At 47.4% G+C, this 115343-nt stretch carries 98 protein-coding genes and 1 tRNA gene (2 of these 99 running past the window's edge); 34 read left to right on the top strand and 65 right to left on the bottom strand.

The features are described from left to right. Positions 1-74: the end of a NupC/NupG family nucleoside CNT transporter gene (locus ACXAGX_RS14195; RefSeq protein WP_474824980.1), read on the top strand. Its footprint begins 1162 nt before the window's first position; 74 of the gene's 1236 nt are visible here — the last part of the coding sequence; its start codon lies beyond the left edge, outside the window; its stop codon occupies positions 72-74. 32 nt (positions 75-106) lie between these two features. On the opposite strand, the gene ACXAGX_RS14190 is transcribed toward ACXAGX_RS14195, so the two are convergent. From ACXAGX_RS14190 to ACXAGX_RS14175, 4 genes are all read right to left on the bottom strand, one after another. Further along, positions 107-796, bottom strand: coding sequence for a 2'-5' RNA ligase family protein (locus ACXAGX_RS14190; RefSeq protein WP_474839103.1), 690 nt, complete (start codon positions 794-796; stop codon positions 107-109). Positions 797-905: 109 nt separating this feature from the next. Continuing rightward, positions 906-1994 carry a lipocalin-like domain-containing protein gene (locus ACXAGX_RS14185; protein ID WP_474839101.1) on the bottom strand — a complete coding sequence of 363 codons (1089 nt, stop codon included), beginning with the start codon at positions 1992-1994 and terminating at the stop codon, positions 906-908. Then, positions 1991-4570, bottom strand: a complete 2580-nt coding sequence (locus ACXAGX_RS14180; protein ID WP_474839099.1) for an ABC transporter permease — start codon at positions 4568-4570, stop codon at positions 1991-1993. Before ACXAGX_RS14180 ends, ACXAGX_RS14185 begins: the two co-directional genes overlap by 4 nt. Before the next feature lies 1 nt (position 4571). Next, positions 4572-5315 (bottom strand): ABC transporter ATP-binding protein, encoded by a 744-nt coding sequence (locus ACXAGX_RS14175; protein ID WP_474839097.1) that lies wholly within the window; start codon positions 5313-5315, stop codon positions 4572-4574. 435 nt (positions 5316-5750) lie between these two features. On the opposite strand from ACXAGX_RS14175, the gene ACXAGX_RS14170 reads away from it, so the two are divergent. The 4 genes from ACXAGX_RS14170 (at position 5751) to miaE (ending at position 9159) form a co-directional block, all read left to right on the top strand. Further along, positions 5751-6527 carry a hypothetical protein gene (locus tag ACXAGX_RS14170; RefSeq protein ID WP_474824973.1) on the top strand — a complete coding sequence of 259 codons (777 nt, stop codon included), beginning with the start codon at positions 5751-5753 and terminating at the stop codon, positions 6525-6527. Between the two features lie 924 nt (positions 6528-7451). Then, the gene (locus ACXAGX_RS14165; RefSeq protein WP_070125354.1) at positions 7452-7703 is read left to right on the top strand and encodes a hypothetical protein; all 252 of its coding nucleotides are present in this window, start codon (positions 7452-7454) and stop codon (positions 7701-7703) included. 17 nt (positions 7704-7720) lie between these two features. Continuing rightward, positions 7721-8290, top strand: a complete 570-nt coding sequence (locus ACXAGX_RS14160; RefSeq protein WP_474839095.1) for a histidine phosphatase family protein — start codon at positions 7721-7723, stop codon at positions 8288-8290. A 116-nt stretch (positions 8291-8406) separates the two neighbouring features. Further along, positions 8407-9159, top strand: a complete 753-nt coding sequence (gene miaE / locus ACXAGX_RS14155; protein ID WP_474839093.1) for a tRNA isopentenyl-2-thiomethyl-A-37 hydroxylase MiaE — start codon at positions 8407-8409, stop codon at positions 9157-9159. Between the two features lie 34 nt (positions 9160-9193). Here the strand turns inward: miaE and ACXAGX_RS14150 are convergent, their stop codons facing one another. The 11 genes from ACXAGX_RS14150 to ACXAGX_RS14100 form a co-directional block, all read right to left on the bottom strand. Further along, positions 9194-9835, bottom strand: a complete 642-nt coding sequence (locus tag ACXAGX_RS14150; RefSeq protein ID WP_474839091.1) for a pentapeptide repeat-containing protein — start codon at positions 9833-9835, stop codon at positions 9194-9196. Positions 9836-9881: 46 nt separating this feature from the next. Beyond that, positions 9882-11732, bottom strand: coding sequence for a methanol/ethanol family PQQ-dependent dehydrogenase (locus ACXAGX_RS14145; RefSeq protein ID WP_474839089.1), 1851 nt, complete (start codon positions 11730-11732; stop codon positions 9882-9884). A 336-nt stretch (positions 11733-12068) separates the two neighbouring features. Beyond that, positions 12069-12704, bottom strand: a complete 636-nt coding sequence (locus tag ACXAGX_RS14140) for a response regulator transcription factor (protein ID WP_070125349.1) — start codon at positions 12702-12704, stop codon at positions 12069-12071. Further along, positions 12685-13971, bottom strand: a complete 1287-nt coding sequence (locus tag ACXAGX_RS14135; RefSeq protein WP_474839087.1) for a sensor histidine kinase — start codon at positions 13969-13971, stop codon at positions 12685-12687. The genes ACXAGX_RS14140 and ACXAGX_RS14135 overlap by 20 nt, the downstream gene beginning before the upstream one ends. Before the next feature lie 238 nt (positions 13972-14209). Then, on the bottom strand, positions 14210-15955 hold the full coding sequence (locus ACXAGX_RS14130) for a flotillin family protein (protein ID WP_474839085.1): 1746 nt from the start codon (positions 15953-15955) through the stop codon (positions 14210-14212). A gap of 57 nt (positions 15956-16012) precedes the next feature. Beyond that, positions 16013-16639, bottom strand: coding sequence for a YqiJ family protein (locus ACXAGX_RS14125; RefSeq protein ID WP_070125346.1), 627 nt, complete (start codon positions 16637-16639; stop codon positions 16013-16015). Positions 16640-16719: 80 nt separating this feature from the next. Beyond that, entirely contained in the window at positions 16720-17460 is a 741-nt protein-coding gene (locus tag ACXAGX_RS14120; RefSeq protein ID WP_474839083.1) for a hypothetical protein, read from the bottom strand. Positions 17461-17527: 67 nt separating this feature from the next. Beyond that, positions 17528-19432: an alkaline phosphatase gene (locus tag ACXAGX_RS14115; protein WP_474839082.1), complete on the bottom strand. Its 1905-nt coding sequence runs from the start codon at positions 19430-19432 to the stop codon at positions 17528-17530. Positions 19433-19444: 12 nt separating this feature from the next. Further along, a complete protein-coding gene (locus ACXAGX_RS14110; protein WP_474839080.1) occupies positions 19445-21028 on the bottom strand; it encodes an alkaline phosphatase in 1584 nt (527 codons plus the stop codon). 322 nt (positions 21029-21350) lie between these two features. Further along, the gene (lpxH, locus tag ACXAGX_RS14105; RefSeq protein ID WP_474824962.1) at positions 21351-22079 is read right to left on the bottom strand and encodes a UDP-2,3-diacylglucosamine diphosphatase; all 729 of its coding nucleotides are present in this window, start codon (positions 22077-22079) and stop codon (positions 21351-21353) included. 62 nt (positions 22080-22141) lie between these two features. After that, positions 22142-22636, bottom strand: a complete 495-nt coding sequence (locus tag ACXAGX_RS14100) for a peptidylprolyl isomerase (protein WP_474839078.1) — start codon at positions 22634-22636, stop codon at positions 22142-22144. Between the two features lie 169 nt (positions 22637-22805). On the opposite strand from ACXAGX_RS14100, the gene cysS reads away from it, so the two are divergent. Further along, positions 22806-24185, top strand: coding sequence for a cysteine--tRNA ligase (gene cysS / locus ACXAGX_RS14095; protein ID WP_474839076.1), 1380 nt, complete (start codon positions 22806-22808; stop codon positions 24183-24185). A gap of 88 nt (positions 24186-24273) precedes the next feature. On the opposite strand, the gene ACXAGX_RS14090 is transcribed toward cysS, so the two are convergent. The 3 genes from ACXAGX_RS14090 to gloB form a co-directional block, all read right to left on the bottom strand. Continuing rightward, on the bottom strand, positions 24274-25326 hold the full coding sequence (locus ACXAGX_RS14090) for an ion transporter (protein WP_474824959.1): 1053 nt from the start codon (positions 25324-25326) through the stop codon (positions 24274-24276). A gap of 7 nt (positions 25327-25333) precedes the next feature. After that, a complete protein-coding gene (locus tag ACXAGX_RS14085; RefSeq protein WP_474839074.1) occupies positions 25334-27013 on the bottom strand; it encodes a lytic transglycosylase in 1680 nt (559 codons plus the stop codon). A gap of 65 nt (positions 27014-27078) precedes the next feature. After that, complete coding sequence (gene gloB, locus ACXAGX_RS14080) at positions 27079-27876, bottom strand: hydroxyacylglutathione hydrolase (protein ID WP_474839072.1); 798 nt, start codon at positions 27874-27876, stop codon at positions 27079-27081. 87 nt (positions 27877-27963) lie between these two features. On the opposite strand from gloB, the gene ACXAGX_RS14075 reads away from it, so the two are divergent. Continuing rightward, positions 27964-28743 (top strand): methyltransferase domain-containing protein, encoded by a 780-nt coding sequence (locus tag ACXAGX_RS14075; protein ID WP_474839070.1) that lies wholly within the window; start codon positions 27964-27966, stop codon positions 28741-28743. 77 nt (positions 28744-28820) lie between these two features. On the opposite strand, the gene metG is transcribed toward ACXAGX_RS14075, so the two are convergent. After that, the gene (metG, locus tag ACXAGX_RS14070) at positions 28821-30884 is read right to left on the bottom strand and encodes a methionine--tRNA ligase (RefSeq protein ID WP_474839068.1); all 2064 of its coding nucleotides are present in this window, start codon (positions 30882-30884) and stop codon (positions 28821-28823) included. Between the two features lie 108 nt (positions 30885-30992). On the opposite strand from metG, the gene apbC reads away from it, so the two are divergent. Beyond that, complete coding sequence (apbC, locus tag ACXAGX_RS14065) at positions 30993-32081, top strand: iron-sulfur cluster carrier protein ApbC (protein ID WP_474839066.1); 1089 nt, start codon at positions 30993-30995, stop codon at positions 32079-32081. Between the two features lie 81 nt (positions 32082-32162). Beyond that, positions 32163-32756, top strand: a complete 594-nt coding sequence (dcd, locus tag ACXAGX_RS14060; protein WP_474839064.1) for a dCTP deaminase — start codon at positions 32163-32165, stop codon at positions 32754-32756. Between the two features lie 103 nt (positions 32757-32859). On the opposite strand, the gene ACXAGX_RS14055 is transcribed toward dcd, so the two are convergent. From ACXAGX_RS14055 to ACXAGX_RS14040, 4 genes are read right to left on the bottom strand one after another with little or no spacing between them, the layout of a single operon-like run. Continuing rightward, positions 32860-33762, bottom strand: coding sequence for an AEC family transporter (locus ACXAGX_RS14055; protein WP_474839062.1), 903 nt, complete (start codon positions 33760-33762; stop codon positions 32860-32862). A 9-nt stretch (positions 33763-33771) separates the two neighbouring features. Continuing rightward, positions 33772-34374: an isochorismatase family protein gene (locus tag ACXAGX_RS14050; protein WP_474839060.1), complete on the bottom strand. Its 603-nt coding sequence runs from the start codon at positions 34372-34374 to the stop codon at positions 33772-33774. 50 nt (positions 34375-34424) lie between these two features. Beyond that, complete coding sequence (locus ACXAGX_RS14045) at positions 34425-36281, bottom strand: hydantoinase B/oxoprolinase family protein (RefSeq protein WP_474839058.1); 1857 nt, start codon at positions 36279-36281, stop codon at positions 34425-34427. A 9-nt stretch (positions 36282-36290) separates the two neighbouring features. Further along, complete coding sequence (locus ACXAGX_RS14040) at positions 36291-38351, bottom strand: hydantoinase/oxoprolinase family protein (RefSeq protein ID WP_474839056.1); 2061 nt, start codon at positions 38349-38351, stop codon at positions 36291-36293. On the opposite strand from ACXAGX_RS14040, the gene ACXAGX_RS14035 reads away from it, so the two are divergent. Continuing rightward, positions 38350-38532, top strand: a complete 183-nt coding sequence (locus ACXAGX_RS14035) for a hypothetical protein (RefSeq protein WP_474839054.1) — start codon at positions 38350-38352, stop codon at positions 38530-38532. The two genes, ACXAGX_RS14040 and ACXAGX_RS14035, sit on opposite strands and share 2 nt — an antisense overlap. Positions 38533-38538: 6 nt before the next feature. Here ACXAGX_RS14035 and ACXAGX_RS14030 read toward each other — a convergent pair whose 3' ends face one another. The 3 genes from ACXAGX_RS14030 to ACXAGX_RS14020 form a co-directional block, all read right to left on the bottom strand. After that, positions 38539-39462 (bottom strand): sugar phosphate isomerase/epimerase family protein, encoded by a 924-nt coding sequence (locus tag ACXAGX_RS14030; protein ID WP_474839052.1) that lies wholly within the window; start codon positions 39460-39462, stop codon positions 38539-38541. 45 nt (positions 39463-39507) lie between these two features. Beyond that, entirely contained in the window at positions 39508-40521 is a 1014-nt protein-coding gene (locus ACXAGX_RS14025) for a LacI family DNA-binding transcriptional regulator (RefSeq protein WP_474839050.1), read from the bottom strand. 101 nt (positions 40522-40622) lie between these two features. Further along, a complete protein-coding gene (locus tag ACXAGX_RS14020; protein WP_474839048.1) occupies positions 40623-42740 on the bottom strand; it encodes a TonB-dependent receptor in 2118 nt (705 codons plus the stop codon). Positions 42741-43037: 297 nt separating this feature from the next. On the opposite strand from ACXAGX_RS14020, the gene ACXAGX_RS14015 reads away from it, so the two are divergent. The 5 genes from ACXAGX_RS14015 to ACXAGX_RS13995 all read left to right on the top strand — a co-directional run bounded on the left by ACXAGX_RS14015 (position 43038) and on the right by ACXAGX_RS13995 (position 47338). Then, a complete protein-coding gene (locus ACXAGX_RS14015) occupies positions 43038-43598 on the top strand; it encodes a hypothetical protein (RefSeq protein ID WP_474839046.1) in 561 nt (186 codons plus the stop codon). Beyond that, a complete protein-coding gene (locus tag ACXAGX_RS14010) occupies positions 43595-45274 on the top strand; it encodes a GMC oxidoreductase (protein WP_474839044.1) in 1680 nt (559 codons plus the stop codon). Before ACXAGX_RS14015 ends, ACXAGX_RS14010 begins: the two co-directional genes overlap by 4 nt. Positions 45275-45459: 185 nt before the next feature. Then, positions 45460-45536 (top strand) — tRNA-Pro (locus ACXAGX_RS14005). Between the two features lie 208 nt (positions 45537-45744). Continuing rightward, positions 45745-46896: a DUF4268 domain-containing protein gene (locus tag ACXAGX_RS14000; RefSeq protein WP_474839042.1), complete on the top strand. Its 1152-nt coding sequence runs from the start codon at positions 45745-45747 to the stop codon at positions 46894-46896. Between the two features lie 85 nt (positions 46897-46981). Then, on the top strand, positions 46982-47338 hold the full coding sequence (locus ACXAGX_RS13995; RefSeq protein WP_474839040.1) for a HopJ type III effector protein: 357 nt from the start codon (positions 46982-46984) through the stop codon (positions 47336-47338). 65 nt (positions 47339-47403) lie between these two features. Here ACXAGX_RS13995 and ACXAGX_RS13990 read toward each other — a convergent pair whose 3' ends face one another. Next, positions 47404-48135, bottom strand: a complete 732-nt coding sequence (locus ACXAGX_RS13990) for a TrmH family RNA methyltransferase (protein ID WP_474839038.1) — start codon at positions 48133-48135, stop codon at positions 47404-47406. A gap of 175 nt (positions 48136-48310) precedes the next feature. Between ACXAGX_RS13990 and rlmE the strand changes: the two genes are divergently transcribed. Beyond that, positions 48311-48931: a 23S rRNA (uridine(2552)-2'-O)-methyltransferase RlmE gene (rlmE, locus tag ACXAGX_RS13985; protein ID WP_070125329.1), complete on the top strand. Its 621-nt coding sequence runs from the start codon at positions 48311-48313 to the stop codon at positions 48929-48931. Positions 48932-48950: 19 nt separating this feature from the next. Here the strand turns inward: rlmE and fdxA are convergent, their stop codons facing one another. Continuing rightward, complete coding sequence (fdxA, locus tag ACXAGX_RS13980) at positions 48951-49274, bottom strand: ferredoxin FdxA (protein WP_070125328.1); 324 nt, start codon at positions 49272-49274, stop codon at positions 48951-48953. 158 nt (positions 49275-49432) lie between these two features. Between fdxA and ACXAGX_RS13975 the strand changes: the two genes are divergently transcribed. Further along, positions 49433-51049 (top strand): NAD(P)/FAD-dependent oxidoreductase, encoded by a 1617-nt coding sequence (locus ACXAGX_RS13975; RefSeq protein WP_474839035.1) that lies wholly within the window; start codon positions 49433-49435, stop codon positions 51047-51049. 75 nt (positions 51050-51124) lie between these two features. Here the strand turns inward: ACXAGX_RS13975 and ACXAGX_RS13970 are convergent, their stop codons facing one another. From ACXAGX_RS13970 to ACXAGX_RS13960, 3 genes are read right to left on the bottom strand one after another with little or no spacing between them, the layout of a single operon-like run. Next, on the bottom strand, positions 51125-52063 hold the full coding sequence (locus tag ACXAGX_RS13970; RefSeq protein ID WP_474819337.1) for a carbohydrate kinase family protein: 939 nt from the start codon (positions 52061-52063) through the stop codon (positions 51125-51127). Between the two features lie 14 nt (positions 52064-52077). After that, a complete protein-coding gene (locus ACXAGX_RS13965) occupies positions 52078-53589 on the bottom strand; it encodes a mannitol dehydrogenase family protein (protein ID WP_474839033.1) in 1512 nt (503 codons plus the stop codon). After that, a complete protein-coding gene (locus ACXAGX_RS13960; RefSeq protein WP_474839031.1) occupies positions 53570-55318 on the bottom strand; it encodes a purine-cytosine permease family protein in 1749 nt (582 codons plus the stop codon). The genes ACXAGX_RS13965 and ACXAGX_RS13960 overlap by 20 nt, the downstream gene beginning before the upstream one ends. Before the next feature lie 378 nt (positions 55319-55696). Between ACXAGX_RS13960 and ACXAGX_RS13955 the strand changes: the two genes are divergently transcribed. Beyond that, positions 55697-56350, top strand: a complete 654-nt coding sequence (locus ACXAGX_RS13955) for an HAD family hydrolase (RefSeq protein WP_474839029.1) — start codon at positions 55697-55699, stop codon at positions 56348-56350. 102 nt (positions 56351-56452) lie between these two features. On the opposite strand, the gene ACXAGX_RS13950 is transcribed toward ACXAGX_RS13955, so the two are convergent. Further along, positions 56453-59515: a TonB-dependent receptor gene (locus ACXAGX_RS13950; RefSeq protein ID WP_474819351.1), complete on the bottom strand. Its 3063-nt coding sequence runs from the start codon at positions 59513-59515 to the stop codon at positions 56453-56455. A 476-nt stretch (positions 59516-59991) separates the two neighbouring features. Between ACXAGX_RS13950 and ACXAGX_RS13945 the strand changes: the two genes are divergently transcribed. Both ACXAGX_RS13945 and ACXAGX_RS13940 read left to right on the top strand, forming a co-directional pair. Continuing rightward, complete coding sequence (locus tag ACXAGX_RS13945; protein ID WP_474839027.1) at positions 59992-62400, top strand: glycoside hydrolase family 3 C-terminal domain-containing protein; 2409 nt, start codon at positions 59992-59994, stop codon at positions 62398-62400. A gap of 253 nt (positions 62401-62653) precedes the next feature. Beyond that, complete coding sequence (locus tag ACXAGX_RS13940; protein ID WP_474839025.1) at positions 62654-62989, top strand: DUF3718 domain-containing protein; 336 nt, start codon at positions 62654-62656, stop codon at positions 62987-62989. Positions 62990-63090: 101 nt separating this feature from the next. On the opposite strand, the gene poxB is transcribed toward ACXAGX_RS13940, so the two are convergent. Then, positions 63091-64812 (bottom strand): ubiquinone-dependent pyruvate dehydrogenase, encoded by a 1722-nt coding sequence (gene poxB, locus ACXAGX_RS13935; protein ID WP_474839023.1) that lies wholly within the window; start codon positions 64810-64812, stop codon positions 63091-63093. A gap of 279 nt (positions 64813-65091) precedes the next feature. Here poxB and ACXAGX_RS13930 point away from each other — a divergent pair, with 279 nt between their 5' ends. Next, positions 65092-66573, top strand: coding sequence for a carboxylesterase/lipase family protein (locus tag ACXAGX_RS13930; RefSeq protein ID WP_474839021.1), 1482 nt, complete (start codon positions 65092-65094; stop codon positions 66571-66573). 63 nt (positions 66574-66636) lie between these two features. Here the strand turns inward: ACXAGX_RS13930 and ACXAGX_RS13925 are convergent, their stop codons facing one another. Beyond that, on the bottom strand, positions 66637-67599 hold the full coding sequence (locus ACXAGX_RS13925; RefSeq protein WP_474839019.1) for a DMT family transporter: 963 nt from the start codon (positions 67597-67599) through the stop codon (positions 66637-66639). 132 nt (positions 67600-67731) lie between these two features. Between ACXAGX_RS13925 and ACXAGX_RS13920 the strand changes: the two genes are divergently transcribed. Beyond that, on the top strand, positions 67732-68223 hold the full coding sequence (locus ACXAGX_RS13920; protein ID WP_474819368.1) for an Lrp/AsnC family transcriptional regulator: 492 nt from the start codon (positions 67732-67734) through the stop codon (positions 68221-68223). A gap of 94 nt (positions 68224-68317) precedes the next feature. Here the strand turns inward: ACXAGX_RS13920 and ACXAGX_RS13915 are convergent, their stop codons facing one another. The 6 genes from ACXAGX_RS13915 to ACXAGX_RS13890 form a co-directional block, all read right to left on the bottom strand. Then, positions 68318-68920, bottom strand: coding sequence for a gluconate 2-dehydrogenase subunit 3 family protein (locus ACXAGX_RS13915; protein ID WP_474839017.1), 603 nt, complete (start codon positions 68918-68920; stop codon positions 68318-68320). After that, a complete protein-coding gene (locus tag ACXAGX_RS13910; RefSeq protein ID WP_070125318.1) occupies positions 68920-70611 on the bottom strand; it encodes a GMC oxidoreductase in 1692 nt (563 codons plus the stop codon). The genes ACXAGX_RS13915 and ACXAGX_RS13910 overlap by 1 nt, the downstream gene beginning before the upstream one ends. Positions 70612-70919: 308 nt before the next feature. Then, on the bottom strand, positions 70920-72083 hold the full coding sequence (locus ACXAGX_RS13905) for an AGE family epimerase/isomerase (RefSeq protein ID WP_474839016.1): 1164 nt from the start codon (positions 72081-72083) through the stop codon (positions 70920-70922). Between the two features lie 89 nt (positions 72084-72172). Next, a complete protein-coding gene (locus ACXAGX_RS13900) occupies positions 72173-73165 on the bottom strand; it encodes a patatin-like phospholipase family protein (RefSeq protein ID WP_474839015.1) in 993 nt (330 codons plus the stop codon). A gap of 180 nt (positions 73166-73345) precedes the next feature. After that, on the bottom strand, positions 73346-74719 hold the full coding sequence (locus tag ACXAGX_RS13895) for an alkaline phosphatase PhoX (RefSeq protein ID WP_474839014.1): 1374 nt from the start codon (positions 74717-74719) through the stop codon (positions 73346-73348). 243 nt (positions 74720-74962) lie between these two features. Next, on the bottom strand, positions 74963-77674 hold the full coding sequence (locus ACXAGX_RS13890) for a M14 family zinc carboxypeptidase (RefSeq protein ID WP_474839013.1): 2712 nt from the start codon (positions 77672-77674) through the stop codon (positions 74963-74965). Between the two features lie 207 nt (positions 77675-77881). Between ACXAGX_RS13890 and ACXAGX_RS13885 the strand changes: the two genes are divergently transcribed. After that, on the top strand, positions 77882-79186 hold the full coding sequence (locus tag ACXAGX_RS13885) for an OmpP1/FadL family transporter (protein ID WP_474839012.1): 1305 nt from the start codon (positions 77882-77884) through the stop codon (positions 79184-79186). An 85-nt stretch (positions 79187-79271) separates the two neighbouring features. On the opposite strand, the gene ACXAGX_RS13880 is transcribed toward ACXAGX_RS13885, so the two are convergent. The 4 genes from ACXAGX_RS13880 to ACXAGX_RS13865 all read right to left on the bottom strand — a co-directional run bounded on the left by ACXAGX_RS13880 (position 79272) and on the right by ACXAGX_RS13865 (position 83145). After that, positions 79272-80024, bottom strand: coding sequence for a copper resistance protein B (locus ACXAGX_RS13880; protein WP_474839010.1), 753 nt, complete (start codon positions 80022-80024; stop codon positions 79272-79274). Next, positions 80017-81807, bottom strand: coding sequence for a copper resistance system multicopper oxidase (locus ACXAGX_RS13875; protein WP_474839008.1), 1791 nt, complete (start codon positions 81805-81807; stop codon positions 80017-80019). Before ACXAGX_RS13875 ends, ACXAGX_RS13880 begins: the two co-directional genes overlap by 8 nt. A 73-nt stretch (positions 81808-81880) precedes the next feature. Further along, on the bottom strand, positions 81881-82249 hold the full coding sequence (locus ACXAGX_RS13870; protein WP_474819402.1) for a hypothetical protein: 369 nt from the start codon (positions 82247-82249) through the stop codon (positions 81881-81883). A gap of 407 nt (positions 82250-82656) precedes the next feature. Then, positions 82657-83145, bottom strand: a complete 489-nt coding sequence (locus ACXAGX_RS13865; RefSeq protein WP_474819406.1) for a GAF domain-containing protein — start codon at positions 83143-83145, stop codon at positions 82657-82659. Between the two features lie 216 nt (positions 83146-83361). Here ACXAGX_RS13865 and ACXAGX_RS13860 point away from each other — a divergent pair, with 216 nt between their 5' ends. Beyond that, positions 83362-86205: an ATP-binding protein gene (locus ACXAGX_RS13860; protein ID WP_474839006.1), complete on the top strand. Its 2844-nt coding sequence runs from the start codon at positions 83362-83364 to the stop codon at positions 86203-86205. A gap of 28 nt (positions 86206-86233) precedes the next feature. Here the strand turns inward: ACXAGX_RS13860 and ACXAGX_RS13855 are convergent, their stop codons facing one another. The 3 genes from ACXAGX_RS13855 to ACXAGX_RS13845 form a co-directional block, all read right to left on the bottom strand. Beyond that, complete coding sequence (locus tag ACXAGX_RS13855) at positions 86234-86761, bottom strand: response regulator transcription factor (RefSeq protein WP_474839005.1); 528 nt, start codon at positions 86759-86761, stop codon at positions 86234-86236. Between the two features lie 2 nt (positions 86762-86763). Next, complete coding sequence (locus ACXAGX_RS13850; RefSeq protein ID WP_474839003.1) at positions 86764-87819, bottom strand: sensor histidine kinase; 1056 nt, start codon at positions 87817-87819, stop codon at positions 86764-86766. Between the two features lie 85 nt (positions 87820-87904). Further along, entirely contained in the window at positions 87905-90010 is a 2106-nt protein-coding gene (locus tag ACXAGX_RS13845; protein WP_474839001.1) for a TonB-dependent receptor, read from the bottom strand. A gap of 327 nt (positions 90011-90337) precedes the next feature. On the opposite strand from ACXAGX_RS13845, the gene ACXAGX_RS13840 reads away from it, so the two are divergent. Continuing rightward, positions 90338-90880, top strand: a complete 543-nt coding sequence (locus ACXAGX_RS13840) for a hypothetical protein (protein ID WP_474819421.1) — start codon at positions 90338-90340, stop codon at positions 90878-90880. Between the two features lie 402 nt (positions 90881-91282). Then, complete coding sequence (locus ACXAGX_RS13835) at positions 91283-91669, top strand: response regulator transcription factor (RefSeq protein ID WP_474838999.1); 387 nt, start codon at positions 91283-91285, stop codon at positions 91667-91669. A gap of 83 nt (positions 91670-91752) precedes the next feature. Here ACXAGX_RS13835 and ACXAGX_RS13830 read toward each other — a convergent pair whose 3' ends face one another. Further along, entirely contained in the window at positions 91753-92718 is a 966-nt protein-coding gene (locus ACXAGX_RS13830; RefSeq protein ID WP_474819427.1) for an endonuclease/exonuclease/phosphatase family protein, read from the bottom strand. 242 nt (positions 92719-92960) lie between these two features. Here ACXAGX_RS13830 and ACXAGX_RS13825 point away from each other — a divergent pair, with 242 nt between their 5' ends. From ACXAGX_RS13825 to ACXAGX_RS13800, 6 genes are all read left to right on the top strand, one after another. Then, a complete protein-coding gene (locus ACXAGX_RS13825; protein ID WP_474819430.1) occupies positions 92961-93563 on the top strand; it encodes a BON domain-containing protein in 603 nt (200 codons plus the stop codon). 396 nt (positions 93564-93959) lie between these two features. Continuing rightward, positions 93960-94127 carry a hypothetical protein gene (locus ACXAGX_RS13820; RefSeq protein ID WP_474819434.1) on the top strand — a complete coding sequence of 56 codons (168 nt, stop codon included), beginning with the start codon at positions 93960-93962 and terminating at the stop codon, positions 94125-94127. Positions 94128-94197: 70 nt separating this feature from the next. Continuing rightward, positions 94198-94539: a hypothetical protein gene (locus tag ACXAGX_RS13815; protein ID WP_474838998.1), complete on the top strand. Its 342-nt coding sequence runs from the start codon at positions 94198-94200 to the stop codon at positions 94537-94539. After that, on the top strand, positions 94526-95419 hold the full coding sequence (locus ACXAGX_RS13810) for an MlaA family lipoprotein (RefSeq protein ID WP_474819439.1): 894 nt from the start codon (positions 94526-94528) through the stop codon (positions 95417-95419). Before ACXAGX_RS13815 ends, ACXAGX_RS13810 begins: the two co-directional genes overlap by 14 nt. Beyond that, positions 95373-97829 (top strand): efflux RND transporter permease subunit, encoded by a 2457-nt coding sequence (locus ACXAGX_RS13805; RefSeq protein ID WP_474838996.1) that lies wholly within the window; start codon positions 95373-95375, stop codon positions 97827-97829. The genes ACXAGX_RS13810 and ACXAGX_RS13805 overlap by 47 nt, the downstream gene beginning before the upstream one ends. Before the next feature lie 76 nt (positions 97830-97905). After that, complete coding sequence (locus ACXAGX_RS13800; RefSeq protein WP_474838994.1) at positions 97906-98478, top strand: DUF6942 family protein; 573 nt, start codon at positions 97906-97908, stop codon at positions 98476-98478. Positions 98479-98493: 15 nt separating this feature from the next. On the opposite strand, the gene ACXAGX_RS13795 is transcribed toward ACXAGX_RS13800, so the two are convergent. Then, complete coding sequence (locus ACXAGX_RS13795; protein ID WP_474838992.1) at positions 98494-99612, bottom strand: alkene reductase; 1119 nt, start codon at positions 99610-99612, stop codon at positions 98494-98496. Between the two features lie 35 nt (positions 99613-99647). Then, positions 99648-100901, bottom strand: a complete 1254-nt coding sequence (locus ACXAGX_RS13790) for an SGNH/GDSL hydrolase family protein (RefSeq protein ID WP_474838991.1) — start codon at positions 100899-100901, stop codon at positions 99648-99650. A gap of 116 nt (positions 100902-101017) precedes the next feature. On the opposite strand from ACXAGX_RS13790, the gene ACXAGX_RS13785 reads away from it, so the two are divergent. Beyond that, complete coding sequence (locus ACXAGX_RS13785; protein WP_474819458.1) at positions 101018-101923, top strand: LysR substrate-binding domain-containing protein; 906 nt, start codon at positions 101018-101020, stop codon at positions 101921-101923. 126 nt (positions 101924-102049) lie between these two features. Here ACXAGX_RS13785 and ACXAGX_RS13780 read toward each other — a convergent pair whose 3' ends face one another. Both ACXAGX_RS13780 and ACXAGX_RS13775 read right to left on the bottom strand, forming a co-directional pair. Then, complete coding sequence (locus ACXAGX_RS13780) at positions 102050-102244, bottom strand: hypothetical protein (protein ID WP_070125300.1); 195 nt, start codon at positions 102242-102244, stop codon at positions 102050-102052. Between the two features lie 26 nt (positions 102245-102270). Then, on the bottom strand, positions 102271-102447 hold the full coding sequence (locus tag ACXAGX_RS13775; protein WP_070125299.1) for a DUF1328 domain-containing protein: 177 nt from the start codon (positions 102445-102447) through the stop codon (positions 102271-102273). A gap of 278 nt (positions 102448-102725) precedes the next feature. Between ACXAGX_RS13775 and yfbR the strand changes: the two genes are divergently transcribed. Beyond that, positions 102726-103370: a 5'-deoxynucleotidase gene (gene yfbR / locus ACXAGX_RS13770; protein ID WP_474819461.1), complete on the top strand. Its 645-nt coding sequence runs from the start codon at positions 102726-102728 to the stop codon at positions 103368-103370. Between the two features lie 32 nt (positions 103371-103402). Here yfbR and ACXAGX_RS13765 read toward each other — a convergent pair whose 3' ends face one another. From ACXAGX_RS13765 to ACXAGX_RS13705, 13 genes are all read right to left on the bottom strand, one after another. Then, positions 103403-103861 (bottom strand): DUF2383 domain-containing protein, encoded by a 459-nt coding sequence (locus ACXAGX_RS13765; protein WP_474819465.1) that lies wholly within the window; start codon positions 103859-103861, stop codon positions 103403-103405. Positions 103862-104174: 313 nt separating this feature from the next. Continuing rightward, positions 104175-104717, bottom strand: a complete 543-nt coding sequence (locus ACXAGX_RS13760) for a type II secretion system protein (protein WP_474838989.1) — start codon at positions 104715-104717, stop codon at positions 104175-104177. Between the two features lie 140 nt (positions 104718-104857). Further along, complete coding sequence (locus tag ACXAGX_RS13755; RefSeq protein ID WP_474819472.1) at positions 104858-105427, bottom strand: CC0125/CC1285 family lipoprotein; 570 nt, start codon at positions 105425-105427, stop codon at positions 104858-104860. A 5-nt stretch (positions 105428-105432) separates the two neighbouring features. Then, positions 105433-105690 (bottom strand): hypothetical protein, encoded by a 258-nt coding sequence (locus ACXAGX_RS13750; RefSeq protein WP_474819476.1) that lies wholly within the window; start codon positions 105688-105690, stop codon positions 105433-105435. Position 105691: 1 nt separating this feature from the next. Continuing rightward, on the bottom strand, positions 105692-106225 hold the full coding sequence (locus ACXAGX_RS13745; RefSeq protein ID WP_474838987.1) for a phage holin family protein: 534 nt from the start codon (positions 106223-106225) through the stop codon (positions 105692-105694). A gap of 1 nt (position 106226) precedes the next feature. Further along, positions 106227-106565, bottom strand: coding sequence for a DUF883 domain-containing protein (locus tag ACXAGX_RS13740; protein WP_474819481.1), 339 nt, complete (start codon positions 106563-106565; stop codon positions 106227-106229). 215 nt (positions 106566-106780) lie between these two features. Then, positions 106781-108871 carry a response regulator gene (locus ACXAGX_RS13735; protein ID WP_474838985.1) on the bottom strand — a complete coding sequence of 697 codons (2091 nt, stop codon included), beginning with the start codon at positions 108869-108871 and terminating at the stop codon, positions 106781-106783. A 17-nt stretch (positions 108872-108888) separates the two neighbouring features. Then, the gene (locus ACXAGX_RS13730; RefSeq protein WP_474819488.1) at positions 108889-109341 is read right to left on the bottom strand and encodes a response regulator; all 453 of its coding nucleotides are present in this window, start codon (positions 109339-109341) and stop codon (positions 108889-108891) included. Continuing rightward, positions 109331-110842 carry a sensor histidine kinase gene (locus ACXAGX_RS13725; protein ID WP_474838983.1) on the bottom strand — a complete coding sequence of 504 codons (1512 nt, stop codon included), beginning with the start codon at positions 110840-110842 and terminating at the stop codon, positions 109331-109333. Before ACXAGX_RS13725 ends, ACXAGX_RS13730 begins: the two co-directional genes overlap by 11 nt. A 7-nt stretch (positions 110843-110849) precedes the next feature. Next, positions 110850-111074 (bottom strand): histidine kinase dimerization/phospho-acceptor domain-containing protein, encoded by a 225-nt coding sequence (locus ACXAGX_RS13720; RefSeq protein ID WP_474819493.1) that lies wholly within the window; start codon positions 111072-111074, stop codon positions 110850-110852. A gap of 11 nt (positions 111075-111085) precedes the next feature. After that, positions 111086-112420 carry a sigma-54-dependent transcriptional regulator gene (locus ACXAGX_RS13715; protein ID WP_474838980.1) on the bottom strand — a complete coding sequence of 445 codons (1335 nt, stop codon included), beginning with the start codon at positions 112418-112420 and terminating at the stop codon, positions 111086-111088. Between the two features lie 167 nt (positions 112421-112587). Next, positions 112588-114414: a putative bifunctional diguanylate cyclase/phosphodiesterase gene (locus tag ACXAGX_RS13710; protein WP_474819500.1), complete on the bottom strand. Its 1827-nt coding sequence runs from the start codon at positions 114412-114414 to the stop codon at positions 112588-112590. 174 nt (positions 114415-114588) lie between these two features. Continuing rightward, positions 114589-115343: the 3' portion of a LysR family transcriptional regulator gene (locus ACXAGX_RS13705; protein ID WP_070125286.1), read on the bottom strand. 163 nt of this gene lie beyond the right edge of the window; 755 of the gene's 918 nt are visible here — the last part of the coding sequence; its start codon lies off the right edge, out of view — the gene reads right to left on this strand; the stop codon is at positions 114589-114591.

Raw genomic sequence — 115343 nt, 5'->3', positions numbered from 1 at the left:
TAGGTGGTTTTCTTTCAAACTTAATGAGTGCCAGTCTGGCCGGACTGTGTTATCAGCTTTCGCTGGTACTCTGAGGTTCATGAGGGCAGGGCGGTGCCGGTTATGTTCAGTGCGTAGAATTCGGCCCTGATTTTAGCTCATAAATTCTAAGTATTTTACTCACCTGTCCTTTATCATCGGCGAGTCCTACACCAATAGCGGTGACACTGCCTGTCGCATAGGGTGGTTTAAGTTTCATTTTCTCTGCCACCGCTTTCAGCGCTTCAGATTGTTCGGCTGCCAGCAGTGTCATGTGGGGTTCGAAGTTTTGGAATACATTCGGGCTGCCGTAGCGCTCGAATGCGGCCTTTTTCACGGGATAAGCATTTACCCAGCCCGGCAGTGGTGCTTTGTTATCACGCATTGGTTCCAGAGCCAGAGTCACGGTGTCTGCAAGACGTTGTAAATCATGGCTGACTTCCGCATCTACAAATACCCAGTTTCCAGCGGTAACGGTAAAGCCGTTGGCAGTGAGTGGAATAGTAGTTTGGGTTGCGGTTAACGCCTCGACCTTTTCTAGTATGGATGGCACCGCTGACTCGTCGAACTGTGTGAGGTAAAGCGTAACGTGAACTGGAAATCCTTTTTCATAAAAGGTTTTCATGCCTTCGTTGTTGAGTTCAGCACTCACGTCAGCCACGGTGTTCTCGATGTTCTGTGAGGGAATTGCGAATACGTTAACTGACAAGGAAGCTGCCAGTGAATTGAAAGACAAAAGGGTGAAGGCGGCCAATGCCGCAGATTTCAGCGTGTTCAAAGAGGCGTTCCAGAAAAATAAAAACCATACGCTACACAAATTGCTTTGCCGGAACAACTATCCGATACGGGCGCCAGCAATAAACTATGAAAGATGCCCTTTGAGTATCTCAATACCCAGTCAATTCCATGAATCCATTACCCGAATGGGAACCGGCAACCTCAACTCTACCTTCATAGTAAGGGAAGCGACCGTTGTTATGCTGTCCGAGTTTGAATGGATGAAGACTAATATCCAGTGACTTAGTGGGAATTTGCAAGCGCCAATTAACAGGATAATCATGTTCGTCGATTGACTCGTTCCCGGTGGGCGTTAGCTGGATTGTCTCGACTGTCAGTGTTTGTTGTTCGCCGGTCGCGGTGATGTAAGTGCCGGTGACATAGGGCAGCTGCCCATGCACATGCATGCGGAACGCCATCAGTTTATCGCCGTTATCCAGATGCAGAGAAAACCAATCCCAGCCTAACGCATTGTTGTTTGCCAATTCGCTGGTCCATTCATGGTCGAACCAACCATTGCCGTTTACCTGCAGATTGTTTTCGCCAATCTTAATTATGCCGTTGGCTTGAATAAAAGGTTGGCTGTAATAGTAAGAACGATAGGTTTCATCTGCGGTTTTAATACTGTATCCGTTATCACCTTGCTTTATTACCGGCCCATCGGCAGATAATTGTAATGACACTGTGACCGTATCGTTGATGGTGAAATTCAGCGTGGAAGGTGTTAGCGACGTCGATTCACTTTGCCAACGCCAGTTATCTATTTGTGTTGAAAACGTGTGCGTGTTGGTTGAAGGATCTGTTACAAACACGTTGCCCACGCCGCCTGAACCAAAACGTTCTTCAAAGAAATGCTCGGTGGGGGAATGCAACGAGGCGTGACCCATCCATAACTGGCCATCAGACCAATTACTCACATATTGCTGGTCGCCAGAAAAACGGAATAAGGTGAATTGCAAACCGTAAGGCCGGTGTTGTGCATCTTCCAACACAAAAGTGAGATACCACCATTCGATGTCGAACGCAGGGTGACTTTTGTGGTCGTTAGGCAGTATCACCGGTTTGTCACGACTCACCAAAGTAACGACAGGCTTTTCTGCATCAGCGGCAAATAGGCTGGTGTTGGGTTGTGGGTCAGTGCAGCTTATTAGCAGTAGACTCAACAAGAGCGCTAAAACAATCATGCTCACGTTTTTCATAAGCGCTCTTCCTGCCTCAGATCGATTTTGCTGTTTAATCTCCCCAGCGGTAACAGTAGGACTACCAGCACCACCGCCAAACTCACTGCCACACTTTTCAGCAGCACAATCCAGTTGAGTGACAAGGGATAAACCCAGTAAAACGCGAAACGATTCACATACTCAATAAAAATCCATGCCAACAAAATGCCAAATGGCACGGCCATAGCCGCTGTGGCCGCGCATAACAACATGTACTGGGCAGTCAGCGCGGTTTTTATGCTGCGTTGGCTGATCCCCAGTGTGCGAAGCATAGCGAGTTGAGGTTTTAAATCCATGGTGAGCAGGGTTACGGATACCGCAAAAGCCAGTCCAGCAACCAACAAAGTGGCAATGTTTAAGGCATCAGTCACCACGAATGTGCGGTCGAAGGTTTCCATAGACACGGCAATTAACGAGGCTGACGATATCAGGTTCGCATCGTCTGGCAACGTTTCTTGCAGTGATGATAATTCCTGCGCGGCTAAACTAGACGACGTGGCAAGCGCCGGGTAAATCGCCGCCACATTTCTGCGCGCCTCTGGCATGCCAATCAAGCTTTCACTCACTATGATTTGCATCTCTGGGTTACCATAGTCGGGATAAATGCCAGCAACGCGGAATGACTGTTTCCCGCCGAGGAGTTGTTGCTCCAGCCCCAGCGTGAAAATCGGTCCAGTTTCTAAACGGTCTCCGGGCTTCACTCCTAAACGAAAGGCCAACTGCTGGTTCACATACACGGCTTCACCGGCATAGAAATCCGCTGGCGTACTCGGTGTTTCCTGTTCCAGGGGCAGATTAATCTGGTAGGAAAACGGCGACGGATAAGTCCGCAATGTTACTTTGGAGTTATTCATTTCGGCTGCATCACTCATACCGGCGTCGCTTACTGAGGTGACACCTTGATAGATAGGGAGTAGCCGAAGGCTGTCCGGCAAGGATGTTTCGTTGATAGGTTGCATGGAATATAAGTAAGCGGGTGCAGTAAGTCGTTGTTCTAGCCAGTCCAGGGTGGCCTGACGAAAGCTATCCGTCATCACGTTCAAACCAATGTTGGCGCTGAGCGCGATGAAAAAGGCACATACCGCCAACCGACTTTTTCCCGATAGCATTTGGGCGCTGGCAACCACATAGCTGGCAAGTGGGCTAGTAGGCGGAACCAGCCTTCTTACCATGCCTAGAAGCGGTGCCAACCACAGGATTAAAAGTGCGCTGGCGCACAGTAACACCGCAGCAACGCTTAAAAGTGCTGTGGCAGTCGATGACGCGAATACTAATGTCAGGGCGATGATCAGCAACAGAACAAGAGAGCAAAGCAGTCGTTTAAATGGTGGAAGCGGCGCTGTCTGCACTCTGTTGCGACTGAGGGCCCCCGCGAGCTGCTTTGCTGGCGCAATAAAGAACATGGCTAATGCTGCTAGCGAAACAACAAAAGCCCCTGCGATTAACTGCGTCAGCACCGGCGACGGCGCAACAAAAGCGGATTCGAACAACCCGCTAAAAGTCGCCTGGAGTACGGGTGTTAGCGAAAGCGTTAATGCCGCGCCGGCAAACACGCCAACGGGGCTCGCTATGAGGCAGTAGAAAGTCAGCTCGGTAAACAGTGCTGCCAGCAACATCCGACTGCCCACGCCAGCTTGTCGCAAACGAATAAACGCAGGGAGTCGGGCACGGTACATCAGCATGAGGGCGTTAAGAATGATAAATATCGACACTACCGCCATCAACGCGCCCATAGCCCACAAGTTAAGCTGAAAACTGTCTGCTAAGGTGCCCTTGCTGGTGAATGCTGGCGGAATAGTCAGTGCAAGGTTCTCTGGTAACGCCTGCTGCAGTCGTGTCTGCTCCTTATTCGAGAGTGTTCTTGCGACGACCAAGGCCGTTAATGGGAAGTTTTCTGGCGTGCGGCCTTCGGTGTAAAAGGCATCAATGGGCAGTACCAGGCGTTCATCAGGTAAGCCTGTTACTACTTGCGGCGTGCTAAAAAGGAGATTGCCAAATCCTGTCAGTGAAGTGTTGCAATTAAAGTAGCGTGCGGTTTGCTCAGATACCACAGCCCTTACGGTTGTACCTTTTATAGATGCATTTGGGTTTGATGCTAACGTTGCATCAGCGGGGTTGGCGATGGGTTTGTTAGCCGTTTGCCGATTAAGCATACCCGACATACCACCAAATGCGCCCGCGTTACTCAAGGCCGCCGTGATATCCACGCCAGTTATCGTGATAGGTAGAGAACGGGATTCGTTGGCCGGGCAGCTAATCTGTGCTTCCATTTCTATTATGGCAACAAGATAGGTAAAGCCCGCCGTGCGAAGGGCAATATAGTCGGCTTTACTGATGGGAGTCTCAGTACTTTTGGCGGTCACGCTGCCGCCTGCGAACCAGCCTGGTTGCGACGATGCCAGTTCGCCCTCGCTGGCCCCTTGATTGATGAGCGTAACCGACGAAAGGCCCGCGGTGGCTATAACAATGGCGACAATAATTAACAGCGGTTCCCAGAAGCGTCTGCGGTCCATTGCGAGCAGAACACGACACACCAACAGCAAGCGATTTAACATATTAGCGTTCCAGGCGCTTCTGTTCTGCATGTGTTTGTGAGGAGCGATGCTGTTCGCCATGCTGCTTTACATGCAGTTGCCCATGATGCAGCCACAAAGAAACGTCGGCTTTTTCTGCCACTTCGTGACTGTGAGTGACAACAATGAGGGTGGTATTGAGCGTTTGGCACTGTGCAAACAAGGTGTTTGCGACCTGCTCGCTGGTCTCTTCATCCAGGTTTCCCGTTGGTTCATCTGCCAATACCAGGGAGGGTTTGTGAACCAACGCGCGGGCAATGGCCACACGCTGTTGTTCACCACCGGATAGCTGTTGGGGAAGCTTTTCTGACAGGTGGGCAATCGCCATGTCTTCCATCAACGTACGCTGAAAATCTTTATCATGATTGCCTTTCAAGCGGGCGGTGAAGGCGATGTTGTCCCACACGTTGAGGCAATCCAGCAGGTTAAAACTCTGGAATACCACACCTAGAAGGTCCCGGCGAAAAGCATCAGCGGCTTTGTCGCTGGTAAAGGGCAGGGTGACATCGTCAATATGAATGGTGCCGCCATCCGGGAGTTCAAATCCGGCAATGAGCGACAGTAACGTGGATTTACCTGAACCTGAGGCGCCGCGAATGCTGGCCGAGCTTCCACTTGCTAACGCAAAGGATAAATCTCGCAAGATCTGAATGTCACCAAAGGATTTTTGCAGGTTTTTCAGGTTTAGCATGGCCGGGCAGAACACATTTTTATGAACGATGTTCACCGTTATACGGCAAGTCAGTATTGAAGGTACAGCTTAACCTGATATTTTTCATTCTGTTACAATCGAATGCTGAACCCGAAATAAGATAATAAATGTACAATTTATGGTTGACAGGTGTTAGGAGAGCAACTGTGTGTTGGAGTTATTCTAAGGTCGCTAAACAATTAGAGTATGACCAACTGTCATAGTAATTGAAAGGGAAAGTGGACCGAGGGACACCGATACCAATTAGAGGCCTACTCACGCGAGGCTATCTAAATCTGTAAGAATTGTCCTTCGAAGTTGAATTCGTAGGAGACTAACGTCATAGAGTTTCCCAGATCTATTTTCTTCCTAATTTCTATTATTGATTGCATTTTTTAACAATTCGTGATTAAAAGGTAGTAACAAATCTAAGAATCTATATGCACTAAGGACATGTAAATGTACTCTAGGATGAAAGCAACACTGTTCAAAAAAATGGATAACGCTGAGTACATTCAACATTTCTACGACATTTTTCATTCTGAGTACGCTAAAAAGGTTAAAAAAAAATATAAATTAAACCACTATCCGTTCGTCGAAAAAAGAAATCACGGTGTGAACTCCTATCAATTACCGATCGGGAATTCCACCTTCGATTTATTAACTTATAATTACCATCATAGTTTTGTAGAACAAATCCTACTTAACTATTATGTGATAGATGTTGCACTCATCCTGTTCAAGAATTCTCAAGGGCAAACATTGTCAAAAGCACAAGTTTCGGCTTGTCAGGAGGTCGCTCGAGCTTTCATAAAATCAGCTATCGAGTTCAGCGCTGATGTCGCTGTAAATTTCGGATGTAATACTCGAATTGGGACTAGAAATGTCTGCTTACCGCAAACATTGTGGACGAATAATAATCTTTTAGGAATTTTGAGTATCCAACAGTTCTACTCTGAAGTATGCAAGCCTAGTCGCATAAAAAAGCACATGCGTATCTCTGTTATTCGCTACATGAAAAGACACAATTTAATTAATCAGAAGTTTGAAGTTGAAGATCAGAAACAGTTTGTTTCACATATGAGACGAATAGGTGCTGGTGCTCTGGATGAACTCGAAAAGCTTGCCACTGAATTTATTGAAAATGACAGACCTCTGTCGGACGGTTTGAATCCGATCCTTAACTTACTCATATTTAATACACCTAAGCGTCGATTCAGAAAGGTAATAAAAACCTATGGACAATGACAAACTGATTTTTAGTCTAGAAAAATTTTCAGGAAGTCTTCTTATAACGATTTTCGCTATATTTGCATTTACATCTGGAGCGTTGCTAAGCACTAATAGCTACATCGTAAAGTCAATTTTTCTAATTTCTCTATCACTAGCAATATTGGGTCTTGTCTTTAGTTACCGAGCTATCTCTATACCTATTAATGTCTATGCCAGCCAAGACATAAAACATTTAACTGGAACAACATCGAGAGGTAGGAATCTGAATGTTGTTGAGCGAAATAAAATGATTCGTTATGTTAACTATCAGTGGCGTCTTTCTATAATCTCACTTCTACTACTCACAATATCTGTAGCTTTCTTCTTATTCACTGATAATACACCGAGTTTTAGAATTAAGGATTCAGTTAAAATTAGTGCAACATCCGAGTGAAATAATTTTTTAACATTTTTTTCTGGGATCTAACTTTTACTATTCTAAATTTTCCAGAACTAAGACAATAATTGCACTACTTATTATTAAAGGGTGAGATGGACAACAGTCTGTTGATGGTGTTCTAAATTCGCATAACAATTTGAGTAGTACCATGAGTAATAAGAATTTTTTCTAGCGACATCAATCCTAGATTGAAGTTTATTTATGAGAGTTCAAATTACCGGGGGAGCCGGTGATGTTTGAGACTGACCCACAAAGCGATCATATGAGCTTAGATGTTTTATAGTATGAAATAGCAATTGATGTTAAGCCGTGCCGTTTTACAAACTAACAAGTAGTTTCTCATCATACTGACTCGTAGCAGACTAAGCAGAAAGAAAAACTTCGTGATAACAAACATAGCAACTTAGCTTGAAAAAGTCTGTTACACAGGTTTAATCTGCCCCCGGTATTATTTGAGCCAGCCCGGTGAATGCGATACATTGCTGCTCACGAGGTGTCATATGGCAAAACCCAACAAGAAAGGGCCGGTTCGCACAGTGCTCATTTCCTGTCAGCAATGCAAATCCCCCATTTTTAAATACCGTAAAGGCGGCAAAGGTGCGCTGGTAAAATGTTTCATTGAACGCATTGTGGAAGACATGACGGTAAAGCCCTGTCATTGTCCGGGATGCGATCAGGAATTTGCCAGAGAAACCCTGATCCGCGGCACGCCAGCCTACAAGATGATTGGCGGCAAAGTGCATATGAAATGAATTCACAAGGACACTTCATGGAAAAACATATTTATCTCTGCCGTCACGGTCAGACCGAATGGAATCGTGACAAACGACTTCAGGGTCAGCTCGACAGTCCGTTGACTGAGCAGGGCAGAGCGCAGGCCGCCGAATTAGCCGGTAAAGCGAAAAACTGGTCGTTAGAGCTGGTGGTGAGCTCCCACCTGGGCCGAGCAAAAGACACCGCAGCCGTGTGTGCGGAAACCCTGGGTAAAGAACACAAAATCTATGAAGGCTTCTGCGAGCGTAACTTTGGTGAATGGCAGGGGCAGCATACGGCGAACCTGGCGGCGTATCAGGCGTTTAAAGCCCATCGCTACACCCGTCCTGACCTGATGCCGGAGAACGGCGGTGAAAGTGCAAATATGGTGGTGGCACGGTTTACCAAGGAGTTTGAAAAGCTGGTTAGCAGTGAGTCGGCTGAGTCGCTCATGATTGTTAGTCACGGCGATGCCATGGCGTGTATTGCGCACAGCTTTGGTGAAGGGCGCACCATTGATAACTGCGGTGGTATGTTGCTTGGCTGGAAAGACGGCAAACTACACTGGCAGCGCTGGATAGACTAATAACTCTTATCGGATTTATGGTAGGATCCGCGCCCACGCCCGCTGGAGGGCGTGTTGCTTCACCCTGAAAGTATTAAATCGATACCATTAAACCTGATAAGCAGTGCTAAAAGCCGATGAACGAATTACTCGCGCCAATCCATTCATTTCTACAATGTGAAACCCCGGACGCCTGGGTTGATAAAGCCGCAGACAAAGACAATCTGGCGGTGGTATTAACCGATCATCTCATCTGTGAGTTAAAAGCCGCGCAAAGCGCCATGTTTCTGATTCGTCGCTATGCGGTAGATAAAGAAAGTGGTGATGCGTTGCTGGCCTGGTTGAAACCATTTGAAGATTTTGCCTACCGCAAAGAAGGGGATTGGCAGTCACTGCTGAAACATAACAAGTTGTCGAAATCGATTATTCCTAAGTCTGGCACGCCTTACGGGCAGGAGCTAATTGATAAAATGGTGCTGCTGATTAAAGAAGAATTGCATCACTTCCTTCAGGTGCTGGAAATCATGAACGAGTACGACATTCCCTATGAGAATATTGCCTCGAGCCGTTACGCGAAGGGGATGCTGCGTCACGTTCGTACCCATGAGCCGGCGGCGTTAACAGACAAACTCATCTGCGGTGCATATATTGAAGCACGCTCCTGTGAGCGCTTTGCAAAATTGGCACCTCATGTAGACAAGCGCCTGGGCGATTTTTACATTTCACTACTGCGCTCAGAAGCCCGTCATTATCAAGATTATCTCACGTTGGCTGAAGAAATCGCCGGTGCTGATATTGCTGAGCGCATTGCTTTTTTCGGTAAAATTGAAGCTGAATTGATTGCTTCGCCAGATAAAGATTTTAAATTTCATAGCGGTACGCCAGCGTAATTCTAAAACTTTCGCTGGTACTAAAAAATAAGTGTTACCAGTCGAAGGGACAGTCTGTGCAGCCTTCCATGTAGGTACCCTGAAAGGTTGCAAAGTGAATGCGTGTGCCTGTTAATACGGCCCGTGATAAATTGGCGTCATTCAATTTTGCTTCCTGAATATTGGCGTTGGTTAAGTCTGCGCCTTTCAGCTGTATCTTGTTCATCCACGCCCTTTCCATTCTGGCACTGCGCAGTATTACACTGTTCATTTTTGCGCCGGAAAGACGGGCTTGATCGAAATTGATGCCGCTGAGGTTCGAGTTATCAAACTTCACACCCTGAGCAAATAAAGCCCATCCTGTTGCGCCTTCTAAATTGCTGCTGAGTACCGTTGAAGTTCTCAGATCGCTGTGGTTTAGGTTGACCATAGCCATATTCACATTATCCAGATGACTTTTTTTGAACGTGACATAGCTGAGATTGCTGTGACGGAGATCGGCGCCATTAAATCTCACATTGGTAAACGTGGAACCTGAAAGGTCAATATTACGCAGGTCGGCACCTCGTAAATCGGCGTCAGCGCATTGGGTGTTTGGTGCCAGCGCGCAGCCATCAATCACCTTGATGTCGTCTTCAAAAGGGGGCGGGGCGGCCTGGCTGATAGCAGGAAGCAAGAGTAGTAAAAGCAGTCTCATTGTGTGTACTCCATGAGAAGGCGGGGCAAGGCCCCGCCGCGAGTGATTATCGGCTGGCTAGCTTTTTGTCGAAATTAGGGATTTTAAATACCCAGAATGAACCGCCCTGAGCAACAGGTTTGGTCAATTCGGCCATATCGCCACCCCATAATGGTACAGCGCCGCCGTAACCTGAAGCGAAACCGATGTATTGTTCGCCATCCATTTCCCAGGTGATTGGGCAGGAAACGATGCCCGAGCCAGTCTGGAACTTCCACAGTTCTTCACCGGTTTTCTCATCGAAAGCCTTGATGAAACCATCACCGGTACCGGTAAAGATCAATCCACCTTTAGTGGCCAGTACGCCAGCCCAAAGTGGTAATTTCTCTTTGTGCGTCCACTTGATTTCGCCTGAAACTGGATCAACCGCCCGCAGTACGCCTACGTGGTCATCGAACAGGGTTTTGATTCTGAAACCTTGACCCAGGTAAGCATTACCTTTTACGTAGTTAACTTCTTCTGTCCAGTAGTCTTCTTTCCAGTGGTTTGCACCCAGATAGAACCAGCCGGTATTCTGGCTGTACGCCATAGGGTTCCAGTTTTTGCCACCCAGGAAAGGAGGTGAAACTTCAATGGATTTACCTTTCTCTTCGCCTGGCTCAGGCAGTGGAGGACGCTGTCCTTCTACTTCCACAGGGCGACCGGTATCTGGGTCGATGTGGGTAGCCCAGGTGATTTTATCGACGAACGGGAAGCCTTTGATGAAGTCGCCGTTTTCGCGGTCGACAACATAGAAGAAACCGTTACGGTCGGCATGGGCTGTAGCTTTTACTGTTTTGCCATTATCTTCGTATTCAAACAGCACCAACTCGTTGTTACCGGAGAAATCCCAGGCATCATTCGGTGTGTGTTGATAGAACCATTTAACTTCACCGGTGGTTGGGTCAACGCCAACTTGCCCTGAGGTATAGAGGTTATCCCAGTTGCGCGGATCGTCACCTTTCGCAGTGCGCTTCCAGGTATTCCATGGCGCCGGGTTCCCTGCACCAATGATGATGGTGTTTGTTTCCACGTCAAAACTTGCACTTTGCCAAGGGGCGCCGCCGCCATGGTGCCAGGCTTCAACTAACTCACCATTTTCGTCTCTGGGCCAGGTTGGCGCATTTTTGTCTCCGGTTGGTGTACTCTCTTCACCATTCAGGCGGCCCATATGTCCTTCCACGAAAGGACGCATCCACACTTCTTCACCAGTGAGTGGATCGCGGGCGAATAGCTTACCTACAACACCGAATTCATCACCGGATGAACCGTGAATTAGCAGTACTTTTCCGCTTTTTTGATCTTTGACCAGGGTAGGGGCACCCGTCATGGTGTAACCCGCACGGTAATCTTCGAAGCGTTTTTTCCACGCGACCTTACCGGTGTGACGGTTGAGTGCAACGATACCGGCATCTAATGTACCAAAGTAAACCAGATCGCCGAAGATCGCGGCACCACGGTTAATCACGTCACAACAAGGGCGGATGCCTTCTGGCAAGCGATGCGAATAGGACCATTTCTTTTCACCGGTTCTGGCGTCGAAGGCAAAAATTCGAGAGTAGCTGCCTGTTACATAAACAACACCGTCATAAACCAGAGCCTGCGACTCCTGACCACGTTGTTTCTCATCACCAAAACTCATCGTCCAGGCGGGCGTTAGCATATGTACGTTGTCTTTATTTATTTGATCCAGCGGGCTAAAACGCTGGGCTTGCGGGCCCATTCCGTACATGAGCACGTCTTCTGGCGTATTCGCATCGTTTTTAATGTCTTCCCAAGTGACGCCTTTCGCGAGGGCGTTTTGGCTGGCCAGCGCTGCGGCAATCAGCACTGCCGATTTAAGCAGGCCTGTTTTCTTCAGAGTGTTACTTACTGACATATCGCACCTTTCATTTTGTTTATAAAGTGTTAACAGTATGCGACTGAATACAAGCAGAAAAATATAGACTTTTACCCAAAGAAAGTAGGGCAAAATTCCCGATATTGGTGGGAATAAAACCTTGATATAAAAGCAATTTATATTTTATATGAAAAGTGTAAAGCAAAAAAAATGCTAACCCCCATTGAGGGTTAGCATGCAATTGTGTGAGCTGTTGAACCTCACTAAATCAAAGGGCGTCGAACGCTTTCCCCTTAACCTGAATATAGTGTGTCAAAACAGCGTTAATATGGATACGGAACTCTTCCCGGTTTACGCTGGGGAAATTCCCGAATGTTAATTTGCTACCTTTACATAACCATTATCGATAGCTAAGTGCACCAGTTCTGTGCTGGTTTTTACCTGAAGCTTGTTCTTCAACTGGGTAATGGCATTAGAAACCGTTTTGTCTGAAATATTTAAGTCCATGGCAATGCGGTTACGTTTCAGGCCTTTGGCCACGCCCATAAACACATCAAATTCACGGCGCGTGAGTTGGTCGAAAATATCGCGCTTTTCACTGTAGGTATAAGAAGCCAGATTGATAGCCAGTTCATGTTCAATATAAGTGCGCCCAGCCATGACCGTTTTTACCGCATCCAGCATCACTTCAGGGCGGCAGCGCTTGCTGATATAACCCGATGCTCCCGTGTGCATGGCACGGTTCACAATAGACGCTTCCTCGAACATACTGAAAAATATAATTTTTAACTCTGGATGGCGAGAAAGAAATCGCGGTGCCAGGTTCAGGCCACTTGCCTGGTCCAGATTGATGTCTAAAATCATCACATTCACATCATGTTGTTTCAGACACGTCATGGCGTCGCGGGCATTTTCAGCCTCGTGAATGGTGGCGTCCGGCAGCATCATTGCCAGCAAAGCGCTGTAGCCCTGTCTTACTACAGCGTGATCATCAACAAGTAGTATGTGCATTTTTTTGTTTCTCCCGAAGGGTTTGCAGCGCCGGCTGCATGGGTGCCTTTAACGTTATTGTTGTTCCGGCCAGGGCGGTAATAGTGAGCGTACCGGCAATAAGGCGTGCTCGTTCGCGCATAGACTCCAGGCCAAGCCCTTCATTTTCTGCCAACGTATTGGGTGCCATGCCTATGCCATTGTCACTGATAGTCAATTTCACACTTTCGCCCGCGGCATTTTCTTGGGTGTCACTTTCAACTTCGAGCGTCACGTTCGCGCGGGTTGCATGAGCGTGTTTAATAATATTACTGAGCGCTTCCTGCACAATTCTATAAATGTGCATATCACTGTCTGAGCTTACCGACACTGATGTGTCTGGCAGGGAATAGGTAATGGCAATAGTGTTCATTTCTGCCCAGCGCTCCAGCATTTCCTGTAATGCCGACACCAATCCCATCCGGCTTAACGTTACCGGATAAAGCTGTTGGACTAACTGGCGAATGCCTGACTGCATATCGTCGCACTGCTGTTCCAGCAAGGTAGCTGTACGCTCTATAAATTTAGGGCTGTTACTTTGTTGCTTAAGCATAAAACTTTGCACGCGCAGTCCAGTAACGAGCTGGCCAAGATTGTCGTGTAGCTCTCTCGCCAGGATTTGACGCTCGTTTTCCTGCAGCGACGCCAACCGTGCGCGTAACTGGTGTACCTTCGCTTCGCGCTGTTCCAGGGCGCTGGCCATGTCTCTGGAATGCACAATGACGCTGTCTATTTCTTCAATATCGCTTGGCGCGACATCAACACGATAATTGCCCTGACCCACCTCGCGCAGAGCATTGCTAAGCTTGCGCAGCGGTTTCATGCGGCTCTGCACTGCCAGGTGAAGAAACGACAATGAAACAACTAATGAAAGAGTTAGAATGCCAAACACCTGGTAAACGGTTGTCAGCACTTCAGCGCGCTCAGCGGCGGGATTTGCAAATATCAGTAACTGCCTGCCGTCATTATCTGAAGAAGTAAATTGGTCAATGAGCGGGTAGGGTAGCTGTGAACGTATTTCCGGGGTATCGGTGATCACCGCAGTGATGTGGCGACTATGCTGCAATGCTGCACCGATTTGCTGAAAACTCACGCCTTGTTCAACCAGGGCAATGGCCAGTTGATTGGCTGCATCAATTTCGGTTTCCACATCTTCAATGGCCTGACTATACAGAGCAAACCCCAGCAGGCAGCCCAAAAGCAGGTAGATTGTAGATATAGACAGAACTATTTTGCGTGAAGCTTTCATCTGTTTACGTTTTATTAACCATGGTTACATAGTATGCAGTATTAACAGAAGTTGCTTTGCCACTTTAGCCAAACATTTATAGTACTTTGGTAGCGGTAGGTCATTGCCGCGCTTTCACAGTGGTGGTATTTGTGTTCGCTTCGCCGGTCATAAAAAAGCGGAGTACTGGTGTACTCCGCTTTTACAACATTGCTGCTGCCCTGATTTCCAGTCAGCGGTGACGCTTCGACAAGCTAAATTACTCGGCTGGCGCTGCGCCGTTTGACTTCGGCTTTTCAACAGGTGATGGCGTAGTCATGCTGTTCAGTAACGTGCTGTCGCCTTTGAGTAAATCGGTCAGCGATCCGCCTTGCTTGTCTACCAAACCCACTTCACGGAGCAGTGCATCTACAACCGGTGCGTTGGCGCGATAGTTAAGCGCAGCCTGCGTTACCTGGTCGGCCATGCTGCCATTACCGGTGCTTAGTGTGCCTTCCTGACCGCTTCCGGAAGCGCCCACACCATAACCCTGCAGTATTTTAATACCTTCAATATTTTCCAGTGGCTTAACCGCACTGGCGATAACTTCAGGCAGCACTTTAAGAATAGCCAGCGCTTTTTGCAGCTCAATCTGTTCGTTCTTCAGGGTGTTTTCGGCATCGTACAATGCCTGTTTACCCGCAGCTTCAACAGCCAGTACTTTCTCATCGGCTTCGGCTTGCAGCATTTTCGCATCGGCAGAGGCTTTGGCTTCGGTGAGAATAGCCTGGGCAGCGTTTTCTGCCGCCTCTTTCTTCGCCTGTGCTTCAACGGTAATACCTACCGCCTCACGCTCAGCTTCTTTGCGGGCATCGATAACTTCGATTTCCATACGACGCTTGGCGTCGGCAACCTGACGGGCGGTGGTAACCGCTTCTTCTTTCTCAACCTTGGCTTTTTCCGCTTCTGCGGCTTTGGCGCGGGCGGCAGATTCTTCTTCCGATTTGGTGGCAACGGCAATCTGTTTAACCTGTTCGGCTACTTCCACATCCTGCTGCTGGGCGATGCGGGCTTCTTCCAGTGCTTTGCGCTTGGCGATTTCCCGGGTTTCCAGTTCGCGGGACTTATCGATTTCTGCAGCTTCTACCGCCTTTTCTTTGGCGATAGCGGCTTCACGCTCCTCACGCTCTTTTTGCTCACGTTGTTTGGCGATTTCCGCTTTCTGTTCCTGACGCTTGAATTGCAGCACCTGTTCCTGAGTCAAACGGGCTTCTTCTTCATCCCGTTTTATGTTCAGAGATTCTTTTTCAGCTTCAAGATTACGGGTTTCAATCTTAATCCGGTTTTCCTGCTGAATATCATTGGTTTCCTTGCGCTTCTCTTCAATGATTTTTGCAAGGCGGGCACGACCTTCAGCATCGAAGGCATTATTTTCGTTGAAGAAGTCTAGATCGGTCTGATCAAAGCCGGTCAGACTGACTGATTCCAGCTCAAGACCGTTCTTTTCGAGGTCGTTGGCGACACTTTGCTGCACTTTTTGCACAAAGTCTGCACGCTGTTCGTGCATTTCTGTCATCGACATCTCCGCGGCTACCGCGCGCAGCACGTCAACAAACTTGGATTCCATGAGTTTTTTCACTTCCTCGGCGCGGGTGGTGCGGGTGCCGAGGGTTTGTGCTGCCATGGAAATACCGCTGGCATTAGGGGCAACACGGAGGTAAAAATCTGCTTTTACATCTACCCGCATGCGGTCTTTGGTGATCAGCGCATCTTTCTGGGTTTTTTCCACCTCAATGCGCAGCGTGTTCATGTTCACAGGAATGATTTCATGCACCACTGGCAGCACGATAGCACCACCGTCTTTAATCACTTTTTCGCCACCCAGACCGGTACGCACAAACGCGGTTTCTTTGGTTGCACGTTTATAAAGTTTGGCGAATATCAGCCCGATAGCGAGCAGGGCGATGATGACAATCAATGCCAGGATCAGGATCTCCGGCAGATTATTCGATGAGTATGTTTCCATGTTTACTGCTTCCTTTGTTACTACTGTTTCCGTCGTTTATGTTCCCTTAAAGCCTAGCTAGCGATACCTTGTCGCCAACCAGCTTTGCGGGTTTTTCTTCACCAGAATGATTTTCTCTCCTCGGGTGAATGTGTCTTCTGTTTCAAATGGTTCAACAAGTACATAGTGGACCTGACCATACCTGTCAGGAAATTTGGCTTCTGCCGGGCTGCCTGTGCGAGCAACGCCAATGGTAATTTCCGCCACGGTGCCAACAAAGGAATCGGTATCCATTGCGGATGATTCGTTTTTCGGCAGCAAACGTGCCAGTGCGCCACCGAAACGACCGGTGAGGGGTAGGGCGATGAACATGGCAATGGGCACGCCAACAAGTGCAGATAAATAGCGTCCGCTGAAAAAGCTGGAATAGGTCAGATTCAACAGATAGCCGGTTAATCCGAATAGCGTTAATAACAGAATAAACCAGATCATCACGGGCAGGCGATCGAGTGAGAGCCAACTGGTAATGCTGGACAAGCCGGTTACTGTATCTGTACTGCCGTCTATGTCTGGTAAGTCGTCGAACAGACCCAACAAACTGGTGCCCAGCAACATGCCAAGGCATTCAATAATAAAGAAAAGTATGACTATGCCAACCGCTGCACTAAACAGAAAGTTGGCATCGTGAAAGAAGAAAGTGGACATTCTTCACCATCCTTGATGAAAATTAAATCCCTTCTTTTATAGCACAAAATTTTACATAGAGGCGAATTTTGCGACAGAGATCAATGATGATGCTCACCAATGGCATTACCGTTGGCATCATAGAAGCCGCTGGCACCCGCTTCAATGAAGCCCTGGTGAACCATGTTGGTAAGGAATGGGTCGGTATGATCGTCGCCGATATCGGCAAAATCCGTGGTCTGAAATTCTGATCGTTTGGCAAAGAACGCTTTGATGGCCTGCTGATCGTGATTGATGGAATCCTGTTGCCAGCGTATTTCCTTATCACCACGTTTTACCCTAAACGAGACCAGTAAATCCTGCGCAGGCATCCAGACGAGATCAATGGTTTCATTATCTTTTTCCAGATGATAAAGGTCTTCTTGGGCGCAACCTTCGCCGCGAGAGCTTACTTTGGTCAACTGGTTTATAAACGCATCTTTGATTAGCTGGTTGCGGTATTCCCAATCGTTATCTACCCGGCCGTGAATGGCTTCACCTGGTTGATATTCAATGGCCCGGGCATGGCTATCGAAAAAGCGGGTGGCTTTCACTCGCTCATGCACATGTTCCCACATTTGTGTAATGTTGTTGGCCGGATATTCGTGGGCCACTACGTTGGGTTTACGCCACAAGCCAAGGTGTTTTTGACTTTGTTTTTCACCGTGTTTCTCAGTGAATGTGTATTCAGCGTGTGCCCAGTTTTTCTGTGCGTCACATTGTTGGGCGCTGGTGGAATCGCTGGTAGCAAAAGCGGGAGCCGAAAGTAGCAAGCTGCTTAAAGTGAGTACAATTCTCTTCATAATTATAACCTGAAAAGGGATACCCGCAGGCATCCCATAATTTTACTTTAAAAACGTGTCGAACGCGTTACTCAACGGCTGAATTAGCCTGTTCGGTTAGGTCAGCGGCAAAGTCCATCACGTGGAAGATAACGCTTTGCTCGTTGGTGCTGTTGATCAGGAAGGCACCCGGACCTTTTGCATAAATGCCAACGTCTTCACCCGAGTGAGTTTCTGACGACAGAGGCACCAAAGCTTCCTGGTGGTAACCTGGTGTTGTGGTGTCGACATCGGTGATGTCTTGACGACCAGCAGCCAAATCATAGTTGTAGCCTTCATCAGCATCGGTTTCTGCGCCGAGGTTACGGAAACCATTACCGTTCATGTAGCCCACGGTGGTATATGGCATGCCGTCAGCCGCTGTGGCTGCTTCTTCCGCACCCACGTTAACCACTTTGCCCAGAATTGGGTTACCACGCTTCGGATAACCGGCAATGGTGAATACATGGCCGTGGTCGGCTGTCACGATGATCAGCGTGTCGTCGTCATTGGTCAACTCGTCAGCAATAGCCACAGCATCGGCCAGTGCGATCGTGTCAGTCAGTGCATTGTAGGCGCTGCCCGCGTGGTGACCATGGTCTATACGACCGGACTCAACCATGAGGAAGAAACCGTCATTGTTGTTGTTCAGAACGTTAATGGCGGTCTCGGTCATTTCAGCAATAGAAGGTTCACCGGCTACATCGTTAGCGCGGTCGGCTTCGTACTGCATGTGAGACTCGTTGAACAGGGCAAACACGCGCTCAGTGGTTTCAGTATCAAGACCATCGAAGCCAGCTTGATCGTAAATGTACACACCGTTTGGATATTGCGTCGCCCATTCTGCCGTTAAGTCACGGCCATCAGTACGATCACCTTCCACAGAACTTACTGCATCAGGGCTGTTAAACGCTTCGTCACGAGGCAGGAATGAACGGCGTCCACCGCCCATTACCACTTCGATACCGTCGATGTCTGCACCGAAACGGGCTTCAGTGGCGGCTTCAAAACCAACCAGCTGTGAGGCAATGTCGGTACAGCCAGCTTCAATGGCTTCTGCAGGCATATCGCCATCGTCTTCCCAATTACGGTCGGCCGATTTCGCGTAAGTCGCTGCAGGTGTGGCGTGGGTAATACGTGCCGTTGACACAATACCGGTAGATTTACCGGCCAGTTCAGCCAGTTCCAGTGCGGTTACCAGTTCAGTACCGGCAACTGTGCTGCAATCGCCACGCACCACATCTTCGCTTACCCCGATAACTCCCACGTCAGTTTTCACACCGCTCATCATTGCCGACATGGTGCCGGCAGAATCTGGTGTTTGCGCATCAACGTTATAGGTTTTCGACAAACCGGCGAATGGGAAGCGGTCAAAGCTCAATTGGTTCTCTTCACCGCTGTCACCGTTCATCTGGCCTTCCAGAATACGTGCAGCAGTAACAGTAGACACACCCATGCCGTCGCCAACGAACAGAATCACGTTCTTCGCTTTACCGTTTAACTGGGCAACCGCGGCTTCCAGAGACTCGTGCTTGGTAACCGTGGTGTTACTGGTAAGGTTACGGGTACTTTCGGTAGAAGAGGTGCCGGTAGCCTGCAGCCACACATTTTTGTTTGCTTCTACTTCTGCCTGACCGGCAACAAAGTAGTCGTTGTTCAGGCTGGTCAGTAGTTCAGAGTTATTGACCTGGGTATTTGCCTGCACACATACATAGCTGGTGTCTGTGATTTCGTCTTCACCCAGTGCGCCGTCAGCATTGCTGTCCAAACCGCTGTCGAAACGTACGCCACTGTTAGGACAGTTTGCATCGCCAGCTGCCAGTTCAGTTTGTACAGTCAGGCTGTTCAGGCCATTGTTGCCATCGGCACCGTCAGCACCGTCGTCGCCGTCCAGAGAACATGCGGTCAGGCCAGCCATGGCCAAAGCTAATACGCTATATTTAAATGCTTTCATGATGTCCTCTTCTTATTCTTCAAGCAGACCAAGAGACTGGTTAATCAGGTGGAAAACAACAGACTGTTCAATAACACCCTGAATTAACTGGCTGCCAGGGCCGGTGCCGTGCAGTGAAATGTCTTCACCAGAGTGGGTTTCTGATGTCAGTGGGATCAGCGCTTCCTGGTGATAGCCAGGTGTGGTGGTGTCTACTGCGGTGATGTCCATACGGCCTGCGTTCACTTCTTCGCTGTAAATCGCATCAGAGTCGGTTTCAGCGCCCAGGTCGTTAAAGCCGTAGCCGTTCATGTAACCAACGGTGGTATACGGCATATCGTCGGCAGCGGTGGCGGGTTCATCAGCACCTACGTTAACCACTTTGCCCAGAATTGGATTACCGCGCTTCGGATAACCGGCGATGGTAAATACGTGACCGTGGTCAGCCGTAACCAGGATCAGGGTTTCAGATGGGTCTGTGTTTGCAACAGCAGCTTCGATAGCCGCTTCCAGTGCCAGTGTTTCAGACAGTGCGCCTGAAGCGTTACCGGCGTGGTGCGCGTGGTCAATACGACCAGATTCAACCATCAGGAAAAACCCTTTATCGTTGTTGTCCAGAATATCGATCGCTTTCGTGGTCATTTCGGCAACAGAAGGTTCACCAGCAACATCGTTAGCGCGGTCTGCTTCGTACTGCATGTGAGATTCGTTGAACAAGCCGAACAGGCGTGTTGTGGCAGCCGCATCGACGCCATCGAAGCCTGCCTGGTCAGTGATGTAAACGCCATCGCTGTACATTTCTTGCCATTCCGCGGTGAGATCCCGTGAATCGTTACGGTCACCTTCCACTTCGCTAACTGCATCTGCGCTGTTAAATGCTGCATCTTTAGGCAGGAATGAACGACGACCGCCACCCATGACCACGTCAATACCGTTTACATCGATACCGGTGAAGCGGCTTTCCAAATTCTCTTCGAAGTGAACCAGTTGGTCAGCGATATCGGTACAACCCGCAGTAAGGGCCTCTTCTGGCATATCGCCATCATCTTCCCAGTTACGGTCTGCAGATTTAGCGTACGTGGCCGCTGGGGTAGCGTGAGTGATGCGTGCTGTTGAAACTACACCCGTTGACAGACCTTTAATTTCTGCCAGTTCCAGTGCAGTTACGGCTTCGTTGCCAGCAACCGTTGAACAGTCGCCGCGCACAATGTCTTCATCCACACCGATAACGCCAACATCGGTTTTCAGGCCCGACATCATGGCGGTCATGGTACCGGCTGAATCAGGTGTTTGCGCGTCTACGTTGTAGGTTTTTACAAGTGCAGTTCCTGGAAAGCGTTCCCAGGCCAGATATCCTTCCTCACCCATTTCACCGGCGAGCTGACCTTTACGAATGCGCGATGCAGTGAGGGTTGAGATCCCCATGCCATCACCAACAAACAGGATGACGTTTTTAGCACGGAAATTATTATTGGTTTCCAGCTTTTCTGCGATTTTTGTCTGTGCATCTGTGAACCATGCGCTTTCCGCCTGATAGGCTGGAAGTACGTCGGCCTGCAAACCAGACGACACTGCCAGAGCAAGCGCGCTGACAGAAGCTTTCCAGTTAAATTTCATTGTGACATTCCTAATTTATGTTTTCGTTATCGGCGCTGTAGGCCGTTTGCCATCAGGAATAGGGGAAAGGGTGTGACGACGATGTGTAGCCGAGATCACCCTTGGTCAGTGGAGGACATCCCTATCCTGGGTCGCAAGATAGCCTAGGGATGATTTATGACGAAACCGTTAATGCTGCATGAAGGATTTATGGCAACGTGTGACGATTCTGTGACGGTGTAACGGTTAGCTAAGTCATTGAAAATGTTATAACATAACAATCTGGTGGCTGAGATGTAGCCGTTTGTCTCGTCGAAGTTTCTATTGAAATGCTAAAAGAATGTTACTTACTGAACTTTCTATTTTCGAGGCTAATTTCGTCAGTACTGACCTTCAAAACTGAGCCTTGATCATACCAGTCACCCAACACGATGCGGGTTGCAGGTTTGCCATTTGCTTCCAGAGAATGAATGTTGGGGCGGTGTGTATGACCATGAATGAACCGCTGCACGTTGAATTTTTCCATGGCTTTTACCACTTCTTCGGGGGTGACATCCATGATTTCAGCCGTCAGGCCGCTCTGGTTCATTTTACTTTTTTTACGGCCGTTCTCAGCCACTTTACGGCGGTAAGAAAGGGGAAGGGCAAGCATTAAACGCGGCCACCACCAACCACGGCTTTTCTTGCGAAATTTCTGATACGCCACATCCATGGTGCACAGTTCGTCGCCATGACTGATTAATGTTGGATTACCATATAAGTCGATAACCGCCTGCTCTGGCAGCAACGTCATACCGGCTTGTTGTGCCCAGCCATCACGAATGGCGAAATCTCGGTTACCATGAATAAAGAACACGGGGGTGTTTAAACTGAGTGCTTTGAATGCTGCAGCGATTTTATCGTTAAAAGGCGTTTTATTGTCATCGCCAATCCAGTATTCAAAAAGGTCGCCTAGAACATAGAGGGCTTCAGCCTGTGGCGCTTCGTCTTTAAGAAAGGAAAGCAGACAGTCGGTAATATCAGGACGGTCTTCGCTTAAATGAATATCAGCAATGAAATAAGTAAATGGCATGCGACTACATCAGAATATATGAGGCAGCAGGGCGCTGCCTCTGATTTCAAAACTGCTCAGGATTACTCTGTAATAACAGCAGATTCGATGACTACCGGCTCTACCGGTACATCTTGGTGGAAACCATTGGTGCCGGTTTTAACGGCTTTGATTTTCTCAACCACGTCCATGCCGTCGGTGACTTTACCGAATGCACAGTAGCCCCAGCCGTTTACTGATTCGCTGGTGTGGTTCAGGAAGTCATTGTCGTTCACGTTAATGAAAAACTGACCTGTCGCTGAATGCGGATCGTTAGTACGTGCCATGGCGATAGTGCCTTTTTCGTTGGCAACACCGTTATTCGCTTCGTTTGCGATTGGCGCGTTAGTGGCTTTTTGATCCATGTCAGGCGTAAAACCGCCGCCCTGGATCATGAAACCATTGATTACGCGGTGAAAAATCGTGTTGTCATAGAAACCTTCTTTCACGTAGTTTAGGAAGTTTTCTACCGTTGCAGGCGCTTTGTCTGCAAATAATTCGATGGTGATATCACCGTGATTGGTTTTTAAAGTAACCATGATTCGCCCCTTATCTGTGTCCCAGGCATTTAAAGTGGGCTAATGGTAGCCGATTTCCTGCGGGAGATAAATTATTCACTGATAAAAGGCGGCAAAACCTGTGCGACCGCTATCGGTAGTGCTACACTTTCGCCCCGAATTGATTCCATGTAAAAAATTGAGGATACCTATGCTACACCTATACAACACACTGACCCGGGAAAAAGCACCATTTGTTCCGTTGAAGGAAGGATGCGTGGGGTTATATGTGTGTGGTATCACGGTGTACGACCTCAGCCACATGGGCCACGCCCGTACGTACCTGAGTTTTGATATTCTGGTGCGTTACCTGCGTCACAAGGGCTACGACGTGAACTACGTGCGTAATATCACAGACGTAGACGACAAAATCATCGCCCGGGCCAATGAGAACGGTGAAACCACTGACGAACTGACCGCCCGCACAATTGCGATGATGCACGAAGATTTCGCGGCCATTAATTTGCTGGAGCCGGACATCGAGCCGCGCGTGACTACGCATATGGCGGAAATTATCGACATTATCGAAAAACTGCTGGATAAAGGCTACGCCTATGTGGCAGAAAGCGGAGATGTACTGTTCGATGTGAGCAAGTTTGGTGATTACGGCAAACTCAGCCGCCAGAATCTGGAGCAGCTCAAGGCTGGTGCCCGGGTAGAAGTGGCAGCAGGCAAAGATGATCCGCTGGACTTCGTGTTGTGGAAGCAGGCGAAAGCCGGCGAACCTCATTGGCAATCACCGTGGGGTGACGGTCGTCCTGGTTGGCACATCGAATGTTCGGCCATGAACCATAAACACCTTGGCGCGCACTTTGACATTCACGGCGGCGGTTCTGACCTGACCTTCCCGCACCACGAAAACGAAGTGGCGCAATCCTGCTGTGCTTACGATACAACCTACGTGAATACCTGGATGCACACCGGCATGGTGCAGGTGGATAACGAGAAGATGTCCAAATCGCTGGGCAATTTCTTTACCCTACGCGACGTGCTTAAGGAACATGATGCAGAATCGCTGCGTTTTTTCCTGATGTCGGCGCACTATCGTAGCCAGCTGAGCTATTCATTGGATAACATTACCCAGGCGAAAGCCGGTCTTGAGCGTTTGTACACGTCACTGCGTGGCGTAGATGTAAACTCTGCGACGGATTTGTCCTACGGCGGTTATCTGGAGCGGTTTGAATCGGCCATGAATGACGATCTGAACGTGCCGGAAGCGATTTCCGTGTTGTTCGACATTGCCCGTGAGCTGAACAAGCAAAAAGGCAATGAAGAGGAAGCCGGTAAATTGGCTGCAGTACTGAAAGGCATTGGTGGCATTGTCGGTATTCTGCAGGCAGACCCTGAGGCCTGGTTACAGGGTGACAGTAACGACGATGAAAGTGCTGAAATTGAAGCGCTGATCAAGCAACGTAACGACGCACGTGCTGCCAAAGACTGGCCTGCCGCTGATGCCGCCCGTGATGCACTGGCCGCCATGAACGTGGTGCTTGAAGATGGCCCGAACGGGACAACCTGGCGAAAAGGTTAAGTTTCGTTTAGTTATTAGCAATTAAAAAAGAGGTGCTGTTCAGCACCTCTTTTTGTTTTCAGCGATCATTGCCAATTAAGCGTACGATTCACTCCAACGGACCGGGAGTCGTGTTTTTCACGCCGGCTTCTGGTACGGGTTTGTTTTGATTAGCAAGTTCGTCTTTCCAGCGCTGCTGCGCCACGTGAGCTTTTACCAGTTCCAGACATTCATTAATCACATTTAAGACTTCTTTATCGAGGTCCTCAGCCACTGGCGTGTAGTCGTGTAAACCTGCATCAACAAAATGGTCGATTTGTTTGGCATCGAGGTCTGAAAGCAGGTTGATTACCGAGGCGGTAACAATATCAGTAACGGCAGATTCCAGCGTATTCTCAATGGTTTTTCCAACCACAGGAATATAGTGGAGGGTGGAAACCTGATCGTTACTTTTCACCGCTTTACCTACGGATTTGCGTACATGCTCGCGGATGACTTCGCCATAGTGGCCGTGGCTGATGGCGTCGCCGAAATGATTTAACACCCCGGCCAGCCATTGGGTGAGAATAGGGCGGCGTGGCGCCAGCACTTGTCGGCTTATATCATCAACCAGCGGCGAGCCAGCTGAAATGTCTTTTTGCGCATCGCTCAGTATTTTCACCACAATGCGGTCAGACAGCTCTTCTACCAGCACGTCATAGTAAAATCGAAAGAACCGAAAAACGGCGGTTCGGTTCAAATCGATGATGTGCTGTTTATGCATGCGATGCAAAATGGAGAAAATGCGCAGAAAACGGAATATACGAGTCGCACCCAGGGGGATCAAACCGACAATATCGTACCAGTGCAGAAACGGGAAAAAGTACCAGCGCAGATGTTCTTTGCGTACCACTGACACGACCCAGCGAAAACAGAATTCAACAAAGAAAATGATAATGAAGGTGAGGTCGACAAGAATAAAGTTCTTGTGAATGGGGTCGTAGGCGGCGGTCACACCGGGAAACCATGACTCGAGCTGGTCATGCACCAGCCCGGTACCGTACATGGCATCGAACAACAGCCAGGCCAGATTTATCAATAATAAACCCAGCATGACAAGGTCAAGAATTAACCAGGGTGTTTCATGACTTTTCCGTAAGTTTGCCCAGTTAATTCTTAACATGGTTGATTTATCCTACATTTTTGAGTCTCGTTACATCCACGTGGAGCTTTAGTTTCTGACCAGGCTGAAGGTATCGCTTCTTGCTCAGGCTATTCCAAGTGGTGATGTCTGACACTTTTACATTAAACTTACTAGCGATACGGGAAAGACTGTCTCCCGGTTTAACCGTGTAAGTCAGAGAACGCATGATGGCAGAAGCATCTGCTTTCGGTTTATCACCACCTTGCCAGATAACTAACGTTTTACCCGGACGCAGCGTGTCACCGGGTGCCATGCCATTCCACTTCGCTAAATCACGTGTGCTCACCTTATATTTACGGGACAAATCCCAGAAGGTATCGCCGGATTTCACTGTGTGCGTTACTTTCGTAGAAGATTGTGCACGGCTTTGCAGTGAAGCCAGACGTTGATCTTTCGAGAGTGAATAGGCATCCAACTCTTTCAAGGCAACCGGGATCATCACGAAATCACCCACGCGAATCATGTTGCCAGACAGGCCATTCACTTTTTTGATGATGTCGGCAGTGGTGTGATATTGCTTGGCCAGTTTCAACAGGCTGTCGCCACTTTTTACTTTATGACGGGCCCAGTTAAGACGGTCGTGACGGTCGATGGCGGCCAACTCTTGTGCGAAGCTGTCAGCTTTTTCAATAGGCAGCACCAATTGGTGAGGTCCATCAGGATCGGTAGCCCACCGGTTGAAGCCAGGATTCAGCGCATGTAAATCTTCTAAATCCATGTCTGCCAACTCAGCAGCGAATGCCAAATCTACCTGGGAACCGATATCAACAAGCTTAATCACTTCCACGTTATCAATGGTGGGCCAGGCAAAATTGTACTCATCACGGTTTTTCAGGATGTCGGCAAGGGCCAGTAATTTGGGCACATAAGCGCGGGTTTCACGGGGTAAATCCAGCGACCAGAAATCAGTTGGCTTGCCGGCTTTACGATTTTGCTTAATAGCGCGCAGCACACGGCCTTCGCCCGAGTTGTAAGCGGCGAGGGCATGCAGCCAGTCACCGTCGAACATTTTATTTAAGTAGGTAAGGTAATCTAATGCGCCTGCGGTTGACGCAACCACATCGCGACGGCCGTCGTACCACCAGGTCTGACGAATGCCAAAGCGTTTAGCGGTACCGGGAATAAACTGCCACATTCCCGCTGCACGACCGTGAGAGTAGGCAAAAGGATCAAAGGCACTTTCGACAATCGGCAACAGCACAATTTCCAGAGGCATATCGCGCTTTTCAATTTCTTCGGTAATGTAATATAAGAACGGGCGCGCGCGATTCACCACACGGGCCATATACTCAGGGTGCTTTAAATACCAATTACGTTGACTGGTGAGACGACGATCGTCAGGAATAGTAAATGCCATTTGTGCTGCGACGCGGGTCCACACGTCGTCTATGATCACTTCTGCCGGAGCCTCAGGTTCTACCGCTTCTTCCAGCGTTTCATCTACATCTTCTACTGGGTGAACCACTTCGATAACGCCTTCTTTGGCGATTTCGCAATCTTCCGCATCTTCGATTGGCGTTTGGCCAATCTCGCAGGTATCGGTATCGCTGGCGGCATTCATTTCTGCCGCTTGCTCATCGGCAATAGCCTGCTCGTCTGTCGTCTGGCAACCACTTAGCAGGCTGACCAAGGTAATGCTGGCGAGAAGGCTCTTTACTGATTTCATTAATTTACTGCCCCGCGATTAAACTTCAAAACGTGATATTGTATCGGTGTCTGCCCCCGAATGCATTAAAACTCATCTTTCCACTTACGAATTGCGGCAAAAACGGCCACTTCATCGGCCGGTTGTTCACCTTTAAATGATGCCGCTGAATGGGCAACATCAGGCTGATTACTGCGCATAAACGGATTGATGGCTTTTTCTTTCTGCATGGTTGAAGGCAGTGTAATGCACTCTTCAGACCTAAGTTTGCTCACAAGGTTCGCATGTTCCTGCAATACCGTGTTGTTCGGTTCAACGGCAAGTGCAAACTTCATATTAGACAAGGTGTACTCATGTGCACAATACACTTTAGTCTCATCAGGCAGACGCTTCAGTTTATTCAACGAGTGCAACATTTGTGCAGGTGTTCCTTCAAATAACCGTCCGCATCCGCCGGAAAATAACGTATCTCCACAAAACAGCACGTTGTGACCATAAAAGCCAATATGATCGAGAGTATGACCAGGCAGTTCAACCACCACAAATGTTAAATCAAGCACATTGAGGTGCACATCATCACCTTCATCTACCCGTTTCGTCAGGCCGCTAATTTGATCGTTGGCGGGGCCAATGACAGGTAATGAAGGATTAGCCGCGACCAGGCGAGGAATGCCGCCCGTATGATCGTGATGGTGATGAGTAATTAACACCGCCGCGAGTTCCAGTTCATGCTGTTGGCAAAACTGCACAACAGGCTCTGCGTCACCCGGATCAACCACTACGGCATGGTGATCGTTATGCAGACACCAGATGTAATTATCGGAGAAGGCGGGAATGGCAGTGATGTGTATTCCGTCAGGGAGTGTCGAAGACGTCCGGTTCATGGGATACCTGCTTGTGAAAAGGGATTAATGCGATACTATAAGAACTTGATAGCAGCGACGCAACCAATTGGATCAGCCTGAAATTTAATGAAATTGGCTTACCGGGCGAAACCGCCCAGATACCCACTGTCGTGGTCAGAACTTCCTGCAGGTGAAGCAATTCACGACGCAGTACAATCCGTCAGCAACAGCCTGTCGTCGCGGGTGTTTGGCTATCACTTCGTAAAATTAGGGGCGCTAAGCAGTGCGGTGGAATTGCCAAAATGCGGCGTTTCTCATCACATTCGGCAGGCGCCAGAAAAAATAGATAACACGTCTGTTGTTAGCCTTTCCTCTGAATTACCTTACGTTGAAAACAGTATCGACGGTTTTCTGCTCGCCAACGAACTGGATTTCTGTCAGGACCCCCATAAAATCCTTCGCGAAGTCGACCGGTGTATAACGCAAGACGGCTACGTGATCATCAGTGGGTTTAATCCTTTTAGTCTCACCGGTATTGGTAAATATCTGCCGCTGAAACGGGGGAATTTACTACACGATGCCCGGTTCTTTTCATCGGGCCGGGTAAAAGACTGGCTGCAACTACTGGGTTTTGAAGTGATTGAAACCCGTCACATTCTGTTTTCTATGCTGTTTCTCAAAAAGCAGTTTTCGATTTCCGCGAAATGGCACAGCCGCGTAAGCCGCTATTTTCCCTGGTGCAGTTCGGTGTATGTGATCATCGCCCGCAAACGGGTGGTGCCGATGACCACTATTAAACCGCAATGGAAACTCAAGCCACGGTTTTCAGCAGTAGGCGCGAGTATGCGCCTCTCTGATGGTGCGTGTAACGAGCAGCTTGGCCAGCGTCGTCAGTCTTGTAAATAAAGGATTTATTTTAATAAAAAAAACGGTGCTCTGAAGCACCGTTTTTGTCATATAGCAGAGGTTTAACTCACGGGCATTTACTTCACGCGCATACCAGGCTTTGCGCCTTCGTGAGGCTCAAGGATGTACAAATCTTTGCCGCCAGGGCCAGCTGCCAGCACCATGCCTTCAGACATCCCGAAACGCATTTTGCGCGGTGCCAGGTTAGCCACCATCACGGTGTGCTTACCAATCAGATCTTCAGGGGCGTAAGCCGACTTGATACCAGCAAATACCTGACGGGTTTCACCGCCTAAGTCCAGTTCGAGACGCAGCAGTTTGTCTGCTTTCTCGACGTGTTCTGCATTGGCGATGCGGGCGATACGGAAATCCACTTTGGCAAAGTCGTCAAAAGTGATTTCTTCGCTGATAGGATCTTTAGCCAGCGGGCTTTCAGGGTCCAGTTTAGGCGCGTTCGCCGCTGCCAGACTTTCTTTGGAATCTTCAACCATGGCGTCGATTTTCTCCATCTCGATGCGCTGCATCATTGCTTTAAACTTATTAATTGCGTGACCTTTCAGCACTACCTGACTGCTTTCCCAGGTGAGGGTGTCGTTCAGGAAGGCTTCGGCTTTTTCGGCCAGAATAGGCAGCACCGGCTTCAGGTAAGTCACCAGAATGCGGAACATATTGATACCCAGAGAGCACACATCGTGGGTAAATTGCTGCTTGGTTTCATCTTTAATGGTTACCCACGGGGCATTGGCATCGATGAACTGGTTGGCTTTATCTGCCAGCGCCATAATTTCGCGGATGGCCTGGTGATACTTACGATTCTCGAAGTTCGCCGCAATGTTATCCGCTGCCGCGTGGAACTCTGCCATCAGCGCTTCGTCAAGAACGGTATCTGACAGCTTGCCGTCGAAACGCTTAGTAATAAAGCTGGCACAACGGCTAGCGATGTTCACCACTTTACCCACCAAATCAGAATTCACTTTCTGGGCGAAGTCAGCAAAGTTCAGGTCGATATCGGTAACACCATCACCAAGTTTCGAAGCAAAGTAATAACGCAGGTATTCTGGGTCCAGGTGGTCGAGGTAGGTACGGCCTTTAATAAAGGTACCGCGAGACTTCGACATTTTAGCGCCGTTAACTGTCACGAAACCGTGAATGTTCACACCGGTAGGCTTACGGAATCCCGCGCCTTCCAGCATGGCTGGCCAGAACAGACAGTGGAAATAGGTGATGTCTTTACCGATGAAATGATACAGCTCGGTGTCGGTACCCTGTTTCCAGAAATCGTCAAAATTCACGTCGTTCTGGTCACAGAAGTTCTGGAAGCTGGCCATGTAGCCAACTGGCGCATCAACCCATACGTAGAAGAATTTATTTGGCGCGCCCGGAATTTCAAAACCGAAGTAAGGTGCATCGCGGCTAATGTCCCACTGTTGCAAACCTTCTTCAAACCATTCCTGAAGCTTGTTTGCCATTTCTGATTGCAGGGCACCCGAGCGGATCCATTCTTTCAGCATGCCTTCAAATTGTGGCAGGTCGAAGAAGAAATGCTCTGATTCTTTCAGTATTGGCGTGGCACCGGATACCACACTACGTGGGTTCTTTACTTCAGTAGGGCTGTATGTTGCACCGCACACATCACAACTGTCGCCGTTTTGATCTTCAGCATTACAGCTTGGGCAGGTACCTTTTACGAAACGGTCTGGCAGGAACATTTCTTTTTGCGGGTCGTACAATTGATTAATGGTACGCTTGCTGATGTAACCTGCTTCATCCAGACGGTTATAAATGGTTTCACACAGCGCCTTGTTTTCCGGCGAGTGAGTCACATAATAGTTGTCGTACTGAACGTGGAAGTCCAGTAAATCCTGGTGGTGTTCCGCACGGGTGCGGGCTACCATTTCTTCAGGCGTGATCCCCAGTTCCTGAGCTTTAAGCATGACGGGAGTACCGTGAGCATCGTCAGCACAAACACTGTAACATTCGTTACCGCGCAGGCGCTGGAAGCGGGTCCAGATATCAGTCTGGATATGCTCGAGTAAGTGTCCGAGATGGATAGAGCCGTTTGCGTACGGCAATGCACTGGTTACCAGAATGCGACGTTGCGCATTGGCCGGTGCAACAGAATTCGACGTGTTTTCAGACATAGTGTTATGTTTCTGTTCTCAGGCGTTAGAAAAGGCTGCAAATACTAGCGGAATCGCGCCACTTTTGCATTACGTAAATGGCACGAACGCTTATTTTAAAGGTGAATTATGTTCTTTTCCCGTAAGGGTGACAAGCGAGTGCAAACCGCTGCACAAACTCTGGCCGATTATTACTCCCTGACGGTGGAGGAAACCAGCAAATGGTGCGACATCGACGGCAACAGTATCGTAATAACATTGCCGTTTTGTGCCTTAACTCAGCATGGGGCGTTGCGTGATGTACTCACCGCGGCTTTAGATAAAGCCAGTCACGCTAAAACGGACATCGCGATAAATCAAAAAATCGTCGGTGCGAAAACCGCGCAACCACCGGTAACCAATATTCGCAATGTGGTGGCTGTGGCCTCTGGCAAAGGCGGCGTGGGGAAATCTACCACTTGCCTGAATCTGGCGTTTGCGCTTATGCAGGAAGGTGCCAAAGTCGGTATTCTCGATGCCGATATTTACGGCCCATCCGTGCCCATCATGTTGGGTAACCCGCTGGCGCACCCATCTACCGACGACAATAAACACATGAAACCCCTTGAAGCTTGGGGCATGGTCGCTAATTCCATTGGTTATCTGGTACCCCAGGAAGATGCTGCGGTGTGGCGTGGTCCCATGGCCAGCAGGGCGCTAAAACAACTGCTGGATGAAACCTTGTGGCCCGTACTGGATTACTTGATTGTGGATATGCCGCCGGGAACCGGCGACATTCAATTAACCATGGCGCAGCAAGTGCCATTGAGCGCTGCCGTGGTAGTGACCACGCCGCAGGACCTCGCCGTGGCCGATGCGCAAAAAGGCATTTCCATGTTTGAGAAAGTGAACGTGCCGGTAGTGGGACTTATCGAAAACATGAGTTATTACCAGTGTTCTGCCTGTGGCCACACCGATTACCTGTTTGCGCAAGACGGCGGAAAAGCATTGGCCGAACGTTACAATTTACCGCTTCTGGCGGCGTTGCCACTGGATGTGTCAATTCGCGAGCAGGCCGATATCGGCAAGCCGCTGGTGGTAGATAAACCAGATAGCCCGCTGGCCGCTATTTACCGTGATGCTGCTCGGGCACTTTCTATGCAAATGGGGCTCACTTTACCTGCTCGTGAGAATGAATCGTACATTCGTGGTGAAACCATCGGCATCAACATTGTTTAAGAATAAATTCTTCCTTATGCGTTGTCTGACAAGCCCTGACGACGCATAATACCCCCGTTTTTTTCCCCTTGGATAAGTTTCATGCGTTTATCAGACCGCGATATATACGAGTACCTGCAATCAGGCAAAATTAAGATTGATCCCACTCCCGAATACGAGCGCATTAGCGGCGTAACGGTGGATATGCGGTTGGGCAATAAATTCCGTGTATTTGAAGATCACCAAGCCGCTTACATTGATTTGTCCGGTCCTAAGCATGAAGTGCAAGAAGCGCTGAACTCAGTGATGAGTGACGAGATTGAGTTGGAAGAGGGCAAAGCGTTCTTCCTGCACCCAAAGGAACTTGCGCTGGCGATTACCCATGAATCTGTCACCTTGTCTGACAACATTGTAGGCTGGCTGGATGGCCGCTCTTCATTGGCACGCTTGGGCCTGATGGTGCATGTGACTGCACACCGCATCGATCCAGGTTGGTCTGGCAATATTGTATTGGAATTCTACAATTCCGGTAAATTGCCGTTGGCACTTCGCCCATTAATGAAAATTGGCGCACTGAGTTTTGAAGTGCTTTCTTCGCCAGCAGAAAAACCGTACAACGCCCGTGTGGACGCCAAATACAAAGGCCAGGCCGGTGCAGTTGCCAGTCGGATTTCTTCTGATGATGATGGTAAATAGGCGAATGAGATAAGCCTAAAAGTGACAAGGCTGCAGAACTAGAAGAAAGCGAGCCACTACGCAATTGAAGTGAGTTGCGCAAGCTCGCTTTTTTTATTTTGATTTAGCCACCTGCTTGCGCCATCACAAAACTCACCAGGTAAGGTAGTGATATCAGTGAAACGGTAGTGGATATGACAACCGTGCCCGCTACTTTCCCTGGGTTTTCAGTGTACTTAAGTGCAAGTAAGTAATTAGAAACTGCCGCAGGCATTGAAGCTTGCAAGATCACCACACCTTTTAAAATGCCTTCCAGTTCCAAATAGTCAGCAATGCTATAGCCGATGGTGAAACCGACAAACAGCCGTAAGAACGCCAGAAATAAGCTTGCTTTAAAATCCTCTACGTTAAGCTGAGCTAGTGACACACCCAGCGTGATTAGCATGAGTGGGATGGTCATGCCCGCCAGTAGATCAACGGTATTTTGTAACCAGAGTGGAAGCGTGCTGTCTGTGGCGAATAAAAATAAAACCACCAAAGAGCAGTACACCAGCGGTTGTTTAAACATATTTTTCACAGACTGAAGTGGGTTTCCACCCCAGGTGAGCATAGATATCCCGAAGGTGAAGTTGATCATGGCTAGCGTCCAGAAATAGCACAATGCCAAAGCAAGACCGTCCTGACCGAAGGCAAAAAGGGCGATGGGCAGGCCCATGTTGCCGTTGTTACCAAACAACAGGGGAGGCAGTAAGTGATTCACCTTGTACTTACACAACGCCAGAATAATACCTAAAATTACCGCACTAACAGCAAACACACTTAAGGCCGCCGTAGAGACCGTGCCAAGTAAGTTTAAACTGACTTCGGCTTTACCCAACACCGACACCACCAAACACGGCGCCCCGATATTCATTACGATACGGGTGATAAAATCTGACGGGTAAGGCAAACCCGAACGGCCCCAGTAAATACCAATGCCGACACACACAAATATCGGTGCAACGGTGGCAACTAATTCTGCGAACATCTTATGCGTTTACTCCTTAGCACCTGATAACAGCGATTTGATAATTTGTTCTGAGTTTAAAACGGTGGCGTATTTCAGGTTCAAATCATAAAGACTCGCGGCTTGGGCTCTGCTGTCTCGGTCGCCGCAGGCGTCTTTCGCGACAACGACCGGGTAGTTGTATTGCAGGCCGTCGATGGCCGTTGCGCGTACACAGCCGCTGGTGGTCAGCCCGGTAACCACGAGAGAGTCAACATTGAGTGCTTGCAGGCGTTCATTTAGGTCGGTGCCAAAAAAACTGCTCGCCCACTTTTTTTCGAGAACAGGCTCGTTGGGCAACGGTGCAAGCTGCGGATCGATATTGCCCCAGCCTGATTCAGGCGTGAGAATATCTAACGCAGGAATTTTCTGTCTAAATACCGATGCCTCATTGCTGTTGCGATAAATTACCGTGGTATAAATAACCGGTAAATTTTGTGCCCTGAAGGTGTCGAGTAGCCGCTTATTGGCGTCGAGCACAGATTGGCATTCGCTACCTAATGGACTTTGTGCATTGGTGAAACCCGTGGATAAATCCACCAGTATTAATGCCGGTTTTTTGCCGAGGGTGATAGGGTTCGATTGCAGGCTCATAAAATCTCCTTAAAAGAAAAAGGGGCAACGAGGTTGCCCCGGGTTAATGATCAACCCAACGGAGACACAGGTGGCTTAATGCCGGTTTCCTGTTCGCAGGTTGCGCGCAGGGCTTCGATGTCCGGACCACGATTAAAGACAGGCAGCTCACCTTCGCGGGAGGCGTGCATTTCGGCGCGTAAGGCGATGGTTTTGGCTTCATCTACTTCGCCGTTTTCAATAACGACACCATAACGAAGAGCACCTTCTACGGTTGCCAAATTGCGCTTCACGTCATCAAGTACTCGTGCAGGTTCACGTTTCAGCGGGTCTCCCCAGCCGCCGCCACCCCAGGTATTGAAATACAGCACATCACCGGCTTTCACATGGATCCCTTCTTTCTTCGCCGGCATGAATTCCACTTCACCTGATTTACGCACCAGTTTTTTGGTGGAACGCAGGCCTGGGTCGCCGCCCAGAACTCCCCACGGATAAGTGAGCCAGCGATCATCGTGAATACCAATGGTGCCGTTACACAGGAAGTGATAGGCCACGCTTAGGCCGTTACCACCGCGGTGCAATCCGGCACCACCTGAGTCAGGAATGGTTTCGTATTTTTCAATGCGCAGCGGGAAGTAAGACTCGATAAATTCGTTGGGTACGTTGGTAAAGCCCGGCCACAGCGAGTGGCCATCAGGTCCGTCACCCACAGGGCGACCAGGAATACCGCCAAAACCAATTTGGAAAAGCTGGAACCATTTTCCGTCATTGTCGTATCCGGAGTAGAACAGGTGAGGGGAATCTGAGAAGCCGGCGGCGTTGAGCATTTGCTCCGGTGCACCCATGCCCAATAATGCTCCCAGAATATCGAAGATACGACCCAAGGCGTGGGTTCGACCTGAAAGCGCGGCAGGATAATTAGGTTTCAGCAAACTGCCCTGAGGGATGCGTACTTCCACCAACTCGTAGAAACCGTCGTTGAATACAATTTGTGGGTCTACTACGTTGATGGTGAAAGAGCCGAAGAACATTTTGAACATATCTTCATTAAGGAAGAAGTTGATCGAGCTTTCAGCTTGAGGTGCAGTACCTTCAAAATCGAAAAATACCTTCGATTCTTCGCGCCACATTTTACACTGGATTTTGTAGGGGCCTTTGCCCATGCCGTCGTCACACAAATAATCAACAAATTCACGGGGTTCTTCTGGAATAAAGTTGCGGATAATGTGTTCCATAGCCGTGTAGTTGCGCTGCAGCATGATATCCATGGTGGTATGGAAAACGTCATCGCCGAAGCGTTCTACAATCTCAAGGCAACGTTTAGACGCGGTGTTACAGGCTGCGACCAGCGCGTTCAAATCGAAGCGGTTCCACTGCGGGGTGCGAACGTTGTGTAAAATGAGCTCCAGCAGATCGCTTTGCAGTTCACCTTTCTTGTAAAGTTTTGTAGGCGGGATCCGCATGCCTTCTTGATAAATGGTTGAGGCTTCAATAGGCATTGAGCCTGGCACCATACCGCCGTTATCAGACATATGACCAAACATTGATGTCCATGCTACTAAGCGGCCATCTTTGAAAACGGGTACCAGCACCAGCCAATCAGGTAAGTGTGAAACGGCCGCGTTACACATGTAGGGATCGTTAGTTAAAATGATATCGCCTTCTTCAATGTCGGCTTCATACACTTCCAGGAAGGGGCGAATGAAGGACCCAAATTGGCCTACCACCATTTTCCCGTCGCGGTTTGCGATCATGGGGAAGCAGTCGCCCTGTTCACGAATACCCGGCGACATGGCGGTTCTGAACAGTACCGCATCCATTTCTTCACGGGCGTTTTTCAAGGCATTTTCAATAAGGTCTACCGTTACGCCAGGGACATCCACAGTTGCAAACGGGCTTTGATTGGTTTCAATAATTCTTGCAGACATATTTTGCTCCTATTTGGCTGGGGTGATAAGAAGGTTACCAACTACATCCACGTTAGCTTGGTGACCCGGCAGGATTACGGTGGTGGAGTCCATCTCAGAAATGATGGCAGGGCCGTCAACAACCAGAGATTGGTGCAATTTGCTACGGTCATAAATTTGCGCATCGTGCCATTCGCCGGCGTAGTAGAACCGGGTGTCACAGATTTTACAGTCGGCTAATGTAAATGAAGGGTCACCTGCAGCCAGTACGTCTAGATCCTGACTCTTTGCTTTGGCAACTGCGCGGATCATAAGAATTTCGTGGCCATCTTCTAGCTTGAAGCTGAACAACTGTTCGTGCTCGGCGTCGAACTGGTCGGTGATTAACGCCAGACCTTTTTCCTTAAGTTCTTCTTCTGAGAAGTTCATTGTGATTTGGAATGCCTGTCCGGTGTAACGCAGATCGGCCTGATAAGACACTTCTTGCTGCTCGGTAGGAATGCTATCAGCAATCAGGGTTTCACACGCTTTCGCTTTCAATTCGGCCAAGTCAGACAGTAGCTTGTCTTTTTTAAGTTCGCTGGCCAGCGTAATGTAAGTACGTGATGCCTCATCCTGAACCTGTGTGGTCGCATCACCATAAGCGCACAGAACGCCGGGGCCAGGAGGAACAATAACCGGCCATGCCCCCGAAAGAATACCAAGGGCATTAGCATGAAGCGGGCCTGCACCACCAAACCCAACCAGTGCGAAGTTACGTGGGTCGTATCCTTGTTCAACCGATACCAGGCGCAAAGCGCCAAACATGGCTTCGTTGGCGATTTCGATGATACCTTCGGCCGCTTCCATCATGCCAATCCCCATCTGATCAGCTACAGTTTTTACTACTTTTTCTGCCGCATCCCGGGAAATGGTCATGGCTCCACCGAGCTGTACGTCTGAGGGCAGATAGCCAAGTACAACGTTGGCATCACATACCGTAGGCGCTTCGCCGCCTTTCAGGTAACAAGCCGGGCCCGGTACCGCGCCCGCTGACTCTGGGCCAACACGCAGTGCTTTAGTTAACTCCGGCACGAATGCAATAGACCCACCGCCTGCACCCACCGTGCGGATATCTACAGATGGCGCACGCACCCGCACGTCACCAACGATAGTTTCACGTCGTACCATCGCTTGAGAGTTTTGGATAAGGGCAACGTCGGTAGAGGTGCCACCCATATCGAAGGTAAGAATATCGTCGAAACCACCACGACTGCAGAAGTAAGTGGCACCGGCAACACCGCCGGCTGGCCCCGACATCAATAGGTTTACCGGCGAGTCGGCCGCCGAGCGAGTAGAGGCCAGGCCGCCATCTGAACGTAAAATAGATAGCTGTAGATCGCTGCCCATTTTATCTTCCAAAGACTGACGCAAGTTATTCACATAGCGTGATACCTCAGGGCGAACAAACGAATTCACTACGGTAGTTTCAGTACGTTCGTATTCCTGCATTTCTGGTACAACTTCGCTGGAAATAGAAATCGGAATGTTTGGGAACACCTGCTTAGCTAATTCGCGGGCTTGTACTTCGTGTTCGTCACAGATATAGGAATTAATGAAACAGATAGTCAGCGCTTCTAGCTCGTCTTTTTCTTTCAAGGCTTTCAGATCGATAAGTAACTGCGCTTCATCGAGTGGCTTAACAACATCGCCTTTCGCGCCCATGCGTTCAGAAGCACCGATGGTGAGTTCGAGAGAAGCGAGAAGAGGGCGTTTTACAAAACTCACCCAGCCACCCAAACCACCCGGACAGTAGGAGCGAGCAACTTGCAGAATTTGCTCGTAGCCGGTGGTAGTAATAAGGCCAACTTTGGCGCCTTTGCCAGTCAGTACGGCATTGGTGGCAACAGTCGTACCGTGCATTACCCGTTTTATGCTTTTCGGATCGACGCCCGATTCTTCACAAATGCGGTTTACCCCGTTTAACACGCCGATTGAGGAGTCTTGCGGCGTTGAAGGTACCTTGGCGGTGAATTTCTCACCGGTGATTTCGTTAATCAGTAGAAGGTCTGTGAACGTGCCCCCTACATCTACACCTAGTCGGTAAGCCATGCTTATCTCCCTTTATGATTATGGTAACGGTAGACAGTTCGTAGTTAATCCGAACTGGCTGAAAATTCGTCAAATCACTGAATTCAGAGCGAGCGAACCCATGACCGGCAAAACAGGCGTTTGCCGGACAATTGATTTCAGTGGGTCAATTGAAGTGGTTAAAAACCGGCTGGCCGGTTAGCTAACCTTATTTGCGAGGAATCGCAGACAAATATTTGTATGCAGCTGTGATCTCCTCAATGGGGTTAACGGGTTGGTCAAATTCGAAATAGCTTTGCTCAATACCTGCTTCTTCTGCGGCTTTAAGCAGTTCTGTGAAATCTTCAACACCTTGGCCGGGCAAGACAATTTTTCCGCTTTTGTCATGGTCTTTAAGGTGTGCGAGCTTGTATCGTCCCGGATATTTTCTAAGGTAAGCCGCGGGATCAACACCGGCATAACTTGCCCACATGAAGTCCATTTCCATTTTTACTTCATCAGGGTCGGTTTCTTGTACCAGAATGTCGTAAGCGGTGGTGCCATTAAGTGGCTGGAACTCGTGATCATGATTGTGGAACGCAAAAGTAAGATCTGCTTCTTTGCACATCTTGCCGGCGGTTCGGAATGCGCTGAGATGCTGTTTTACCTCTTTCATGCCATATTCTTTTTGCCAATTAACCTGCCAAACAATGTATTTTTGCCCCAGTGTAATAGCGCGATTAATCGCTTCTTCAATGAAGGTTTCTACTTTGGAGAAATCGAAGGCGTGAATGAAAATCTTGATGATTTCATCCCAGGTTAATTCGCCTCTGTTGTAGCGGGAGAACGACTGATACAAATCGCCAGGCATGAGGTGTTGAGACAGGGTAACCAAGTTATTTTCAAGCAACTTGGTTTGTAGTTCTTTTGCAGACATGTTGAAGGAACCCATCGTTTCAACCTGGCGGTAGCCGATGTCTGAAACGGTTTTCAAGGTACCGTTAAAGTCTTTGTCCAGTTGGGTCATCACAGTGAATAACTGTAAACCCGGACGGCTAAAGTACCCATTGCTTGCTACTGCGGGCATACTACCTGCAATACTCGCAGTGGCTGCGGCGCCTGCGCAGGCTTTGATAAACTGACGTCGATGCAAGATCTTCTCCTTTCATTGGTGATCACCGCCAGTTCGGAGATCACCTTATTCGTTTTGTTTATATGCTGCGGTACTTTTCCTGACGATGATGTCGTGAGGTAAAATGACTTCTCTTACGGAGCTTTCTGCATCGATATAAAAATCGAGCATCATTCTCATGGCCTGCTCACCAATTTTTGTGGAGGGCAGTGACACCGTGGTTAACGCCGGATTGGCATACTCGCCGAAGCGAAGGTTATCCATACCAGTCACACTCACGTCATCAGGTACTTTTATTCCAGTTTCAGCTAGAACGTGGATGACACCCAATGCCATTTCGTCATTTTCGCAAAGGATCGCGCTAAATTTTTCACCGCTTGTTAGCAGTGTTTCTGCTGCTTGCGCACCGGACTCCAGGGTGTAGCCGCCGGTGACAAATAAACTCTCGTTAATCTCTATGCCATTGCGCTTTAGGCCAAGACGGAAGCCCTTTTGGCGATCCTGACTCATTTGCAGTCGTGGCGAGCCAGTCACGCAGGCAATCTTTCTATGCCCTAGCTTTGCAATGTGCGTGGCTGCCAAAGCAGCCGCTTCAATGTTGTCGAAACGCACCCGGGGCAGGGGAACCCCTTGTTCGTATTCACAAGCTAAGATCACCGGTTGTGGTTCACCTGATTCTGCCTTTTTCAACACATTCGCCGGAATGTTGGTATCCAGAATAATCATGCCATCGGCCTGTTTTCCGGCTACCATGGCATAGTGCCAATCGAGCAGTTCCTGCTTACCTTCTGTGATGCCCAGCATCACCCGTATCCGGTTCTCCCTTGCAACATTTTCAATGCCCTGTACAAATCCTGACGTGAAAGGGTTATTGATATCCGGTACTGCAACAATGACAGCATCAGAACGTTGCTTTCTAAGGTTGCTGGCCAATAAGTTCGTGTTATACGACAGCGCATCTATGGCCTTATTTACTTTTTCAGCGGTTGCCGGACGGACTTTCTCCGGCTCCCTTAATGTTCGTGACACTGTGGCGATGGATACGCCAGCCAGTTCCGCTATGTCTTTGATATTTGCCATTAAACGACACCCCTATGTCATTTCTTCTGCTATCAAAACATAGTAATCAATTCACCGCCTCCAGTCTCTGAGTTTCGTTTACATTTTTCAGTTAAACGCAATTAATAGCGGTAACTTACTTCCACACCAAAAGTACGCGGTCGAGCAAACTGCACAAGGTAACCGCCCGCATAAGCAGCTTCTTCAGACATGGTAAGAATTGTTTCGTCTTCGATGTTGCGAACGTAAGCGCTGTAAACAAATGAAGAATTGTCCGGTGTGTACTTCAGGATAACGTCAGACTTGGTGTACGCTTCCTGGAATTCTGTTGCCCGATTGATGTACGAGAAGTAGTTATCACTTTGATAACGCGACTGCACAATGCCTGTGATGACGCCGGAATCAATCTCAAAGTCACGGGTATACTTAATGGTTGCTGTCACATCTGGTGCCTGAGGAAGATGATTGTCGCTGTAATCGTTTTCATTTGGGCACGAGTCAGCTGTAATGGTACAAAATTCATCATACTTCGCATCGAGTAAGGCAAGTGTGACCTGAAGTGTATCTGCGGTAGTTGGGCGATACTTCACTTCAACTTCTGCACCCGTTATGCCTGCAGCGCCAGCGTTATAAACCCGGGCAACACCCGTTGCAGGGTCGGTCTGTTGTACTTGCAGATCGGTGTAATCGTAGTAAAACAGGCTGGTATTAAACTGCATCGTGTTGTCGAGAAAGAAACTTTTTGAACCCACTTCATAAGAAATGATTGATTCAGACGAATAGGACGAGGTGTCTTTGAAACCACCGGCCTTGTAGCCTTTATCGATCTTGCCGTAAAAGAAGTGATCTTCTGAATATTCCCAGTTGAGACCCAAATGCCAGGTAATCTCATCGTCTTTAAAATAGTTGTCTACCTGGGTGAACGTGCCTGCACCAACATCAGCCTGACCCGTCTGTGACTTTTCATCTTCCGTATAGCGAATGCCAGCTTCAGCTTTCAATGTGTCACTTAACGTGAGTTCGGCCTGTGCAAAAACCGCAGAAGAACTGGATTCATTCTGGTAGTCGAAGGTGTAGATATTTACGTATTCACCAGTATTGTGCATTTGGAAATAGGCTGGGCCGCTACTGTCTTGTGTGAAGTGATAAACACCAGTCTGGAAGTTAAACCAACTATCCAAATTCGACGTTAATCTAAGTTCATGGTTTTGCGTGCTGATATCACCATTCGTTTGAGAAAAGGCCCAAAAAGCGTCAGCACTGCCGTCTTGGTCGTTGGTGCGGTCGAACGACACCGACATGTCTCCGCCAATGTAGCTCACGCGGTAATCATCAAAATCGAGATTAAATTCCCAACGCAAGGAATCAGCACCAATATCAATAGAACCTTGATTGTTCAGTGCCCAATTCTTGTCATCACCGAGAATCAATGTGCCGTCGGTATTTGTGTCGTCGTAGGGAATGGCCTTAACAACAGAGCCGGTACCGCTGATGTCCACGGTCTCGCCAGTTAACAGCATAGAAAATGGACCATCGGACTCATAGCGAACATGAAGACGCGCGCCCGTTTCTTTCCGTTGGTCGCCTTTTTCGCTTAAACCATTGTCGCGATAACCGTCATTATCTCGGTACACGGCGGCAGCTCTTACTGCCCAGTTATCATTAATTGGCAAATTGCCTGCAACTTCCGCATTCACCTGGCCGTAATTTGCAAAGCCCAATTTCGCCTCTAATTCTTTGTCAAATTCAGGCTTCGCCGTAATGATGTTTACCGCTCCGGCGGTGGCATTTCGTCCGTATAACGTGCCTTGTGGACCGCGTAACACTTCAACCTGTTGAATGTCGAACATGGCTGCATTCAGGGCTTTCGAATCTTGCAAATAGAAGTTATCAATATTCACCGCAACCGCAGGATCACCGGTTTCCGAGTAGTCACGGCTGGAAACACCGCGGATGGTAATCATTGTATTATCGTTATTTTGGGCGATATTGAGGGTAGGGGCGACGTTACCCAAATCGTTCACTTCAGTAACACCTGAATCTGCCAGTGCTTCATTGCCGACTACGCTCATTGCAATAGCGGTAGTCTGTTCTGTTGTCGCTCGCTTGGTTGCTGTTACTTCAATTTTTTCAATGGTATTTCCCGCACTATTCGATTCCTGCGAAAATGCCGTACTAGGCAATAGCGCTGTCGCAATTGCTAGTGCGATAGCCGACTTTGGTCTTGAACATACCTTCATAAAACAGACTCCCTTACTGAATGATAAAATGATAACGTTTTCATTTGTCATTATTCAAGTTAAAGGCCAAAATCATAAACCTCACGTTAATTAATTTTATAAGTGTATTGAAATCAATATTTTGTGTTTATTATTGGCTGGAGTGGTTTGTTAGTTTTGAGAATTGAAACTCATCATGAACACAAACTTTTTGATTCAAAATTGTGCGTCTGCACCAAATTGATGAATAAAATGTAAAGCTTTACATTTATCAGCATGTCACGTAGATATAGATATAAAACCAGTAGAGAAGTGAATATGGATTTAACTAGAAAATCACTCACCCGCAGGCGGTTCATCGGTGCAGCGTTCATTATGACAATGACGCCTGGCGTTATTAAAGCGGTAGCAGGAACGGTTCAAAAAGATACTGCAGAGTCGGCACTATCGCAGGAGTGGATCGCCAAACTCAACGTTATTGCTTCCATTTTGGTGCCTGGTTCGGAGAAGACGTTGCCGGGTAACTTTATCGCCGGCGTTGTTTCTTCCGGATGGCAGGAATTATCGGTGAGTCAAATTGGCCGAAGCATCTTACTTATAGAAAATTGGGTTGGGGGCCCTGTAGAAACCGCAACTAAAGAAGCGCTTTTTAGCCGGCTATTGGCATTGGATGAAGAGTGCTTCGGTGCAGCTCCTCCGCAGGATAGTGATGACTGGATTGTGCTTAAAAGTGCGCTGATAACAGCGTTTTGTAGCTCACAAGATGGTGCAGGAAAGTTACTGCATTACGCTCCGGTTCCCGCGCAATGGCTACCCGATATTCCCGCAGAAAAAGCGCAAATTTTCTATAACGATTGGCTAGCAATGTGGTTCTCATGAAAAATAGTTATGATGCAATTGTAGTGGGCTCGGGCATTTCAGGTGGCTGGGCAGCAAAAGAATTAACAGAACGTGGATTGACGGTATTGTTGCTTGAACGGGGCAGAATGGTTGAGCACCGCAAAGACTATACCACCGAATTCAAAGCCCCTTGGGAGATGCCATTCCGAGGCTTTAATAATCCGAAAATGCTGCAGCAGGATTATGCCGTTCAACGTCGCGGTACCAACTTTGATGAATGGTCTATGCCTAATTTTGTTAAAGACGCCGACCATCCTTACCAAACTGATGCAGAAGCACCATTCCAATGGCGTCGAGGATATCAATTAGGTGGCCGCTCTCTAACATGGGGCAGGCAATGCTACCGTTGGAGTGACATTGATTTTGGTGCGAATCAGAAAGACGGTTACGGTACCGACTGGCCAGTACGGTATCAGGATTTAAAACCCTGGTATGATCATGTCGAGTCTTTTATTGGCGTGAATGGGACCATGGAAGGATTGGCGCAATTACCGGACGGCATTTTTCAACCGCCAATGCCACTGAGTGCAGCTGAACAATTACTTGCAGACAGCATTGCCACCCATTACCAAGACAGAAAACTGATCCCCGGACGTTCGGCGAATTTAACCGAAGCCAAGCCAGGTCGCTCACCGTGTCAGTTCCGGTATATCTGTCATCGAGGTTGCAGTTTCGGGGCTTACTTCTCTACACAAAGCAGTACATTACCTGCAGCTCAAAAAACCGGCAGGCTGACAGTGCTCACAGACACCATTGTGGATCGCATTGAATACGACAGTAAAAGCAAGCGCGCATCAGCAGTGCACTGCATCGATGCAAATACTGGTAAGCGTAGATCCTTCTCGGCAAAGTTATTTTTCTTGAACGCCTCATCGTTTAATTCAGTCGGTATTTTACTTCGTTCAGTGAGCGAGAGCTTTCCGCAAGGGCTGGCCAACTCTAGTGGTACGCTAGGTAAATACATCATGGACCATGCCACTACCTTGAGTATTTCTGCTGAATTAAACCAACTGCAAGAGCGGAGTTACTTTGGTAACCGCCCGTCGAATTTCATCATTCCCCGGTTTAGAAATGTTGGCGCAGAGAAAAGTTCATTCTTACGTGGCTACAGTTATCAAGGCGTTGGTTTCCGTGCCAATTGGAAGCAGGCCGCCCGGGGTGCTGGAATTGGTGATGAATTGAAGCAAAAGCTTACCGCGCAGGGGAAATGGCGATTGCTGATGGTGGCTTTCGCAGAAAGTTTACCGGTAGCGTCTAACCGGGTGACATTATCTGACAAAACCGATAAATGGGGGCTTCGCCAATTGAGCATTCATCTGCACCATGGCGAAAATGAACGAAAGCTGCTGGCTGATGCCGCGACAGAAGCAAAAAACATGTTGGGGCAACTCGACAGCAAGATCCTTGCTTCATTTTCCGAACCTGAACATGGCGGTAGTGCGGTGCATGAAATGGGAGGGGCTAGAATGGGGTACGATTCAAACACATCGGTGGTTAATAAGTGGAATCAAACCCACGATGTACCTAACTTGTTTATCACCGACGGTGCAGCAATGAGTTCATCGGCAAACCAGAACCCGTCACTCACCTATATGGCATTTACCGCAAGGGCGGCTGCCTATGCGGCTCAGAAAGTGAAAAATGGCGAGCTATAACTCGCCCTTTGCAGAGGAACAGTGTGTCATAAGGGCAATCGCACATTACCGATAGCAGCCAACGACAACGGTAAATAGGTGAAGGGAATCAACGGATTGTTCAGCAAATAATCGCTCGAACAAGTTTAGTCATAAATGTCGTTGCAATGTAGGCAAAAATGAGTAGACTTGTCGGCTCTTTCGGTCGGTGTGTGGCGCAGCTTGGTAGCGCACTGTCATGGGGTGTCAGGGGTCGGAGGTTCAAATCCTCTCACACCGACCAATCTATTCTCTTCCCCGCATTCAGCTTGACATTCAAGCTCCTCAACAATAAAAGTTCAGTTCTCTCGACAATTCTCTGTTAAGCACATTTCAGTTTTGCTTTTTTGAGCTCACTTTCGCCATGATATGTTCAAGTTCATTTTTTTAAAGCTAAAGCCGATTTAAGAGATTTGCCCTAATAAGTTACGTTAGAACAAGGATAAGGTTGCGTGTACGAAATTAACCGTAATGCAAACAGGATCAGCCCTTTGCAAAGCAGACGGTTCAGTGAGTTAGGTTTTACTGAGCGAAATCATCTTCAGGAATGGTTAGCCAATGAGCCAACTGCGTTTGGCGAAGAACTACTCATTATTCAAAAAGAGTTTGATGGTTTTGATGACACCCGAGAGCGTTTAGACCTGCTCGCACTCGATAAAGATGGGAACCTGGTTGTCATCGAAAATAAACTCGATGATACGGGAAGAGATGTGATGTGGCAGGCGCTTAAGTATGCCTCATATTGCTCAAGTTTAAGTAAAAACCAAATTATCGATATCTACCAAAGTTATTTGAATCGTTACTGTGCTGGTGGGAACGCTGAAGAGCTAATCTGTGATTTTTTCGATGTACCTGATATTGGTGAAATTGTCGTTAATTCCGGTAATGCACAGCGTCTTGTTTTTGTCGCCGCTAACTTTCGAAAGGAAGTAACAAGTACTGCTCTATGGCTCTTAAGTCACGGAATACAACTGCAATGTTTCAAAGTGACACCCTTTGAAATGAGCGTTGAGCTAGCAGAGAAAAAACACGAGCAGTTATTTTTAAATGTTGAGCAAATCATTCCGACCCCTGAAGCCGAAGAGTTTATGATTGGTATATCTTCGAAAGAAGTGGAAGAAAAGCTCACGGAAAGAAAGCAGAAGGGACGACATAAAATGCGCCTTGCATTTTGGACCAAGGCTCTACCGGTGTTGAAGGATGGTCCAAGTTCAGTTTTTTCTAACATAAGCCCCGCGAAAGACTACTGGCTGAATGCCGGTTCAGGTCTTCGTGATTGTCCTTATGGGCTGGAATTGAAAATTGATTGCGCGATTGTGGAAATAGGTATGCGACGTTTTATCGCGGAAGAAAATAAAACAATTTACGATGACCTGTTAGAGCATAAAGAGCACATAGAGGAGGCATTTGGCGAAGAGCTCTGTTGGATTCGCGCGAACGACAAAAAAGCGAGCAAGATTCAGAGTGTGCTCTTTATCAATGGGCATGACGAGAAAAATTGGGAGCGCATTATCACCTGGATGAACGCTTCTTTAATTAAGCTGGAAAAAGCTGTTGGTCCATACATCAAAGAAGCGAGTCTCAAAATGAAAGGAAAAGCTTAGCCCGGCTTGTGTCCTTATCAAAAGCTGCAACTCCCCCTTAAATCCGCCATAATGCCGCGGATTTTTGAAAATAGCGGAGTTTGAAATGGCTTATAACAGTCTGGATGAGTTGGTGGCTCAGTGTGAAAGTACGCCGGAAACCATTGAGTTTGCTGACGTGATTGCGCTTGTCGACAGCAGCTTTATCTTCACGCCGACCAACTTTACCAATGGTGAAGTGACGAATGTGGCGAATACTAACAACGGTTCTTGCAAGTTACTGGCATTGGGTCAGCACTTAAAGTTGTCTGAAGCGCAGACGCTGGCACTGTTTGGTGCATTCTATCGTGACGATGTACTTCAGCACCCTGAAGGTGATGACCACGCTAATATTCGCAATTTTATGGTTACAGGTCATGCTGGTGTGTCTTTCGAACAATTTCCGCTGACGCTGAAAAACTAAATTAGATCCACACCTACACCCACATTTTCAGTCGGTTTATCGTCAGGTAAACCGGCTAGTTTAGTTTAACTGCTCGACAGTTGATACGCACAAATACCTACTGCACTGCCTAAATTCAGCGATTCGATGTTGCCGCTACCTGCAATGGTGAAGGCATCTGCATTGGTTTGCTGTAACGCTTCTAGCGGCACCCCGCGGGCTTCGTTGCCGAATAAATAACAAGAATAATCTTTGAAAGAATCATCATTGATGGGCGTTCCCTGCAAATCTAAATACGCGAAGCGGCTAAACCGGTTTTCCAGTTCCGCCAGGGTGATATCCATTTCCACGGGCATATGGAAAATGGCTCCCATGCTGGCGCGAACGGCTTTGGAGTTAAATGGGTCGACGCTGTTGGGGCTCAGAAGAAGACGAAAGTTACCGAACCAGGCCAGTGAGCGAAGAATGGTGCCAAGGTTACCGGGGTCCTGAATTTCATGCAGGTAAACGCAACGTTCATTGCCGTTACCTTGCGCGATAGACAAGCCGGGTAGGGGAACGCGGGCGATGACGCCCTGGGGCGTTTTCGTGTCGCTTAATGCTGCCATCTGGCGATCGGTGATGGAGACTACATCAAACCCGTCGGCCAGCGATTGCCCGCGGCTTAACCAGTCTTCTGTGGCATACAGGGTTACGGCAGCAGGTTTCAGCGGTGATTGTTTCAGCTCCTGAATCAGATGTTCCCCTTCCACTAAGTAAAACCCAAACTGCGAGCGGTACTTTTTTTGGTGCAGTTTTTTGACGTCGTCTAATTTCATAGTGGAGGTAATTCCGGGCAACAGTGATAAATGCAGTAAAGATGGCGCGCATTGTAGCCTGTTCCAGCGCTTAAGTCAGGCGGCCTCTGAAAGATTATTGTTGTGTGTCATTTGCAAAACCGGCATGCATGATTACAATAAACGCCGATTTTAAACCCGTAACCGCAGAGTAAATATGGCCCGCTCAAAAACCAGTAAAAAATGGATGGAAGAACACGTAAACGATCCCTATGTGAAAAAAGCACAGGCAGACGGGTACCGTTCCAGAGCGAGTTATAAACTTCTCGAAATCAACGAAAAAGATAAGTTGTTTCGCGCAGGCAGCGTGGTAATGGATTTAGGTTCAGCGCCAGGCGGTTGGTCGCAAATTGTTGCTCCCATTGTTGGGGATAACGGCCGTGTTATCGCCTCCGACATTTTGCCCATGGACAGCATCATCGGTGTCGATTTTATTCAGGGTGATTTTACCGACGAAGCCGTGTACGACAACATTTTACAAACCCTGGGTGACGACCGCGTTGATGTGGTTATTTCAGATATGGCGCCAAATATGAGTGGCGTGAACACCACCGACCAGTATGCGTCTATGTATTTGGTCGAACTGGCTTTAGACATGGCGAGAAACGTATTAAAACCGGGTGGTAGTTTTTGCGCCAAAGTGTTCCAGGGTGTGGGCTACGACGAATATGTGAAGGATGTACGTTCGTCTTTCAATAAAGTGATTGTGCGTAAACCTGCAGCTTCCCGTCCACGTTCACGTGAGGTGTATTTGGTGGCGACAGGCTTTAAAGGTTAGCTTTCGGATTGATCGCGCTTTACTTTTCTAGCAAGGGCAGTTTGTCTGGTACACCATTCCAACTGTCTGCGTCTTCCGGGGGCGGGATCACTTCGGTGATATTCGGCCACTGCTGACTAAGCTCGGCGTTAATGGCGAGGTATGGCTTTTGCTCATCGGTTAAATGGGTATCCTGAATAATCGCTTCTGCCGGGCACTCAGGCACACACAATGCGCAATCAATACAAATAGCCGGGTCGATGGCCAGAAAATTTGGCCCTTCAAAGAAAGCATCAACCGGGCAAACTGCTACACAGTCGGTGTATTTGCATTTCACACAGTTGTCAGTCACTACAAACGTCATTATCAAATAAGTAAAAAGCTCAATTTGGCCGAATTATAAGGGTTCTGGCGCAGGATCGAAAGACAATTGCCATTGTATGGCTATCCCAACGACGGCATCTGCATTACACTATGCGGGCTCTGACAGACAGGCTGTCCGGCAAATTAGGATCTTCCCCCATGTTACGTTTAACCGATATAAAACTTCCCCTAAACCATGATGAATCTGCACTGAGTGAAGCTATTTTAGCGAAACTCGGTATTGCTGCCGATCAACTCACCGAAATCAGCGTGTTTAAGCGGGGTTACGACGCCCGCAATAACAAAGACATTCAGCTTATTTATACGGTTGATGTAGCGGTAAACAATGAGGCGATTCTGCTGGAGAAGTTTGACCGCGATCCTCAGGTGCGCGTAACACCGGATATGACTTACAAATTTGTCGCTCAGGCACCTGAAAACCTGAATAACAGACCGGTTGTTGTGGGGCTGGGGCCATGCGGCATTTTTGCTGCCCTCATTCTTGCACAAATGGGGTATAAACCTATTGTGGTGGAACGGGGAAAAGCCGTGCGTGAGCGTACCAAAGACACGTTCGGATTTTGGCGTAAGCAGCCTTTGAATCCGGAATCCAATGTACAGTTTGGTGAGGGCGGTGCGGGTACGTTCTCCGACGGAAAGCTCTACAGCCAGGTTAAAGACCGCAAACACTATGGCCGTAAGGTATTAAAAGAGTTTGTTGATGCGGGGGCGCCGGAAGAAATCCTGTATGTGAGCAAACCGCACATTGGTACCTTCAAGCTGGTGAGCATGGTAGAAAAGATGCGTCAGCAAATCATTGATTTAGGCGGTGAGATCCGTTTTTCCACGCGGGTTGAAAAGCTTGATATGGATGAAACTGACGGTGAGCTTTCGGTGAAAGGTTTGCATTTAAACGATGGTGGCTATTTGGCGTGTAAACAAGTCATTCTGGCTCTGGGGCACAGTGCCCGCGACACCTTCGAAAATCTATATGAACAGGGCGTGTACATCGAAGCCAAACCGTTCTCAATCGGATTTCGAATCGAACATGAGCAGAGCATGATTGACCAGTGCCGTTTTGGTGATAATGCCGGAAACCCGATCCTTGGTGCTGCCGATTATAAACTTGTACATCATTGCAAAAATGGCCGCACGGTTTACAGCTTCTGTATGTGTCCGGGCGGCACCGTGGTTGCTGCGGCTTCAGAGCCGGGAAGAGTGGTTACCAACGGTATGAGCCAATACTCTCGTCATGAAAGAAATGCCAATAGTGCGATTGTGGTAGGGATCACGCCGGAAGAAGATTATCCGGGACACCCTCTTGCAGGCATTGCGTTGCAGCGCAGTTTGGAAGAATTAGCTTATAAAGCGGGCGGTGAAAATTATAACGCGCCAGGCCAATTAATCGGCGATTTCCTGGCAGGTAAACCCAGCTCCGAATTAGGTGAAGTAACGCCGTCTTATACGCCGGGTGTAACGTTAACCGATTTAAGCAAAGTTGTTCCTGACTACGTTACTGCAGCAATTCGCGAAGCAATCCCCGCGTTCGATCGCCAAATCAAAGGTTTTGCGAAAGCGGAAGGCACGCTCACCGGCGTTGAAACTCGTACGTCTTCCCCGGTATGTATTAAACGCGGAAAAGATTATCAGAGCATTAACGTAAAAGGCTTGTTCCCAGCCGGCGAGGGTGCTGGATACGCAGGCGGGATCTGGTCTGCAGGTATCGACGGAATACGCGTTGCCGAAGCATTGGCAGAAGTCTTCGACAATGCCTGAGTGCTAAGAGGCGTAACTTCAGCTTTAACTAATCAAATAGGGCCACCTTTTAACGTGGCCCTTTTAGATACGAAATTAATCGTGTTCCAGCGCATTAATTACGTCACTTTCTGATGGCGGATGACAGCCAATTTGAGCCACGTTCAGACACGCCGCCATGGCACCATACTTTAACGCTTCCTGCAAAACTTCCTCTGGTGCATCAGGGGTAAGCGCATCGCGCTTGAGCAAATAAGCTACCAATGCCGAGAAGTAAGTATCGCCAGCGCCTACCGTGTCACCCATATCATCGGGTGAAATTACGCTTTGTTTGAGGTGTGTGCTGTCGGTGAATAATTGCGACCCGCCTTCACCGAGGGTCAGCACGACAATCCCATTTTCCATTCGCTTTAGCATACTGCGGGCATGAAATTCGGGTTCGCCATATAAACCTTTTAGCAACAAATCTTCATCGCTAACTTTCACGATGTCAGCAAATTCAACAAAACGCCAAATTGAAGCGATGTATTCCTGATGATTCGCTTCTACGCCTTTGCGTACATTCACATCAATACTTATTTTAACACCCTGTTGTTTAAGCTTTTTTACTACAGGAATCAGACTGTTGAGCATTTCAGGAACCAATGCTAATGACCCGGTGTGAAAGAGCGCTAGGGTGTCTGGCAGAACGTCGAGTAATTGCTCCGGAGTTACGTCTAAATCTGCAACCGCTTTTCGATATAGTCGATAATCTGGTTTTCCATGCTCGTCTTTGTAAACGAGGGCCAGGGAAGTATTTCGCTCGGACCGAAATGCTTCGGGGAGTTTTATACCGTCGTCCAAAGCAGACTGGTAGATTTTTTCGCCCAGTTTGTCAGTTGAAATGGGAGACAAATAGTGACTTTCTAATCCCTGACGGACGAAGCTACGGGCAACATTGTAAGGTGAGCCGCCAATGTATGGCTTGTAGCTTCCATTTTCCTGTTCAATCATGTCAAAGAGGGCTTCACCAAAAACGGCGACTGATACTCTCATTGTAATTCCTGTAATTATCCGTGACTTTCTAGATGAGTCGATTGTGACGCAGTGACTATGGCCTGCATTATCGCGGCTACCGAAGCATCATTGTTTAACTGACTGAGAAAGCCCGCGTACAACTTTGCAAAGGCTGGGTATTCTGCCAGTTCACCAAAAATTTCTTTCTGACGCAGAAATATCAGCGGATCATCTTTACTCAATACTGCAAACTGCTCTAGCTTGCTGGCTTGAACATCAATAATCTCGAGCGGACTTCCGTGCTGATCTTTACCAGCATAACTATACCGACACCAGGCAGCAACAATGAATGCGGCACAGTGCGCGTTACCACCTGATGCAAGGTTTTCTTTAATCGTTGGTACCAGAAAGGTGGCAAACTTCGACGAGCTTTCAGAACAAATGCGACTTAGGTGATCTTTAATATTTGGATTGCTGAACCGGGTAAGCAGAGTATCTTTGTACGCTGTTAAATCGATGCCGGGAACGGGTTGAAGAACCGGTGTGGCTTCAGTATCCATAAACACTCGTAGAAAACGGGCAAAAAGCGGGTCGCTTACGGTTTCATTTATAGTGCTGTAGCCGTGTAAAGAACCTGAAATGCCAAGCACTGTGTGGCCGGCATTAAGCAAGCGAATCTTCATAGTTTCATAAGGGGTTACATCATCGACGAGTTGCGCGCCGCAGCGTTCCCAACCAGGGCGCCCAGTATTAAAACTGTCTTCAATTATCCATTGATGAAATGGCTCGCAGGTGACCGGCCAGGCATCATCAATGCCGCATTCCTGCAATTCACTGATTACTGCGGGTGTTGTCGCGGGGGTGATACGATCAACCATGGCGTTAGGAAAACATACATTGTTTGAAACCCAATCAGCCAATTCTTCGTCGAAAGCACTGATGTAGCTGGTCAGCATTTTTTGGGTAACATGCCCGTTGTGTTGAATGTTATCGCAGGATTGCACGGTGAATGGTTTCTGGTTGCGATCGCGCCGGAGTTTCAATGCCGCGGCCAAATAACCAAATACGAGACGCGGTGACTCTGGATGCGCAATGTCGTGTTTGACATCTGGGTTTGAGAAATCAAATTCGCCTGTTGCCGGATTAAAGTTGTAGCCACCTTCGGTGATGGTAAGCGACACAATTTTAGTGTCAGGGGCGGCCATAGTTTCGATAACGGCAGCAGGGTTGTCCGGCCCAATCAGAAAATCTGTCAAACAGCCAATAACCTGAACGTCTCTTTGTCCATCAGGATGTTTAATAAGCAGTGAATACAGGTAATCTTGTTGTTCTAGACATTGTTTTAGTTTCCGGTCCCCTTCGCGCAAACCTACGCCACAAATGCCCCACTGCGTATCGCCAGTCACAGACATATAGTTGTCGGTATAAAACGCTTCATGAGATCGGTGAAAGCCGCCTACGCCCACATGTACGATACCGGGTTTGAGGGTTTCGCGATTATACTCCGGCACTTTAATGTGTGCCGGTAGTTGATGAAGATTTTGGTTATTTAGAGTGAGTGGCATTAACGAAATCCTGTTGTGAAGCTGTGGCCTGCTGCTGTCTGCGTTTCATCGCCCAATAAGCGGTCACAAAATAGCTTACCGTGCAAGCAAAGCCGATAGAGAAGAAGAGGCTGCGGTTCGATGCATAGTCCTGCATGTCGGGTGATAAAAACATCGTATTGACGGCTAGCGCCAGGGTAACCAGTAAACTGCCTACTGATACCGTGCTGAGTAGACGGGTAAGCGCTGACGTATCCTCCTGGATTGTGGGTTCGGCAGCGGCTTGCTTTGCCTGATGTACTTCAACACGTTGGTCGAAAGCTTCCATTTCTGCTTGTTCTGCGGAATACGACTCTTTAGCGCCATACTTTCTGGCTAAGAAGATATAAACACCAATGGTGAACACCCACGTAGGCAGGAATAAATAGTAGAACGAAATGACATCCAGCACATTTAAGCCGAATCCGAATACCAGTCCTAACGCCCACGCTGCAACGGCTGGCGTGCTGTGATTGAGCTTTTTATAACTGGCCCAGTAGCGTGTCATACCGAGTTTAGGAAACAAAAAGTGCTCGGCAAATACAATGGCGCCAACGGGCACCACCAGTAGTCCTGCGTAAGTGAGCAGTGGCAATAGCTTGGTAAATACAAAGGGGAAACAAGCAATAACAACGGTCACCAGACCAACAATAAATGTTGTACGGTTACGAGAATGATTAGTGAAAATAGCTTGTGCAGCCAGGCCGGCGCGATAAAGGTTTGCATTCGCTGTGGTCCATCCTGCAACGATTACAATCACCAGGCCCGACAAACCAAGCGCATGAAACGCCACGTCACCCGGGTCGAGTTCAACGATGGATTTCTGCACCAGTATTGCGGTTCCTGCGCCCATGATACCTGCGGATATCCAGGCAATATAATGGCCGAATAACATGCCAGCAGAAGTACATAAACCATAGCTACGTTTACGTGCGTAGCGCAGTAACGCCATATCGATAAGGCCAAAATGGGTAATGGTATTCGCCGCCCAGGAAAAACCGATCACTTCCATTAACCCAATGCCCGGTTGGCCGCTGGCATCAACGCCAGTCCACACAGAAACACTGCCAATGTGCATAAAGTCAGACCAACCGGAAATGGTCGTTTGCCCGATAACAGCGTTGGCCAATTCAGGCATCAGTACTAACGGCCCGCAAATAAACATCACGAAAAGCCAAGGCGCACAAATGCCGGAAAAGTTAGATACCGCATTGAATCCGTACATGGCAACCAATACCACGATAATGCCTACAGCCAGTACAACCAATACAAACCAGGCATTGGTTGGGTACCAGTTAAGTTGCGCCGGAATATTCAGTGCGAAGCGAACCGCCGTGGCGGACACGGTAATCATTGCTGCCGAAATGACGGTGAAAATAATTACATTGGCCCAGTTATAGAGCCGCGTCATGGAACTTCCAGCAATTTTTTGCAGGTAGGTATACAAGCTAAGACGGGTTTCCACAGCGATTGGGGTGGTGATAAATGTCCAGCTCAACACGGCAAGTATATTGCCGATTAGCAAGCCCAATAAAATATCGGTCATAGATGCACCAAGCGCAACAAAGGTGGCGCCAAATACAAATTCTGAAGCAGCGACGTGTTCACCGGCATAAAGCCCGAGAAAGTGCCGCCAGCCTTTAAGCTTATGTTGTGCAACGGGGAGTTGTTCTTCTTCAATCTGATGTAGATCGGTTTGAGAATTCTGCATTGTTAACTTCCACTGGTAGTTCTCTTTTTATTCAGCGCTGGCCCTCAATAACCATAGTGAGAACTCAACCTGATACAAATTTAGGTCTTCAATATGATTGCTTGGGCATATGCCATCGATGTGGGCATATTCTCAGTATGGTGTTAATGTGTCAACAGCGCATTAACATGTTTGGCGGGTTTCACAAACTAAACTACTAAATGCAGATGAAAGTGTTTTCAGTTACTGGGCTGATTATGTGGGTTTTTATTTCATTTTTAATGGTGCGGCTCGAGATTTGGGGCTGATGTAAAAATTATTTTTAGATACACTGCACCCCGGCTGCTTTTTGCTTTAACGGTGAAGTCTGAAGCTATTTCAAACTGAACAGGATGCGAAATGGAACAAATTGAACTGGTCATTTTTGACTGCGACGGTGTGCTGATAGATAGCGAAGTGCTGAGTTTGCAGGTGTGGGTTCAAATACTCTCTGCTAGAGGAATCCACATCGATAGTGCGTATTTTGCGAGCCATTTTCTTGGTCGAAGTATGGAGCACGTTAAGGCAAAAATTCTGCACGATTTTGAGTTAGAAGTGACAGACGCGTTGACGGATGAATTTGCTCACGAACTGCAAATGATATTCGCCAAGAAGCTCACCGTTACTCCCCACATCACAGCATTGCTGGAATCGCTGCGTGTTCCTTATGTACTGGCAACCAGCAGCAGCCCAGCGCGCACAGAAATGGCGATGTCGATATCTGGCTTAAACCATTACTTTACCGAACCGCAGATCTTTACCGCTTCTATGGTGGCAAGAGGAAAGCCTGCCCCAGATCTGTTTCTACACGCGGCATCATGTTATCAAACTGCGCCGTCTTCTTGTCTGGTACTGGAAGATTCTGCCCCTGGTCTGGCGGCAGCAAAAGCGGCAGGTATGCATTTCCGGCATTACGTGGGCGGAAGTCACCTGACACATGTGGCGCAGCAGGGCGAAGACACATTAGTAGATTGGCGTGATTTTCCCGCACAATTCTCAGAAATTATGAAGTAGTGAAGAAACCGATGAAATCGACTTCTGCGGTTCGCGATTGCGCCTCTATAAAAAACGGTCACTGCTGAGTGACCGTTTTTGAATTTATCACACGCAAAAACACTAGAACTCGATACCTACGGCGAGTTGAATGCGACGAGGGTTATAGAAGTTACGCGGTTGGCCGAATAACTCACTGGTAACTAGCGGGTTGGCACTGTAACCGGTTTGATTATCAAACACGTTAAACAAATCCGCACGGAATCGTGCCGTGTAGCCTTCCACAAATTCCCAGTACTGGGTATAACTTAAATCGAGCTGCCAGTGACTGGCATCGCGGCGGGTTCCAGCCGGTTCAGCGTAACGGGTTGTGCTTGAGGAATAGCCGTAAGGCGTGCCATCCCATGCTGTCCAAGCGCCGCCAGACTGGAAGATGAAAAACGCACCCAATACGCCATCCCAGTCGGTGGTGTAGGTACTGTTAATTTTCACCTTGTGCGGCTTGTCGCCTGCCAGGTTACCGTAGCGGAAATCCCAGGGCATCCGACCCGGACCATCACCATAGTTCGATGAGCCAATGAACAGGTTGGCATCGTTGCCGGTTGAAGTGTTGTCCTGATCGAAGTTTCCATAGTAGTGGCTCCACACGTAAGAGGCGTTCACAAAAACTTTATCGTTGTTGTATTCGCCTTCAACACTCCATTCCCAATATTTTGTTTGACCGTCGTCAACTTCTGCAATGACATAACTGGAACCGCCCACTTCAGCCCGCATGTCGTCGAGGTTAGGAATATACAAACCTTTCGCCGCAATGTTTTCCGGTACGCCGCCAGCAGGGCCGTACTCGCCATAAAGGCGAGCGCCGTTAGGCATATCTTCCCAGAAGTGGCTACCGTAGCGATAACGTAAATGGGAACGCACGAAGAATTGGTTAGTCAGCAGTTTTGATGTACCTAGTGTCCACTCGTCAATTCGGCGAGGGCGTAAATTGTCGGCAAAGAATTTGCCCGATGAGCCTGGCGCACCTCCGGCCGCGAGATATTCACCGTTTTCATCGAATTGAACCAACAAGGTACCGCGGATGTTGCGATCCCAGGAGGCTGCCCGGGCCAGAGAACTGGCGTTCGGGTTGTAACTGGCGTAGTTGGCGAACACGTTGGCGCCGTCCTGGTATTCCCATTTCACGCCCAGGCGAGGCTGGAACATATCTTTCCAGTCTGTTTTGTACATTTCGTACTTTTCGCCCGGAGCTAACTCGTAGCCGGAGAGGTTATTACTGTTCTCTCTTAAACCTTGCCCGTAAAGGGTGTCCTGACTCAGCAAGAAACCAATGTTATAGGTGAAATCACCGTGTTGAATTTCGTCATTAAACTCTAAATCAATCGACTCTGAGGAGGATTTCAGCGAGGGAATAATGGTACCGTCGGGATTAAAACTGGCTGCCTCAATGCTGACCTCATAGAACACATCCGACACATCATTTTCGCCATCAGAGCCTAAACCACCCACATAAGCGATAGACCCCCAACCATTAGAAACACGGCGCAAATCTTCTCCGAGTTCAGACCAGCGTGCTCCCAAGTGAATCATATGGGTGAGGTTTCCGGTGTAAAGTTCGGTATCAAAGCCCACCTGGAACGACTCACGGGAATATTCCACAGAATCGATAGTAGGATAAACGCCCACACCACCACCGCCGCTTAGTTCACCGTCATCGCCCACATAACCGTACTGATTGATATATTGTTGGGCATAGCTGTTAAACAGGTCGTATTGGGCCATTGTTGCTGCATCAGCGCCCTCTGGGTAGTCGCGCAAACTTTGAATGCCAAATGCGCCCTGACTCGCTAAATCACTTAAATCTAATGCGTCGCCCATAACGGGCGTGAAGTTCAGCATGACATCCGGCAAGGTCGCGCCTTCTTCTTTGTATTTTGCATACTTGAAGGTGAACGAAGAGGCATCGCCAACTAACCAAGAACCGTCAATCGAGGTAATGTTGATTTTCGATTCACTTCCCTGGGAGCGGTCATCGGTTTCAAATTCACCAATGGAAGCGCCGGTGATCTCTTTATCTGATACCCGGTGGCTGGCATTCAGTAAAATTTCCTCAGTGGGTGCCCAGGTTAGCTTGCCGAAATATTCATCGCGGGTACTTTTATACGATTTTGCTGGCCCATAAGCGGTGACTTTATCTTCGCCGGTTTCTTCAGGTCGGTAGTAAGAGCCATAAAAATACAAGGTATCTTCAATGATGGGGCCGCTCAGAGAGCCGATTATCCAGCTTTGGTCTACATCGCTGATCACGCCATCTTCAGGCGTGGCGGTGAAATCAGCATTTTGTAGTCGATATTCTAGGCTACCGTGGAACTCATTGGTACCGGATTTTGAGGTAGAGTTCACCGAGAACCCGCCTGCACGGTTAAAGCCAATTGCCTTGGCACCGCCGCGGTCAACAGAAAGATAAGCGATATCGTGAGTTGCAGGTTCAGAGGAAAGGTTACCGAACATAGGCAATGACAAATCTACGCCGTCTAAGGCGTAACTATTATCTACACCAGAGCCACCGGCCGACGGCCCTAGCGTGCCATTTTCTGTGTACTCCACGCCTGGCAGTATTTTCAGCATCTCGCGATAAGACTGACCGACAGGCATGTTAGAGATAACATCTTCTCCGAAAGAGTTAGAAAGCGAAGAGTCGCCTTCAGTAATGATGGCCGAACCGTAAATTTCGATAACTTCGGTTTCTGCTGGTTGATAGGCTAAATCGACAACCGACGCTTGTTCCAAAAGTACCTGTGTTGAAGTTTTTCTTACCGAGCCATCAGCAAAGGTAAATGTGAGTTCGTAATAGCCAGGCAATAGGTAGAGCAGGCTGTACGAGCCGTCCGGGCGTGTGGTCGCTGTACGCGGTTTAGGCATAACATCACTGGTTGCCGTTACGGTTACGCCGCTAACGGTAACACTGCCGCTCGGCGCGGTTACGGTACCTTTAACGCTACCAGTAATTTGTTGGGCCTGGGCGGGGGCCGCTATCATGGTTGTGGCAACCCCAGCAGCGAGAAAAAGTGCTGAAGAAATAGAAGAACGGTTTTGCCAGTGATTGTGAATTGCGTGGTTTATAGCGCGGCTGAGATATCCACCGACAAAACACGCTCTGGTGGTGTGCGTGAATCCCTGTTTCATTTTTATGACCTTTTTAAGAATTAAAGATTTGGAAAATACTCCCTTCCAGTGCCTAACTTTCACTATTGTGTAAAGAGGGTCAAGATTTGTTTTGTCTTAAAAACGTAATATTAACGTTCGTTTGGCTTAATAATGAACGCTATAACAGGAAAAGTTATTTAGTTTCTTCTAGTTAGGGAGAACTGGTCACGCTAGGAATTTACATTGAATGGTTCTGAAGCCCACGCTTTTTAGGCCGACATGCGCCTGTGTTCAACGGCGGTTAAACGCTTATCACCAATCGACTACCTGTTAACTTTTACGCAACTTTTTCTTTTCAACACCAAGCGGAATAGGTAATAATGATATCGATGTCATTATTTCTGTCATTTTTTTTGCCCTATTTTTGATGTTTAGGGTGGTTATGATTTTAAACTAACAAATCTTTTGTTTTTAAATGACATCGATATCTTTGTTCTAATTACAAGAGTAAACTTATGAGAAACCGTTTCCAATTTTCTTTAATTGCCTGTGCTTTAGCAGGTGTTGTCGGCTGTTCTGCTGATGTTCAGCAGGTAGCGTCACAGTCAGGACCAAACGCATTGTCATTCAACGATCGAAACCACAACAACAAGCTGGATATCTATGAAGATACCAGTGCGCCTGTAACGGCTAGAGCGGATGATCTTATCAGTCGGTTGACCCTTGAACAGAAAGTAAAAATGGTCACAGGAACCGGTTTCTCTGTGAGTGGGGTCGGCGGCTCTGAAAAAGTGCCGGGTGCGGCGGGTTCTACTTTCGAAATTCCTGAGTTGGGTATTCCAGCAATGGTATTAACCGATGGTCCTGCTGGCGTGCGTATTGAGCCAAAACGTGAAAACGACGACGCTACCTACTATGCCACAGCCTTTCCTGTTGCCACTTTGCTGGCGTCCAGTTGGGACAAAGCGTTGGTGGCCGAGGTGGGAGCTGCCATGGGCGAAGAAGTGAAAGAGTATGGTGCGGATATCTTCTTAGCACCGGGCATGAATATTCACTACAACCCACTGGGTGGACGAAACTTCGAATACTATTCTGAAGATCCTTATCTGAGCGGCAACCTGGCTGCATCAATTGTTAACGGTATTGAGTCGAATGGTGTGGGCGCAACCATTAAGCACTTTGTAACTAACAGTGCGGAAACCAGCCGTATGTGGATGGACGCGCATGTGAATGAGCGTGCATATCGTGAACTGTATCTACGCGGATTCGAAATTGCGGTAAAAGAGTCCCAACCTTGGGCAATCATGACGTCATACAATAAGGTAAATGGCACCTATACCTCGCAAGATGAAGTGCTACTGACAGACGTGCTGCGCGGAGAGTGGGGCTTTGAAGGTTTGGTGATGACAGACTGGTTTGCTGGCGACAGCGCGCCTGCGCAAATGCAGGCGGGTAACGATCTCATCATGCCGGGCATGCCAGATCAGCGTCAGGCCATTATTGATGCGGTGAAAAATGGCACTCTGGATGAAAGTACTCTGGATCGTAACCTGCGCAAAATTTTCACCGTGATGTTTGCATCACCGTCTTTCAATCATTATGACTACTCTGACAAGCCGGACTTAAAAGGCCATGCTGAGGTTGCCCGTCAGGCGGCAGCTGAAGGTGTTGTATTGTTGAAAAATGAAGGTGATGCACTGCCGTTAACCGGTTCGCAAACGGTCGCTGCTTTTGGCAACACATCTTATGAATTCATTGCTGGTGGTACCGGTAGTGGTGATGTAAACGAAGCCTACACGGTTTCTTTGGTGCAGGGGCTGGAAAACAGCCCGCTGAAAGTCGAGCGCTCGCTGCAGAAAACGTACGATGCCTTTATGACGGCTGAAAAAGCCAAACAACCTGAAAAGAAAAACTTCTTTGATTTGTTGCCGCCGCTGCCAGAATTTGAGCCCAGCGAGGCGATGGTTGCAAAGCTCGCTGATTCCACAGACGTCGCGTTGATTACCTTAGGGCGCAACGCCGGTGAATTTCAGGACCGCGGCGTTGAAGGCGATTTTGATCTGACTGATGCTGAACAATCGCTAATTACCAAAGTGTCAAAAGCTTTCCATGCAAAAGGGAAAAAAGTGGTGGTGGCATTGAACATTGGTAATGTGATTGAAACGGCCAGTTGGCGAGATAAAGTCGATGCCATTGTTTTGCCATGGCAGGGCGGCCAGGAGGCGGGAAATGCATTGGTTGACGTGCTCACAGGGAAGGTTAATCCGTCGGGCAAACTGGCAACAACGTTCCCAGTATCTTATTCCGATGTATCGTCGTCTGAATCATTTCCAGGATTCAATGTGAGCGATGAAGAAGTGAAAGACCCGTATATCGGATTGTTCGTGGGTCACCACAGCCAACTAAATTACGAAGATGGGGTTTATGTAGGGTATCGTTATTATGATGCTTTTAATATTGCGCCAGCGTATCCGTTTGGCTATGGCTTGTCGTACAGCAGTTTTGGTTACAGCGATTTACAGGTAACCAGCAACGACGGTAAAGGTAATGTTACCTTGTCGGCCACCATTTCTAATCAGGGGGATGCCGCGGGTAAAGAAGTGGTTCAATTGTACGTTTCAGCGCCGAAGGGAAGTCTCGCTAAGCCTGTTAAAGAACTGAAAGGCTTTACAAAAACCGCAGCGCTAAGTCCAGGGCAGTCAGAAAAGGTCACGTTTACACTTACGCCTAAATTGCTGGCTTCGTTTAACCCAGCGCAGCGTGCGTGGGTGGCCGATGCAGGTGAATACACGCTTATGATAGGTGCATCGTCTGCGGATATTCGTGCTACTGCCACAATGAATTTGGCTGCGCCAGTGGTTGCAGACAAAGTATCGGTAACGCTGAACCCTTCTCCGAAGGTGAAAGAAATTACTGCGCAGTAAATGTCCCCACATAGAGCCGGCATTGTCGGCTCTTTCTTTTTTACTAAAAATCTGCTGGTCAAATGTCTATCACACTAAAAAGTGGTGTTTTTTTAAAATAGGCTGGTCAGTATCGCTAATACTTGAATCGGGAAATGGTGTGTATTTTCATAAGCTGTTGAAAGTATTGGGTTAATAATTTTGGCATCCGCCTTGCGATAGGAAGAGGGAGCAAACGGCTCCACTCTTTAAATAATTGCAAAGGATATAAATTATGAAAGTATTAGCGAAAACTCTGGCGGTAGTAGGTTTATTTTCTGGTTTGACTGGTGCGGCAATGGCAACGCCTGAACTGTATGTTGCTGATGATGCGGCGTCTTCAAAAATTTGTGTTACTGCTGCTACCGGCGATAAATTCGCGCTGCGTTCTGCCATTAAAGATGCGGGCCTAACCAAGCAATATGTTAAAAACAAAATTACCTGCAACGACTTGCCTATCGTCAGCTTCGTTGCTCAGTACAGTGAGAATCCGCAGTCGGTTAACGATTTCATTACTAGCGGCCGTTACTCAGAAGAAAATTACTTAGCCAGCCTTAACGCTGCTCAGTAATTAGCATGGTAATGGTTTTACCCGCATTGCTTTTGTATCGATGTTGTTCAGTTCACAGGGGTTGGTGAAAAACGATTTGTCGATGCAATGCGGGTTAAACATTATCTCAACAGGTTTGTTTTTCCCAGCTCTACCAAGGCATTACCATCGCCATTCAAAATGGCTTTCAACATATAGAGGCTAAAGCCTTTAGCCTGTTCAAGTTTCACTTTCGGTGGCATAGCCAGTTCTTGTTTTGCCGTTTTCACTGACAACAGATAGGGCCCTTCACTGGCAAGCATAGTTTTCACCGCTTGTTCCAGTTCGCTTCCGTTTTCCACGCAGGCCGCTTCGATTCCAGCTCCTTTCGCTATCTTAGCAAAATCCGGGTTATCTAAATCGGTATCGTGTGAGTAGAAACCTGCTGCTTTCATTTCCATTGCGACAAATCCGAGTGAGTGGTTGTCAAACACCACCAATTTTACCGGCAGTTTATGCTGCTTAAGCGTAAGTAAATCGCCCATCAACATCGAAAAACCACCGTCGCCACACAGGGCAACCACCTGACGATTCTTATCAATACTTTGAGCACCAATGGCTTGCGACATAGCATTTGCCATCGAGCCATGATTAAACGAACCCAGCAAGCGGCGTTGTCCATTCATGGTGAGATAGCGGGCAGACCAAACCGTTGGTGTGCCCACATCACAAGTGAAAATGGTGTCTTCATCGGCATGCTCATCTATGAGTTTAGTGAGGTACTGTGGATGAATTAGCGTTTTGTTGTCTGAAGGACGGGCAAGTTTGTCCAGTGACTTTCGCGCACTGTGATAGTGGTCTCTGGCAGCATTAAGGAAACTGGCGTCATCATTGCGTTGAAGCTTTGGCAACAAGGTTTTCAAGGTTTCTTTAACGTTACCTTGAATAGCAAGATCAACGTTGGCATGAGCACCCAATGCCAGCGGCGATTTATCTACCTGAATGATGGTTGCGTCTTGTGGATAGAATTCGCGATAGGGAAAAGCGCTTCCGAGCACAATGAGCGTGTCGGCATTTTCCATAGCATGATAGCCAGACGAAAAGCCAATCAGGCCGGTCATACCAACATCATAAGGGTTGTCGTATTCTACAAACTCTTTGCCCCGCATCGCATGAACGATAGGCGCTTTGAGGGTTTCAGCAAGATGAATAAGCTCTTTATGGGCATGTTTACAACCTGCACCCGCAAGAATGGTGATTTGATCTGCATTGTTCAGCAGCAACGCCATGTCGTCGATGCTTTCATCATTTGGTGTGATTGTCGGCAAGGCCGGCGCTTGCCAGTTCATTGCCGCCGTTGGCGCATCGAGCAAAGCGACGTCGCCAGGCAGTACGATAACGGCTACGTCTTGCTCTAAAATGGCTGTGCGCATAGCTACTTCAAGGACATAAGGTAACTGCTGTGGCGAAGTGATCATTTCGCAATAAGCACTGCACTCGGAAAACAGCATTTTGGGATTGGTTTCCTGGAAATAGCCTGAACCAATTTGATGAGAGGGTATATGGCTGGCAATGACCAAAGTGGGAACATGGCTACGATGGCAGTCGTACACACCGTTGATAAGGTGCATGTTACCGGGCCCGCAAGAACCCGCACAAACAGCAAGCTTGCCTGTGACCTGACCTTCCGCGCCAGCAGCAAAAGCGGCGACTTCTTCGTGTCGGGTGCCAATCCACTGTAACGATTTATGTCTCTCCAGCGCGTCGCTAATGCCATTGAGAGAGTCACCCGTTACGCCCCAAATCTTTGTAATGCCCGCGTCAGCCAAACTGTCTACCAGATACTCAGCAATCGTTTTTGACATGATGATGTCCTTGATATCTTTGATAACCCGGGAGCAGCGAATGCGCATCCGGGTTGAAGGTGTGAAAAGAGGTCTGTATAAACTGATACGCAGACAAAGAGTCTGTTGGTTTTCTGTTCGTCCACATCCTCGGTAGATTAAACGCATCGGACCAATTTCGGCGAGACATAGAACGGCTAAGATGTTAATTTACTGTTACTAATCAGCAGTTTGATAACATATTTTTTCAGCTGCATCATCAATTGCTCGTCTACAAAACTCTGTAAATAAGGAAAATCTATGGGCGTTTCTTCCCGGAAGTTTCTTTCAGCGGCAGCATTGCTAGTTGCATCCGTCGCCTTTCCTTCACAAAGCGTGGCGCAAGAACAGCCGTTACGCCATACGCCGGCGGGTGACATTGTGGGAACGGATGTCAACGGGGTTAACGCTTTCAAAGGGATACCGTATGCAAAGGCGCCGGTTGGTAAACTGCGCTGGCAACCACCGCAGGCAAAAGAGGTCACATCCACCCCGATAAAGGCTATCGAATATGGCAACAGCTGCCCGCAACAAAATAAGGCGGATACCAGCGAAGATTGCCTTTTTATTAACGTATTTACGCCGCAAGACGTCAGTGCTGATAGCAAGCTACCCGTTTTCGTGTGGATCCACGGCGGTGGTTATGTCGGTGGTGCAGGAGATTTACCTGAAGACGTGGTTGCGCGTTGGGTGAAAGAAGGCATGGTGGTTGTGTCGTTTAATTATCGACTGGGCGCGCTGGGCATTTTTTCACATGCGAAACTTGCACAACCTGAAGGGGCGAATTTCAGTATTATGGACATGACTGCCGCGCTGGCGTGGGTGCAGACCAATATCGACAGTTTTGGGGGGGACGCAGATAAGGTAACCATCGCTGGGAACTCTGCTGGTGGCATGGCCATTCAAATGATGATGGTGACAGCGAAAGGTGCAGGGAAGTTTCGCGGTGCAATATCGCAAAGTGGTTATGGTAGCTGGCCGTTACCACGTACCGCTGATGTCTCAATAGTGAAGGGCAGTGCCAGTGCGGAAGCCATTTCCCGCGCCATTGCCACTAAAGCTACGGGCTCATTACAACCCACGTTGGAAACATTATACGCTACACCCGCGGACGCGTTTGTAAATGCCATAGACGGTTTTCATCTCCCCGTGGTAGACGGGATTACCCTTACCGATGAGCCCGCCAGATTATTTGAACAAGGTAAGCAGCACGCGGTGCCTTACATCAGTGGCGGTAACAGTTATGACGGTAGTGTTTATCCTTATGCCGGTGTCGCACCAAGTCGACTACTAACCATGATTACGCCGGTGAAGGACAAAGTAACGGCTGCTTACGGGTTGGCCGAACCTGCTTTGACAGCACTGCCATTTCAACATTTGTTTGGCGATATGCGTTATGTCATGGCGGGCTCTATTACTACCCGCGCCATGGCGAATGTGGGGCAGCCGGGATATCGGTATTTCTTCGACGTAGCACAAACCGATAAACCAGGTGCTGGCCACGGCTCTGAAACCGGCGCATTATTTGCCGGCAACGAGCCTGCAGTAAAAGCCATGCAGGCTTACTGGCGTAATTTCATTATTACCGGTAACCCCAATGGGAATGGTTTACCGCAGTGGCAAGCTGTCTCTGACAACAATCAAAACTGGATGGTATTCGACGATAAAGCGCATCTTGAAAAGCAGGTGAGAGAAAACAAATTAAATCTGCTGGAGCAAGCGTATCAACAGTGGCATGACTAACCCGTTCTTGTCGCGCAGAATAGTCTTACTGTAAAACGCTTATCGTTCAAGGGCCTGAATTCATCAGGCCTTTTTTATTTTGGTTCTACTGGCTCTTACCGAAACAATCGCAATACCGCAAAGAATAATTGCGCCACCGGCAGCCAGACTCACAGACAGCGTTTCACCCAGAAAAATCACCGACAGCAGTAAACCAGAAACAGGCACACCGAGCATCGCATTAGACATGGTTGAAGATGACATCCACCGGCTTGCACTGTTTATAATGACAAAACAAAAAGCGGTAGCCAGAGGCCCTACATAAGCCATTACGTTCCAGAAGTTAGTCGACACCGTCATATCAAAGGGGCCTTCTATATGCCGAGCCATGAAAAATAGCGGTATTGCCGCTGTGAGCATTTGCCAGGGCGCCAGTTCATAGGCTGAAGAATCCCCCTTATAATGGCGAACATGTAAAATTGTCATTGCCCAACAGAGTGAACAGAACAGCAGCAGCATATTGCCCGCAACCACATTGCTATCTTGCCAGTCTATTGCCATCGGATTCAGCATCACCAAAACCCCAGCCAAACCCACAAGGGTGCCAATGGTTTGTCGACGCGTTAATCGTTCACCAAGCACGAAAACCGCAACAGGCATAACCCACAACGGCGTGGTATATCCCAATACGGCTGATCGGCCGGCATCGACAGATTGCATGGCCACGGAACCCAACGCCGTGAACATCATCATTTGAACGAGTCCTACGCTGGCGATTAAAGGGAAATCCCGCTTAGTGGGAAGTCGACATTTTCCTGTCAGCAATTGCAGCGCAAACAAACAGGCGCAACCCGTGGCAAAACGCAGGGCAGAGAACCACAGCGGAGAAACATATTGCAGGCCGGTTTTCATTACCGGCCAGTTCCCACCCAACACAATGATTGCCAGTGCCAGAAGAATAACGGCCCAGACCTGACGGGCAGCACTGATAGAAAGAGAAAGTGATGGAGCCTGACTGGTGAGTCCGGTTGCTGCAGGAGATTTCATATACCCTCGATAACCAACATTTTAGGGCGGTAAGTTTACGTTGGCTCGGCCAGAAAGTTTTTCCTGAAAATCTTGAAATTGACGCTATAAAAGAATATTTTTCTTTAAATTGTGATTTTGGAAGAAAATGTCATGGTAAGTCTCGATAAGACAGATATAAAGATCTTGAGCGCATTGCAAGACAATGCCCGTATCACTCACGCCGAATTAGCAAAATTGGTAAATCTTTCCACCACGCCCTGTTATAACCGGGTAAAAGCACTGGAAGAAACTGGACTAATTCGGCAACAGGTCACATTGCTTGAAGCAGAAAAGCTTGGCCTGAACGTTAACGTTTTTATTCACGTCACGTTGGAAAAACAAGTGGAAGAAGCATTGCGGCAATTTGAAAGCGCCATCAGCGATCGCGATGAGGTAATGGAATGTTATCTAATGACAGGGGAAGAAGATTATTTGTTACGTGTGGTAGTGCCGGATATCAAAGCCCTGGAGAAATTCATATTACAACACCTGAGCAAAATTCCTTGTGTATCGAGTATTCGTTCGAGCTTTGCACTGAAGCAAGTTCGCTACAAAACCGCGTTACCGCTGCCAGAGAAAGGCGTCACCCTTAAAACTGACTGATGTCCGCGTTCGGGCGGGTGGCTTTACTTTTAGAGAATAGAAAAACGGGAGTGAAAACTCCCGTTTAATAAGCGTTAACCTTGGCAGGTGAGGCTTAGAGTGGCCACACCGTCATCCAGGCTTTATCGCCTTTTTTGTACTCGATATCGCGGTAGTCACCGGGAATATCCACGTGTCGCAGTACCTGCGTACCGCCGACTTTTGAAGTGAAGAAACCGAAAATCATCAGCTGTTTGTACAGGGTGAAATAGTGTGGCAGCCCTTCATAATCGCTGCCATCCCAACCTGTGCTCTCGCCATTGTTAAAGGCAAGCGCTTCGGTATCTAGCGCTGAAGCCAGTTCGGTTTTTTGCTTATTATTCAGGCTTACAAACGGTTTTCCGTACTGACTTTTAGCGCGGGCATCGACATCTGCAAAGCCAGCTTCCATCAGTTTTTGCTGTTCGGTGGTGTAGCCCTCACGCATCATACCAATGAAGAAGGTAGGCAGTCCGGCATCTTTCGCTCCTGGCGTGTCTGTGCGAGGCAGAACGGTTTCACACAGTTCGGTGATTAACGCCACGGTGGCATCGGAAAGCCCTGATTGCGCAACGGTAGTTAGCGGGGCTTGCTCTTCCCATACGGCCATGGCCGGAGAGCAAACCAGTCCAGCACCGGTAGCGGTAGCAATCAGTTTTAATAGTGCACGACGTTCCATTATAGGTTCCCCCGCTTCAGTTCTTCTACTGCAAAGTCAGCGGCGCGGGCTGTCAATGCCATGTAAGTCAGTGATGGGTTTACGCATGAAGACGATGTCATACAAGCGCCATCTGTCACAAATACGTTGGGTGCATCCCACACCTGGTTGTGCTTGTTGAGCACAGAGGTTTTCGGATCGCGGCCCATGCGTGCAGTACCCATTTCATGAATACCTTTACCCATATGGTAGGTGGTTTCCCAGGCGGTGGCGTTCTTAAGACCAATGCTGTCGAACATCTCAACGATGTCTTCTTTCATTGCCTTACGCATTTTCAATTCGTTGTCGCGAATTTTCGCGTCCATTTCCAGTACCGGCAGTCCCCACGCGTCTTTCACGTCATGGTTAAGGCTCACTTTGTTTCTGTGATCTGGCAGAATTTCACCGAAGCCGACTGTCGACACGCTCCACGGACCTGGCTCACTCAGGCCGTCTTTCAAACCTGCACCGATACCCATTCCACTAGCATCGCGACTGAAGCCTGAACGAGAGGCATTACCCTGGAAGCCGAAGCCACGCAAGAAATCACGCTTGTCGTTACCCCAGTTAGCAAAGCGAGGAATGTAGAAACCGGTAGGGCGGCGACCATAAATATACTTGTCGAGATGCCCTGGTACTTCAGCCATACCGCCAAGCATGTAATGGTGATCCATCACGTTGTGGCCGAGTTCGCCAGAGCTTGAACCCAAACCGTTGTCCCACACGTCGCGGGCAGAGTTCATTAGCAACCACGCTGAGTTCAGTGCTGATGCATTCAAGAACACAATTTTGCTGTGGAACACTTCGGTAAGGCCGGTTTCTGAATCAACAATTTCAACGCCGGTTACGCGTTTGGTGTCTTTGTCGTAAATCAGTTCTTTTACAATAGACAGAGGGCGTAGTGTTAGGTTACCGGTTTTCAGCGCTGCGGGCAGGGTAGCCGATTGTGTACTGAAGTAACCGCCGAATGGACAGCCCGTCCAACACTTATCACGGTGCTGACATTTTACTCGACCTTGTTCTGGGCGCTGTTCGGTAATATGCGCAGTACGGCCCATGATAATGTGGCGCTCGCCCTTATATTGTTTTTTCAGGCGTGCTTGTAAGTCTTTTTCTACGGCGTTGAAAGCGAAAGCAGGTAGGAACTCGCCGTCTGGCAATACGTCCAGGCCGTCACGACTTCCTGAAATACCAGCAAATTTTTCAACATAAGAATACCAGGGGGCCACGTCTTCATAACGAATTGGCCAATCTACACCAACGCCTTCTTTGCCATTAGCCATAAAATCTTCAGGGTTAAGGCGGTAAGACTGACGACCCCACAGCAGTGAACGGCCACCTACTTGGTAAGCACGGAACCATTGGAAAGGTTCTTTTTCAACGTAAGGAGAAGTGCTCGCGCTGGCCCATGCACCCATAGTCGGTTCATTGAAAGGATAACCTTTACCGCGGGCCATGTTGGGTTCAGCAGCTAACTGTTCCAGACTTGGACGACCGTGGTGAGGGTAGTCCCACAGATTTTTGGTCATGTTGGTGTAGTCTTTAACGTGCTCAACATTCTGACCACGTTCAAGCATCAATACTTTCAGGCCTTTTTCGGTGAGTTCTTTGGCGGCCCAGCCGCCACTGATCCCAGAGCCTATAACGATAGCATCGTAGGTATTCTTAGACATTTTCGCCCCTGTTGCTGTTTTTGTTTTCCGGCCGTATCTCAAAGAGTTGTGGTGAGCCGAATGGTGGATTGACCTTAACCGGATCGTCCGGAATTTCAATCAACGGAGTTAACAAAAAGTAAATTTAATAACACTATAATGTATTTATGTCATCGATGTCATTAATAATTTGTATAAAGAGGGCGGTCAAGAATAAACTATTATGAAAGCGCTTACTCGCGTGTGACATATGGCCTTGTTTTACTGCGATAAAGCCATCGCAACTAAACTGTGCGTCATTGTTAAATTTGCTTTTCTGGCTCTCGGTGTCAGACCAGTTCAGTGTAAAGTGAGCGGGCTTCCTGATGTGCCATACATAAGTGATACAGGGTACTTGCTGGCATCATTGCTTCCACCGGCGTGCCGTCGGCGGCAATCACATAGGTATAATGAGCCGGTAGTGTTGGGTGGGAAAAGCCGTCTATCAGTTGGTTAATGGCAAATGTCGCATCAGAAATGTAGTGATTGCTGGTGGAGGCGTCGGCGTGATCCCGCATAACCAGAGCAGCTTTAATCCATTCTGTCATCGGCCAACTTTTAAAAGTTTCAGAGACCACTTCTCCCTGAGGGGTAACAGTATCTGCCAGCCAGCGATAACCGTCTGGAAGACCCATTTGACGGGCGTTGTTGTAAAGCGTTTGCTGGTAGTGCTGCGTGCTAATGCCACTGTGGCGTTGATATTGATTTAATAACCACACCCATTCCATCATATGACCCGGTTCCACAACGGTGTCTTTATCTGGGCAGGGTTGCCAGTCAACGGTGAAAAACTCAAGCAACACGCCATGTTGGGCGTCGTAAAAGTGTTTTTCAAATAACGTGTAAATGCTCGCAGACATGTCTAGCCAAAACGTATCTCGACTCACCGCGTACAGTTCCAGAAATGCTTCGAACAAGTGCATATGCGGGTTTTGACAACGGATGTCATGAACGTAAGTGCCTTCTAACCAGCCCCCATGTTCACTGGCTAATACATCGTTAATGTGCAAGGCCAGAGCGCGGGCTTTTTCAAGTGCGCTGTCGTCATTAAAAGCAGATTTTTGCCAGGCAAAGGCGAGAAAGAAAAAGGCGATGTCATAGAGGTCGGAGTGCGCGTTTTTGATGTTGTCAGATGCATCTAACGACATAGGGTAATAGCCGGGCAAGCTGTCCTGACACACCGTGTCTATAAAACGATTTAACCCAGCGGCTAACGCTTTTGCCTCAGGTATCAAACCATTTTTGTAGCAGTACGACAACGTAAATAGCTGTCTGGCTTGTACCCGCAAACGTTTATCTGCCTGCCAGTCTGGCTGACCTTGTGCGTTAAAACGCTCTAATGCAGCACCACATTCGGCAAAACCGAGTGTTGTCCATTTTGGCAAGAGCTCTTGCGAGAGCCAGTGATCAAAGCGTTGAAAAGCTTGCTGAAATTCACGTTTGACCGTGTCCATGGACTACTCCTGCCGGGTACTATCTGAAAAATCTGAGCTGATATTGTAATCATCAACGGCGGGTGAGGGTAGTCTTTTCGTTTTCTATACTAACTAAACAAACCTACAACATCGCAACTGTCTCGCTTGCCAAGATCGCCGCTATTGGTTTCAAGCCAATGCTCAGCTGTGGCAACGCCTTCGTCATGTAAACATTGAAGAAACTCACTTGAGCTATTGTACTTACTAAATTGATCAAGCGAATTCATAAGTTCTTCGTTTTCAATAAGGTGCGTATGCATCTGGCGTATTTTTTTCTCGAACTCGCCAGATACCAAGCCCCAGCGTTGTGATGACATTTTCACATCGAGAATACCTCGCATTTCTCGCAGAAACGCACAATGAAAGGTAAGTTCGTTCACCCGATCTTTAATTTGCGCGGTTTTTTGTGGCAAAACGGTGCGTTGTAAGGGCTGCAGCAGCACAATTAGCACGTCTTCTGCTTCACAATCGTGAATTAGCGGATATACCGCGGGATTACCAGAATAGCCACCATCCCAGTAATGTTTGTTGTGAATTTCTATGGCCTTATAGAGATTCGGTAAACACGCGGAGGCCAATACATGTTCAACGGTTAACTCTTGTTCGCGAAATAATTCAAGTTTTCCGGTGGTTACTTCAGTAGCAGCAATAAACAGCGAGTGCGGGCAGGCAAGCTGCAGCGCTTTAAAATCGACCAAGTCAACGAGCACATCTTTTAACGGATTAATATCAAGCACGTTAATGTCATACGGGGAAAATTGTTCAAACATGCTCATAAAAAGCTTGTTGACTGACTGCTCAATAAAATTAGGCACTGGCATTTTAATGCCTTTTTCTGCAATGGCATGCCAGAAATCACGCAATTGGTCTTTTGCACCCTGACGTCCGCCTTTCCGCCAGCCTTCCGCTAGCATTACCGCGTTCATCGCGCCTGCGCTGGTGCCGCTCACCCCCTCGAAGCTCAACCACTGCTCATCGAGGAGTCGAGATAATACACCCCAGGTAAATGCACCATGCGCGCCGCCACCTTGCAATGCCAAGTTGATGGTAAGTGGTTTCATTTGGCTTCCCTCGTCAAATTTTTGCTGCTTTGCAGCATTTTCATTGTAACTATACGAAGGAAATCGGAATTGGAGTAGTAATTTGTTTGAAAATTAATCGGTTTGCGGCGCATGTCGTTGTCGACAGGTGTTATTTTTATTCAAAAACACCTGCCGACATTCACGGGAGAGGGGGGGATTTTAGCTTCTCACCGACCAAGGGCCGGTTATTGCGAGGGTTTTCGCCGGGGCATACAAATTAACGAATAAGGTGCTGCCATCGGGTGAGAAACAAGCCCCTGCCAGTTCCGTTTGGGCCCGTAATTTAGCGAAGTTGTACACCCGGCCTTCAGGAGTGACGCCCCGAAGATGATTATCAACGATATCGGTGTATTGATCTTCACACACAATGAGGTCGCCAAATGGGGCAACGGTAAGGTTGTCGCCAAAATTGAACAGGGCTTTATCGGTGCTTTCTAAAAATAGCTGAATACGGCCCGGGTTGGTTTTTTCACCATCCGTACCTTCAACCGATGAGGGTTGATAACGCATGATCTGACCAAGCTGTTTGTTGCCACCATTAGTACAACAAAAATAAAGCTCACCGTCGCCCCAGTGAATACCTTCACCTCGGGCAAATAACGCTGCGCCATCGGCGTAGCCCCGTTGACGCAAATCATCTTCCGGGCTTTCCGGATTTTCCAAATCAATCCATTCGGCATCAAACCATTGGGCTGCAGGCATTGTGGCATCGGCCCAGTTTCGGCTATCAAACTGCTTACTCCCCTTAATTACCAACGCTTGTAAGCGTCCTCCTTCAGCGAGTTTACCAGCCACAGTTGGGATGAAGCGGTAGAACAAGCTGTCGCCACGGTCTTCCGTCATATAGACAATGCCGGATTTCGGGTCAACTGCTGCCGCTTCGTGATTAAAGCGGCCCATGGCCTTAAGCGGTTCTGGCGCAACCAACTGCTCTGCAGAAGCCGGGACTTCAAAAACCCAACCGTGTGACTTGCTGTTTTCAGCTGAGGGTACCGCAACACTTTCTTCGCAGGTTAACCAGGTATTCCATGGCGTAATACCACCTGCACAGTTTCGGATGGTGCCACAGAGGCTAATAAACTGATTTTCCACCTCACCGCTAACCAGGTTGTACACAATGTTACTGGTGCCACCTGGTAGGGCCGTTCCCGCAGCGTTGGTATCAAAGGCCTGGGTGGTTTTGTGCGAGGCAATGGTAGTATGTTGCTTGGCGAGATCGCCGGGTTTGAGCTCATGGTTACGTACCAGCACAACGCGATGGTCATCAACCCGGAAACATCCCATTCCATCAGCTTTGTCAGGCACATGCAGCCCGTCGTTCATGGGGTCACCCAGCTCAGAGATAATTTGGTAGCTAAATCCTTCGGGCAGGTCTAGTAAGCCTTTTGGATCTGGCAAAAGTTTACCAAATCCTGCGGCGGTCTTAAGGCTGCCTTTTCCATAAGCCCCGGTGGCATTTGCAAGGCCACTGAAAGCGGTACTTCCGGCTGACAAAGCAGCCATTCCAAAAGTAAATTGTCGACGTGAAATCATATTGTTTTTCTTTGTGGTGATTAATCCGCTTCAAAAAAGCAGAACAAAATAAAAAAGAGATATTGTTATATTGTAACAATACCTCTTTAATTAACAGTCGTCTGTGACGTTTACGTTAAACCGGGTTGAGTGAAGCGGAAAACCCGACGAGTGTCAGTCTCGCTCCATTTGGAATTACTGTTTTCAGTCGCGTTTTGTTCTCCGGTTTTGGGTTGTCTTCCCAATCATCACATCGCCTTAGGATTAACGGTAAGGTGTTGCGTGCGCCGCGCCACGGAATACCGCATTTAGCATCATCACATTCAGGCCATCCATAAACGCCCGGCTAGACGGGTCTTGGGTAAAGCTGATTACCATGCCATTGCCTGAAGGTTGATACATCAGGAAGGGCTTGTAGGCCATTTGCTCCTGATTTTCTTTCCACAAGTAACCCGATGCCAGCAACTCATCGCCCCCTTTAAACCAGGCCAAGTTTTTGCCTGCATCTAACTTAATAGGTGCATAGATGTCGTTACCCACTACCATGCTCACTACATTGGGGTTCACACCCGCAGTTAACCAGTGCTCTTGATCAACTTCCACATTGGCTAATACACCGGCTACATAGTCTGGTGATCGCTTTTCATTTTCAATGCGCTGAATAAGGTTAGATTTATCCTTAATGAGAGAACCGTCCACGTGACCGCGATGGTCAGCGGTTTCATCCGGACTCATGCCATCCTGATTTAGCGCATATTCCATACTGGCATCCAGTAAACCTGCTTCAGAACCCGCCACGAATGCGGTAGCTGAACCAAGGGTAATGAGCACGCCGCCTTGATTAACCCAGGATTTCAAATTTGCAGCGCCTCGTTCGCCCAGCGCGCCTTGATAAAAACCGGAAGGCAGAATAATGACTTGATAATGGTTCAGGTTGCGGCTCGCCAGCATGTCGCTACGAATAGCGGTAACCGGGTAGTTAAACTGGCGTTCGAGAATAAAGCGGGTGCTGCCCGCACTCAACGAACTGGTAGGGCTATCCCAAGCCATTGCTATTTTCGGTGCCACCATGCGCGGCGTGCCGCGGCTGCCAAAGCTCGGGCCATCGACTACCCAGCTTGTGTCGACGCCGGTAACCAGTGCACCGGTATCCGCAGCAATGGCTTCAATACGCTGCTGAATATCGCCATCGTTGGCTTTCACTTCAATAATCAGTGACCCGGCAGGAAATGCGCGCTTGTCATCTAAGGTAAACGCTTCGTCAGCGCTTTTCAGGTGAATACCTTCACGAAACGCTGCTGTTAGGAAGCGCCCAGCGGCGGCATCGCCCCAGGGCACAATATAAGCAACAGATGCATCGGCGTTTTCAACATTGCCTTTTAATTTGTCGTCGGCTGCAACCAGCGAACCTTTTACTGATAAGCCATCGTCACAACTGACGGTTTCGATATTGAACAGCAGCGGCAGTGACCAGGCGGTGACATCATATATCTGGTCACGAAGCTTGCGACCACGACGACGCTCTTGCTCTTTGATGAAGTCCGCAGACATATCAACCTGCTGAGTGAAGGTGGTTTTCACAAAGCGACCACGTGGCTGCGCGGTATCGATAATGTAGGCACCTTCGCTGTAGCGATTACCACAGGCTTTAAATGCTTCAGATGCCTGCGTCACTTCTACGCCGTGTTGTGCCATCAATGTTGCAAGACGGTGACTGCCTGCACGGTCGGTGGTAGCGGGAATAATAAAGGTGCGCTCATCATCTTTTTTACCCATATCGATGGCATTCACCGAATACTGGTAAAAATCGCCAAGGATCTTTTCTCGGTTATCGGCAGCAGTCTCCAGCGTAGCCATAGAGGCGACAAAGTGTTTCTGAACCGGCTCGCGGAATAAGGCAACATGGCCATCGGTGGTGCGATAGGCCATGCCGCGGGTAGAAGCAACCTCATAAGTTGCCGCTGATGCACCATAAAACGTTGGCCAGCTGTCTCCATAGCCAGGATAGAAAGCGTCGTAGACTTCTCGGGTAAAATAATCAAAACCAAAACGATCGAAGTGCTTGGCGTTGTTTCTGCCGATCAAGTCGTTGTTATCTAACTGTGCCTTTTGCATGTGCGGGTTAATAGGGCTGGCAGAAGGTACGAAAAAGTAGCTCGAATCGCCGCCCATTTCGTGTAAATCAATCACGATGGTGGGTTTGTAGTGATTCAGTGCGTCGATACGGCCTGCTGTTTCGGGCTGGGTAATGGCAAGCCAGTCGCGGTTCATATCAAATAAGTAGTGATTGCTTCGACCACGAGGCCACGGCTCGTTCTGATCAACACTCAATCGGTCTGCACTGTCTTCTAGACCCACCATTGAATAGTAGTTAGCAATAAAACGGCTGCGACCATCCGGGTTTTGCAGCGGGTCTATGAACACCAGGGTATTGTCCATGACTTTGTTTACTAAGGGATCATTCTGGGCGGCAAGTAAGTGGTAGGCTGTCATCATGGCAGCATCGGTACTGCTAATTTCATTACCGTGTACGCTGTGCTCTAACCACACTGAAGACGGGGTAGACTGAATCAGCTTTTTCGCGTCCGCTTTAGACGTTTTACGCGGGTCAGCCAAACGATTCATGTTCTCTGAAAACGCGTCCAGATTGGCAATGTGCTCGGGTGAACCAATGGCCACATAAATTAAGTCGCGGCCTTCCCAGGTTTGCGCATATTTAACCAGTTTTACCTGGCTAGGGGCTGCTTCAGCCAAAGCTTCGAAATAACGCAACATATCAGGGTGTGACGTAATGCGGTCGCCTGTATTATAACCCAAGACATCTTTTACCGAGGGAATAGATTGCTTATAGGTTGCGCCCGGCCACATCTGTATTTGTGTTTCGGACGTATCAGAATAAGGCGCGGCCATGGTCGCGGGCGCCAGCATCAGCGCGGTGGCCAACGCTGATACACTAAAAAGTTGTTTAATTGTCATAGTGTGTGTCTTTTTTCTTATGGTAGAGCCAGTTTAGCAAGGAATAAATCGGCTCAACAATTCGCTAATCACCCCATATCGAAGCTTTATCGCATTCAAATTACGGTTATTCGTCGTAAAAATGCGCACTTGTCATAATTTAAGTTGAAGCCTGCAGGTCGAACCAGTAGGATGCCGACCCATTTTTTTAACAACCGTGAGACATTCATGACACATCGTTCTTTTGTACGTTCTTCTCTCGCGCTTACCTTGGCCGGTCTATTTTCATCTTCGGCACTGGCTGCGGGTTTTCAGGTAAATGAGCACAGCGCTAACGGTCTGGGGCGGGCCATGGCCGGACAGGCCGCCAAACCCGAAAATGCCAGCATTCTGGCTACTAACCCTGCGGCAATCACTGCATTTGATAATTCTGAATTCAGTGCTCAAATCAGCTATTTGAATCCAGAAGTTGATATTCGTGGTGAATCTACCGCTACCACCGCAGTGGGACCGGTTACGTTAGACGCAAGCGAAGAAGATGTGGCTAAATCTGCTGTTATCCCGTCATTATTTTATACCAGCCCGGTTAATGAACAGTGGTCGTGGGGCTTAGGTCTCTTTTCCAACTATGGTCTGGCGACAGATTATAGCGATAGCTACAACGCGCTGAACTTTGCTGACGAAGCAGAAATTACTTCTATTACCGTGAACCCTGCGGTTGCCTATAAGCTGTCTGATACGTTGAGTTTAGGCCTTGGCCTTAACATTACCTATGCAGATGCCAAAATAAGCACGTCTATTCCTCAAGGCGTGGCGCCTTACCTGGGTAACCCTGCGCTGGGTAATCTCACCATGGTAGAAATGTCGGGTGACGATGTAGGTTTTGGTTGGAACGTGGGCGCCTTCTGGACGCCTTCTGAGGCAACTTCTGTCGCGCTAAGCTATCGCGCTGAAACTCAGTTAACGCTAGAAGGAAATATCTATTCTGATCTTGGCGTGTTAAATCCTGACCTCGGTACCCTGTACAATCAAGGCGGTAGTCTTGATTTGAATTTTGCCGCGATCACTGAATTAGCCGTTGATCAAAAACTGGATGAGAAATGGTCTGTACAGGCTAGTGTGAATTACACTGACTGGAGTACGTTTGACAAACTCGAAGCGAATCTGGACAGTGGTTACGATTTATTGCTGAAGCAGGAAGATTTTGAAGATACCTGGCGTATGAGTGCAGGGGTAACGTATATCATGAATGATGAACTGACACTGCGCGCGGGTTATGCCTATGATGATGGTGCGGTAAGTCGTGCACACCGTTCTTTAAGTATCCCTGATACCGACCGTCATTGGGTAAGTGCAGGTGCAACCTATTCACTCACCAAAGACACAAGCATTGATGCTGCGTATGTATACATTAAAGGTCGCGAGGCCAACGTGGAGCAACAGCGCGCTATCGGTCCAGTAGTGACCAATTTAACCGCGACAGAGCATGCTAAAGCCCATATCCTGAGTGTGCAGATCAATACTCGCTTCTGAGTATTGCGCTAACAACAAAACAAAACGGGGCGCACTATTTTCACGTAACAGTGAAAACGTGCGCCCCGTTTCTTTTATGTCAGATTCAGAACCACATTCTGACGCCGGCAATTGCACCAAATTCCGAAGTGTCTTCACCCAGTCTTTCCGCACTGTTCGCCGTTTGTCCCAGTTGCTTTTGCCAGTAAACACCCAGGTAAGGAGCAAACTCTCGCACAATTTCCTGTCGATAGCGTAAGCCTACCCGAACCGATTCTACGCCTGCTTCGCGCCCAAAACGGGTTGAATCCGTGATGTTGGTATTCACGCTAAGACGAGGCTGAAGGTAACTGGTTTGTGTGAGCAGGAAGTCGTATTCCACTTCATTAAGCCACTGCACATCACCTTGCTCATTAATTAATAATGACGAATCAACTTCAAAATAATAAGGCGCGAGCCCGGTAAGACTGAACACCGCATAATGCTCTAAGCCATTGTCAGACGACAGTTCCCCTTTGACTCCTAAACCCGCCTGTACCGACCAGAATGTTGAAAGTAAATAGCTATAGCTAACATCAGTTCGCTCCAAATCGGTAGGCGCGCCGTCGTTTTGTTGATTTTCACCTTCGGTTCTCAGCACAATGCGATGATAATCGCCGCCGTACCAGGCTGTGGTATCCCAGGTGAAAACATTTTCCTGGTTATCGTTCCGCGTGACTTCCAGTCTATCGAACATAACCTGGCCGAAAAACATTTCACTCATAGGAGAGGGCCAGTCAGACTTGTCTGTTCCGGCGTAAGCCGCTAACGACGAAGACACGGCAGCGGCGAACAGTGACATCTTCATCAGTTTATTCATGATGATGCCCTCCGTGACTGACTTTCACGACACGAAACATGCCTGCATCCATATGGTAGAGCAGGTGACAGTGGAAAGCCCATTCACCCATGGCATCGGCGGAGATCAGAAGTGACACTTTTTCCGCAGGTTTAACACTGATGGTATGTTTTCGTGGTCGCGGTGACTGGCCATTTTCCAGTTCCATCCACATGCCATGCAAATGAATGGGGTGGTCCATCATTGTGTCATTCACCAAAATAAGCCGCAGACGCTCGCCGTGGGTAAAGTGAATTGGCCCATCAACTTCACTGAATTTCACGCCATCGAAAGACCACATATAGCGCTGCATATTACCGGTAAGATGTAATTCGAGATTGCGTGTGGGCTCACGTTCGTCGCCCCAACCCTGTGCCCCCACTAAATCCTGATAAACCAATACCCGACGACCATTGTTTTCCAAACCTAACCCAGGCTCATCTAAACGCGACCGGGGATTAGCCGCAATCATGGCTGCGCCAGGCCCATGGCCATCTTCGTCGTGATGAATAGGAATATCGTTTACCGGTACTTTTAGTGGCATATGTCCGCTATGCGCCATTGAGGGCATATCGTGATTCATTTGGCTGTGATCCATGGACGGCATGTCATGATTCATTTGGCTGTGATCCATGGAAGGCATATCATGATCCATACTCATTGCATCCATTCCCCGTTCGGTGATGGTGCGTCGCGGCGGAATTGCGCCAGTCAGCCCTGCTTTGGGTGTTAAGGTTCCGCGCACAAAGCCACTTCGGTCCATACTTTCCGCGAACAGGGTATAGGCTTGGTTTCCAACTGGTTCAACAATAACGTCGTAACTTTCGGCAATAGCGATACGTAGTTCTTCAACGGCAACGGGTTTTACCGGTTGGCCATCGGCGGCAACCACGGTCATGGTGAGACCCGGAATGCGGAAGTCGAAATACGTCATGGCAGATCCATTCACCAATCTGAGTCTGATTTTTTCACCCGGCTTAAATAACGCTTCCCAGTTCATCACGGAGTCACGGCCGTTCATCAGATAGGTATACACGCTGGCGGACACATCAGCGATGTCACGTGGGTCCATGCGCATGTCGTTCCACATTTTGCGCACTTGCCAAGTGTCCATAAGGCCTTTTTCTTCCACGTCTTTCAAGGTGTCGAAAATAGTCCGTTTTTGATAGTTAAAGTAGCCTTCTGATACTTTCAGGTTGCGAAAAATATCGTGTGGATCTTCAAACGACCAGTCAGACAGCAGAATTGTATGTTCGCGGTCGGCGCCAATATCTCCGTTTGCTGGTGTAATAACCAGTGGCCCTAAGTGACCAATTTGCTCCTGTAAGCCGGAATGGCTGTGATACCAGTAAGTGCCACTTTGGTTGATATCAAATTCATAGCGGAAAGTTTGACCAGGACGAATACCTGCAAAGGATAAACCCGGTACCCCATCCATATTGGCTGGAAGGATGATACCGTGCCAGTGAATGGAGGTGTCTTCCTGCAGGTTGTTGGTTACGTCAATCACCGCCCGCTGGCCTTCTGTGAAGCGTAACAACGGCCCAGGCATCTGCCCGTTAATGGTTATACTTTTTGCACTGTTTCCGTTGAAACTAAACGGACGTTGATCGATACGTAACGCGACGGGTTGGTTAGACGCAACACCGCCTGTGGTTCCTTGGGCATGGGCCCATCGTGGTGCAGCCTGGTACAGCGACATGGCTGACAGCGAAGTCACGGCGCCACATAGAAAACGGCGTCGTGAAGAATTAGTTTCACTCATTTTTTTATCCACATTTTAGATACAGAACATATCCGGGCATTTCGTTTATCCGGTATTGAATCGTAGGTTTGTATCAGATGTGAATTGGGGGCCTGTAGGGTGGACTGGAGAAGGCTGCCAGTGCAGGTGAGGTTGACGCTATGGTTTGCCCGGTAAAACCGACACTAAAGGTGATAGCCAATCTCGCAGGTAGTACTAGTCCGGCATGGCACAGCGACATATCGCAGTGGCAATCTTGTTGGCAGCACTCTTCGGACATGCCGTGGGCCGACATAGTCATCGCAGTTACACCCGCGTCGCTCATGGCGTTCGCAGACATATTGGCACTTGCAGATGAATGGCTATGATTCATCATGTTTGCCTGCATTGGCATAGCATAAACCGTGCTTTGTACCAGCACAGCAATCACGCCAATTAATAGGTAAACAGCCAAGGCTTTCATATCTGCAAAAAATCCAACCGCGATATAACAAGATTAAGGCGCTAGCGTACCTTGAAAAGTTTTTGCAGTGCAAGCGCATCAAGATGTTTCGTTGAGTTTACACAATGAAACACAGTTAAATTCGCTTCGGTGTGTAATCTTTGTTAAATATTGGTTAATTTTCTAGGTGTGTGCAGCAAGCATTGCGCTTGTATTGCTTTTCTTAAGCTAAACGCCTAGCGATGAAAAAACTTGGTGGCAATGGGTTGGTAGGACAAAGAAATGAAAAACAGATTAAGCCTTGGTAGGCATGACATGAAGCATGAATATGCCGACGCTATTCTTTATCTTTGTGCCGCAGCGCTCATAGCGATTTTGAGCATAGAAAACAATGTTATGTTTATTTGATGAAAGCGGGCGCTAACTGTCTAGCGCCGCTGATTGTTTAACACCAGTTCGATCTTTTTTCCGAGCTCACGTAATACTTCAACATCCTGCGATGAAAACTCTCTGGGTTCGTCATGAATGACACACAGTGTGCCGAGTTCATATCCTTGCTCAGACTTGAGGATCATGCCTGCATAAGCGCGTATAAAAGGTTCGCCTTTTACCAAAGGGCTGCCCGCAAAACGATAATCCTTAGTTGCATCAGGAACGATAAGATATTCTTCTTCCGCAATCGCGTATGTACAAAACGATACATTCCGCGGTGTTTCTGCTGCGTCCAAACATTGGCGGGATTTAAACCATTGACGATCTTCAGCCACTAAACTAATCAGGCATATTTTGCAGTTAAAATAATCCTGCGCGGATTTGGTGATGGCATCCAAATGTTCATCTGGCTCACTATCTAAAATGTTTAGTTCATCAAGTGCGCGCAATCTTTCTGCTTCATGGGGCAACAGCGGATAATCCATATATTCCTTTAAGAAAAATGTGACTAATAATTTAAATTAGCTAAATAATGGTTAACATATTTTATATGAAGTCTAAGCAATGAAGAATGTATTTTTGAAGTTTTAATGATTCTTGCGAGTCATAAGTGTAATCTTCGCTGTCGTTAGTATGCATATAACTAATTGTCACCTAAGCTATATTGAGATAAATAACTCCATTTAGGAATGGAAGCCTTGATGTTTCAGACTTCGCCTCTTTTACAGCGAATATTTGCCGTTTTAATTGTGATGGCAGGCTATCTGCTTTTCGGCACTATCAGCATGTTGGCCGCCATACCGCCTGGCTATGCAACGGCGGTATGGCCTGCGGCCGGCGTGGCCTTATTGGCCGCTTTATTGCTCGGGGCACCCGCTTATTTGGGTATCTTCATTGGTGCTTCGTTGCTTAATTTCGGTATTTCCGCTAATTACAGCGAAGCAGAACCCTCAATATTGATGTCATCAACAATGGGGGCGTTTGCTGTACTGCAGGCGTTTGTTGGCCGATTTCTTATTCGCGCAATCATCCCGCGTTCGATTAACTTTAACCGGGCCAGTGCGGTGGCAAAGTTCATCTTGCTTGGCGGCATCATTAGCCCACTTTTCAATGCAACGATCAGCAATATTTTTCTGTGGACGCAGGGCATTATTTCCGATGCTGATTTTTTCAAAAATTGGGTTAGCTGGTACATGGGGGATGCCATCGGCATTATCTTTATTGTGCCTTGGCTACTCGTATTCTTGCCGAAAACCCTGTCTGCCAGAGTGTCGAAGGCGCGTTTCGTTCTCTATTCATTGATATCTGTCACGTTATGTTCTGCGCTGTTGGGGTATTTGGTTACCAACACTGAAAAGCAGAAACACAGTATTGAGTTTGGTGTAAATGCGAATGTGCTGGAACGTTCACTAACAGGGCAATTGGCCCGTGTGTCCGATATTTTACAGGCTATCGCTGGCTTTGTAAGAATTCAGGAACAAGTGACTCCCGCCGAATTCAGAACCTTCGTCACCGAATTATTAAAAAGAAACTCTGCTATACACGGCTTGTCCTGGAATGAACGTTTGAGCGAACGTGAACTGGCTGCGTTTGAATTAACCATGCAGAAACAGTATTCCGCATTTGACCCCGACATCCATTTTGCAATTAAAAGCTTGGCTGCGGCTACTCAAACCGGCGCCAATGGTATCCATGTTGTTGTGTCGTATATCGAGCCGCTTGCCACCAATGTGGAAGCGCTTGGTCTGGATGTGTATTCAAACGCTTCTCGACGTGAAGCGCTTAATGCCGCGTGGCGCACAGATTCTCTTTATCCTACTGTGCCAATTAATTTGGTGCAGGGAGATTACGCCGAACCTGGTGTTTTGCTGTTTTTGCCTGCTGGCCACATCTCCGAATCTGAACATGGTGGTTACGCCACAGGGGTACTAAAAGCGCAATCGATGATTGCAACGGCTTTCGAGGGGGCGCTTCTCGAACATGGTGCGGTGTTGGTTTTCGACCCTGACGTGACAGAAGGTAATGCGACCCTTTTTCGAAATAATATCGGCGAGAAAGAAGCCAATGCGGTGATCAGCCAGTGGGCGGCAATTCGCAATGGTGTAGAACAGCAGATAACCGAAGCGTATCCGTTGTTCGAAAAACGTATTATTCAGGTTGGCGCGAGGCAGTGGGTTTTACTGCAACTCAGTGAAAGTCAGTTTCTTTATCAACCCTGGGGCGTTCACCTGTTGCTTGCAGGTACCGTGCTTTTCGCAGGTTTATTAGGGTGGTTTATCATTATTGTTGCCGGTCATACGGATGAAATTGAATTTCAGGTAGAGCGTCGAACGCTTGATTTAACTGAAGCCAATAGTCGCTTACGCGAATCTGAAAAAGCGCAGGCAGAAGCTGTGAAAGAAGCACAGCGTTCTAATCGCGCAAAAAGTGAATTCCTAGCGAACATGAGCCACGAAATCCGCACGCCCCTGAACGCCATTTTAGGGCTAAGCCGACTTGGGCTAGCACAAAATCCGCCAGCCAGTTTCGGCGATAAATTTTCCAAGATAAGCCATTCAGGCGAACTGTTGCTTGCCATCATCAATGACATTCTTGATTTCTCAAAAATAGAAGCCCAAAAACTCCAACTTGAACACCGAGTATTCTCCCTGAAAGATATTGTCAGCCAACTGCGTGATCTCTTTGCAGAGCAAGCAAAAGCGAAAGGGATTGCGCTGAATTTCCGCTTTGAGGGTAAACTCACGCCATGGATGCTGGGCGATTCACTCAGGCTGCGTCAGGTGTTGGTGAATCTGCTGAGCAATGCCATTAAATTTACCCGTCATGGCAGTGTCACCATGACATGCCGAGCAGAGAAGATCAGCGAATCTGCCAGTGAGTTAATCATTACCGTCGAAGATACCGGCATTGGTATGTCAGCATCGCAGTTGTCAGTGGTGTTTGATGCGTTCACGCAAGCGGATTCATCAACCAGTCGCAAATATGGCGGCACGGGGCTGGGCATGGCTATCTCACACCGACTAGTGACGGCCATGGAAGGTAAAATTGAAGTCAGTAGTGAGGAAAACCAAGGCACCTGTTTTACCGTTTCGTTGCCGTTTGGCATACCTTCAGAGCAAGACGTTGCGCAATACCGAGAACAATCAAAATCGGCAACAGCCAAGGGGAAAACCGTTACCAGCGGGCATATCTTGGTGGTAGAAGACAACCAAATCAATCAGGAAGTTGTTGGTGAGCAATTACGTCAAATTGGCCTGCAGGTAAGCTACGCTGACAACGGTGCGTTGGCTGTTTCTGCGGTACGGGAAAACACCTACGACCTCATTCTAATGGATATTCAAATGCCAGTGATGGATGGCTATGAGGCGACACGACATATCCGCGATGCAGGTATAACTACACCCATTGTGGCGTTAACCGCTGCGGCCATGGTAGAAGATATGCGAAAAGCGAAGGCTTGCGGCATGAATGATCACTTAAGTAAGCCGTTTCGACAGGAAGAGATGATTCGAGTATTAAACCAGTGGATAACGCGCCGTGACTAGGGGCTCGTCTTTACAGAAGGCGGTTAAGTTAAGAAGGCGACAACTTTTGTAACTTTCGTTGCAATGTGCGCCTGTGCATACCTAGTGCTTTCGCGGTAGCCGAAATATTGTTGTTATTGTCGTGCAACGCCCGCTGTATGTGCTCCCATTCAGCTTGCGCCGGGGTCATGGGTAAGTGGGGTTCCGTTTGCTCGTGGTTAGGCTGTGCACCTTCGAGGCGCTGAAGCAACGCCTGAAACGTCACGGGTTTAGAAAGGTAGTCTGTCGCCCCTTTTTTAATGGCCTGAACAGTAGTGGGGATACTGGCGTATCCCGTCATTATGATGAGGTGCTCTGGTGAAAAGTGCGTTTTTAATTGGGTGATGAAGTCGAGCCCAATTTCATCTTCCAGCATCATATCAAGAAACACCGCAAACACAGATTGGGGTTCATGGGCCAAGGCTTCCGATGCCGACGAATAGCAGTGCACAAGGTAGTCGGTTTTGGTTTTAAAACGGCGTGACAGCACTTCTGAGAGCCTCACGTCGTCGTCAATAATCAGTACAGTTTTCTTCATTATTAAACCGGTAAAAATACTGTCGTTTTAAGCACAGCGTTAGCTTCAGTGTGCATAATTTCCCAATTTACATGGCCATTGAATTTTTCAATCGTTGCATTGGTGATCACACTAGCCACACCGTTCCCTTTGTCGCTGAAAACCAATTGGCGACCTAAATGTTGCACAGAATCGGATGACAGATTTTTAACCGGATTGATAATTTCTAAGGTCCAGGTTTTATCTGTTACAGCGGTGCAAACCACGGCTTGTTGGGTATCGTCATCTGCAATTTCTTCCCACGCGTTAATAATGATATTCGTCAGCGCTGGCAATAGCGTGCGGTCAGCGCGAAGTACACCATGGGCGGCTTCGTTGTGCCATTCAATACTGGCTTCGGGCCTTGCGAGTTGCAAACTGTATCGCAGCGACTTCATGAGTTCATCGGTTTGATACACGGTGATTTTCGCTTCTCTGACTTCATCGGCAACCTGCCGCCAGTTGCTCAGTAATTGATTCAGCCGCGTGATTTGGCCGCTCATTTCGTCAATTAATGCATCATCACGCTCTTCTTGCCATTCCTCAAGTAGCAAGTTAATGGTTTGCACAGGCGTGGCTGCATCGTGGGTTAATTGCGCTGCGGCAGTGCCAATGGCAAGTAATTGCTCATTGCGAAGTTGGGTTTCTCTTAACTGCAAAATAGCAGCATTGCGTTCACGTAATTGCCATCGATAGTAGCTGATAATAGCGGCGATAAATAAACTGGTGCCAACAAAGCTAAAAACCATATTTCGGGCATGCTGTAACATGCCCCCGTGATGCAGGGTACCATCTGGATAGAGTTGGCTTAACTGACCGCCAATACTGGCAACTAGTACAACGAATGCCGCAGGGAAGGGTAGCTGAATAAGCCCAATGACAAGGGGAACCAGCAAAAGGATGGCATAAGGATTACTGGCACCACCATGAAAGGCGATTATCCAGTTTCCCAGCCCAATTTCAGCCAGAACTGAAAATAAAGCGGGCAAGACAGGCAACCGCTTTTTCCCAGCCAGCAGTGTGAACAATAGCAGTAACATAGTGGGTTATTTGTCGAATGGTGTTGCGCCATTGTACGTGCAGCGGCGAGGAAATGCTGCACGACAATGGCAAATACTGACAATATCAGAAGCTGTAGCTAATGCCTGCATCAAACGAACGGCCTCGGCCAGCAATTTGATTAAAGCCATTGGTGTTGTCTTGCCTGAACTCTGCCACGCTCACGCCACCCAGCGGCGCTTGGTAGTACTCGTCGAAAAGATTAGTGATATTAAAGTGCAGGGTGAATGACTGCCAGGTATACGCGGTGTTCACATCGACAACGGAAAAGGCATCTGTGCTGTTTTCAAAACGTCTTAAGTCTACATCGTTTTTGTTGCCAACCCACTGCCAGCTTACCGATGATGAGAATGCATCGCGCACATATTCTACTGAGAGCGTGTTTTGCATTGGCAATATTTGGTATAAATCGCCGCCGTCGTCACGTTCTCCCCGCTGCCACTGGAATGCGTTTTTCAGCGTGATTTTTCCACTTGTGCTGTCCATTAATACCCGAGAGGCTTTTACGCTGGCACCGTAGAGTTGGGCATCGGTATTGCCAAACTGCAGAATATTACGTGCCCCGGAGGTAAGGCCCGAGCGGTTGAAAGTGCCAATGACTTCGACATCAATATAATCGCTGACATCACTGTACCAGGTGCTGATTTCAGCTGCCCAGTCACCGTTGAGAACAGAATAGGTGATTGAAGCGGTATGGGCCGTTTCCGGGTTTAGGTCGATATCGCCCACATAACCATTGCCATCGCCAAACCAACCGATCATCGATGTTGCCATTGCGCCGCGGCCCCAGGTATATCGCTCGTAAAGGTTGGGCGCGCGATTTTTGCGCGCCAATCCGAATATCAGTTGACCATTGCTCTCTAATTCACGCATTGCCTGAATAGTCCCGTCAATCAGGGTGTCAGATTGTCCGCGGTCAGCCATATTAAACATCATCGCCGCTTCAGCATCTGGGCTCTGCATGGCAGTCATACCGCCCATTCCACCCATGGAGCCCATTCCCATCATGTTGCCGTCGTTGTATGCCTGTACATCGCCGGTATCGGTGGTGACATATTCTAGCCGTGCGCCAGCGCTCAAATGCCAATCGCTTTCATGTGCAGACGACCACTCAGCAAAGGCTGCCAATCGCTCTCGCTCACCGTCATTGATATTTACGTAATCGTTCGGTCCCATCATCATGGAGTTCTCAACAGCGGGCCACCAATCGTCCAGGTTATTGCGATACCATTCTTGTCCGAATACCCATTGACCTTGCGTTGATGCGGGGAGCAGCCATTTTAACTTTAATGTAAGGTCTTCACTTTCTGTGTTCATGGGCATCATGCCGGTTTTCTCTGGCGTGAAGAAACCCATCTCATGGGTAGTTCGACGCAGACTCAGCGTACTGTCCAGAGCAATATTGCTGAATTGACGTTGGTATAAAGCAGTAAAACCGGTACTACTATTATCTGTCATATCCATGTATTGATTAGGAAAGCCCTGATAAGGGATAGACTGATGAGTCAGACTAAGTTGTAGTCGTTGCTCATCATCCTGATAACCGGTATTAATGATGTGGTTGGTAGACTTGTAAAGTGTATCGATAACCTTATTTCCGCGGCCATCTTCATAGCTGTCTGCCGATACCCGGGTGCCGGCGTAGCGTATGTACCAGGTGTCATTGGCAACTAATGCGCTGGCTGACAGGGTACGTGCGTTGTCGTTGCTTTGGAAGAAATAGCCAAGTTCCGCTTCCTGGACTTGAAAGTTACTTGTGTCTGAAAAGGCCGGTTCGAAGGTGCTAATGTTGATAACACCGGCAATGTTGTCACCGCCTTCACTGACTAATGACACCCCGGGAAAAACGCTGATGTTGTGTACCTGATTGGCTGAAACATAAGACAGCGGCGGATTCATCTGATTACCACAGGCTGCCGTAATCGGGGCGCCATCTGTGAGTAATTGAATGCGGTCTCCCATCATGCCATTCATGACTGGTAGTGCGGAAACCCCGCCTGCTGCAGAAAATTGCAAACCGGCATCGGCTAAGCGTTCAGCGAGAGTTTTATCGTCATGCAGTTTTAGTGGATGGGAAGAGACTTCAATAATTTCAACAGTGTCTGGAGTGGCGTGAGCTAACACACTTAATAATCCAGCACTGGAAAGCACAGCAAAAGGCAATAATTTCACGGCAAGTCCTGCTTTTAACTTGGGAACGATTAAATTGTGGTGAAGCGCCGGCGATGGTGAATCATTTGGTTGAGTGCCGGTTTAGTTGGACGGAAGTGTATCGATTAGGTATGAAAAAGCGATGCGACATATTGTCGCACCCCGTATATTTTTTGCTCAAAATGAAGTGCTTAAGCCAGAAGTGAATGAAAATTGGACAATTATGCTGCTAAGTATGAAAGAAGTGTCATGATCGAGTCATTTCTCATTGTCATACTAATGTTTAGTTGTCATCATGACACATAGGATATACCTTTTTTGTATATACTTATTCTGTAGGAATTCGTTGTGTCTGAGAATCAAGTTTCTGTAAAGACGTTCAGTAAAGAAGAATTGAAACACGCGGTTATTTTTTCCGGCATTAGCCCTAAAGCCATGCGTCGCGTTTTTGCGGCATGGTGCGTGTTCTGTGTAGTTGTAGCAATCATTGTGGTAATGGCGCCCGACTTGAGTCAGGTGTTTCAACTTACCGTTTTCGGTGTGCTCATTGCGTTTTCAGTGGCGATGTTCGCCCAAAGCCGTATTGCCGAAGGTTGGCCGGCGATGCTGTCGTGCGAAGACGAAATTTGTGTGGTGAGAGACCCGCAAATGCGTGAGTTTGTTTGTGTTCCATCGTCGTTAGTTACTGCGGCAGAACCCACGTTAATCAAACCGAACAAAAAAGCTATCGCGCTAAAGCTCGACACCGAGAAGCTTACCGCTACGGATTTAGACACACTAAACCAAGCAGTTTGGCCAAGAGATGACAGGCTGCTGGCATTGGCTCAGTTTATTTCACGAGACAAAGCTTGCATTAAACTGCGTAAATCTTTTCCACACCTGGCATCATAGGGTTGATGCGCGCAGTTTGATCGCACAAAAAATGCACAGTGCGTCGGTTGTTGTGCATTTTTTTCCGACATTCCGTTAATTATTCCCGTCTGATTGCTGTTCTTACGCATGTCTAAATGGTAATGTTGTCTTACCATTAAAAGTAAGAATTTACGCAAATTAAGCTAAGATATTGAATTTGTTTACTTAATTTTTATGACTTTTGCAAGTTGAAAGTAAAGCTTACGCTTTTTTAATCACCATGCAGTAAATGGCGTGAAATCTGCAATTCAATTTTTACGGCGATGCACGCACGGGTAGTGCAACGTGTCGCTGGGTAAGTTTCCTTAAGTTTTAGGTCCTGATGGACCAGTCGCAAGGTGTGTGGGCGAGATGAGTGCGAATGAACAGCAAGGAGGCAACATGACCCCGAATACTATTTTAAATATTCTCGTTGTTGAAGATGATCCAACTGTAGCAAGCCACTTAACCAGCTTTCTTACTGGCCTGGGTTGGAACGTTGATTTTGCTGCCAGCGGACGAATGGCAGTTAGATTATGCAAGAACAATCAATACGACGCTGTTTTGCTTGATGTGGTAATGCCAGACTTGAGTGGTACGGCTATTTTGCAGCATATCAAGAGTTGCTGTAATGCCCCGGTTCTGTTGATGAGCGCCAGTGAAAACAGCGATATCTCAACCCGATTTACCGACGCAGATGACATTGTGCCAGATCCAGCAAATTACCGAGATATTGTGTCTCGCTGTCAGCGGTTCGCAGAAGCTTCCGCGATGGCTATCACAGCCTAATATTCATTTCTTTAAACAAAACCCGCGACTTGCTCGCGGGTTTTTTTATATCTAAATCACGATCCGATTGTTCGCATGCAAACTCAAGGTTTTAATCTTAACGTAGTTAAAAGCGGAAAATGGTCCGAGCCTATGCTTGGCATGCGTTTTATGTGGACGAGTTCAAAATGGGATGAATGAAAAACGTGATCCAGCGGCCAGCGCAGAGGCGGATAATCGGCATGGAAGGTATTGAAAAATCCTCGGCCACGGCGGGGATCAGACATTCCGCTGATTTTACGGAAGTCCCGAGTAGTCGGAGACCAAGCAACATCATTAAGATCGCCGGTAACAATGGCGGGGGCATCTAGCTTTGCCATTTCTTTACCTACCACGGTAAGTTCTCGATCCCGTGGCTCCGCCGATTTGTTTTCCGTCGGGCTGGGTGGCTTCGGATGAACAAAATGAATTTTCACATCTTGTTGATTTATCGTTGTCCAAATCTCCATAGACGGCACGTCGCCCTCGATGATGAATCGAATTTTCTCATTACTAAATAGTTTGCGGCTATATAAGTGCATTCCATAGAGGTTTTCCAATGGACAGAAAAGCCGGTGAGGGTAGTCATCATGCAAAACTTCCAGTGCTGCTTCCCAGGCAGCGTTACTTTCCAGTGTGACCAGAATGTCGGGTTGATGCTGATCCACTAAATCAATGAGCGCTTGATAGTTATCGTTTGGCATCAGTACATTGCTGGTAAGAATAGAAATGGTCTGTGTGTCGTCATTACCGCGATATTGGTTAACTTCTGTAGGCCACAAAGGGGTATAGGGAATGACCCAGAAAAGTTGATAAGCAAACGCAATGACACAACCAGCTTGCATCCAAGCAGCCAAGACCGGTTCATCTACATACCAAAAGCACCAAAAGAGACTCAGTACGGCCAGAACAAATGCCTGTTGTAAACGAGGAAACTCCCAGACCCGAATTAACCAGTGTTGCCCTGGAAGATGGGGAATGAGGGCTGTAAGCATAAACAGCACTGACAGGATAATCATCACAGTAGTCATGGCAAGTCCATTCACTCAGAGATAGAAAAAGTTCGATATCTATAGTGCAATCTGCGTTGATTCGATCAATACGGTTAATTTGTAAACATAAAGTAAAACATTCCTAAAGTTGCGAAAAAATTGCAAGTTGTGGCACGTCAAAATGTGTATATTTTTTAGAAAGCTTTTTAAATCAGTATTTTATTTTGTTGGTATGAAGTTGGCATCAGCTAATGTGCTTGATAATTAAGGAGAGCAAAATTATGAAACGTACAATTCTTTCACTGTTAGTTGCTGGTACATTAACGACATCTGCATTTGCAGGCACTATGGACTCTTCGAATAAGTGGGAAGAAGGTGCTAAAGATGCCTGGATTGATGGCAAAGCTGAAGCAACATTGTTGTTTAACGGAAACCTGAATTCTTTCGACATTAATACCGACGTGCAGAACGGCAAAGTTGTGCTTACCGGTAAGGTGGAGAATTCGGTAGATAAAAAGCTTGCTGAAGAACTTGTCGCCAACATTGACGGTGTGACCGATGTGGACAACCAGCTGACCATTCTAGCGGACCACGACGATGCTGATGTCGATAATGACGACATGGATGGTGAAGCAGCCATGGATAAACTCACCGACGCAAAAATAGCGACAGTGATTAAAACCCGTCTGCTAATGGACACAGACATTTCAGGATTCGACATCGACGTAGATGTGAAGGCTGGTAATGTTACGCTTACAGGTACGGTCGATTCAGACGCTGAGCGCGACTTGGCGGTTGAGATTGCCAAAAATGCGTCTGATGTAACAGATGTGGAAGACAACCTGAAAGTGGTTGAGCCTCAAAAAGCAATGGCTTCTGAATAACAAGCCAGTGTTAAGCTAGTCGGAGTCGTTACTCCCAAACAAACGCCCGGTGATACGCACCGGGCGTTTTCGATCTTGGCTTTCAGCGCTTTGTGTAGGCAAGTAGCATGCTGTGAAAATCTTTCCTGCCTCAGGTAAAAACTATCCATAAGTCTAAAGTTGGCATTCTTTTACAATGCTGAACTACCCGATATTAGCTTTTTCTAGTAAAAAAGTGCTATCCATTGTGGTTGTTTCAAGTCATTGATTAAATTGATTTTAATTGCATTTATTCAACTGGTGAAACCATTTTTTTAGCCTGGCTAAAGCCTTTCTAACCCATTCACTCTAATCTGGCCTGAAAATTGGAAGTATGAAGGTGTGTAAGTTTACTAATACCCTATTAAAAGGATTTGTATGAAATTTTTAAAAACCAAGCATCGCCCACTTCCAGAAACGTCTTTCGAGCGTTTTATCCATTCGCAGCCGGTTTTTAACTGGTTCGATCGTTACGATAAAGCCGATAAAAAAGTGGGAAGAGTGAGCCCGGCTCTCGGAGCAGAAGCGCAGGTGGTTGGTAAGTAATTGATTTTTAACGTTCCGGACTTGATTAACCTTCCAGGCAAAGTTTCGCTTAACCAAGATGGTGATAAACATGAATTACTTAAAAATTGCAGTAATGACAGTGTTATTAACAACCAGCCTTGTAGCACTAGGCTCAGGAAAACAAATATCTTCCTGGCTCGGCGAAACGCAACCCATGTCTCAGCCTTCAGGCGATTTAACGCACGTTGAAGCTCTTTATAACGAGCTGGAATTTGACCCGCAAAATCGTATTCATCAAATTCGAAAATCAAGAATTGAGCATTATCTCAAGCAAGCACGTAGTTATGAAGAGAATGATTGGGATTACAACAGGGATGAAGCTCTGGAACGTGCCCAAAATATAATGATACACCACGAGAGGAAGGAAAGTGGTACCTATGCAAGTATCTAAGTCGAGCGCGTTAGCTCTCTGTTTTTTAGTCCTTGGGGGCTGTGCATCAGCACCACAAAATACTGCAAAATCTACCGCAGAAAATAATTCCGTTCAGGCTCCTAAGGAGCCTGAACTTGCATCTGAACTGGCGCGAGGCGAGAAGGTTACAGTACAAACAAGCCAGGGACCACTCGAAGTAGAGCCCACGGTGGTTGCGATTGGAGATGGCGGCCAGCCAGGCACAGAGCAGGGCAGTGAACCGGTTTATAACGACCCATGGGAAGGGTTTAATCGTGCCATGTTCAGCTTTAATAATGTTTCCTATCGCTACGTACTTATTCCCCTTTCCGATGGCTACAAATTTGTCGTGCCAGGTGTTGTCCGAGATAAAATAGGCAATGCTTTTGATAATCTACGAGAGCCTCTTAACCTCGTAAACAATACTGTTTCTGGCGAGTTTAGCCACGCTGGTTCTAATCTTGGTCGTTTTCTGATTAATTCCACCATCGGGTTATTAGGATTGTTCGACCCCGCTGAAGCGTGGTTCGACATCGCACCACAAAAACAGACTATTGCCAATACTTTGCAAGATTACGACATCACGTCCGGACCCTATTTGGTTATCCCGATCCTTGGCCCAAGTGATACCCGAGGCGCATTCTCTACCCTTACTGAAGGGTTTGTTCATCCTGTTAATTATATTGCGGATCCTCCCGAGCGTTATCAACTGAGAATGTTCGATGGTCTGGACGATTTTTCTGAGCAGTCTGATATCTATCAGCAGCTCTACGACCAGGCTGACGATCCTTACATCTACTTCCGTAATCAATATATTCAGGGACAGCGACGCGATGAACTCTTCGAACTCAGCGACAGCGAACAGCAAAATAACGAGTAAACTCGCACGTGGAATCATCAGTGCACGCTGGTTTATTCTTGTTGCATTTGTTATTGCGCTAGCGGGACTGGGTTTTTATATTAAACAGTTCCGTATTGATGCGTCTGCCGATACCTTGCTGGTAAAAGACAATAAGCTATACATTCAAACGCAGGTGGCAGACCAAACGTTTAATCCTCAAGAGTTCATATTACTGGCTTATCAGCCCAAGGGGCATGAACTCTTCAGCCGTCAGACTTTTGATGACATTGAAATGTTGTCAGAACGTATCAAACAAATTGACCGCGTAGAAGCGGTAACATCGATTATCAATGTGCCACTGATCAACGATACGAATGCATTAACCGGCGACACCAGTGTGGATTCCCTTACCTGGGAAAATCAACGCTATTCTCCGGCGCAAATGAAGCAGTTGATTGTGGGTCATCCCATCTTTACCGATTTGTTAGTTAATCGCCAGGGCACCGCCACGGGCATGCAAATCGTGTTCAAAGATAATCCTGAATTGGTGCGTATTAACAACGAAATTACCAATATTCAGAAGAAGGTGCTAAATGGCGAAGCGCTCAGTGAAGAAGATAACGCCCGCATCGCATCGCTGCAGCAACAGGCCGATCCCATCCGCCAGCAGCTTACCGAAACCCGAAAGCAAGAAATCGCACAGATAGAGGAAATTACCCAATCGGTTGCCACTAGAGCGAACACGTATTTAGGTGGCGCTTACGTGGTAGGCCAGCATCTCATTGATATCATCAAGTCTGATCTCACGACGTTTGGTAGTGCCATCGCTGCGGTAATTATTTTATTGTTGGCGCTGTTATATCGCTCTTTTAAGTGGGTGTTTTTCCCACTGTTATCTTGCTCCGTGAGCGTGTTTCTTACCATGAGCCTATTCGGGTTTCTAGATATGCGCACAACGGTGATATCAGCCAACTTTGTCGCGTTGCAGCTAATTCTTACGTTGGCCGTCATGATTCATATCATCGGGAGCTACCGAGAAATCAGTCGTGATAACCCTGACTTCAGTCAGCGGCAGCGTATTATTGCCACCCTCGAGGACAAACTATCACCTTGTTTTTACGCAACACTGACAACGTCTGTGGGTTTCGGCTCGCTGATCTTTTCCGGCCTGCAACCGGTGGTCGCATTTGGTTGGATGATGCTGATGTCGATGCTCATTACCATGGCGGTGAGCTTATTATTGTTCCCGGCGTTACTGTCTTTCCTGCCTGCCAGTAAAGAGACTACCGAGTACCGTTTTATTACCGGTTTTCTTGCTGCTACCCGTAAGTTGTCATTAAAAGCACCGTTGGCGGTAAGTGCAGCTGTGCTGGCGGTGTTTGTTGTTGCGGCTCTGGGGATCAGTCGCCTTAACGTTGAAAATTCTTTCATTAACTATTTCGACACCGACACGCAAATTTACCAGGAACTGGCATTTATTGATCGCGAATTTGGGGGCTCAACAGCACTCGATATTGTGTTAAAGCTTGATGACGAGAGTGCTGACGGAGAAGTGGTGCTGAATGCGAATACGGTAGCGCAATTGCAATTAGTGCAAGCGGCGATAAAAGCGTTTGAAGCGACCGGAAGCGTTACCTCTGTTGTGAATTTCACTGAATTAGCAAAGCAACTAAACGGCGGACGACCGTTAACGGAGTACGAGCTTAATACCATCTATGTCTTGCTGGACGAAAAAGTGGTGAATCAGTTAGTGGGTGCGTATTTTTCTGAAGCGGACAATACATTTCGTATTTCCACGCGCATTCAGGACACCACAGAAGGCCTGAATCGCCAACAATTTATGGATCAGTTAAATAGCGACTTACAAGCTGTCGGTTTGGAAAAAGACCAATATCAACTCACCAGTTTGTTTGTGCTTTATCAAGATATCCTCAGTCGTTTATTTGATTCGCAGATAAAAACACTGGGTATTGTGTATGCGGTTTTGGCGGTGGTGCTATTTGCGATATTCCGTTCGTTAAAAGTTACTCTAATCGCATTGTTGCCAAACGTGCTAACAACATTAGGCATTCTTGGGGTAATTGGTTGGGCAGGCATTTCGCTTGATATAATGACCATTACCATAGCGGCTATTGCGATGGGCATAGCGGTAGACGATACCATCCATTTTTTACACAGTTATCTGCAGGGCATGAAATCGTCTGATGGCAAGACCGCTGCAGCGGGCAGTGAGTCTGCATTCGGACATTCAGGGTTAGCAATTCTGTTCACTTCAGTGATCATTGCCACGGGATTTTCACTTTTCGGGTTTTCCGATTTTCTGCCTAGCGTGTATTTCGGACTGCTCACCGCACTGGCTATGCTGTTTGCTTTGTTCACCGATTTAACTTTATTGCCGGCTTTGCTCAATCGCTTCGTTGGCAATCGTAAATCCGCCAAGACTGAATAGCTAACACCTCCACAATAATGCTATGCAATAATAGGCACACCTTTTCCGGTGTGCCTTTTTTATTTTGGAGTGTTAAATGCAGATATGCGGACCTGATGGTGTTGGTAATGTTCATGGGCCGGTGCAAGTTTATATGGCAAATCGTCCCGCGTTTGACCTGGCCGGGGAAGCAGGCGTCATTACACCTATCGATATTCATATTATTAATGGTATTAACGCAGAATGTGGAAACGGTTGGCGAAAGGTATTTAATGTCTATGCAAAATGGATGTTTAGTTTGTGTAAAGGCTTGGCTATTTCAAAAGCAACAACATGGCAAACGTATCGAGACGAACAGTTACTCACAGCCCAAGGCGATACGGCCTTATGGTTCGCACCGCCCACTGCGTTTAATCCGCAACACCTAAACATTGTGATGGGAAAAACCTATGCTGGCCAACTTAATCTGACACAGCGTATGAACTGGGTAAGCGCTGATTTTGCCGTTTGTCGACAACGAAACCTCATCGTTACACCCTATTTTGATTATCGGCAACTTACTAACGACAAAATCGGCTTTCTGAATTATCTGATACGCAGCCAACTGCTCGACGAAAACGCTATGCGACAGCAGGGGAGTTGGCTGCAGGCTCTGGAAGATACCATGTGATAGTGGTTTTCTTTTTCAAAGCATATTGGTGCTTGAAGCGGCAGTTTCGTAATCTGTGTAGCCTATATGATTGCCACCAAAAAAATGTGCTTTGCTGGGAATTGTCAAAGGTAGGCCCTTTGCAAGTTTCATGGGAAGATCGGGATTTGCGATAAAAGGACGACCAAAACCAATCAAATCTGCCCAGTTATTTTGAATGGCTTGCTGAGCTTTGAGCAAATCATATTGTCCTGAATATATTAACGTTCCTTTAAATATTATGCGGATGGCTTCCTTAAAAGCAACTGGCATCTTTGGCGCATCTTCCCAATCGGCTTCTGCAATATGAATATATCCCACCTTTAATTCTTGCAGTAGAGAGGCAACAGCGAGATAGGTAGACTCTGGCGTGTTGTCGACCGTACCTTGAAGCGTGGTTAATGGGGAGAGACGAACGCCAATCTTCTGGGCAGGTATTTCCTCTTTAACAGCTTGTACTATCTCACTTAAAAACCTAAGTCGGTTACTCAGACTTCCGCCGTAAGCGTCTTGCCGCAAGTTGGCTTCGGAATCGATAAACTGATTAATTAAGTACCCGTTCGCACCATGCAGCTCAATGCCATCGAAACCCGCTGAACTTGCATTTCTCGCAGCCTGTCTAAATTCTTCAATTACCCTTTTGATGTCTTCTATTTCCATTGCCCTGGGTTCAGAATGTTGAACCATCTCACCACTTCCTTCATCTGGGCCATGATTCATAGGATCAATGAACACATTTACCCCCTCTGCGATTAAAGCAGAAGAGCTAATGGGGGCGGAATTACCTGGTTGAAGAGAACGATGAGATACCCGGCCTACATGCCAGAGTTGCGCGTATATCACGCCACCGGATTGATGTACCGCATCTGTTACAACTTTCCAACCTTCAACTTGATCATTTGTAAAAATGCCCGGGGTCCAAGCATATCCCTGACCTTGTTGGCTTATTTGCGTGCCTTCCGAAATGATCAGGCCCGCCGACGCTCGTTGCGCGTAATACTCAGCCATAAGTGGTGTGGCAACATTTCCGCTAGCAGCTCTTGCTCTTGTCATGGGTGGCATAACGATGCGGTTGGTCAGTTCTCTTTCATTTAATTGATATTTTGAAAAAAGCATTAGTTTTTTGCTCCCATTTGGGTTGAGGCAGTTATTCACTTTGAGAAGATTGCTGTATCGAATCCATAAGCCATGGCTCTATTCCCTTCAACACTGGGGTGGAGGTGATCGCCAGAATCAAACTTCGGATTCAACCTGTTTGGGTGCTCTGGTGATTGGAGTATTTTTTCCATGTCGATAACACCATCGAATACATCAGCACGTTTGATCCAATCATTAAGAGCCAAGCGAAGCGCGTTTTTTTCTTCTTTGTAATAGTTGTCGAGAGGCGTGTTGGGCAATGCCCCTTCGAATGGAGGGAGTGTAGAGGCAAAGATTTTTATTCCCTGGTTTTGTGCCTGCTCAGCTAATTGGGTATACCCTTCTATTAATCTGTCGAGGTCTGGTCTATCGCTATGTGGCGCAAAGCGTGTACCTGGCCAGGCAATATCATTAATACCCAATAAGACTATTAAGCTCGAAACACCAGGCTTCGATAATACGTCTCGATCTAACCGACCTAAAGCACTGCTGCCCATCCCGTCAGATAACAATCGTCCACCGGATATTCCGGCATTGAAAACTGCAATGCCTTGTTTGCACAGTCGCTCTGCAAGAAAATCGGTCCAGCGTGTGTTGTTGTCGAGGCCAGCAGTGGCACCATCTGTAATAGAATCTCCAATAACAGCGATGGCACCGCGCTCATATCTCTTACTCACAAAGAGACTACTGACAAATAAACGGGCAGTTGTTTCGATATGATTAGCACTTAGAGTGGATGTCTGAGTTTGGTCACCGTGCAAGATATAATTAGTCTGCCGTCCATCCCAGTGGAATGTTTCCAGCGCTGTCTTTTCTGGTAGATAGGCAGAGACCACGACATTTGCCAATGACGGTAATTCGAATGATATGTCGTCACTCAGAAGTGTTGCTCCTGCAGGAATTATCGCTTCTTTAGACCCGCCGAATGTAACTAAAATATGCTGTTTAACGGTGTAGACATCTGTAGCATTTTCAGACAATCCAACTGTTACGCTTCCTAATTTTACCGGCGTTTTTCCATAGGCATTCGACATTTCGATTTTAAAAGAATCACCACCAAGACTTAACCTGATAGCTTGTTTCACCGTTTGATCTTCAATTGATTTAGGTATGTTGGTAGGGAAAATGAAACCGTCGTTCCATACAGCCTGCGGGCTGGAAGTCCACGACGTAGTAAATGAATCGTGGAAACTATTCGCCATTACTGGGTTTAAAATAAGTCCGGCGATGACAGATGCAGTTAATTGATATGAAAGTATATTTCTCATTGATACATTCCAGTTGGTTTGAATGCAGAAAGTATCGAATAAAATTTAAGTTTGAAAAATAATCAATAAGGAATATTATTTGTGCCTTTAATTCACAAGGTAGGGGCAATATTACAGTGGCTAAAAATGATGCCAACCGTTCAGCGGAATTGGAAACTTTTATAAAAGTTGTTGAACTTGGCAGTTTTTCTTCTGCAGCCCGTTTTCTAGATAATACGCCTTCCGCCATCAGCAAAACGATCTCGAAGTTAGAGCGACGATTGGGAGCCAGACTATTTAATCGTTCAACGAGACAGCTTTCATTAACAAGTGAAGGGTGTGTGTTCTACGAACAAGGAATGGAAATCATTGCAGCATTAAATGATGCCGAGCGATTAGTGGGTCAGCAAAAAAAACCATCAGGCAAAATACGCGTTAATTGCAATATACCTTTTGGTAAAAAATATATTTTGCCGCTAATTCCACAGTTTTTAGCCACGTACCCTGAAATTAGCCTTCATCTGGAGCTATCAGATAAAGTGATTAATGTACTTGAAGAAAGTGTCGATGTTGCTATCAGAACAGGTAAGTTAGCAGACTCCAATCTCATTTCAAAGAAACTTGGAACAGCAAAAATGGTTGTAGTTTGCTCACCCCATTACGTGAATGCTAAAGGCTGTCCTACAACGCCAAAAGAGTTGAAAATTCACAATTGTCTGGACTTCACATTTGCGCGGGCAGCACGAGAATGGCCTTTTATCGTTGCTGGGAAGGAGGTGTTAATTGCTCCACAAGGCAATGTAAAAGTGAGTGATGGCGATGCTTTGCGACATCTTTTGCTATCTGGTCTTGGTATCGGCAGGCTCGCTTATTTTCAGGTGGAAGAGGATATAAAAGCAGGGAAACTCATTCCCATTCTCGAAGACTATACACCTAACGCTACCGAGGATATCTATGGCGTGTATGTTGGTCAGGGAGGAATGTTACCGAATCGAATTCGTGCATTTATTGATTTTCTATTTCATCATCTGGAAGTCTGTTAGTGTTGTTTGCCGACACTGTGAGCACAAAATTCTAGCTACGCATAGTGCATCTAATGTGTTGCTCATGTACTAATTCAGGCGCAAAAAAACCAGGCATGTAGCCTGGTTTCATTGTATCGATTGGTATTAGCAATCGGTATCTTTAGCGTCAGCGCCTTCTTTCACGTCTTCACAGGCGTCTTCAACAGCGTTACCAGCGTCAGTCATCACTTCGTCCAGTTCTTCGCCTGCGTTTTCTGCTTCACCGTCGCCACAAGCGGCCAAAGTAAATGCAAAACCTGCTACTAACATCGCTTTCAAAAATAACTTATAGTATTTCATCGTCCTTTCTCCTTGTTCCAATTAAATTATACTCTAGGTGATTTACCGCGTAGTGCATTGGCGATTAGTGAAATCACCAGCAGCGCGACAAATACAAAGAATAGAAATTGAGCAATGCCTGATGCTGCACCAGCAATGCCACCGAAGCCAAAAACTGCTGCAATAATGGCGATAATGAAAAATGTAACTGCCCAACCTAGCATAATAATTTCCTCATATTGCTCTTCGTAAAGTTCGTTTAACTTTCGTTAAGTTCGTATTGATTGATGCTGGTATTGTGCCAAGGTTAAAAGTTATTATTTATCATATAGTTAATTTGTTCCTGCTAGCGTGTTCATAAAACTGCTGGCAAAGAGTTACAACTTATCTGCATTTTTTACACATCAATTCCTTATGCGACTAGCATCACTTGGTGAGCTTGATAAACTAGCAGTTGTAACAACATACATTTATTCAATGGCATTCATTTAAGTAGAGCATCATGACAAAACATCATTCAGCATTTATTGGCCTTATGCAGCGAGCAAGAAACGTGAAGCGATGGCCGTTAATGGCACAGTTTCAAGAAGAGATGCTTTCTACACACATCTATGAAGCGGCAGTGGTGGCCCATATGCTTGGCGCCATAGCGAAAGATGTGTTTAACGAAGCTGTAGAACCAGATCGCGTAGCGAGTATGGCAATTTTCCATGAAGGCAGTGAAATAGCCGGCATGAGCGATATTCCTAGCCCTGTTAAATATCATGATCCGGAAACGACAGCAGCGATAAAGAAACTAGAGCGACGTTTTGAAGCGATGCTTCTGCAAACCTTACCTGAACCGCTTAGAGAAAGGTATCAGCCTTTAATCGAACAAGACAAAGAAGATATTCATGTGGCACTGGCAAAAGCTGCAGACGTCTTGTGCGCGTATCTCAAGTGTGATTATGAATTATCGAAGTCGAACTCGGAGTTTTCTAATGCAATGCACGAAATGGAAATTCAATTAAGAAAGTACCGTGAAACTTTTAAAAGTGTCGACTATTTTTGCCAGGTATTCCTGGAAGATGCAAAGGGAACGCTAGATGAACAGACCCGCGATTTAGATTGGGTAGAACGGGCAAACACCATCAATATTAAAGAGTAAGCGGGGCTAATCGCCTGGCAGCATTGAATCAATTAAGCTTGATTGCGAATAAACTTTTTTCGCGTAGCCTTTATTAACTGAAGCTCGTCATAGCACTGCAATAACCGAGTGCGGATTTTACGAAGCAACTGCGCGATATGTTGTGGCAGTTGCTCTTTTAACACATCATCAAAATAATGCAGTATTCTTCGTTCCATAGATGCCAGTTGCTCGGTAAACATCTGGTCGCTATGTGAAGTCACACGGCTAATGAGTCGAGTGTATACATTTCTAGCGTCAACGATAAAGTTGGAGCCTGTATTTTTCACACCAGAGCAGTGCCGGCGTAACTCAGCACAAGCTTGCTCTTTTTCTGTCAGAATACGTGTAAACATTTCTCTTGTATCGTCGCATTTAACCGCTTTAATGCCTTCTTTATAAAAACGGATCCCGCTCTGCAATACCTTTATTAGGTCAGCTAATTTTTCAGAGGGAATGGCGACTGATGACACTGTAAACTCCTAACGTAATAATTAACCAAATACAATCATAAGTTGCACAAAATGGGCCATTGTAAAGTTGAATTAACATTAATTAATCTGTTGATTTAGCAGCATAATTGCCATCTTTATGAAGCTATCAAAAGCGTTGGTGTGTGTGGAGTGAAAATCTTTACAGGCTAGTATGTAAAAAATGGTAAATTCGTGGCGCAGCGCAAGGCCGATTTGTTTGCACTACGCCGCAAGTTTTACGGTAAGATTTTTACAGTCAGGGTTTTGTACTTAGGGGCGTGTTACTCCACGCTACGTACTTTACAGACCAAAATTAAAGGTTGTATATCTTCACTTCACCCGGGCTACCTGTGTAACCTGCACTTGGTTCGCTAAAATCTGTCATGTAATAAGCAAAGTGTGGCGTATTGCTGGGGTAAACCGTACCGCCACCACTCTGGCTTTTAATGTAGCCGCACACTTCACCATAGTAAAAAGCGTTCCATCCCGCCGATAAGGTGTCAGTATAATTGTTCAGCACGGTCACAGGCTCTGCGTCAGCAAACACCTCACTCCAGAGTTCAGCACAGCCTGCACTGTCATCGGTGGAACCTTTCGGCCATCCATCATCGGTAAATTCAACTGTTTGACCAGAAATAGAAATACTGCTCTGACGACGGATCTGCCATTTTGCATGTAATAGATTGACACCTGATTTGAATGCGCCCATCTGTGCCAGCGTGACAGAATCATTGGCATCGTCAGATAAATCTATAAAGCGAGGGGCTGCGGTAACGGCCAAAACGCCAAGGATGACGATAACAATTACGAGTTCGATTAGAGTAAAGCCTGCGTTGTCATTTATATTTTTCATCATGGTAACAGTTTGTTGTAAAAGACAATGGCAGGATAGTTCACTGGTGACGGAAGACCAATAGCAAAAAGCCCGGAACGGTTATGCCGGGCTTTGGATAAGTATTTGCTTTAATATGTTACGCTAATTTTTAAAATCTGCTTTTACATAGGTTTATGGGCTAGCAGCTTTGCAACTTCGAAAGACTTGCTGCCCAAGGCTGTTTGAGACTCAGCCATGCGAACGAGAATGGAGTAGTAAACGTCTTCAGTGTTTTCTGTTTGCACACGCAGCTCACCGCTCTGGTTTGGCATTGTTTGTCCCACCTCGTTACAGCCAGACATTGTGCATTGCGGGTCTGTCAAAATGGGATTTTGCGAAATTTCAGGCGTTTCTTTAACAATGCGTTTGGCGACGGTATTTTTTCGCTCGATGTCGGTTTTAACGATAGTGAGGTATTGAAAATTATTTTTCTTGGCAATTTCAGCCGCACGATAAAGTGAATATTCTTGTACTAGCGACGCATCGGTGACTTCCGTTGCCCGAAACATAATACGGTATTCATTGTCTGATAGTTGCGTTGATGAGTAACCGTATTGCTTATCCGACTTTGCTGCCTGATAAGGGGTGGGTGAAAGGCTCGATACACTGCTACAACCCGTAGCGGCAACTAAACCCGCTCCCAGTAAAACATAGCACATACCTTTTTTTATCACTGATGCGGTAAAACTCATTATTGTTATCCTAAAAAATTGAAAAGTGCTGTCCTTGCGAACGTCATCATAGCCTGACGTTTGCGGCTAGGTGGGTTATCCGTGGTGGCGCCCTTGTAAGCGCCGGCACCAAAGCACGCCAGCAAGGTTTCTGGACGAGCTGCGAACAACTTCAACGTGACTTTAGCATGATTAACGGCAATGGCACTTTCCTGTTGCGATATAGCGTAGCTATCTTGCGCCTTATTTCTTGCTTTAATTGCAGAGTTAATAAACACGGGCATTTTACTCTTCCTTTTGAGGTTTTTTCTCAACGCCAATGCCACGAAGGAAAGTATGAATTGCTGGCATTAACGTAATGTACGCATATGACTGCTTAGCAATCAGGAATGCACCAGCTGCAAGCCCAAGATTGATCAAGAACACAATTAGCGCGATAACGCCGTTATGTACGTCGAAATGATGCAGAGTTAATGCGATACCTATGTTGGCAATTAACCAACAAAAACAGGCGAAGACAAAAGCCGCAAGGGTGGCGATTCCCGTCACAATAACCGACCGCTTTGCAATGTTTACTTCTGCGGCTGATAAATCGGCAAGGGCTGTAAGTTCCTGTTGTTTTTGGAATATCACCCATTGCGCGTTTGTGATCAGATCGTCCAGCGAAGGATCGGCCTCGTCGTCAGGCGGATTGTCATCAATTTCCTTGGACTGCTCAGGATCGTAAGAAGCCCGATCAGTAAAACTGACCGGGTCCTGTTTGCAAGCATTGCCAGTGACCATCTCTTCACTGGCGCTGTCGTTGCTCTTTTCCGTCATATTACTTCTTACGCAGTAATGACGTGACTAACATACCTGCTGCGAATGCGATACCCGCTGCTGCTACCGGATTATCGACAGCATATTTACGTACGCCTGACGATTTCCATTTAGCATCCATTTGTGCTTTGCGAGCAGCCATGTTGTCGGCAGAATCAGAGGCAGTAGCGCGTAGATTCTCTTCAGCACGTGCAGCGGATTGCGCTAAACGGTCTACTGAATTTTGCAGAGTTGCTTGTGCTTTATCAGTAAAAGGATGAGTAGATTCGTCTACACCGTTTGTTGCTTTTTTCGCTGCACCGTTAGTCGCAGTAGTGTTTGGGGTTGCTGCGGTAGCCATTTTAAAATCTCCTTGTGGATATATTCATTATGGAGAGTTGCAATCGGAATACCAGGTTTGAAAGTTGATTAAATAATTGATATTAAAAGGATTAAATTTAAGTCTGGATAAAGATCGAATTTGTGAGAGAAGCGTTGTTACAAGGTTAATGTAATTATTGCAATGTTGATGAAATAAGATGTCCACTCAAATGCGGACATCTTATTACAGGTATACTAAAACAATGCTGCGAGATCGCTTTTGCTTACTGGTTTAAGAAGTGTACCGGAAATGTTGAGCTCTTCGAGTTCTGTATTGTCTGGCTCGCGACCGCTAACAATATAAATTTCCATTGCGTCACTAACGGTACGAATATTTCTTGCCAAGCTGATACCGTCATCATCCGGCAGTGTAAGGTCGAGAAGGGCGGCGTCGTAAGGGCGATGTTTAACCTTATCAAGGGCATCTTTCGCGCAATAGGCTACGTCCACGTTATGACCAAGGTGACTCAGCAGAAGCTTCATCAGCTCAGCAGCATCATGATCATCTTCAACCAACAGAACCTGCTTGAGCGACGCGTCTGTCACTTCTTCTTTCGTTTCACTGGCTTGCCCTTGTTGTGGAGTAGAAGCTGCGTCTCCATCAGGTGCCCCCTCATTCAAGGTATCTTTTGTTCCTGAATAGGAAATAGATTGCATCGCCTTTTGGTAGTTAGGCTCTTCTTCTACTGAGTGACCTGAAATACCTGGTGTGCTGATGAGGTAGCGATCTAAAATGGAAAATAATTCAGATTTTTCAATGGGTTTGCCTAACACGTCATCGAAACCCTCATCAAGTAACGATTGTCGCAAACCCTTGCGACTTGCCGCAGTAATGGCCACTACGGCCACGTTACACTGATGTTTGCGCATCGCCTTTAATGCATCAATACCATTCATTACCGGCATATGAATGTCCATCAACACCAAGTGATAAGGTTTTCCAGATTGCTCTGCCTGTAATACCGCTTCTAAGGCTTTAACGCCATTCTCAGCATAGGACACGGTGGCGTGGCACTGGCTCACCATATGACCGGTAAGTTTACGGAGTTCCCGTAAGTCGTCGACAATTAGTACACGACCTGTCACATGTAATTTGTTCTTGTTCTGTTCATCAACCGTTGGGGCAGTGAGTTTGAACATGTCAAAATGCTGGTTACTGATATCACCCGGATCGATGGTAAAAGAGAACGTACTTCCGCGGCCAAAGACAGATTCTACACTGATTTCACCGCCCATTTTGTACACGAGTTCGCGGCAAATAGCTAAACCAAGACCTGCACCGCCATGATTAGCTCTCATGACATCTTCAATTTGCTCGAAAGGCCTGAATATGTCATCCAGTTTATTCGGCGGCATACCAATTCCCGAGTCAATTACCCGGAAAAGTAGCATCTCTTTGTTGTCTTCGCGACGTGGTGGCAAGGTTTCAACGGTAACCTGAATGGTACCGGTGTCAGTGAATTTAACTGCGTTACTAATTAGATTTATTAAGATCTGCCGAAGTCGCGTGGGGTCTGCAGAAATGAAGTCAGGTATATCATTGCGAGACGATACTTCCATCGTCAGGCCCTTGTCTTTCGCTGCCAGGTTCATTAAAGAATGAACGTCGGTGAGAAAGCCGTTGAGGTTCACTTCGCGACGAGCCAACTCAAGTTTGTTGGCCATAATTCGCGACATGTCGAGCAAGTCATTCAATAGACTAAGCAAGTGCTTGCCGTTGGTATGAATGATCGATAGCTCCTGGTTCATGTCGGCATTTGCCTTGTCATCCAGTAGCAATTCAGTGTAGCCAAGAATAGACGTTAATGGCGTGCGAAGTTCGTGTCCTAAGTGGGCGAGGAATTTGTCTTTTGCCTTATTCTGTTGCTCAACTTTGTGACGCTCTATTCGCTCATTTTCCATTTCCCGGCGAACCATTGCGTAACGCATGGTTCGCATGAAACGGGGCGACTCGATTTCGCTTTTATTCAAATAGTCTGCGGCACCTGCGCGCATGACCATATCATCAACCTGACTGTCAGTCTGGCCAGTAAGAATGACCACAGGAACCGTAATACCTGCAGCTCTAAAGGTGGCCATAACATCCAGTGCGTTTTCCGCACCAAGAATGTAATCTAGCAAACAAATATCAAAAGTACGTTTCTGAAACGCATCAATTGCGGCTTTACCGTTTGTCACCCAGGTAATGTGAAAGCGGGGTTCATCACACTGTGACATGTAGTCGGCGGTGAGGAAGTAATCATCCTCATCGTCTTCTACCAGCAAAACCCGTATAACTTCAGACACGGTCAATTCCTGTTTCTTTAATCATGGGGTAGCTCAACAAACTCAATCCAGTAGCGGCCTAACGCGCGCATAAGATCGACCAATCCTTCAAAGTTTACCGGTTTGGTAATATAAGAAGCACAACCAAGGTCGTAACCTTTCAGCATGTCTTCTTCTTCTTTTGAGGTAGTTAGGATCACAACGGGAATGCCGCGCAGTGATGGATCCGCTTTAATTTCTTGCAACGCTTCGCGGCCATCCTTACGAGGCATGTTTAAATCAAGCAAAATCAGACTGGGACGGGGCGCGTCTTTCGGATCGCTATACTTGCCCTCACGGCGCAAAAATTCTAGCAACTCTACACCGTCTTCTACGCAAAATAGGTTGTTTAGTACGCGACTTTCTTTCAGTGCGTCTAACGTTAGCAAACGATCATCTTCGTCATCGTCTGCCATGAGAATATTAATGGGTGTTGAATGTTTAAGAGACATTGCTTAAAACTCCTTCATTGCCAGCGGCGAAAGGTTCACCGTCAACAGGGATAATGATGACAAACCGAGCGCCTTTGCCCGGTTCGCTAAATGCTTTAATGGTGCCGTTATGACGTTCAACAATGCGACGGCATACGGCGAGCCCTATCCCCGTTCCCTTGTAGGCGCTGCGGCCATGCAGGCGCTGGAACGGGGCGAATATTTTTTCTGCAAATGACTGTTCGAAACCAATACCGTTGTCTTCGAAAGTAAGGCTAACCCACTCATATTCGTCTTTCATCAGGATGTTTGCCAGCTCATCTTCCGTAGAAGGGGCGGCCGTAATGGTAATGAGTGGTGGTATTGCTTCAGAACGAAATTTGAGGGCATTCGAGAGCAGATTTAAAATAAGTTGTTCAATCTGTGATTTATCGCATTGGATAGTAGGCAAAGCACTAACGTTTATTGTAGCGTTACATTCTTCAATGGCGATTTCGAGATCGCTGGCGACATCATCAACGATGGTATTTAAATCTGCACTGCTAAATTCCTTACCTCGGGTCGTTACCCTCGAAAATGCCAGTAGATCGCTTATCAACATGGACATTCGTTCTGCTGCATTGAGCATGCGCTGGAGAAAATCCCGGCCACGTTCATCCATAACTTCAACGTAACCCGCCTCGAGACGATTACCAAAAGCGCGAATTTTTCGCAGTGGTTCCTGTAAATCATGAGAAGCGACAAACGCAAAATCTTCCAGCTCACGGTTACTTCTAGAGAGCTCGTCAGCAAACAGCTTTAATTCCTGGGTACGTTGCTCAATTTTATCTTCTAATTCTTCATTGTATTCCTGCAACTCAAGCTGATGTTTGAGATTATCTCGCATGTTCAGTCGTAGTAAGATGAGAATGGCGATGATGAGCAAGCCTGTGGTGACACCCGAAATAATCAAGGTATTCACAGAGTCGGAACGAAGTTTCATCAAACTGGTTAAGTGTAGCTCTTGCGCATCCCTTTCCGACGAATCAATAAACACATAGCGCTTGTCGAATTCATCGTATAAGTCCAGCCCGACATCTGTATTTAACATCTTAATGGCAGCGTCGTATTCTCCCTGTCGGGTGAGTTCTACCGTTTCGATTAATTCATTCAGTTTGGATTTAGTCAGAGTTATCAGTTCGTGGATATTTTCTTCTTGCTCGGGTAAATCGCTATCCAGCGAGGCATTTTCTACTTCGGTGAGTAATTCGGTGAGATGATTTAACGTGACGGTATAGTCGTTAAGGTAAGACTCTTCTTTGGTTAATAGAAAGCCCCGCTGGCCCGACTCTGCGCGCAGTACCGCTACGTGTAACATATTAATGGCATTAATAACGCGGTTGGTACTGAAAAGTTGGCGCTCTATGGAGGCCAGCTCATCCAATGTACTTACCATGTAAAATGCGTTACCGGTGATGATAATAATGATTATCGTCACCAGTGAAATCCAGCTATACGCCGACTGAACCACTTTATTCAGCATGAACTAATTATTCCGTATTGCCATTTGCGAGTTCTTCCATCATTTCAGCCAGTGCATGACTGCAATCTTTGGTGCTTGCAATAATTTTATCCAATGCATCCTGTGCTTTTTCTGCCGGTATGTCGCCGTTCAGGGCCATTTTTACTAACTCGGCCTGCATGGATATTCTGTTTAAGGGTTTACGGGCATCGTGGACCCAACGAGCAATTGCACCAATTTCTTCGTCTTTCATCTACGTTAACCTTACGATTCGTCTTTACTTAAGTCGCCGTAAGCGTGAAGGCGGTTGTACAGTGTTTTTGTGCTGATCCCGAGCATTTCGGCAGCCAACGTTTTGTTGCCATTCACTTTTTCCAACGTGGCATAAATCAGTTCTTTTTCCACATCTTCAATGGTTCGACCTGCTTCCAGCGCTGGCGAGGTTGATTGTTTCTTCGCAAACGGAGATTCGATGGTTTTTGGCAGTTCGATATCGGTTTTGTCCGGATCGCTCATTATGCCCGCACGATGCACAAAATGGCGTAACTCACGGACATTACCTGGCCAGTCGTAGGTCATCAGGTTGTCTAATTGCGTCTCTTCCCATTCAAACCGGGTACCGTTTTCTTGGTTAAAATCGGCAATGAACTGAGACGCCAGTAATGGGATGTCTTCCTTGCGCTCTCTAAGAGGGGGAATCGTAATTGGGAACACCGCAAGACGGAAATAGATATCTTCCCGAAGCACTTTGCTCTCTGCGATTTCTTCCATTTTTCGGTTAGTGGCTGACACCACGCGGCAATTCACCGGGATGGTTTTTGTACCACCGACACGAATGACTACTTTATTTTCCAACACCCGCAACAAGTTAGGCTGCATATCGATGGGCATTTCCGTAATTTCGTCTAAGAAAAGGGTACCGCTTTCAGCTTGCTCGAATACACCTTCCTTGCGATTAACGGCACCGGTAAATGCGCCTTTTTCATGGCCAAATAATTCACTACCGATCAATTCTTTAGAAAAAGCACCGCAGTTTGTTGCGATATACGGGCCGGTGACGTCAGATGCAGCATGAATCGATTCTGCGACGACTTCTTTACCCACACCACTTTCGCCAAGAAGCATAACGTTTGCACTGGTTCTGCTCACCCGTTCAATAAGCTTGTAAAGCTCTTTCATTGGCGCAGATTCGCCAATCAAGTGACCAAAGTACTTCTTAATACGGGGGCCGCCGGAGTTCGGCTTCTCTTTCTTACCTGTTAAGGCCGCTTCAATGTCTTCACGCTGAATAGGCTTAACCAAGTAATCGATATTCGGGCCGCATAATCCTTTAATAATGCCGCGTACGGAAGGGTGACCAGTAATAAGTGTCACTTTAGGGCGTTTGGGTAGCGCGTCGAGCTCGTCAAATAGATGCACACCACTGCCGTCAGGTAACATGAAATCGAGTAGGATATGGTCGAAGGTTTCTTTTGTAAGCCATTCCCGGGCTTCAGCCAAGTTGGCTGCGGTGAGGATATCATGTCCCAGAAATTCGATAATGGTGCAGGCAACCTCTGTAAATTCCGGGTCGTCATCCACTAGTAAAACAGTTAGCACGCGCTAGTCCTTTATTAATTTTTCTCGCAATATACGTATTACAACTTCACAGAAGTTTAAGATCAACTTCTGCGGCACAGATTTTGAAAGCAAAATGTAAATAAATCAGGTCTAAGCGCTGGATTCGCTTTCAAGTGATTAAAATCAGCAGGTTATATAAGCCTTTTTTACTGAGTAAGCCGTTCGTGACCGTTCAGATTGATGGTGATTTCACTGGCGGGTACAGGTCGACCATAGAAATAGCCTTGCACAATATAACAATGTAATTGTTCGAGTACTTCTGCTTGCTCTTGAGATTCAACGCCTTCTGCGACGATTTCAATATCGAGATTACGGCACAGTGAAACAATGCCTTCCACAATTTTTGCGTCGCGAGGCTCGTGGGTAATGCCAGCGATGAAGGATTGGTCTAATTTCACGGTATTGATATCGAGCTCGCGAAGATAAGCAAAGGAGCTCATGCCGGTACCAAAATCATCGATAGAGGTTTTAATGCCCATCTCCCGGAAGTTGGCCAGCACTCTGCGACTTACTGCAATATCAACCATTGTGGCGCTTTCTGTAAGTTCAAATTCTAGTAGCTCAGGCTTTATATTCGACTTATCTAACAATTCCCGCACGAAAGGGATAAAAGCGCTATCCAGCAGGTTGTAGGCCGAGAGATTAACCGACACGGGCAATTCATAACCTAGCGCAGACCACGCCTTGATTTGTTTAACTGCAAGTTCGAGGGTGTAGCGGGTGAAGGCGTGGATAATGCCGCTTTGCTCAACTAAATCAATGAAAAGACCCGGCTGCAATAAGCCCTCGTCAGGGTGATTCCAGCGAACAATGGCCTCAACGCCGGCTAAACGTTTTCGGCGGATATCTACCTTAGGCTGGTAATAAAGAACAAATTCGTTGTTCGTTAGGGCAGAGCGCAGTTGCCCGCGAAGCGTCACTTTTATGGTGCTGTTGTACGCTAACCGGTCGTTGTAGATCTGCACGCCTAAACGGAGTCTCTTGGCCCGGTGCATGGCGTTTTCAGCGTTGCGTATTAGCATTTCAGGGTGATGACCATGCTCCGGATAGCGAGCAGCACCAATACTGCAACTGATCTCGAATGCGCTGTTGCCAATAAAAAGCGGTTCTCTACACTGGTAGAGAAGAGTAAATGCACGATTTAAAATCTCGTCTGATGCAACGTCTGGAAGACAGATAATAAACTCATCACTGCGGTAGTGATAAACCGTTGCGGTTTCTTCAACAAGACCAGACAAACGCTGGGCAAACGCAAATAACATTCTATCGCCCATATTGTGTCCCAAGGCGTTGTTTATTTCGCGAAAGCGGTCCAAATCGATAAAAAACAACGCCCCATTGCCTTCGTTAAATACCGTGTTCGCAAGCAGCGCATTCCTGTTAGCAAGTTTGGTCAGCGGATCTTCCAGTGCAAGTTGCGCGAGCTTATCGTTTGCAGTCTCAAAACGTTTGGCGATAAATGCCGACATCAACAGGGCTATCCATACCGCAATCCAGAAGGTAATGAATGCTGCGATAGAAAGGGTATTAATAATTTCTGATGAGACAACGGTCTGATCTTTTGTGCGCCAGATTATAGTTAACGGGTCATTATTGTCAGATGAAGGAAAATACTGACGGTAGTAGCGCTGACTATTGATTTCACGAAATTTGTCGGGTGTGCTGTTGAGCTGGGAAACGGTGCTGCTGTCTATGTCGGCCCGCTGGAACAACAACGCCGTGTTGTTAAATACGGCAACCACACTGTCTGGAATGATGGTTTGCGGTTCGGTTTCTAACGTAATTGCTTTGGCAATTAAGGGCCCTTGTTGATCAAAATACTCGGTTTCAAAGTCTCGCTCCAAATCCATCAGAATACCGTGGCCAAGGTAGGTAATGATGCCAATGAGCAGTGTTGACAGTCCAATCGAGCCCATCAATAGTCGCTTACGCAAGCTGGCTTTGTTGTGTTGAATCTCGACGATATTTGCCATGGTGAGTATTTATTCAGGCCGTGTTTCTTTGCACAGAATTCGCGCTACGGGACTAAAAGGCAGGGCATTAAGGAATGACATCTATTTCCTGTTGTTTTTCTTATATAGAAGTTTAGCTTTTATACCCTGTAATAAGGTATCAGGCAAATGGAGCTGAAAAACTGTACACCGGCGCTAAAGACTCAAAAACCCTTCTGCCTCTGCAGTAGGGAGTGTCATCGACTGATAGCGTAATTCACCGATAAAGGCCCTGGCTGCAGGCCCCAGTCTGTCTCCGTCTTCGAAACACAGATATAACAGCCCTTTGCGCACACCACTTTTATCCAACGGTAAAGGTTTTAGCAACCCCTGATTTAACTGGGGTTTTATAATCGCTAACGGAAGCCAAGCAAAACCGAGACCCTGACAAATGATGTCTACCGAGGTTCTCACATGACTGACTGTCCAGCGCTGATCGGCACCAAGCCAGCCTGATTCTGCTTTTCTTTCCGCAGAAGAGTCGCGTACCACAATTTGACGATGTGATTTAAGATCTTCAATCGTGAGAGGACGGTTCAGCTGGTGTAGCGGGTGATCGGGGTGCGCTACGGCAACAAACTCTATTTCGCACAAATCTTCGCTGAAGCCATTCTTAATGGCAAAGGGAGATATGGCAATATCCACTTCAGCAGATTTAAGCAGTGAGTTGGCTCCATTGAGTACCGTTTCCATCAATTCGATGCGTAAAAGCGGATACTCCTGTGAGACTTTATTCAACACTTTATAGAGCAGAGTTGGGGGAAAAATAATATCAACGGCAATCCGAAGCTGTGTTTCTGTTCCGCATTGTAAGTTGGCAGCCACCGCTTCCAATTTGTGTGCTTCATCAAGTAGAAAGTTAGCTCGGCGCAGCATAAGTTCACCGGCTTCTGTCAACCTTACCCGGCGAC

The sequence above is a fragment of the Alteromonas sp. ABV4_515 genome (assembly GCF_056160345.1).
The sequence above is the reverse complement of the archived record's forward strand: the minus strand, read 5'-3'. Positions and strand labels throughout refer to the sequence as shown.

Bases quoted from the DNA above. Each gene is read 5' to 3' on its own strand.
- ACXAGX_RS14185 (WP_474839101.1), bottom strand. From the start codon at position 1,994: ATGAAAAACGTGAGCATGATTGTTTTAGCGCTCTTGTTGAGTCTACTG.
- ACXAGX_RS14180 (WP_474839099.1), bottom strand. From the start codon at position 4,570: ATGTTAAATCGCTTGCTGTTGGTGTGTCGTGTTCTGCTCGCAATGGAC.
- ACXAGX_RS14170 (WP_474824973.1), top strand. From the start codon at position 5,751: ATGAAAGCAACACTGTTCAAAAAAATGGATAACGCTGAGTACATTCAA.
- ACXAGX_RS14165 (WP_070125354.1), top strand. From the start codon at position 7,452: ATGGCAAAACCCAACAAGAAAGGGCCGGTTCGCACAGTGCTCATTTCC.
- ACXAGX_RS14160 (WP_474839095.1), top strand. From the start codon at position 7,721: ATGGAAAAACATATTTATCTCTGCCGTCACGGTCAGACCGAATGGAAT.
- miaE (WP_474839093.1), top strand. From the start codon at position 8,407: ATGAACGAATTACTCGCGCCAATCCATTCATTTCTACAATGTGAAACC.
- ACXAGX_RS14150 (WP_474839091.1), bottom strand. From the start codon at position 9,835: ATGAGACTGCTTTTACTACTCTTGCTTCCTGCTATCAGCCAGGCCGCC.
- ACXAGX_RS14145 (WP_474839089.1), bottom strand. From the start codon at position 11,732: ATGTCAGTAAGTAACACTCTGAAGAAAACAGGCCTGCTTAAATCGGCA.
- ACXAGX_RS14140 (WP_070125349.1), bottom strand. From the start codon at position 12,704: ATGCACATACTACTTGTTGATGATCACGCTGTAGTAAGACAGGGCTAC.
- ACXAGX_RS14135 (WP_474839087.1), bottom strand. From the start codon at position 13,971: ATGAAAGCTTCACGCAAAATAGTTCTGTCTATATCTACAATCTACCTG.
- ACXAGX_RS14130 (WP_474839085.1), bottom strand. From the start codon at position 15,955: ATGGAAACATACTCATCGAATAATCTGCCGGAGATCCTGATCCTGGCA.
- ACXAGX_RS14125 (WP_070125346.1), bottom strand. From the start codon at position 16,639: ATGTCCACTTTCTTCTTTCACGATGCCAACTTTCTGTTTAGTGCAGCG.
- ACXAGX_RS14120 (WP_474839083.1), bottom strand. From the start codon at position 17,460: ATGAAGAGAATTGTACTCACTTTAAGCAGCTTGCTACTTTCGGCTCCC.
- ACXAGX_RS14115 (WP_474839082.1), bottom strand. From the start codon at position 19,432: ATGAAAGCATTTAAATATAGCGTATTAGCTTTGGCCATGGCTGGCCTG.
- ACXAGX_RS14110 (WP_474839080.1), bottom strand. From the start codon at position 21,028: ATGAAATTTAACTGGAAAGCTTCTGTCAGCGCGCTTGCTCTGGCAGTG.
- lpxH (WP_474824962.1), bottom strand. From the start codon at position 22,079: ATGCCATTTACTTATTTCATTGCTGATATTCATTTAAGCGAAGACCGT.
- ACXAGX_RS14100 (WP_474839078.1), bottom strand. From the start codon at position 22,636: ATGGTTACTTTAAAAACCAATCACGGTGATATCACCATCGAATTATTT.
- cysS (WP_474839076.1), top strand. From the start codon at position 22,806: ATGCTACACCTATACAACACACTGACCCGGGAAAAAGCACCATTTGTT.
- ACXAGX_RS14090 (WP_474824959.1), bottom strand. From the start codon at position 25,326: ATGTTAAGAATTAACTGGGCAAACTTACGGAAAAGTCATGAAACACCC.
- ACXAGX_RS14085 (WP_474839074.1), bottom strand. From the start codon at position 27,013: ATGAAATCAGTAAAGAGCCTTCTCGCCAGCATTACCTTGGTCAGCCTG.
- gloB (WP_474839072.1), bottom strand. From the start codon at position 27,876: ATGAACCGGACGTCTTCGACACTCCCTGACGGAATACACATCACTGCC.
- ACXAGX_RS14075 (WP_474839070.1), top strand. From the start codon at position 27,964: ATGAAATTGGCTTACCGGGCGAAACCGCCCAGATACCCACTGTCGTGG.
- metG (WP_474839068.1), bottom strand. From the start codon at position 30,884: ATGTCTGAAAACACGTCGAATTCTGTTGCACCGGCCAATGCGCAACGT.
- apbC (WP_474839066.1), top strand. From the start codon at position 30,993: ATGTTCTTTTCCCGTAAGGGTGACAAGCGAGTGCAAACCGCTGCACAA.
- dcd (WP_474839064.1), top strand. From the start codon at position 32,163: ATGCGTTTATCAGACCGCGATATATACGAGTACCTGCAATCAGGCAAA.
- ACXAGX_RS14055 (WP_474839062.1), bottom strand. From the start codon at position 33,762: ATGTTCGCAGAATTAGTTGCCACCGTTGCACCGATATTTGTGTGTGTC.
- ACXAGX_RS14050 (WP_474839060.1), bottom strand. From the start codon at position 34,374: ATGAGCCTGCAATCGAACCCTATCACCCTCGGCAAAAAACCGGCATTA.
- ACXAGX_RS14045 (WP_474839058.1), bottom strand. From the start codon at position 36,281: ATGTCTGCAAGAATTATTGAAACCAATCAAAGCCCGTTTGCAACTGTG.
- ACXAGX_RS14035 (WP_474839054.1), top strand. From the start codon at position 38,350: ATGCTTATCTCCCTTTATGATTATGGTAACGGTAGACAGTTCGTAGTT.
- ACXAGX_RS14040 (WP_474839056.1), bottom strand. From the start codon at position 38,351: ATGGCTTACCGACTAGGTGTAGATGTAGGGGGCACGTTCACAGACCTT.
- ACXAGX_RS14025 (WP_474839050.1), bottom strand. From the start codon at position 40,521: ATGGCAAATATCAAAGACATAGCGGAACTGGCTGGCGTATCCATCGCC.
- ACXAGX_RS14020 (WP_474839048.1), bottom strand. From the start codon at position 42,740: ATGAAGGTATGTTCAAGACCAAAGTCGGCTATCGCACTAGCAATTGCG.
- ACXAGX_RS14015 (WP_474839046.1), top strand. From the start codon at position 43,038: ATGGATTTAACTAGAAAATCACTCACCCGCAGGCGGTTCATCGGTGCA.
- ACXAGX_RS14010 (WP_474839044.1), top strand. From the start codon at position 43,595: ATGAAAAATAGTTATGATGCAATTGTAGTGGGCTCGGGCATTTCAGGT.
- ACXAGX_RS13995 (WP_474839040.1), top strand. From the start codon at position 46,982: ATGGCTTATAACAGTCTGGATGAGTTGGTGGCTCAGTGTGAAAGTACG.
- ACXAGX_RS13990 (WP_474839038.1), bottom strand. From the start codon at position 48,135: ATGAAATTAGACGACGTCAAAAAACTGCACCAAAAAAAGTACCGCTCG.
- rlmE (WP_070125329.1), top strand. From the start codon at position 48,311: ATGGCCCGCTCAAAAACCAGTAAAAAATGGATGGAAGAACACGTAAAC.
- fdxA (WP_070125328.1), bottom strand. From the start codon at position 49,274: ATGACGTTTGTAGTGACTGACAACTGTGTGAAATGCAAATACACCGAC.
- ACXAGX_RS13975 (WP_474839035.1), top strand. From the start codon at position 49,433: ATGTTACGTTTAACCGATATAAAACTTCCCCTAAACCATGATGAATCT.
- ACXAGX_RS13970 (WP_474819337.1), bottom strand. From the start codon at position 52,063: ATGAGAGTATCAGTCGCCGTTTTTGGTGAAGCCCTCTTTGACATGATT.
- ACXAGX_RS13965 (WP_474839033.1), bottom strand. From the start codon at position 53,589: ATGCCACTCACTCTAAATAACCAAAATCTTCATCAACTACCGGCACAC.
- ACXAGX_RS13960 (WP_474839031.1), bottom strand. From the start codon at position 55,318: ATGCAGAATTCTCAAACCGATCTACATCAGATTGAAGAAGAACAACTC.
- ACXAGX_RS13955 (WP_474839029.1), top strand. From the start codon at position 55,697: ATGGAACAAATTGAACTGGTCATTTTTGACTGCGACGGTGTGCTGATA.
- ACXAGX_RS13950 (WP_474819351.1), bottom strand. From the start codon at position 59,515: ATGAAACAGGGATTCACGCACACCACCAGAGCGTGTTTTGTCGGTGGA.
- ACXAGX_RS13945 (WP_474839027.1), top strand. From the start codon at position 59,992: ATGAGAAACCGTTTCCAATTTTCTTTAATTGCCTGTGCTTTAGCAGGT.
- ACXAGX_RS13940 (WP_474839025.1), top strand. From the start codon at position 62,654: ATGAAAGTATTAGCGAAAACTCTGGCGGTAGTAGGTTTATTTTCTGGT.
- poxB (WP_474839023.1), bottom strand. From the start codon at position 64,812: ATGTCAAAAACGATTGCTGAGTATCTGGTAGACAGTTTGGCTGACGCG.
- ACXAGX_RS13930 (WP_474839021.1), top strand. From the start codon at position 65,092: ATGGGCGTTTCTTCCCGGAAGTTTCTTTCAGCGGCAGCATTGCTAGTT.
- ACXAGX_RS13925 (WP_474839019.1), bottom strand. From the start codon at position 67,599: ATGAAATCTCCTGCAGCAACCGGACTCACCAGTCAGGCTCCATCACTT.
- ACXAGX_RS13920 (WP_474819368.1), top strand. From the start codon at position 67,732: ATGGTAAGTCTCGATAAGACAGATATAAAGATCTTGAGCGCATTGCAA.
- ACXAGX_RS13915 (WP_474839017.1), bottom strand. From the start codon at position 68,920: ATGGAACGTCGTGCACTATTAAAACTGATTGCTACCGCTACCGGTGCT.
- ACXAGX_RS13910 (WP_070125318.1), bottom strand. From the start codon at position 70,611: ATGTCTAAGAATACCTACGATGCTATCGTTATAGGCTCTGGGATCAGT.
- ACXAGX_RS13905 (WP_474839016.1), bottom strand. From the start codon at position 72,083: ATGGACACGGTCAAACGTGAATTTCAGCAAGCTTTTCAACGCTTTGAT.
- ACXAGX_RS13900 (WP_474839015.1), bottom strand. From the start codon at position 73,165: ATGAAACCACTTACCATCAACTTGGCATTGCAAGGTGGCGGCGCGCAT.
- ACXAGX_RS13895 (WP_474839014.1), bottom strand. From the start codon at position 74,719: ATGATTTCACGTCGACAATTTACTTTTGGAATGGCTGCTTTGTCAGCC.
- ACXAGX_RS13890 (WP_474839013.1), bottom strand. From the start codon at position 77,674: ATGACAATTAAACAACTTTTTAGTGTATCAGCGTTGGCCACCGCGCTG.
- ACXAGX_RS13885 (WP_474839012.1), top strand. From the start codon at position 77,882: ATGACACATCGTTCTTTTGTACGTTCTTCTCTCGCGCTTACCTTGGCC.
- ACXAGX_RS13880 (WP_474839010.1), bottom strand. From the start codon at position 80,024: ATGAATAAACTGATGAAGATGTCACTGTTCGCCGCTGCCGTGTCTTCG.
- ACXAGX_RS13875 (WP_474839008.1), bottom strand. From the start codon at position 81,807: ATGAGTGAAACTAATTCTTCACGACGCCGTTTTCTATGTGGCGCCGTG.
- ACXAGX_RS13870 (WP_474819402.1), bottom strand. From the start codon at position 82,249: ATGAAAGCCTTGGCTGTTTACCTATTAATTGGCGTGATTGCTGTGCTG.
- ACXAGX_RS13865 (WP_474819406.1), bottom strand. From the start codon at position 83,145: ATGGATTATCCGCTGTTGCCCCATGAAGCAGAAAGATTGCGCGCACTT.
- ACXAGX_RS13860 (WP_474839006.1), top strand. From the start codon at position 83,362: ATGTTTCAGACTTCGCCTCTTTTACAGCGAATATTTGCCGTTTTAATT.
- ACXAGX_RS13855 (WP_474839005.1), bottom strand. From the start codon at position 86,761: ATGAAGAAAACTGTACTGATTATTGACGACGACGTGAGGCTCTCAGAA.
- ACXAGX_RS13850 (WP_474839003.1), bottom strand. From the start codon at position 87,819: ATGTTACTGCTATTGTTCACACTGCTGGCTGGGAAAAAGCGGTTGCCT.
- ACXAGX_RS13835 (WP_474838999.1), top strand. From the start codon at position 91,283: ATGACCCCGAATACTATTTTAAATATTCTCGTTGTTGAAGATGATCCA.
- ACXAGX_RS13830 (WP_474819427.1), bottom strand. From the start codon at position 92,718: ATGACTACTGTGATGATTATCCTGTCAGTGCTGTTTATGCTTACAGCC.
- ACXAGX_RS13825 (WP_474819430.1), top strand. From the start codon at position 92,961: ATGAAACGTACAATTCTTTCACTGTTAGTTGCTGGTACATTAACGACA.
- ACXAGX_RS13820 (WP_474819434.1), top strand. From the start codon at position 93,960: ATGAAATTTTTAAAAACCAAGCATCGCCCACTTCCAGAAACGTCTTTC.
- ACXAGX_RS13815 (WP_474838998.1), top strand. From the start codon at position 94,198: ATGAATTACTTAAAAATTGCAGTAATGACAGTGTTATTAACAACCAGC.
- ACXAGX_RS13810 (WP_474819439.1), top strand. From the start codon at position 94,526: ATGCAAGTATCTAAGTCGAGCGCGTTAGCTCTCTGTTTTTTAGTCCTT.
- ACXAGX_RS13805 (WP_474838996.1), top strand. From the start codon at position 95,373: ATGAACTCTTCGAACTCAGCGACAGCGAACAGCAAAATAACGAGTAAA.
- ACXAGX_RS13800 (WP_474838994.1), top strand. From the start codon at position 97,906: ATGCAGATATGCGGACCTGATGGTGTTGGTAATGTTCATGGGCCGGTG.
- ACXAGX_RS13795 (WP_474838992.1), bottom strand. From the start codon at position 99,612: ATGCTTTTTTCAAAATATCAATTAAATGAAAGAGAACTGACCAACCGC.
- ACXAGX_RS13790 (WP_474838991.1), bottom strand. From the start codon at position 100,901: ATGAGAAATATACTTTCATATCAATTAACTGCATCTGTCATCGCCGGA.
- ACXAGX_RS13780 (WP_070125300.1), bottom strand. From the start codon at position 102,244: ATGAAATACTATAAGTTATTTTTGAAAGCGATGTTAGTAGCAGGTTTT.
- ACXAGX_RS13775 (WP_070125299.1), bottom strand. From the start codon at position 102,447: ATGCTAGGTTGGGCAGTTACATTTTTCATTATCGCCATTATTGCAGCA.
- yfbR (WP_474819461.1), top strand. From the start codon at position 102,726: ATGACAAAACATCATTCAGCATTTATTGGCCTTATGCAGCGAGCAAGA.
- ACXAGX_RS13760 (WP_474838989.1), bottom strand. From the start codon at position 104,717: ATGATGAAAAATATAAATGACAACGCAGGCTTTACTCTAATCGAACTC.
- ACXAGX_RS13755 (WP_474819472.1), bottom strand. From the start codon at position 105,427: ATGAGTTTTACCGCATCAGTGATAAAAAAAGGTATGTGCTATGTTTTA.
- ACXAGX_RS13750 (WP_474819476.1), bottom strand. From the start codon at position 105,690: ATGCCCGTGTTTATTAACTCTGCAATTAAAGCAAGAAATAAGGCGCAA.
- ACXAGX_RS13745 (WP_474838987.1), bottom strand. From the start codon at position 106,225: ATGACGGAAAAGAGCAACGACAGCGCCAGTGAAGAGATGGTCACTGGC.
- ACXAGX_RS13740 (WP_474819481.1), bottom strand. From the start codon at position 106,565: ATGGCTACCGCAGCAACCCCAAACACTACTGCGACTAACGGTGCAGCG.
- ACXAGX_RS13730 (WP_474819488.1), bottom strand. From the start codon at position 109,341: ATGTCTCTTAAACATTCAACACCCATTAATATTCTCATGGCAGACGAT.
- ACXAGX_RS13725 (WP_474838983.1), bottom strand. From the start codon at position 110,842: ATGCTGAATAAAGTGGTTCAGTCGGCGTATAGCTGGATTTCACTGGTG.
- ACXAGX_RS13720 (WP_474819493.1), bottom strand. From the start codon at position 111,074: ATGAAAGACGAAGAAATTGGTGCAATTGCTCGTTGGGTCCACGATGCC.
- ACXAGX_RS13710 (WP_474819500.1), bottom strand. From the start codon at position 114,414: ATGGCAAATATCGTCGAGATTCAACACAACAAAGCCAGCTTGCGTAAG.